The organism is Bradyrhizobium sp. C9 (genome assembly GCF_002532045.1).
Classification (GTDB): Bacteria; Pseudomonadota; Alphaproteobacteria; order Rhizobiales; family Xanthobacteraceae; genus Bradyrhizobium.
In genome coordinates this window covers 1-112,990 of sequence record NZ_NWTG01000006.1, presented here as the reverse complement: position 1 = coordinate 112,990, position 112,990 = coordinate 1, and the positions used below count along the sequence as shown (strand labels likewise).

At 65.7% G+C, this 112,990-nt stretch carries 99 protein-coding genes, 2 pseudogenes and 1 riboswitch; of the genes and pseudogenes, 51 read left to right on the top strand and 50 right to left on the bottom strand.

The features are described 5' to 3' along the window. Window positions 1–135: 135 nt before the first annotated feature. From CO675_RS15425 to CO675_RS15395, 7 genes are all read left to right on the top strand, one after another. Window positions 136–1,449, top strand: a complete 1,314-nt coding sequence (locus CO675_RS15425) for an ABC transporter substrate-binding protein (protein WP_097672767.1) — start codon at window positions 136–138, stop codon at window positions 1,447–1,449. A 137-nt stretch (window positions 1,450–1,586) separates the two neighbouring features. Continuing rightward, on the top strand, window positions 1,587–2,459 hold the full coding sequence (locus CO675_RS15420) for a carbohydrate ABC transporter permease (RefSeq protein ID WP_024583852.1): 873 nt from the start codon (window positions 1,587–1,589) through the stop codon (window positions 2,457–2,459). A 4-nt stretch (window positions 2,460–2,463) separates the two neighbouring features. Further along, a complete protein-coding gene (locus tag CO675_RS15415) occupies window positions 2,464–3,294 on the top strand; it encodes a carbohydrate ABC transporter permease (protein ID WP_097672765.1) in 831 nt (276 codons plus the stop codon). Between the two features lie 17 nt (window positions 3,295–3,311). Beyond that, window positions 3,312–4,319, top strand: a complete 1,008-nt coding sequence (locus CO675_RS15410) for an ABC transporter ATP-binding protein (RefSeq protein WP_097672764.1) — start codon at window positions 3,312–3,314, stop codon at window positions 4,317–4,319. Window positions 4,320–4,330: 11 nt separating this feature from the next. Then, the gene (locus CO675_RS15405; RefSeq protein WP_097672763.1) at window positions 4,331–5,104 is read left to right on the top strand and encodes an SDR family NAD(P)-dependent oxidoreductase; all 774 of its coding nucleotides are present in this window, start codon (window positions 4,331–4,333) and stop codon (window positions 5,102–5,104) included. A gap of 27 nt (window positions 5,105–5,131) precedes the next feature. Beyond that, window positions 5,132–6,784, top strand: coding sequence for an FGGY-family carbohydrate kinase (locus tag CO675_RS15400; protein WP_097672762.1), 1,653 nt, complete (start codon window positions 5,132–5,134; stop codon window positions 6,782–6,784). A 13-nt stretch (window positions 6,785–6,797) separates the two neighbouring features. Then, on the top strand, window positions 6,798–7,736 hold the full coding sequence (locus tag CO675_RS15395) for a carbohydrate kinase family protein (protein WP_097672761.1): 939 nt from the start codon (window positions 6,798–6,800) through the stop codon (window positions 7,734–7,736). Between the two features lie 27 nt (window positions 7,737–7,763). Here the strand turns inward: CO675_RS15395 and CO675_RS15390 are convergent, their stop codons facing one another. Continuing rightward, window positions 7,764–8,651, bottom strand: a complete 888-nt coding sequence (locus CO675_RS15390; protein WP_097672760.1) for a LysR family transcriptional regulator — start codon at window positions 8,649–8,651, stop codon at window positions 7,764–7,766. 124 nt (window positions 8,652–8,775) lie between these two features. Between CO675_RS15390 and CO675_RS15385 the strand changes: the two genes are divergently transcribed. The 8 genes from CO675_RS15385 (at window position 8,776) to CO675_RS15350 (ending at window position 18,513) form a co-directional block, all read left to right on the top strand. Next, on the top strand, window positions 8,776–10,206 hold the full coding sequence (locus tag CO675_RS15385) for an amidase (RefSeq protein ID WP_097672759.1): 1,431 nt from the start codon (window positions 8,776–8,778) through the stop codon (window positions 10,204–10,206). A 76-nt stretch (window positions 10,207–10,282) separates the two neighbouring features. Next, window positions 10,283–11,233, top strand: a complete 951-nt coding sequence (locus CO675_RS15380; protein WP_097672758.1) for an ABC transporter permease — start codon at window positions 10,283–10,285, stop codon at window positions 11,231–11,233. Next, the gene (locus tag CO675_RS15375; protein ID WP_097672757.1) at window positions 11,230–12,126 is read left to right on the top strand and encodes an ABC transporter permease; all 897 of its coding nucleotides are present in this window, start codon (window positions 11,230–11,232) and stop codon (window positions 12,124–12,126) included. Before CO675_RS15380 ends, CO675_RS15375 begins: the two co-directional genes overlap by 4 nt. Window positions 12,127–12,128: 2 nt before the next feature. Further along, window positions 12,129–13,127 (top strand): ABC transporter ATP-binding protein, encoded by a 999-nt coding sequence (locus CO675_RS15370; protein ID WP_097672756.1) that lies wholly within the window; start codon window positions 12,129–12,131, stop codon window positions 13,125–13,127. Beyond that, window positions 13,124–14,152: an ABC transporter ATP-binding protein gene (locus tag CO675_RS15365; protein ID WP_097672755.1), complete on the top strand. Its 1,029-nt coding sequence runs from the start codon at window positions 13,124–13,126 to the stop codon at window positions 14,150–14,152. Before CO675_RS15370 ends, CO675_RS15365 begins: the two co-directional genes overlap by 4 nt. 56 nt (window positions 14,153–14,208) lie before the next feature. Continuing rightward, entirely contained in the window at window positions 14,209–15,699 is a 1,491-nt protein-coding gene (locus CO675_RS15360; protein ID WP_097672754.1) for an ABC transporter substrate-binding protein, read from the top strand. A 448-nt stretch (window positions 15,700–16,147) separates the two neighbouring features. After that, window positions 16,148–17,857, top strand: a complete 1,710-nt coding sequence (locus CO675_RS15355; RefSeq protein WP_097672753.1) for a pyrroloquinoline quinone-dependent dehydrogenase — start codon at window positions 16,148–16,150, stop codon at window positions 17,855–17,857. Between the two features lie 89 nt (window positions 17,858–17,946). After that, entirely contained in the window at window positions 17,947–18,513 is a 567-nt protein-coding gene (locus tag CO675_RS15350) for a c-type cytochrome (protein WP_245452770.1), read from the top strand. Window positions 18,514–18,538: 25 nt separating this feature from the next. Here CO675_RS15350 and glyA read toward each other — a convergent pair whose 3' ends face one another. From glyA to bla, 3 genes are all read right to left on the bottom strand, one after another. Next, window positions 18,539–19,816 carry a serine hydroxymethyltransferase gene (gene glyA, locus CO675_RS15345; protein ID WP_198964613.1) on the bottom strand — a complete coding sequence of 426 codons (1,278 nt, stop codon included), beginning with the start codon at window positions 19,814–19,816 and terminating at the stop codon, window positions 18,539–18,541. Window positions 19,817–19,850: 34 nt separating this feature from the next. Further along, a riboswitch (ZMP/ZTP riboswitch) is annotated at window positions 19,851–19,936 on the bottom strand. Window positions 19,937–20,019: 83 nt separating this feature from the next. Beyond that, window positions 20,020–20,934, bottom strand: a complete 915-nt coding sequence (locus CO675_RS15340; RefSeq protein WP_097672751.1) for an ankyrin repeat domain-containing protein — start codon at window positions 20,932–20,934, stop codon at window positions 20,020–20,022. A gap of 99 nt (window positions 20,935–21,033) precedes the next feature. Beyond that, window positions 21,034–21,951 carry a class A beta-lactamase gene (gene bla / locus CO675_RS15335; protein ID WP_097672750.1) on the bottom strand — a complete coding sequence of 306 codons (918 nt, stop codon included), beginning with the start codon at window positions 21,949–21,951 and terminating at the stop codon, window positions 21,034–21,036. A gap of 99 nt (window positions 21,952–22,050) precedes the next feature. On the opposite strand from bla, the gene CO675_RS15330 reads away from it, so the two are divergent. Further along, on the top strand, window positions 22,051–23,013 hold the full coding sequence (locus tag CO675_RS15330) for a LysR family transcriptional regulator (protein WP_097672749.1): 963 nt from the start codon (window positions 22,051–22,053) through the stop codon (window positions 23,011–23,013). 187 nt (window positions 23,014–23,200) lie between these two features. Here the strand turns inward: CO675_RS15330 and CO675_RS15325 are convergent, their stop codons facing one another. The 6 genes from CO675_RS15325 to CO675_RS15300 all read right to left on the bottom strand — a co-directional run bounded on the left by CO675_RS15325 (window position 23,201) and on the right by CO675_RS15300 (window position 30,842). Next, window positions 23,201–24,169: an ABC transporter ATP-binding protein gene (locus tag CO675_RS15325; RefSeq protein ID WP_097672748.1), complete on the bottom strand. Its 969-nt coding sequence runs from the start codon at window positions 24,167–24,169 to the stop codon at window positions 23,201–23,203. After that, the gene (locus tag CO675_RS15320; protein ID WP_097672987.1) at window positions 24,166–25,146 is read right to left on the bottom strand and encodes an ABC transporter ATP-binding protein; all 981 of its coding nucleotides are present in this window, start codon (window positions 25,144–25,146) and stop codon (window positions 24,166–24,168) included. The genes CO675_RS15325 and CO675_RS15320 overlap by 4 nt, the downstream gene beginning before the upstream one ends. After that, a complete protein-coding gene (locus CO675_RS15315) occupies window positions 25,143–26,060 on the bottom strand; it encodes an ABC transporter permease (protein ID WP_097672747.1) in 918 nt (305 codons plus the stop codon). Before CO675_RS15315 ends, CO675_RS15320 begins: the two co-directional genes overlap by 4 nt. Further along, window positions 26,026–26,982 carry an ABC transporter permease gene (locus tag CO675_RS15310; RefSeq protein WP_097672746.1) on the bottom strand — a complete coding sequence of 319 codons (957 nt, stop codon included), beginning with the start codon at window positions 26,980–26,982 and terminating at the stop codon, window positions 26,026–26,028. The genes CO675_RS15315 and CO675_RS15310 overlap by 35 nt, the downstream gene beginning before the upstream one ends. 243 nt (window positions 26,983–27,225) lie before the next feature. Beyond that, window positions 27,226–29,016, bottom strand: a complete 1,791-nt coding sequence (locus CO675_RS15305) for a peptide ABC transporter substrate-binding protein (protein ID WP_097672745.1) — start codon at window positions 29,014–29,016, stop codon at window positions 27,226–27,228. Window positions 29,017–29,423: 407 nt separating this feature from the next. After that, on the bottom strand, window positions 29,424–30,842 hold the full coding sequence (locus CO675_RS15300; RefSeq protein WP_097672744.1) for a M20 family metallopeptidase: 1,419 nt from the start codon (window positions 30,840–30,842) through the stop codon (window positions 29,424–29,426). 209 nt (window positions 30,843–31,051) lie between these two features. Between CO675_RS15300 and CO675_RS15295 the strand changes: the two genes are divergently transcribed. Next, on the top strand, window positions 31,052–32,413 hold the full coding sequence (locus CO675_RS15295) for a metallophosphoesterase family protein (RefSeq protein WP_097672743.1): 1,362 nt from the start codon (window positions 31,052–31,054) through the stop codon (window positions 32,411–32,413). Window positions 32,414–32,473: 60 nt separating this feature from the next. On the opposite strand, the gene CO675_RS15290 is transcribed toward CO675_RS15295, so the two are convergent. The 4 genes from CO675_RS15290 to CO675_RS15275 all read right to left on the bottom strand — a co-directional run bounded on the left by CO675_RS15290 (window position 32,474) and on the right by CO675_RS15275 (window position 35,370). Continuing rightward, on the bottom strand, window positions 32,474–32,686 hold the full coding sequence (locus CO675_RS15290; protein ID WP_097672742.1) for a hypothetical protein: 213 nt from the start codon (window positions 32,684–32,686) through the stop codon (window positions 32,474–32,476). Between the two features lie 326 nt (window positions 32,687–33,012). Beyond that, a complete protein-coding gene (locus CO675_RS15285) occupies window positions 33,013–33,387 on the bottom strand; it encodes a response regulator transcription factor (RefSeq protein WP_097672741.1) in 375 nt (124 codons plus the stop codon). Then, window positions 33,384–34,250: a S1C family serine protease gene (locus CO675_RS15280; protein ID WP_097672740.1), complete on the bottom strand. Its 867-nt coding sequence runs from the start codon at window positions 34,248–34,250 to the stop codon at window positions 33,384–33,386. The genes CO675_RS15285 and CO675_RS15280 overlap by 4 nt, the downstream gene beginning before the upstream one ends. A 97-nt stretch (window positions 34,251–34,347) precedes the next feature. After that, window positions 34,348–35,370 carry an AraC family transcriptional regulator gene (locus tag CO675_RS15275; RefSeq protein WP_198964612.1) on the bottom strand — a complete coding sequence of 341 codons (1,023 nt, stop codon included), beginning with the start codon at window positions 35,368–35,370 and terminating at the stop codon, window positions 34,348–34,350. A 265-nt stretch (window positions 35,371–35,635) separates the two neighbouring features. Here CO675_RS15275 and CO675_RS15270 point away from each other — a divergent pair, with 265 nt between their 5' ends. Together CO675_RS15270 and CO675_RS15265 are read left to right on the top strand one after the other, a co-directional pair. Then, on the top strand, window positions 35,636–36,085 hold the full coding sequence (locus CO675_RS15270; protein WP_097672738.1) for a cupin domain-containing protein: 450 nt from the start codon (window positions 35,636–35,638) through the stop codon (window positions 36,083–36,085). 214 nt (window positions 36,086–36,299) lie between these two features. Next, window positions 36,300–37,790: a flavin-containing monooxygenase gene (locus CO675_RS15265; RefSeq protein WP_097672737.1), complete on the top strand. Its 1,491-nt coding sequence runs from the start codon at window positions 36,300–36,302 to the stop codon at window positions 37,788–37,790. Here the strand turns inward: CO675_RS15265 and CO675_RS15260 are convergent. Next, a complete protein-coding gene (locus tag CO675_RS15260) occupies window positions 37,787–38,512 on the bottom strand; it encodes an alpha/beta hydrolase (protein ID WP_097672736.1) in 726 nt (241 codons plus the stop codon). The genes CO675_RS15265 and CO675_RS15260 overlap by 4 nt on opposite strands. Before the next feature lie 152 nt (window positions 38,513–38,664). On the opposite strand from CO675_RS15260, the gene CO675_RS15255 reads away from it, so the two are divergent. Continuing rightward, window positions 38,665–39,645 (top strand): helix-turn-helix domain-containing protein, encoded by a 981-nt coding sequence (locus tag CO675_RS15255; RefSeq protein WP_097672735.1) that lies wholly within the window; start codon window positions 38,665–38,667, stop codon window positions 39,643–39,645. 21 nt (window positions 39,646–39,666) lie between these two features. After that, window positions 39,667–40,734 (top strand): maleylacetate reductase, encoded by a 1,068-nt coding sequence (locus CO675_RS15250; RefSeq protein ID WP_097672734.1) that lies wholly within the window; start codon window positions 39,667–39,669, stop codon window positions 40,732–40,734. Here CO675_RS15250 and CO675_RS15245 read toward each other — a convergent pair whose 3' ends face one another. Next, entirely contained in the window at window positions 40,735–42,189 is a 1,455-nt protein-coding gene (locus CO675_RS15245) for a GH1 family beta-glucosidase (RefSeq protein WP_097672733.1), read from the bottom strand. It abuts the gene before it with no gap. A gap of 249 nt (window positions 42,190–42,438) precedes the next feature. Between CO675_RS15245 and CO675_RS15240 the strand changes: the two genes are divergently transcribed. The 6 genes from CO675_RS15240 to CO675_RS15215 all read left to right on the top strand — a co-directional run bounded on the left by CO675_RS15240 (window position 42,439) and on the right by CO675_RS15215 (window position 52,899). Further along, window positions 42,439–45,102, top strand: a complete 2,664-nt coding sequence (locus CO675_RS15240) for a M1 family metallopeptidase (RefSeq protein ID WP_097672732.1) — start codon at window positions 42,439–42,441, stop codon at window positions 45,100–45,102. Between the two features lie 78 nt (window positions 45,103–45,180). After that, window positions 45,181–46,833 (top strand): acetolactate synthase large subunit, encoded by a 1,653-nt coding sequence (locus tag CO675_RS15235; RefSeq protein ID WP_097672731.1) that lies wholly within the window; start codon window positions 45,181–45,183, stop codon window positions 46,831–46,833. Window positions 46,834–46,971: 138 nt separating this feature from the next. Continuing rightward, window positions 46,972–48,612 (top strand): phosphoglucomutase (alpha-D-glucose-1,6-bisphosphate-dependent), encoded by a 1,641-nt coding sequence (gene pgm / locus CO675_RS15230; protein WP_097672730.1) that lies wholly within the window; start codon window positions 46,972–46,974, stop codon window positions 48,610–48,612. A gap of 23 nt (window positions 48,613–48,635) precedes the next feature. After that, window positions 48,636–49,592 (top strand): NAD-dependent epimerase/dehydratase family protein, encoded by a 957-nt coding sequence (locus CO675_RS15225; RefSeq protein ID WP_097672729.1) that lies wholly within the window; start codon window positions 48,636–48,638, stop codon window positions 49,590–49,592. Next, window positions 49,585–50,460, top strand: a complete 876-nt coding sequence (locus tag CO675_RS15220; RefSeq protein WP_097672728.1) for a dihydrodipicolinate synthase family protein — start codon at window positions 49,585–49,587, stop codon at window positions 50,458–50,460. Before CO675_RS15225 ends, CO675_RS15220 begins: the two co-directional genes overlap by 8 nt. Before the next feature lie 111 nt (window positions 50,461–50,571). Continuing rightward, window positions 50,572–52,899, top strand: a complete 2,328-nt coding sequence (locus CO675_RS15215) for a xanthine dehydrogenase family protein molybdopterin-binding subunit (RefSeq protein WP_097672727.1) — start codon at window positions 50,572–50,574, stop codon at window positions 52,897–52,899. A gap of 86 nt (window positions 52,900–52,985) precedes the next feature. On the opposite strand, the gene CO675_RS15210 is transcribed toward CO675_RS15215, so the two are convergent. From CO675_RS15210 to CO675_RS15200, 3 genes are read right to left on the bottom strand one after another with little or no spacing between them, the layout of a single operon-like run. Further along, complete coding sequence (locus CO675_RS15210; protein ID WP_097672726.1) at window positions 52,986–54,182, bottom strand: acyl-CoA dehydrogenase family protein; 1,197 nt, start codon at window positions 54,180–54,182, stop codon at window positions 52,986–52,988. 14 nt (window positions 54,183–54,196) lie between these two features. Continuing rightward, the gene (locus tag CO675_RS15205; protein ID WP_097672725.1) at window positions 54,197–55,342 is read right to left on the bottom strand and encodes an acyl-CoA dehydrogenase family protein; all 1,146 of its coding nucleotides are present in this window, start codon (window positions 55,340–55,342) and stop codon (window positions 54,197–54,199) included. Between the two features lie 5 nt (window positions 55,343–55,347). Continuing rightward, entirely contained in the window at window positions 55,348–56,205 is an 858-nt protein-coding gene (locus CO675_RS15200) for an enoyl-CoA hydratase (protein WP_283808107.1), read from the bottom strand. A 158-nt stretch (window positions 56,206–56,363) separates the two neighbouring features. Here CO675_RS15200 and CO675_RS15195 point away from each other — a divergent pair, with 158 nt between their 5' ends. From CO675_RS15195 to CO675_RS15185, 3 genes are read left to right on the top strand one after another with little or no spacing between them, the layout of a single operon-like run. Further along, window positions 56,364–56,984, top strand: coding sequence for a LemA family protein (locus CO675_RS15195; RefSeq protein ID WP_097672724.1), 621 nt, complete (start codon window positions 56,364–56,366; stop codon window positions 56,982–56,984). 22 nt (window positions 56,985–57,006) lie between these two features. Then, window positions 57,007–57,906 carry a TPM domain-containing protein gene (locus CO675_RS15190; protein WP_097672985.1) on the top strand — a complete coding sequence of 300 codons (900 nt, stop codon included), beginning with the start codon at window positions 57,007–57,009 and terminating at the stop codon, window positions 57,904–57,906. A 4-nt stretch (window positions 57,907–57,910) separates the two neighbouring features. Further along, on the top strand, window positions 57,911–58,408 hold the full coding sequence (locus CO675_RS15185; protein WP_097672723.1) for a TPM domain-containing protein: 498 nt from the start codon (window positions 57,911–57,913) through the stop codon (window positions 58,406–58,408). A 200-nt stretch (window positions 58,409–58,608) separates the two neighbouring features. Here CO675_RS15185 and CO675_RS15180 read toward each other — a convergent pair whose 3' ends face one another. The 4 genes from CO675_RS15180 to CO675_RS15165 form a co-directional block, all read right to left on the bottom strand. Continuing rightward, a complete protein-coding gene (locus CO675_RS15180) occupies window positions 58,609–59,223 on the bottom strand; it encodes a glutathione S-transferase family protein (protein ID WP_097672984.1) in 615 nt (204 codons plus the stop codon). Between the two features lie 103 nt (window positions 59,224–59,326). Next, window positions 59,327–60,640: an MFS transporter gene (locus tag CO675_RS15175; protein ID WP_245452769.1), complete on the bottom strand. Its 1,314-nt coding sequence runs from the start codon at window positions 60,638–60,640 to the stop codon at window positions 59,327–59,329. 126 nt (window positions 60,641–60,766) lie between these two features. Beyond that, complete coding sequence (locus CO675_RS15170) at window positions 60,767–61,576, bottom strand: MBL fold metallo-hydrolase (RefSeq protein ID WP_097672722.1); 810 nt, start codon at window positions 61,574–61,576, stop codon at window positions 60,767–60,769. Further along, the gene (locus CO675_RS15165; RefSeq protein ID WP_097672721.1) at window positions 61,573–61,947 is read right to left on the bottom strand and encodes a Crp/Fnr family transcriptional regulator; all 375 of its coding nucleotides are present in this window, start codon (window positions 61,945–61,947) and stop codon (window positions 61,573–61,575) included. Before CO675_RS15165 ends, CO675_RS15170 begins: the two co-directional genes overlap by 4 nt. A 204-nt stretch (window positions 61,948–62,151) precedes the next feature. Here CO675_RS15165 and CO675_RS15160 point away from each other — a divergent pair, with 204 nt between their 5' ends. From CO675_RS15160 to CO675_RS40965, 5 genes are all read left to right on the top strand, one after another. Then, the gene (locus CO675_RS15160) at window positions 62,152–63,216 is read left to right on the top strand and encodes a hypothetical protein (RefSeq protein WP_097672720.1); all 1,065 of its coding nucleotides are present in this window, start codon (window positions 62,152–62,154) and stop codon (window positions 63,214–63,216) included. A gap of 90 nt (window positions 63,217–63,306) precedes the next feature. Beyond that, complete coding sequence (locus CO675_RS15155) at window positions 63,307–64,854, top strand: hypothetical protein (protein ID WP_097672719.1); 1,548 nt, start codon at window positions 63,307–63,309, stop codon at window positions 64,852–64,854. Between the two features lie 126 nt (window positions 64,855–64,980). After that, window positions 64,981–66,216: a flavin-dependent oxidoreductase gene (locus CO675_RS15150; protein WP_097672718.1), complete on the top strand. Its 1,236-nt coding sequence runs from the start codon at window positions 64,981–64,983 to the stop codon at window positions 66,214–66,216. An 89-nt stretch (window positions 66,217–66,305) separates the two neighbouring features. Further along, window positions 66,306–67,691, top strand: coding sequence for an MFS transporter (locus tag CO675_RS15145; RefSeq protein WP_097672717.1), 1,386 nt, complete (start codon window positions 66,306–66,308; stop codon window positions 67,689–67,691). Between the two features lie 26 nt (window positions 67,692–67,717). After that, on the top strand, window positions 67,718–67,882 hold the full coding sequence (locus tag CO675_RS40965) for a hypothetical protein (protein WP_198964611.1): 165 nt from the start codon (window positions 67,718–67,720) through the stop codon (window positions 67,880–67,882). A 55-nt stretch (window positions 67,883–67,937) separates the two neighbouring features. On the opposite strand, the gene CO675_RS15140 is transcribed toward CO675_RS40965, so the two are convergent. Further along, window positions 67,938–69,143 (bottom strand): CaiB/BaiF CoA transferase family protein, encoded by a 1,206-nt coding sequence (locus CO675_RS15140; protein ID WP_097672716.1) that lies wholly within the window; start codon window positions 69,141–69,143, stop codon window positions 67,938–67,940. A 307-nt stretch (window positions 69,144–69,450) separates the two neighbouring features. After that, on the bottom strand, window positions 69,451–72,462 hold the full coding sequence (gene putA, locus CO675_RS15135; protein WP_097672982.1) for a bifunctional proline dehydrogenase/L-glutamate gamma-semialdehyde dehydrogenase PutA: 3,012 nt from the start codon (window positions 72,460–72,462) through the stop codon (window positions 69,451–69,453). 135 nt (window positions 72,463–72,597) lie between these two features. On the opposite strand from putA, the gene CO675_RS15130 reads away from it, so the two are divergent. From CO675_RS15130 to CO675_RS41430, 5 genes and pseudogenes are all read left to right on the top strand, one after another. Then, window positions 72,598–73,062: an Lrp/AsnC ligand binding domain-containing protein gene (locus CO675_RS15130; protein WP_021079746.1), complete on the top strand. Its 465-nt coding sequence runs from the start codon at window positions 72,598–72,600 to the stop codon at window positions 73,060–73,062. A 91-nt stretch (window positions 73,063–73,153) separates the two neighbouring features. Beyond that, the gene (locus CO675_RS15125; protein WP_198964610.1) at window positions 73,154–73,804 is read left to right on the top strand and encodes a hypothetical protein; all 651 of its coding nucleotides are present in this window, start codon (window positions 73,154–73,156) and stop codon (window positions 73,802–73,804) included. Between the two features lie 158 nt (window positions 73,805–73,962). After that, window positions 73,963–74,640: pseudogene (locus CO675_RS41440) on the top strand (tetratricopeptide repeat protein); the annotation flags it as partial. A 271-nt stretch (window positions 74,641–74,911) separates the two neighbouring features. Beyond that, window positions 74,912–74,992: pseudogene (locus CO675_RS41435) on the top strand (hypothetical protein); the annotation flags it as partial. Between the two features lie 105 nt (window positions 74,993–75,097). Beyond that, window positions 75,098–75,949, top strand: a complete 852-nt coding sequence (locus tag CO675_RS41430) for a tetratricopeptide repeat protein (protein ID WP_245452784.1) — start codon at window positions 75,098–75,100, stop codon at window positions 75,947–75,949. A 195-nt stretch (window positions 75,950–76,144) separates the two neighbouring features. On the opposite strand, the gene CO675_RS15115 is transcribed toward CO675_RS41430, so the two are convergent. The 5 genes from CO675_RS15115 to CO675_RS15095 all read right to left on the bottom strand — a co-directional run bounded on the left by CO675_RS15115 (window position 76,145) and on the right by CO675_RS15095 (window position 80,509). After that, the gene (locus CO675_RS15115) at window positions 76,145–76,345 is read right to left on the bottom strand and encodes a cold-shock protein (protein WP_021079749.1); all 201 of its coding nucleotides are present in this window, start codon (window positions 76,343–76,345) and stop codon (window positions 76,145–76,147) included. A gap of 286 nt (window positions 76,346–76,631) precedes the next feature. Beyond that, window positions 76,632–76,943: a SorB family sulfite dehydrogenase c-type cytochrome subunit gene (sorB, locus tag CO675_RS15110; RefSeq protein WP_097672715.1), complete on the bottom strand. Its 312-nt coding sequence runs from the start codon at window positions 76,941–76,943 to the stop codon at window positions 76,632–76,634. Between the two features lie 11 nt (window positions 76,944–76,954). After that, the gene (sorA, locus tag CO675_RS15105) at window positions 76,955–78,154 is read right to left on the bottom strand and encodes a SorA family sulfite dehydrogenase catalytic subunit (protein ID WP_097672714.1); all 1,200 of its coding nucleotides are present in this window, start codon (window positions 78,152–78,154) and stop codon (window positions 76,955–76,957) included. 218 nt (window positions 78,155–78,372) lie between these two features. After that, window positions 78,373–78,600 carry a hypothetical protein gene (locus CO675_RS15100; protein WP_097672980.1) on the bottom strand — a complete coding sequence of 76 codons (228 nt, stop codon included), beginning with the start codon at window positions 78,598–78,600 and terminating at the stop codon, window positions 78,373–78,375. Window positions 78,601–78,763: 163 nt separating this feature from the next. Continuing rightward, the gene (locus tag CO675_RS15095) at window positions 78,764–80,509 is read right to left on the bottom strand and encodes an adenylate/guanylate cyclase domain-containing protein (RefSeq protein WP_502693384.1); all 1,746 of its coding nucleotides are present in this window, start codon (window positions 80,507–80,509) and stop codon (window positions 78,764–78,766) included. 217 nt (window positions 80,510–80,726) lie between these two features. On the opposite strand from CO675_RS15095, the gene CO675_RS15090 reads away from it, so the two are divergent. Then, entirely contained in the window at window positions 80,727–82,244 is a 1,518-nt protein-coding gene (locus CO675_RS15090; RefSeq protein WP_198964625.1) for a glycosyltransferase family 39 protein, read from the top strand. Between the two features lie 115 nt (window positions 82,245–82,359). On the opposite strand, the gene CO675_RS15085 is transcribed toward CO675_RS15090, so the two are convergent. Continuing rightward, on the bottom strand, window positions 82,360–83,391 hold the full coding sequence (locus tag CO675_RS15085; RefSeq protein ID WP_097672712.1) for a YcjF family protein: 1,032 nt from the start codon (window positions 83,389–83,391) through the stop codon (window positions 82,360–82,362). Further along, the gene (locus tag CO675_RS15080) at window positions 83,388–84,851 is read right to left on the bottom strand and encodes a YcjX family GTP-binding protein (protein ID WP_097672711.1); all 1,464 of its coding nucleotides are present in this window, start codon (window positions 84,849–84,851) and stop codon (window positions 83,388–83,390) included. The genes CO675_RS15085 and CO675_RS15080 overlap by 4 nt, the downstream gene beginning before the upstream one ends. A 191-nt stretch (window positions 84,852–85,042) precedes the next feature. On the opposite strand from CO675_RS15080, the gene trhA reads away from it, so the two are divergent. Further along, window positions 85,043–85,738: a PAQR family membrane homeostasis protein TrhA gene (gene trhA, locus CO675_RS15070; RefSeq protein ID WP_097672709.1), complete on the top strand. Its 696-nt coding sequence runs from the start codon at window positions 85,043–85,045 to the stop codon at window positions 85,736–85,738. A 144-nt stretch (window positions 85,739–85,882) separates the two neighbouring features. Continuing rightward, the gene (locus CO675_RS15065; RefSeq protein WP_097672978.1) at window positions 85,883–86,677 is read left to right on the top strand and encodes an SDR family oxidoreductase; all 795 of its coding nucleotides are present in this window, start codon (window positions 85,883–85,885) and stop codon (window positions 86,675–86,677) included. Between the two features lie 261 nt (window positions 86,678–86,938). On the opposite strand, the gene CO675_RS15060 is transcribed toward CO675_RS15065, so the two are convergent. Next, window positions 86,939–87,559, bottom strand: a complete 621-nt coding sequence (locus tag CO675_RS15060; protein WP_097672708.1) for a TetR family transcriptional regulator — start codon at window positions 87,557–87,559, stop codon at window positions 86,939–86,941. Between the two features lie 81 nt (window positions 87,560–87,640). On the opposite strand from CO675_RS15060, the gene CO675_RS15055 reads away from it, so the two are divergent. Continuing rightward, window positions 87,641–89,188 (top strand): 4-hydroxyphenylacetate 3-hydroxylase family protein, encoded by a 1,548-nt coding sequence (locus CO675_RS15055; protein WP_097672707.1) that lies wholly within the window; start codon window positions 87,641–87,643, stop codon window positions 89,186–89,188. A 107-nt stretch (window positions 89,189–89,295) separates the two neighbouring features. On the opposite strand, the gene mdlC is transcribed toward CO675_RS15055, so the two are convergent. The 6 genes from mdlC to CO675_RS15025 all read right to left on the bottom strand — a co-directional run bounded on the left by mdlC (window position 89,296) and on the right by CO675_RS15025 (window position 96,428). Beyond that, window positions 89,296–90,924 carry a benzoylformate decarboxylase gene (mdlC, locus tag CO675_RS15050; RefSeq protein WP_097672706.1) on the bottom strand — a complete coding sequence of 543 codons (1,629 nt, stop codon included), beginning with the start codon at window positions 90,922–90,924 and terminating at the stop codon, window positions 89,296–89,298. Window positions 90,925–91,072: 148 nt separating this feature from the next. After that, entirely contained in the window at window positions 91,073–91,960 is an 888-nt protein-coding gene (gene blaBJP, locus CO675_RS15045) for a BJP family subclass B3 metallo-beta-lactamase (protein ID WP_097672705.1), read from the bottom strand. A gap of 151 nt (window positions 91,961–92,111) precedes the next feature. Then, window positions 92,112–93,164: a histidinol-phosphate transaminase gene (gene hisC / locus CO675_RS15040; RefSeq protein ID WP_097672704.1), complete on the bottom strand. Its 1,053-nt coding sequence runs from the start codon at window positions 93,162–93,164 to the stop codon at window positions 92,112–92,114. Between the two features lie 104 nt (window positions 93,165–93,268). Next, window positions 93,269–94,120, bottom strand: coding sequence for an HTD2 family dehydratase (locus tag CO675_RS15035; RefSeq protein ID WP_097672703.1), 852 nt, complete (start codon window positions 94,118–94,120; stop codon window positions 93,269–93,271). 26 nt (window positions 94,121–94,146) lie between these two features. Next, window positions 94,147–95,247: a CaiB/BaiF CoA transferase family protein gene (locus CO675_RS15030; protein ID WP_097672702.1), complete on the bottom strand. Its 1,101-nt coding sequence runs from the start codon at window positions 95,245–95,247 to the stop codon at window positions 94,147–94,149. A gap of 11 nt (window positions 95,248–95,258) precedes the next feature. Continuing rightward, complete coding sequence (locus tag CO675_RS15025; RefSeq protein WP_097672701.1) at window positions 95,259–96,428, bottom strand: acyl-CoA dehydrogenase family protein; 1,170 nt, start codon at window positions 96,426–96,428, stop codon at window positions 95,259–95,261. A 167-nt stretch (window positions 96,429–96,595) separates the two neighbouring features. Between CO675_RS15025 and CO675_RS15020 the strand changes: the two genes are divergently transcribed. Beyond that, window positions 96,596–97,519 (top strand): LysR family transcriptional regulator, encoded by a 924-nt coding sequence (locus CO675_RS15020; protein WP_092116489.1) that lies wholly within the window; start codon window positions 96,596–96,598, stop codon window positions 97,517–97,519. A 13-nt stretch (window positions 97,520–97,532) separates the two neighbouring features. Here the strand turns inward: CO675_RS15020 and CO675_RS15015 are convergent, their stop codons facing one another. The 4 genes from CO675_RS15015 to CO675_RS15000 all read right to left on the bottom strand — a co-directional run bounded on the left by CO675_RS15015 (window position 97,533) and on the right by CO675_RS15000 (window position 100,590). Next, window positions 97,533–98,126, bottom strand: a complete 594-nt coding sequence (locus tag CO675_RS15015; RefSeq protein ID WP_097672700.1) for a thiamine pyrophosphate-dependent enzyme — start codon at window positions 98,124–98,126, stop codon at window positions 97,533–97,535. Then, window positions 98,126–98,683, bottom strand: a complete 558-nt coding sequence (locus CO675_RS15010; RefSeq protein ID WP_097672699.1) for a thiamine pyrophosphate-binding protein — start codon at window positions 98,681–98,683, stop codon at window positions 98,126–98,128. Before CO675_RS15010 ends, CO675_RS15015 begins: the two co-directional genes overlap by 1 nt. Window positions 98,684–98,827: 144 nt before the next feature. Next, window positions 98,828–99,631: an isocitrate lyase/PEP mutase family protein gene (locus tag CO675_RS15005; RefSeq protein WP_097672698.1), complete on the bottom strand. Its 804-nt coding sequence runs from the start codon at window positions 99,629–99,631 to the stop codon at window positions 98,828–98,830. Window positions 99,632–99,690: 59 nt separating this feature from the next. Further along, entirely contained in the window at window positions 99,691–100,590 is a 900-nt protein-coding gene (locus CO675_RS15000; RefSeq protein ID WP_097672697.1) for an alpha/beta fold hydrolase, read from the bottom strand. Window positions 100,591–100,697: 107 nt separating this feature from the next. On the opposite strand from CO675_RS15000, the gene CO675_RS14995 reads away from it, so the two are divergent. Continuing rightward, complete coding sequence (locus CO675_RS14995; RefSeq protein WP_097672696.1) at window positions 100,698–101,207, top strand: MarR family winged helix-turn-helix transcriptional regulator; 510 nt, start codon at window positions 100,698–100,700, stop codon at window positions 101,205–101,207. 28 nt (window positions 101,208–101,235) lie between these two features. On the opposite strand, the gene CO675_RS14990 is transcribed toward CO675_RS14995, so the two are convergent. The 3 genes from CO675_RS14990 to CO675_RS14980 form a co-directional block, all read right to left on the bottom strand. Further along, entirely contained in the window at window positions 101,236–102,510 is a 1,275-nt protein-coding gene (locus CO675_RS14990; protein WP_097672695.1) for a cytochrome P450, read from the bottom strand. A 182-nt stretch (window positions 102,511–102,692) separates the two neighbouring features. Continuing rightward, window positions 102,693–103,964, bottom strand: a complete 1,272-nt coding sequence (locus tag CO675_RS14985; protein WP_097672977.1) for a cytochrome P450 — start codon at window positions 103,962–103,964, stop codon at window positions 102,693–102,695. Window positions 103,965–104,167: 203 nt separating this feature from the next. Beyond that, window positions 104,168–104,551 (bottom strand): hypothetical protein, encoded by a 384-nt coding sequence (locus CO675_RS14980; RefSeq protein ID WP_097672694.1) that lies wholly within the window; start codon window positions 104,549–104,551, stop codon window positions 104,168–104,170. A gap of 287 nt (window positions 104,552–104,838) precedes the next feature. Between CO675_RS14980 and CO675_RS14975 the strand changes: the two genes are divergently transcribed. The 4 genes from CO675_RS14975 to CO675_RS14960 all read left to right on the top strand — a co-directional run bounded on the left by CO675_RS14975 (window position 104,839) and on the right by CO675_RS14960 (window position 108,245). Further along, window positions 104,839–105,990 (top strand): DUF898 family protein, encoded by a 1,152-nt coding sequence (locus CO675_RS14975; protein ID WP_097672976.1) that lies wholly within the window; start codon window positions 104,839–104,841, stop codon window positions 105,988–105,990. A gap of 4 nt (window positions 105,991–105,994) precedes the next feature. Then, window positions 105,995–107,119: a M48 family metallopeptidase gene (locus tag CO675_RS14970; RefSeq protein WP_097672693.1), complete on the top strand. Its 1,125-nt coding sequence runs from the start codon at window positions 105,995–105,997 to the stop codon at window positions 107,117–107,119. A 31-nt stretch (window positions 107,120–107,150) separates the two neighbouring features. Further along, window positions 107,151–107,396: a hypothetical protein gene (locus CO675_RS14965; protein ID WP_097672692.1), complete on the top strand. Its 246-nt coding sequence runs from the start codon at window positions 107,151–107,153 to the stop codon at window positions 107,394–107,396. A gap of 213 nt (window positions 107,397–107,609) precedes the next feature. After that, entirely contained in the window at window positions 107,610–108,245 is a 636-nt protein-coding gene (locus tag CO675_RS14960) for a class I SAM-dependent methyltransferase (RefSeq protein WP_097672691.1), read from the top strand. A 24-nt stretch (window positions 108,246–108,269) separates the two neighbouring features. Here CO675_RS14960 and CO675_RS14955 read toward each other — a convergent pair whose 3' ends face one another. Beyond that, window positions 108,270–109,418 carry an ABC transporter substrate-binding protein gene (locus CO675_RS14955; protein WP_097672690.1) on the bottom strand — a complete coding sequence of 383 codons (1,149 nt, stop codon included), beginning with the start codon at window positions 109,416–109,418 and terminating at the stop codon, window positions 108,270–108,272. A gap of 361 nt (window positions 109,419–109,779) precedes the next feature. Between CO675_RS14955 and CO675_RS14950 the strand changes: the two genes are divergently transcribed. Further along, window positions 109,780–109,992, top strand: a complete 213-nt coding sequence (locus CO675_RS14950) for a hypothetical protein (RefSeq protein ID WP_097672689.1) — start codon at window positions 109,780–109,782, stop codon at window positions 109,990–109,992. A 9-nt stretch (window positions 109,993–110,001) separates the two neighbouring features. Here the strand turns inward: CO675_RS14950 and lspA are convergent, their stop codons facing one another. The 3 genes from lspA to CO675_RS14935 form a co-directional block, all read right to left on the bottom strand. Then, a complete protein-coding gene (lspA, locus tag CO675_RS14945; protein WP_283808106.1) occupies window positions 110,002–110,505 on the bottom strand; it encodes a signal peptidase II in 504 nt (167 codons plus the stop codon). Between the two features lie 103 nt (window positions 110,506–110,608). Further along, window positions 110,609–111,604: a LysR family transcriptional regulator gene (locus CO675_RS14940; protein WP_097672687.1), complete on the bottom strand. Its 996-nt coding sequence runs from the start codon at window positions 111,602–111,604 to the stop codon at window positions 110,609–110,611. Window positions 111,605–111,681: 77 nt separating this feature from the next. Next, entirely contained in the window at window positions 111,682–112,713 is a 1,032-nt protein-coding gene (locus tag CO675_RS14935) for a MerR family transcriptional regulator (RefSeq protein WP_097672686.1), read from the bottom strand. Window positions 112,714–112,990 lie beyond the last annotated feature (277 nt).

Sequence of the window (112,990 nt, the reverse complement as noted above, 5' to 3'; positions counted from 1 at the left end):
ACCTCCCTCCCAGGCTGTGATGGAACCCGCAATCGCGCGGGACGGCGCACCCGCGTGCTTGACAAATTTTACCGACGGGATGAACATACGCTCAACACGTGGGCATATGCTCAACGTGACATAAGGGAGGTCACCTTGAAAAACGTCTTTTGCGCCGTTGCGGGCGCGGCCAGTCTTTTGATCTCTGCCCCCTCGATCGCCCAGACCACGTTGACGGTGGCGACCGTCAACAACAGCGACATGATCCGCATGCAGGGGCTCACCAGCGAATTCACCGCGAAGAACCCCGACATATCAGTCAAATGGGTGACGCTCGAGGAGAACGTGCTGCGCCAGCGCGTGACCACCGACATCGCCACCAAGGGTGGCCAGTTCGACGTGCTCACCATCGGCACCTACGAGGTGCCGATCTGGGCCAAGAAGAGCTGGCTGGTGCCGCTCGACAAGCTCGGCGCCGACTACGACGTTGGCGACCTGCTGCCGAAGATCAAGGATGCGGTCTCGGTCGACGGCAAGCTCTACGCCGCACCGTTCTACGGCGAGAGCTCGATGGTGATGTATCGCACCGATTTGTTCGACAAGGCCGGCCTGAAGATGCCGGAAAGCCCGACCTGGGACTTCGTGGTCGATGCCGCCAAGAAGCTGAACGACAAGGCCGGCGGCGTCTACGGCATCTGCCTGCGCGGCAAGGCCGGCTGGGGCGAGAACATGGCGTTCCTGACCGCGATGTCCAACTCGTTCGGCGCGCGTTGGTTCGACGAGAAGTGGGAGCCGCAGTTCAATTCGCCGGAATGGAAGAAGACGCTGACGACCTATGTCGACCTGATGAAGCAGGCCGGACCTCCCGGCGCCTCGTCCAACGGCTTCAACGAGAACCTCGCGCTGTTCAGCGCCGGCAAATGCGCGATGTGGATCGATGCCACGGTGGCGGCGTCCATGGTGACCAACCCGAAGGATTCCAAGGTTGCCGACAAGGTCGGCTTCGCACTAGCCCCGAACACCGGGCTCGGCAAGAACGCCAATTGGCTGTGGGCATGGAGCCTCGCGATCCCCGCCGGCTCGAAGAAGGTCGATGCGGCCGAGAAGTTCATCGCCTGGGCGACCAGCAAGGATTACACCAAGCTCGTCGCGGACAAGCAGGGCTGGGCCGCCGCACCTCCCGGTACACGCACCTCGCTCTACAAGAATCCCGACTATCTGAAGGCGGCACCGTTCGCCAAGATGACCTTGGCCTCGATCGATGCGGCTGACCCCAGCCATCCGACCGTCAAGCCGGTGCCTTACGTCGGCGTGCAGTATGCGGCGATCCCCGAATTCCAGGGCATCGGCACCCAGGTCGGCCAGCAGTTCTCGGCCGCGTTGTCCGGCTCGACCACCGTCGATGCGGCGCTCTCGGCTGCGCAGTCCGCGACCGAGCGCGAGATGAAGCGCGCGGGCTATCTGAAGTAAGCCACCCGCGACCTGATAGCCAAGGCGTGTCAAACGCCTTGGCCGCCCGACCAGCTTAGACCTCCCGAGCTGGGCTACTTGCGACCATCCTGTCCCGCAGCGGGATGGTCGCTCCTTTCATCGAGAAGGAGGCCGGGATGGCGACCCAGCAGACCCAACTGCTCGCACGCACGCTGCTCACGCCCGCCGTGGCGCTGCTGTTCATCTGGATGATCGTGCCGCTGGCGCTCACGATCTACTTCGCGACCCTGCACTACAATCTGCTCGATCCCGGCTCCGAATCCTTCGTCGGGCTGGAGAACTTCCGCTACTTCCTGACCGATCCGGCCTTCCTCGCCTCGTTGCAGAACACCCTGGTGCTGGTCGGCTCGGTGCTCGCGATCACCATCATCCTCGGCGTGCCGCTGGCGCTGCTGCTCGACCAACAGGTGGTCGGGCTCTCGATCGTCCGCCTGATGGTGATCGCGCCGTTCTTCGTGATGCCGACGGTGAGCGCGCTGGTCTGGAAGAACCTGTTGATGCATCCGGTGTCGGGCCTGTTCGCCTGGATCGCGCATCTGTTCGGGCTGCCGGCGATCGACTGGTTCAACGACGCGCCGCTGTTCTCGGTGATCCTGATCATCTCCTGGCAGTGGCTGCCGTTCGCGACGCTGATCCTGCTCACTGCGCTGCAATCGCTCGACGAGGAGCAGAAGGAGGCCGCCGAGATGGATGGCGCGAGCGCGATCTCGACCTTCATCTACATCACGCTGCCGCATCTGGCGCGCCCGATCACGGTGGTGATCCTGATCGAGACCATCTTCCTGCTCACGGTGTTCGCGGAGATCTTCGTCACCACCGGCGGCGGCCCCGGCCTGCAGACCACCAACATCGCCTTCCTGATCTACTCGCAGGCGTTGATCCAGTACGACGTCGGCAGCGCGTCGGCCGGCGGCCTGGTCGCGGTGGTGCTCGCCAACATCGTCGCGTTCTTCCTCGTTCGTATCGTCGGCCGGAATCTGGAGGCGTAACGTCATGGCGCGGATGGTCACGACCCGGAACAAGGTGATCTCGACGGCGGCGGCCTGGCTGGTCGGCTTCCTGATCTTCTTCCCGATCCTCTGGATGGTGCTGGCGAGCTTCAAGACCGAGCTGGAAGCCTTCGCAATCCCGCCATCGTTCCTGTTCTTCCACTGGACGACGGAGAACTACGTCACGGTGCAGGAGCGCAGCGACTACCTTCACCACGCGCTCAATTCGATCGTCATCGCCGGCGGGTCGACGCTGATCGCAATGCTGATCGCGATCCCGGCCGCATGGTCGATGGCGTTCTCGCCGACCAAGCGGACCAAGGACATCCTGCTCTGGATGCTCTCCACCAAGATGATGCCGCCGGTCGGCGTGCTGGTGCCGATCTACCTGATCTACCGGAATTTCGGCCTGCTCGACACAAGAAGTGGCCTGATCTTCATCCTGTGTCTCGGCAATCTGCCGATCGTGATCTGGATGCTGTTCACCTATTTCAAGGAGATCCCGAAGGACATTCTCGAGGCGGCGCGGATGGACGGCGCCACGATCGGGCGCGAGCTGATCTATGTGCTGACGCCGATGGCGGTGCCGGGGCTCGCCTCGACGTTGCTGCTCAATCTGATCCTGGCGTGGAACGAGGCGTTCTGGACCCTCAATCTGTCGACGCTCGAGGCCGCGCCGCTCACCGTGTTCATCGCATCCTATTCCAGCCCGGAAGGATTGTTCTGGGCGAAGTTGTCGGCGGCGTCGACGCTCGCGATCGCGCCCATTCTCGTGCTCGGCTGGTTCAGTCAGCGGCAACTCGTCCGCGGCCTGACCTTCGGCGCGGTCAAGTAGCAGAAAGGCTTTTCGCCATGGGTCAGATTACGCTGCAGGGTGTGCAAAAATCGTTCGGGCCGGTCCATATCATCAAGGGCGCCGACCTCGAGATCGCCGACGGCTCCTTCGTCGTCTTCGTCGGTCCGTCGGGCTGCGGCAAGACCACGCTGCTCCGGTTGATCGCGGGGCTCGAGGACGTCACCGGAGGTGCCATCCTGATCGATGGCCGCAACGTGGTCGACGTGCCGCCGGCCAAGCGCGGGCTGTCAATGGTGTTCCAGTCCTATGCGCTCTATCCGCATATGAGCGTGCGCGGCAACATCGCGTTCGGCCTGAAGATGGCCGGGGTCGCCAAGGACGAGATCAACCGCAAGGTCGAGGCCGCCGCGGCCACCCTCAACTTGACGCCTTATCTCGAGCGCAAGCCGCGCGAGCTCTCCGGCGGCCAGCGTCAGCGGGTCGCGATCGGGCGCGCCATCGTGCGCGAGCCGAAGGCATTCCTGTTCGACGAGCCGCTGTCGAACCTCGATGCCGCGCTGCGGGTGCAGATGCGGCTCGAGGTGACGCGCTTGCAGAAGCAGCTCGGCACCACGGCGATCTACGTCACCCACGACCAGGTCGAGGCCATGACCATGGCCGACAAGATCGTGGTGCTGAACGGCGGCAAGATCGAGCAATATGGTTCGCCGCTCGAGCTCTATGAGAAGCCTAACAACCTGTTCGTCGCCGGCTTCATCGGCTCGCCGAAGATGAATTTCGTCACCGGCGAGCTCGCCAAACAGCGGGGCGCCACCACCATCGGCGTGCGGCCCGAGCATTTGAAGGTCGAGCGCGACGGGCAGGGCGGCTGGCACGGCACCGTTTCGGTTGCCGAGCATCTCGGCAGCGACACCTTTCTCTATGTCGATGCCGGACCGCTCGGGATGCTGACCGCGCGCTATGTCGGCGAGCTTGATCTGCATCCCGGCGACAAGGTGTCGCTGATCCCGGATCCGGCGCGCATCCATCGTTTCGACGACAGCGGAAAGTCGATCCACGCGTAAGGAAGAAGAAAATGTATCTCGAGAAATTCAAGCTCGGCGGCAAGACCGCCATCATCACCGGCGCCGGTCAGGGCATCGGGCTCGCCTGCGCCGAGGCGCTGGCGGAAGCCGGCGCCAAGGTCGTCATCGGCGACCGCGACGCCAAGGCGGCCCATGACGCGCAGGCGGAGCTGAAGGCCAAGGGCTTCGATGCCGATATCGCGCTGATGGACGTGACGGATTCCGGGCGCGTCTCGGCGGTCGCCGACGAGCTGGTGCGCAAGTACGGCAAGGTCGACATTCTCGTCAACAATGCCGGCATCGCGCGCAGCGAAACGCCGGCCGAGACCGTGACCGACGAGCACTGGCTCAACGTCATCGACGTCAATCTGAACGGCACCTTCTGGTGCTGCCGTGCCTTCGGCAATCACATGCTGAAGGCCAAGTCCGGCACCATCGTCAATGTCGGTTCGATGTCCGGCTTCATCGTCAACAAGCCGCAGGAGCAGTGCTTCTACAACGCCTCCAAGGCCGCGGTGCATCATTTGACCAAATCGCTCGCGGCCGAATGGGGCGCGCGCGGGGTCCGCGTCAACGCGGTGGCGCCGACTTACATCGAGACGCCGCTGAACGCCTTCGTGAAGAACAGCCCTCGCATGTACGACGCCTGGATCGGCGGAACCCCGATGGCGCGGATGGGCCAGGTCGACGAGATCGCCTCCGTCGTGCTGTTCCTGGCCTCCGAAGCGGCGAGCCTGATGACCGGAAGCATCGTTCTGGTCGATGGCGGCTACACTTGCTGGTAGGATCGCGCCGGACATAACGGAGCGGCCATGCGGCAAGCCTATATCGGGGTGGACGTCGGGAGCACCAGCGCCCGGGCGGGGGTATTCGACGAGGCCGGCAAGCTATTGGGTTCGGCCCGGCATCCGATCCGTGTCTGGCACGAGCCCGGCGATATCGTCGAGCAATCGTCCGATGACATCTGGGTAGCCTGCGTGACCTCCGTGCGCAACGCGATGCGCGAGGCAGCGGTCGCGGCCGAGCACGTCAAGGGCATCGGGTTTGACGCGACCTGCTCGCTGGTCGTGCTCGACGGGGCCGGTCGGCCGCTCACCGTCAGCCCGTCCGGCGATCCCGCGCGCAATGGCGTGGTCTGGATGGACCACCGCGCGATGGAGGAGACCGAATTCGTCAACGCGACCGGCGACCGCGTGCTGCGCTATGTCGGCGGCGCGATCTCGCCGGAGATGGAGATCCCGAAGATCCTCTGGCTGAAGCGGCATCTGCCGACGACCTTCGAGGCCGCCGGGCACTTCTTCGATCTCGCGGACTATCTCTCGTTCCGCGCCTCCGGCTCGCTGGCGCGCTCGACCTGCACGGTCACCTGCAAGTGGACCTATGTGGCCGGCGAGGGCGGCTGGAGCGAATCGTTCCTGAAGCGGGTCGGGTTAGAGGCGCTCGCAGCGGATCGCTTTGCCCGCATCGGCAACGAGATCGTGCCGCCCGGTTCGCCGCTCGGCCGCGGCTTGTCGGACAATGCCGCGCGCGATCTCGGCTTGCTGCCGGGAACCGCGGTCGGCGCCTCGCTGATCGATGCCCACGCCGGCGGCGTCGGCGCGATCGGCGGCCGTGACGGTTCCGGCGCCGACGTCGATGTCTGCCAGCGACTGGCCTACATCATGGGAACGTCGGCCTGCATCATGGCGACCACCGTCGATCCCTGCTTCGTGCCGGGGGTCTGGGGGCCATATTTCGAAGGCATGGTGCCGGGCTTCTGGCTGAACGAGGGCGGTCAATCCGCGGCGGGTGCCGCGATCGATCATCTGCTCAAGTCGCACCCGGCGCATGCCGAGGTCTTGCTGGCTGCGAAGAGCGACGGCGTCGATGTCATCGAGTATCTCGAAAAACGCATCCTGGCGCGCAGCGGCAATGCCGGCGCAGCCGCGCTGCTCGCGCGCAACGTTCATGTCCTGCCGGAATTCCTCGGCAACCGTTCGCCCTATGCCGATCCCGGCTCGCGCGCCGTGATCGCAGGGCTCGATCTCGACACCGATGTGTCGGCGCTGGAGCGGCTGTTCATCGCCGGCCTGTGCGGGCTGGCCTATGGCCTTGCCGATGTCATCGAGGCGCTGCAGGCCCACGGCGTCAGCGGCAAGACCATCGTGATTGGCGGTGGCGCGAGCCGCAGCCCGCTGGTGCGCCAGATCATGGCCGACACCACCGGCTACACGGTGGCGTTGCCGCAGACCCAAGAGCCGGTGTTGCTCGGCGCTGCCATGCTGGGTGCGGTCGCCAGCGGCGCGCACAATTCGATCAATGCGGCGATGGCCGGCATGTCGGCGCTCGGGCGGCTGAGCGAGCCGACCAGGCCCGAACTTGCCGATTTCCATCGCAGGAAGCGGGGCGTGCACAAGATGCTGCGCCAGCTCGACCGCGACAGCCGCGAGGCGATGAAGCGGGCGCCCGGCGCCGCGCCGACGTAGGGATTGTTTGTCCATGCTGCTGAGTTGCGGAGATGCGCTGATCGATTTCCTGCCGTCGCGGACGGCGGATGGACGCGAGGCCCTGACGCCCGCGGTCGGCGGCTCCTGTCTCAACATCGCGATCGGCAGCGCCCGGCTCGACCTTCCCACCGGCTTTGTCGGCGGCATCTCAACCGACACCTTCGGCCGGATGATTGCCGAACATGCCGCGGCGTCCGGTGTCGCTCTCAGCCGCGCGACGCGCAGCGACCATCAGGCCACGCTGGCCTTTGCGCGCGTGACCGGCACCGAGACGCAATACGCCTTCTATGATGCCGACACTTCATCGCGGAACTGGACCTATCGGCGTGATGCGATCGCGCTTGACGGCGTCACATGCCTGCACACGGGCTCGACCACGCTTGTCCATGACCAGGGCGCGGCCGAGACGCTGGCCTTCATCGAGGATGCGCGGACGACCGTGACGATCTCGCTCGATCCGAATTGCCGGCCGAACCTCGTCAAGGATAAAGATGCCTATCGCGCCCGCATACTGGCGTTCTGCGGCAAGGCGGATGTCGTCAAGATGTCTGACGTCGACTTCGCCTATCTGTTCGGCAACGAGGCCTATGCGGTGAGGGCCGAAGCGCTGCTGTCGAACGGCGTATCGCTCGTCGTCATCACGCGCGGCAATGATGGCGCCGCTGCCTGGCATCGCAAGGCCGGCTCGATCGAGGTCGCCTCGCCGGTGGTGAATGTGGTGGATACGATCGGTGCCGGCGACAGTTTTCAGGCCGCGCTGCTCGCCGCATTGCATCGGCTGGATCGGATCGCGCGGCAGCAACTGCGCGAGATCGGCGCGGCCGAGCTCACACGCGCGCTGTCCTTTGCCTGCAAATGCGCGGCCTTCACCTGCACCCGCGCGGGCGCCGATCCGCCGCGGAGCCGGGAATTGCCTGCGGATTATTGGTAGTTGCTCGGCGACGCAACGCAGCCGGCGTCACAGCCGCGCGACGACCTTCTCGGCGCTTCTGAGGAAATTTCGGATCAACGGGCTCGAGGAATCGCGCCGCCAGCAGGCCGCGATCTCGATCGCGTCGGTGATGTCGACAAAGCGCCGGAACGCGACGCCGGGCGGCGCGCCGAGTTTCGCGCAAGCCGGCAGGATCGCGAGCCCTTCGCCGGCGAGCACCAGGCTGAGCGCCGAGTGCACGGTCTCCACCCGGCTGACGATCGGCATCACCACCTGATGCCGCCGCAGCATCGCCGACACCGCCGATGAGGTGGGCTGTTCTTCTGGCCGCGGCAGGGCGATCAGCGGGCGTCCCTGCAATCGGCTGACCGGCACCGCAGAGAGGCGGGCGAGCGGCGAGCGCGCCGGCATCGCCAACATCAGCGGCTGGGTGCCGATCTGGGCCACCTGGATTTCCGGATGATGGATCGCCGGCATGCACAAGGCGACGCTGACGGCGCGGTCGAGCAGCAAGGTCTCGCGGGTCGATGCGGAAAGCTCCACGAAATCGAGATCGACGCCGGGAAGCGACCGCCGCAGTTCCGGGACCAGGCGCGGCAGCATTGCGCTCGCCAGCACGAACATGTAGCCGACCGAGAGCCGTCCGCGCTGCCCGGCGGCGATCGCGCGCGCGGCCTCGAATCCTTCCTCGGCCAGCGCCAGCGCCTCGCTCGCCCGCGACAGCAGGGCGAGACCGGCCTCCGTCAAATCCATGCCGCGCGTGCCGCGGCGGAACAGCGGCGTGCCGAGTTCGGCCTCGAGCTTGCGGATCTGCACCGACAGCGGCGGCTGCGCCATCCGCAGCCGCTCGGCAGCCTTGCCGACGCTGCGCTCCTCTGCCACCGCGACGAAGTAACGAAGCCGACGCAAATCCATAGGCATACCGAAAACGTATGGGTTGGCCTTCAAATTCGTATTGGACGCCGAGTTAACATGGGAGGCATTCTGGCTGTCAACGCGGTCGAACGTGCTGACCGGCTTTTGGAGAGTGTGCGTCATCATGAGTGCAGATCTCTGTCTTCTGCCGGCGACCGAATTGCGCGAGCGCATAGGCGCCAGGGACATATCTCCCGTCGAGGTGACGGCCGCGGTACTGGCCCGCGCCGAGCGGCTGCAACCCGAATTGAACTGCTTCATCACGCTGTGTGGCGAGGCGGCGATGGCGCAGGCGAAGGTCGCGGAGCGGCAGGTCATGGCCGGCGAGCCGCTCGGGCTGCTGCACGGCATCCCGTTCACGGTGAAGGACATCGTCAGCACCAAGGGCGTGCGCACGACCTTCGGCGCGGTGCCGTACCGGAACAACGTGCCTGATCATGACGCCGTGGCGGTGGCCCGGCTCCGTGCGCAGGGCGGAATATTGCTCGGCAAGACCACGACGCCGGAGTTCGGCAGCAAGTGCCTGACCGACTCGCCGCTGTTTGGCCGCACCCGCAATGCCTGGAGTGCGGAACGGACGAGTGGCGGCTCGAGCGGCGGTGCGGCGGTGGCGGTCGCGACCGGCATCGCGCCGCTGGCGGTTGCGACCGACGGTGGCGGCTCGACCCGGATTCCCGCCGCCTGCAACGGCGTGGTCGGGATCAAGCAGAGCAACGGCGTGATCCCGCACAGCCAGGTGCAGGACGCCTTCGGCAACCAGACCTATGTCACGCCGACCACGCGCACCGTCGCCGACACCGCGCTGATGATGCAGGCGATGGCCGGCGAGGATCCGTCCGATCCTTGGTCGATCGGCGTGCCGGTGCCCGATTATCTCGATCGCGCGGCGCCACGCGGCGATCTCCGGGGCAGGCGGGTGCTGTTCTGCCTGTCGCCGCCGGGCCGGCCGGTGACCGCGGATGTTGCTGCTAACTTCGAGGCGAGCCTCGACCGGCTGGCCAGCCTCGGCGCCGAACTCGAGGAGTTCTCCGGTGATGGCTTCGACATCGAGCCGATCTGGCGCGCCATCAATCACACGGTCTGGCGTACCCGCTTCGAGAAGCTTGCAGCCGATCATCCCGATGACCTCAGCCCGACCTTCCTGAAGCAGCTCGCGCTGGCCGCGAAGGTGAGCGGCGTCGACTATCAGCAGGCGATGTTCGATCGCACCGCGCTGTTCCGCCGGGTGCAGGCGCTGTTCGCGCGCGGCGATCTCTTGGCGACGCCGACCCTGACCCGCACAGCGCTGCCGATCGATCAGGATCTGTTCGGCACCATCGACATCGACGGCCAGCGCTTCGACAGCGTGCGGCCGCACTGGTTTCCCTGGACCATGCTGTTCAACATGACCGGGCATCCCGCGGTCAGCGTCCCCTCGGGCTTCGGCCGCGACGGCCTGCCGGTTGGCCTGCATCTGGTCGGCCGCTTCCGGGCCGATGCGGAACTCTTGCGCGTCGCGGCGCTGTTCGAACAGGCGAGCGATCTGCTCGGCCGCTGGCCGGCGCTGAAATCATGAATGGTGCGGCGAAGGGCTTGCATTCGTTCGCGAACATGTTGAAACCTGCGGCCTGTTCCCAATCCTTCGGGCGGGCATGAGCGTATTCTTCCTGCGGCGGATCTTGACCCTGGTGGCGACGCTGGTCGCGGCCTCGCTGATCATTTTCCTGGTGCTCGATGCGCTGCCCGGTAATGCCGCCCAGATGCTGATGGGCGCCGACGCCTCGCCCGATGCGGTACGCGCGCTCACCGTCAAGCTCGGGCTCGACCAGCCGCTCGCGGTTCGCTACCTGCTCTGGCTCAAGGGCATGGCGGTCGGCGATCTCGGCAACAGCTATGTCTATGGCACGCCGGTGGCCGGCCTGATCGCGGAGCGGCTGGTGCTGACGATCCCGCTCGCGATCATGTCGATGCTGATCACGGTGGTGCTGGCGCTCGCGGCCGGCATCTACACCGCGGCCAACCACAACAAACTCGGCGACGTCGGCGTGATGTCGCTCACTCAGATCGGCATCGCGCTGCCGAATTTCTGGTTCGCGATCCTCCTGATCCTGCTGTTCTCGGTGAAGCTGCAATTGCTGTCTGCCGGCGGATTTGCCGGCTGGGATGACGGCGTCTGGGCCGGGATTCGCTCGCTGCTGCTGCCCGCGATCTCGCTCGCCGTGGTACAGGCCGCGATCCTCGCCCGCGTCACCCGCTCGGCGGTGCTGGAGGTGCTGCGCGAGGACTTTGTGCGTACCGCGCGTGCAAAAGGGCTCGGCAAGCGCGAGGTGCTGTGGCGCCATGTGCTGCGCAACGCCATGATCCCGGTCATGACCGTGATGGGGCTGCAATTCGCCAATCTGCTCGCCGGCACCATCGTGATCGAGAACGTGTTCTATCTGCCGGGCCTCGGCCGGCTGATCTTCCAGTCGATCGCCAACCGCGACCTGATCGTGGTGCGCAACTGCGTGATGCTGCTGGCGGCGATGGTCGTGACAGTCAATTTCGTGGTCGATGTGCTCTATGCCTTCATCGATCCGCGCATCAAGGTCGCCAACCTGTGAGCGCGCCGCTGACCGCATCCGCCGGCGCGCCGGCACTCGCACCCGGCGCAAGGCCTGCAACCGGCTTCTGGCGGCGTGCGCTGCGTCATCGCAGCTTCGTCCTCGGCGCGGTGCTCAGCCTCGTCGTGCTCGGCGCGGCGCTGCTGTCGCTGGTCTGGACGCCATGGTCCGCCTATGACATCGACGTCGCCTCGAAACTGCACCCGCCGTCGGCGGCGCATTGGCTCGGCACCGACGTGCTCGGCCGCGACATCGTCTCGCTGCTGCTGGTCGGCGCGCGCTCCACCATCATGGTCGGCGTCATCGCCGTCGGCATCGGCCTCACCTTCGGCGTTGGCCTCGGCCTGATCGCAGCGGCCCGCAAGGGCTGGACCGAGGAGCTGATCATGCGGATGAGCGACTTCACCTTCGCTTTCCCGGCGGTGCTGTCGGCCATCATGCTGGCCGCGGTCGCGGGCCCCGGCATGGTGACCTCGATCACCGCGATCGGCATTTTCCAGATCCCGACCTTCGTCCGCGTCACCCGCGGCTCGGCCAATGCGATCTGGGCCCGCGAATTCGTGCTGGCCGCGCGCGCAGCGGGCAAGGGCTCGTTCCGCATCACGATCGAGCACGTGCTGCCGAACATCCTGTCGATCCTGATCGTGCAGGCGACGATCCAGTTCGCGCTGGCGATCCTCGCCGAGGCCGCGTTGTCCTATCTCGGGCTCGGCACGCAGCCGCCGCAGCCGTCCTGGGGCCGCATGCTCAACGACGCGCAGACGCTGCTGTTCCAGTCGCCGATGCTCGCGGTCTATCCCGGCGTTGCGATCGCGATCGCGGTGCTCGGGCTCAACTTGCTCGGTGACGGCCTGCGCGATCTGCTCGATCCCCGTCTGGCGCGGGAGCGTTGAGCATGGGCGAGGCGCCGCTGATCGAGGTGAAGGACCTGGGCGTCCGGCTCAACACCAGCCGCGGCCCGGCGCAGGCCGTCCGCGGCGTCAGCTTTGCGCTTCGGCGCGGCGAGACGCTCGGGCTGGTCGGCGAATCCGGTTGCGGCAAGTCGGTCACGGCACTGGCCCTGATGGGGCTGCTGCCCGACAGCGCCGTGATCGGCGGCAGCATCCGGCTCGATGGCGCGGAGCTCGTTGGCCTGCCGGATGCGGCCTACTGCAAGCTGCGCGGCAACCGCATCAGCATGATCTTCCAGGAGCCGATGACCGCGCTCAATCCGATGCACACGATCGGTCACCAGGTCGCTGAGCCGCTGCGGCGTCACACCGGCATCTCGGCGGCGGAGGCGCGCGGCGAAGCCATCGCCTTGCTCGATCGCGTCGGCTTGCCGGATGCTGCGAAGCGGGTCGATGCCAATCCGCACCAGTTTTCCGGCGGCCAGCGCCAGCGCATCACGATCGCGATGGCGCTGGCCTGCCAGCCCGACGTGCTGATCGCCGACGAGCCGACCACGGCGCTCGACGTTACGATCCAGGGCCAGATCCTCGATCTGATCGCGGGTCTCGTCGAAGAGCGCGGCATGTCGATGATCCTGATCTCGCATGATCTCGGCGTGATCGCCGAGAATGTGGAGCGCATGATGGTGATGTATGGCGGCACCGTCGTCGAAAGCGGCGAAACCAATGCCGTGTTCACGCGGATGGGCCATCCTTATACGCAGGGCCTGTTCCGGGCCCGGCCGCGGCTCGGTGCGCGCAAGGGCACGCGGCTCACCACCATTGCCGGCACCGTGCCGGAGTTGGCCGACCTGCCCGCGGGTTGCACCTTCGCCGATCGTTGCGCGATCGCCGAGGCGCGTTGCCGCGCGGCGCTGCCGGCTGTCGTCGATGTCGGCGCGGCGCATGGCGTGCGCTGCATCAGGACCGACGTCTCGATGGCGGCTGGAGGCGTCGGCACATGACGGTGCTGGACCAACCCGCGACCGGAACGCCGTTGCTCGAGGTGACGGACCTCGCGCAACGTTACACGCTGCCGCGTGAAAGCCTGTTCAAGCCCGCAGGGCAGGTCCACGCGCTCAACGGCATCACGGTGCGAGTGATGCCGGGCAGGAGCCTCGGCGTCGTCGGCGAATCCGGGTCGGGCAAGTCGACCCTTGCGCGGCTGGTGATGGCGCTGGAGCGGCCGACATCGGGCACGGTGTCGTTGCTGGGCCGCGACCTCAACCGGATGCCGCCGGACGAGCTGCGCCACGCCCGCCGCGATTTCCAGATGGTGTTCCAGGATCCCTACGGCTCGCTCGATCCGCGCCAGACCATCGCGCGCATCGTGGCCGAACCGCTGACCGCGCTCGGGCGGATCGATCGCGGCAGCCTGCGCGAGCGGGTCGCCACGGTGCTGCGGCAGGTCGGATTGCGCGATGCCGACATGGACAAGTTCCCGCACGAATTCTCCGGCGGCCAGCGGCAGCGCATCGCGATTGCGCGCGCGCTGATCACCCAGCCGAAGCTGATCGTCGCCGACGAGCCGGTTTCGGCGCTCGACGTCTCGGTGCAGGCGCAGGTGCTCAATCTGATGCAGGACCTGCAGGACGAATTCGGCCTCAGCTACATCCTGATCAGCCATGACCTCGCGGTGGTCGACCTGCTGTGCGACGAGATCGCGGTGATGTATCTCGGGCGGATCGTCGAGCAGGGGCGGCCCGCCGATCTGTTCGCCCACAGCGCCCATCCCTACACGCGCGCGCTGCTGGATGCGGTTCCGCGGGCCCGGGCAGGTGGCGTCCGGCGCCGCCGCGGCGCGCAGGCGACCGGCTCGCAGTCCTCCGTCACCGCCGGCTGTCCTTACGCGCCGCGCTGCCCACTGGCCGACCAGCATTGTCGCGAGGCCGCGCCTGCGCTACGCAACGTGGGAGACGCCCATTTGGCGGCCTGCCATCACGCTGAAGCCGTGATGGCGCTGCCGCCGGTGGTCGCGGAGGCCGGTTAGTCTATTGTGCGGGACCGGCCCAGGCTGATGAAAGAGCACGTCCGGGGAGCAGACCAATGTTGAGGAAATTGTGCGTCATCGCGGCCGCTGCCGCGCTCGCCGCAGCGCCGCTGCCGAGCCTCGCGCAGGGCAAGAAGGACAGCGTCGTGATGGGCATGACGCTGGAGCCGCCGGGACTCGATCCCACCAACGCGGCGGCTGCGGCGATCGCCGAAGTCACGCTCTACAACGTCTATGAGACGTTGACCAAGATCAACGAGGACGGCTCGGTGTCGCCACTGCTCGCCGAGAGCTGGCAGGCCTCGCCGGACCTCAAGACCTACACTTTCAAGCTCCGCAAGGGCGTCAAATTCCACAATGGCGAGCCGTTCGATTCCGCCGCGGTGAAGTTCACGTTCGACCGCGCCGCGGTGCCGACCTCGACCAACAAGGACAGGAGCCTGTACCAGGCGTTCGCGTCGGTGACGGCGCCGGACCCGGAGACGATTGTCGTCGCGTTGAAATATTCCGAGCCGAACCTGCCGTTCCTGCTCGGCCAGGCATCGGGTTCGATCGTCGAGCCGAAGAGCGCGCCGACCGATGTGACGCAGCCGGTCGGCACCGGGCCCTACACGCTCGGCAGCTGGGCCAAGGGCTCGTCGATCACGCTGGTGAAATGGCCGGAGTACCGCAACGCCGCCGCGATCAAGCTTTCCAAGGTGACGATCCGCTTCATCGGCGATCCCGCTGCGCAGGTCGCGGCGCTGCTGTCAGGCGACGTCGACGCGTTTCCGCGGGTTGCGGCGGCGCGCAGCCTGGCGCAGTTCAAGGCCGACCCGCGCTTCAATGTGCTGATCGGCGGCTCGCGCACAAAAACCATCGTCGGCATCAACGAGCGCAAGAAGCCGCTCGACGACGTCCGGGTTCGCCGGGCCATCCTGGCCGCGATCGACCGCAAGGCGATGATCGACGGCGCGGTCGACGGCTTCGGCACGCCGATCGGCAGCTTCTACACGCCGGGATCGCTCGGCTATGTCGATACCACCGGCATCAATCCCTACGATCCCGAGTTGGCCAAGAAGCTGCTGGCCGAGGCCGGCGTCAAGACGCCGCTCGAGCTCAGCCTGAAGCTGCCGCCGCCCTCCTACGCGCGGCAGGGCGGCGAGGTGCTCGCGGCGCAGCTCGCCAAGGTCGGCATCGTTGCCAAGATCGAGAACGTCGAATGGGCGCAGTGGCTGTCGCAGGTCTTCACCGGCCCGCACAACTACGACCTCACCATCGTCGCGCATGTCGAGCCGTTCGATCTCGTGAAGATGACCGAGCCGGATTATTATCTCGGCTACAAGTCCGAGGCGTTCAACGCGCTCTATCAGCAGATCATGGCGACGCCTGACGAGGCCGGCCGGGCAAGGCTGCTCGGCGACGCGCAGCGGATGCTGGCAACCGATGCGGTCGCCGGCTTCCTGTTCCAGCCGCAACTGATCACGATCGCCAGCAAGAAGCTGAAGGGCGTGTGGAAGGACGTGCCGCAGTTCGAGAACGATTTCTCGACCTGGTCCTGGGAGTAATTTTTGGGAGTAACTTTGGAGTAACCCGAGAGCAGGCGATCGCGCCGGCGGAGACCAATCGCCTCCGCCGGCGCCGCATCCCATGCGACGTCGTCGCTTGACGCTTAGTCTCATTTTGCGTGCTGCGCCTGCGAAGGCGAATGCGTCCGGCGACGCGCGAAGGCGCCGGAAGCCACCGATATTGCTTACATTGATGCAAGGGCGCGGTCGCAGCACTTCGGGCGCGCGAACGGATGCGGTTCCGGCTTCGCATTGAGCGCATCGGTTGTCTTTGTGAACGACAGCGCTAACATGGAACCCGTCCATCGATACCTGTCGTTGTCATTTTTTGATCATCTATTGCAGCGCAACCAAGGCCACCACGGTGCGCGCTCGCTACGCCAGGCCTCGAGGGGGAAGTAGCAAACACCATCCCTGATACTGCAACCAAGAAATAACGGGGGAGACTATGTACGTGAAAGGGCTTGCGGCATTCGCCGCAGCGGTCGGCGTTGGCCTGTTGTCCGGTGCCGCCATCGCACAGGAAGTCAAGCAGGAGAAGCAGTCGGTTCTGGGTAACGCCAATGTGCCTCCGGTGACCCAGGAGCAGCTCAACGCCGCCGACAAGAACGCCAAGGACTTCCTGCTCACCAACGGCAATTACGCGCAGACGCGGTTTTATCCGGGCAAGCAGATCAACCGGGACAATGTGAAGAACCTGCACGTCGCCTGGATTTTCCAGACCGACGTCAAGGAGTCGCTCGAGACGTCGCCGATCGTCGTCGACGGCGTGATGTACGTGACGACGTCGTTCAGCCATGTCTACGCGCTCGACGCCAAGACCGGCCAGCAGCTCTGGCACTACGCCCACAAGATGGGCCCGATCACCGTCTATTGCTGCGGTCCCAACAATCGCGGCGTCCAGGTGCTCGGCGACCGGGTCTATCTGGCGACACTGGATTCCAAGCTGATGGCGCTGAACGCCAAGACCGGCGAGGTGGTCTGGACCACCAACATCGCCGATCCCGAGCTCGGCTACAGCGAGACGATGGCGCCGACCGTGGTCAAGGACAAGGTGCTGATCGGCACCAATGGCGGCGAATACGGCATCCGCGGTTTCGTGCGCGCCTATGACGCCAAGACCGGCAAGCAGCTGTGGAATTTCAACACCATTCCGGAGAACTCGGTCGGAGTCTGGGCGACCAAGGACGCCACCGGCCGCGACATGCATCGCAATATCCAGGCCGAGAAGGACATGCTCGCCAAGATCGGCGATCCCTATGCCAAGCTCGGCGGCGGCGTGTGGCAGAACCCGTCGGTCGATCTTGCGACCAACCGGATCTACTTCGTCGTCGGCAATCCCTCGCCCGACCTCGACGGCTCGAACCGGCCCGGCGACAACCTCTACACCAACTCGCTGGTCTCGCTCGATCTCGACACCGGCAAGTATGTCTGCCACTTCCAGTACATCGCCCATGACGTCTGGGACCTCGACGCAGTCAGTCCGACGGTGCTGGTCAACGTCAAGGACAAGGACGGCAAGACGATTCCCGGTGTCATCCATGCCGGCAAGACCGGGCACATCTATGTGCACGATCGCAAGGACTGCAGCCTGATCCGCTTCTCCGAGGCGATGGTGCCGCAGGAGAACATGTGGGTGCTGCCGACCAAGGAAGGCGCGCGCATGCTGCCGGGCGCCAATGGCGGCGTCGAATGGTCGCCGATCGCGACCGATCCGGGACAGGAGCTGGCCTATGCCATCAACCTGCACCAGCCGATGACCTACCACGTCGAAAGCTCGGCCTATCCGAACGGCAAGCTGTGGCTGGGCGGCGCCTTCAAGGTGATCCCGAGCGAGAAGCAGTCGGGCAACATCACCGCGGTGAACTACAACACCGGCAAGATCAAGTGGCAGGTCAAGACGCCCGAGCCGATGATCGGCGGCATCCTCGCCACGGCCGGGGGCCTCGTGTTCACCGGCGAAGGCAACGGCAAGTTCGCGGCCTACAACTCGTCGAGCGGCAAGGAACTGTGGAGCTTCCGCGCCGGCGCCGGCGTCAACGCGCCGCCGTCGAGCTACATGATCGGCGGCAAGCAATATGTCGTGGTCGGTGCTGGTGGTAACACCCAGCTCGACTACAAGCGTGGCAACAACATCATCGCCTTCACGCTCGACTGAGCCGGGGCGGGATGCATCATTGCGCGTGCAAATAGTGACGGCGAGGCGGGACCGGTCCGGTCCCGCCTCGGTTTTCTTTGGATGGGCCAATGTTCGGTAAATTGATGATGTGCGGCGCCGCGCTGCTGCTGATGGTGGCCGAAGCGCGCGCGGAGACGATCGAGGAGAAGGTGCAGGTCTGCACCGGTTGCCACGGCGAGAACGGCAAGCCCGTCGACAAGACCATTCCGACGATCTGGGGCCAGCAGGCCGGCTATCTCTATATCCAGCTCCGCGATTTCAAGCGCGGCGATCGCAAGAGCGAGATCATGCAGCCGATCGCGGCCCAGTTCGAGCGCGACGACATGCTGGCGATCGCGGAATATTTCTCGCAGAAGCCCTGGCCGGACCTCGGCCAGCCGCGCGCGCCCAAGGACGTCGCAGCGAAGGCGCTCAGCGCCAGCGCTTCGGTCGGTTGCCCGGCCTGCCACCTCGATCGCTTCCAGGGCGATGGCACGGTGCCGCGGCTCGCCGGGATGGGGCGGGACTACCTCGCCAAGACCATCGCCGATTTCCGCACCCGCGCGCGCGGCAACAATCCCGGCATGTCGGACCTCATGATCGCGACGTCGCCGGACGACCTCGCCGCGCTGGTGGACTATCTGGCGGGCTTGTAGCGGCGGGCAGGTTGACCACAGCTGGTCAGTTCGGTCGAGACCCGGACACAACGCCTGGAACAGGAAAAGCTCGGCACATCTCGATGCACTCCGACCTGAGACGCGCGACGACAGCATCGTCTCCATTCGCCTGCAGAGCCCTCGCAATCAACTCGCCGATACGGCGCATTTCGGAATCTCCCATGCCACGCGTGGTCGCTGCCGGTGTCCCAAGGCGAATACCGCTTGGCCTGAGTGGCGGCCGCGGATCGTCTGGAATAACTTGCTTGTTCGTGGTGATGGCGATGGCATCGAGTACGTCCTCGGCTGTTCGCCCGTCCAGTCCGACGGACGCTATCGTATCGACGACCATCATGTGATTGTCCGTCCCGTCCGTGACCAGCTTCATCCCGCGTTCCATCAGCGCGCCGGCAAGAACCTTCGCGTTGCGAAGAACCTGCCGCGCATAAACCTGGAAATCCGGGGTCGCCGCCTTCTTGAGTGTCACGGCAGTCCCGGCCACGACGTTCATGTGAGGTCCGCCCTGCAACCCGGGAAAGACGGAAGCATCGATCCGGCCGGCATGTTCCTTCCGGCACAGGATGATCCCGCCGCGGGGGCCGCGCAGTGTCTTGTGGGATGTCGTCGTCATGACGTCGAAGCCGGCATCAAGCGGATTGCGCATGACGTTCGCGGCAACCAATCCGCCATAGTGGCTCACGTCAGCCATCGTGAGTGCGCCAACTTCGTCGGCGATGTTCTTGAACGCCGCATAGTCCAGGTCGCGCGGATAGGAACTGTAGCCGCACAACACCATCTTCGGACGCGCTTCACGCGCAATCGTGCGCAATTCATCGAAATCGATCGCGCCCGTTGACGGTGCCGTCTTGTAGCGAACGAAGTTGAACAAACGCCCCATGTGGGACACCGGCGCGCCGTGGGTGAGATGACCGCCGTGCGACAGATCCATGGCGAGAATAGTGTCGCCAGGTTGCAATAGGCCGAGATAGACGGCCTGATTCATCGGTGATCCGGAAAGCGGCTGAACGTTGGCGTGCTCGGCACGAAAAAGCGAACAGGCCCGCTGACGTGCGAGGTTCTCGACGTCGTCCGTATACTGCTGGCCGCCGTAATATCTGCGTCCCGGATATCCCTCGGAGTATTTATTGGTGAAGACCGATCCGAGCAGTTCAAGCACCTCCGGGTAGGTGTAATTTTCGGACGGAATCAGTTCGACGCCGTCCTGTTGACGGCGCTCTTCTCCCGCAAGGGCAGCGGCGATCTCTTGATCGTTGATGGACAGTTCGTTGCGAAACGACGGCATGATCGGGCTCCTCAACACGCTGTTTTTCCAGCAGATTGGTTGCCCAGGCGATCGGCGTCGAAATCCTTCGCGCTTCCCCGTGGTCGATTCCACGTTAGCTCGCCAGTCGCGCGATAGGACGAATGAGCACGGAGACTCTTCGTAGAGGAGAATTTAGCCGACCTGCGGACCTTCCGCAACTCATGAGTCCATCGCGTCAAGCTTCAGCGCGGCGTCAGCTCTTCGCGCAGCGCCGACAGGATCGTGAGATCGGCGGCGTGCTTGCCGGCTTTGTCGGCCAGCGCCGCGTCGGCGCCGTGGGCGAGCAGTGCTTTGGCGATTGCAGGATGATTGCCCTCGGCGGCGATCATCAGCGCCGTGCGTCCGCGCGCATCGCGCTCGTCGACCCTGGCGCCCGTGTCCAGGAGATACGCGACGACCTCGAGCGCCTGCGCTTCCGGCACGGTCTCATCCGGTCCGGCCGCCCACATCAGGAGCGTGAGGTCGTTGGCATAGCGCGCGTTGATGTCGATATCGAGCGCGAGCAGCTGCTTGACGATGCCGAGCTGGCCGCCGGCGGCCGCGTACACGACCGGCGGCTTGCCGGTGTCGTCGGCCTTGCGGCCGTCGGCGCCGTGCGCCAGCAGCATGCGCACCACCATGTCCCGGCCGGCATAGGCGGCGGCCGCGACCGCCGATGCACCACTGCGTCCGGTGAGATTGACGTCGGCGCCGCGATCGATCAGCCGCTGCACGATCGCGACATGGCCGCGCTCGGCGGCAAGATACAGCGCGGTCGATCCCGCGAGGTTGCGGGCATCGACCGGCGCGCCGCGGGCCAGCAGCAGGTCGACCATGTCGAGATGGCCGGAGCGGGCGGCGTGGCTCAGCGGCCTTGCGCCGAGCCGGTCCCGCGCATCGACCGAGGCGCCACCATCGAGCAGCGCGGTAGCGAGGTTGATGCAATCGGCGTTGGCGGCCGAGAATAGCGTCAGCGAGATCTCGATTGCGCTGAGCTGGGCCTTGTCGGTTTCGTATTTGCGGATCAGCTCGCGGCACCGCGCCGGGTCGGGCGCAGCAACGCTGCTGTGAACGTGGCCTGCAACAAACAGCGCGGCGAGGGCGATGCGGCGATACAAGACGTGTCCTCCCTATGGCCTGCTATCAGCATCGCCATTGGGATTCAGCGTCGCATGATCCTTCGTTGCTGCCAAGCCGCGCAGCGTCGTCCGGCCGCTCTAGCCGGACTGCCCGGTGCTCGCATTCGCAACGGCGCGCGCGACGTTGGCGATCACCTCGTCGCACTTGTCCGTCGGAGCACTTGCCCCGGTCAGGTAGACCGTCACCACGATCGGCTTGCGGCCGGGCGGCCAGAACACGCCGATGTCGTTATAGGTGCCGCGCTCGCCGGTGCCGGTCTTGTCGCCAACCCGCCAGTCGCGGGGCACGCCGGCGCGCAGCCTCGTGTCGCCGGTCTTGTTGGCGACCATCCAGCCCATGAGCTTCTGGCGCGAGGCGGCCTGCAGGACATCGCCGATCACGACGCGCTGCAGGCTCTTCAGCATCGCGACCGGGCTCGTGGTGTCGCGCAGATCGCCCGGCACGGCTTCATTCAGCGCCACCTCCCAGCGATCGAGCCGGCTGACATTGTCGCCGATGGTGCGGAAGAAGCTGGTAAAGCCGGCAGGCCCGCCGATCTCGCGCAGCAGCAGGTTGGCGGCGGTATTGTCGCTGAGGGTGATGGCGGCCTCGCAGAGTTCGGACAGCGTCATGCTCGATCCGACGTGCTGCTTGGCCACCGGCGCGTAGGCCAAGATATCCTTGGCCTCAACCTGCACGCGCTGGTCGAGACTGGATTCGCCGCGGTCGACCCGGTGCAGCACCGCGGCCGAGGCCAGCGCCTTGAAGGTGCTGCACATCGGGAACCGCTCGTCACCGCGCTGGCTCGCGCGCAATCCGGTCTCCATGTCGAGCGCGGCGACGCCGAGGCGGCCGCTGGTCGCGAGCTCAATGCGTGCAAACTCCTCCTGCAGCCGCTTTGCCGGCCCGTTTGGTCCCGCCGCGGCGCTCTGTTCTGCCGCGGCGCCTGGCCGCGGCAAGGTGCAGGAAACCGCAAGGCCCAGCGCGCGCAATCCGAATGTCCGTCTCGTCAGCATCTCTCGTCTCCATTGGCGGCGCGAACCTGCCGGGCGGCGTGACGGAGCACAAACAATCATTTATACAACGAGGCATGAGGAAAACTTGGTCATGACGCCGTGCGCCGGCACCTCCCGCTGAACGCGTTGCGCGCGTTCGAGGCCTCCGCGCGGCTATTGAGCTTCACCCGCGCGGGGCTGGAGCTGCGCGTGACGCAGACCGCGATCAGCCACCAGGTCAAGCAGCTCGAGGATCTCCTGGGCGCGAGCCTGTTCCGCCGCCTGCCGCGCGGGCTGGTGCTCACCGACGAAGGGCTGGCGCTGCTGCCGGTGTTGACCGACGCGCTCGACCGGATCGGCGCTGCGATCGACCGCATCGAGGCCAAGGGCACGCGCGAGGTCGTCACCGTCGGCTGCGTCACGACGTTCGCGACCGGATGGCTGCTGCAGCGGGTCGACCGCTTCAAGCGCGCGCATCCCTATATCGACCTGCGCCTGCTCACCAACAACAACCGTGTCGACATCGCGGGCGACGGGCTCGATCTTGCGCTGCGCTTCGGCGACGGCTCGTGGCACGGCACCGAGGCGATCCATCTGCTGTCCGCGCCGCTCTCGCCAGTGTGCTGCGCCGACGTGGCCGGCCGGTTGCGCAAACCGTCCGATCTCGTGCAGGAATTCCTGCTGCGCTCCTACCGCGCCGAGGAATGGCCGCTGTGGTTTGCGGTGGCCGGCGCGCCATGTCCGAAGATTCAGGGACCGATCTTCGACAGTTCGGTGGCGATGGCCGAGGCCGCGGCGCGCGGCGTCGGCGTCGGGCTGGTGCCGATCGTGATGTTCAACAACGAGTTGGTGTCCGGCCGGCTGGTGCGGCCGTTCGCAGCCGAGGTGCCGGCGGGGTCCTACTGGCTGACCTGGCTGAAGTCGCGGGAAGTGACGCCCGGCATGCGCGCGTTTCGGGATTGGCTGCTCGACACGCTGCGGGCGGAGACGAGTGAGGCGGAGGACGCGGTAGCGCCTGCACCGCCGCGGAAGATCAAGGCAACGGCCAGACCGAAGCCACGGACCAAGACCAAGCGGCGTTAACTTGTGACGACGTGATTCCAATTATCGTCGCCACCATTTCTGAATTATCGAATAATGCCGCTGATTTGCCCGACATGTCAAGTGCCGTGCCGGAGCCCGCAGCCGCCGGCTACTTTGCATGGGGTTGTTTTCGATATTTTTTGGCGGTGCACCCCGCGACGGCTGGCTATCGCATCCGGCGCGCCACCTACGCCAGATGGCACGCCACGGAATGCCCGTTGCTGCCCTCCCGCAGCTCCGGCGCGGTCTGGCGGCAGCGGTCTTCGGCGATCGGGCAGCGGGTGTGGAAGTGGCAGCCCTTCGGCGGATTCATCGGGCTCGGCACGTCGCCCTTGAGTCGGATGCGCAGCTTTTTCGCCTTGGGATCGGCCACCGGCACCGCCGACAACAATGCCTTGGTGTAGGGATGCTGCGGGTTGCGGTAGAGATCGCTGGCCTTGGCGAGCTCGACGATGCGGCCGAGATACATCACGGCGACGCGGTCGGAGATGTGCTCGACGACAGAGAGATCGTGGGCCACGAACAGATAGGTGAGGTTCAGCTCGGCCTGCAGATCCTCGAGCAGGTTGATGACCTGGGCCTGGATCGAGACGTCGAGCGCCGAGACCGGCTCGTCGCACACGATCAGCTTCGGCTCCAGGGTCAGCGCGCGGGCGATTGCGATGCGCTGGCGCTGGCCGCCGGAGAATTCATGCGGATAGCGCCGCATGTGCTCGGCCTTCAGCCCGACCTTGACCAGAAGGCGCGCGACGCGGTCCTCGCGCTCGCTGGCTGAGGTCACGAGATTATGGATGATGAACGGCTCGGCGAGGATCGCGCCGACCGTCATGCGCGGATTGAGCGAGGCGAACGGGTCCTGGAAGACGAGCTGCATGTTGCGCCGCATGGCGCGCAGGTCGCCGCCGCCGAGCCCGATCACGTTCTGGCCGTCGAACACGACTTCGCCCGAGGTCGGCTCGATCAGCCGCAGGACGCAACGCCCGGTGGTCGATTTGCCGCAACCGGATTCGCCGACCAGCCCCAGTGTCTCGCCGCGGTTGACCGCAAACGACACGCCATCGACCGCATAGACCTGACCGACCTCGCGCGACAACAGGCCGCCGAGCACTGGAAAGTGCTTCTTCAGATTGCTGACGCGCAGCAGCGGCTCGCTCATGACGCGTCTCCGAGGTGGCAGGCCATGCGATGGCCGGGCGCGATCTGGCGCAGCCGCGGCTCCTGCTCGGTGCAGATGCTCATGGCGTGTTTGCAGCGGGAAGCAAACCGGCAGCCGGGCGGCGGGTTGATCAGGATCGGCACCGAGCCGCCGATCGCTTCCAGCCGGGTCTTGTGCTCGGCGTCGAGGTCGATGCGCGGGATCGAGCGGATCAGGCCCTGGGTGTAGGGATGGCTCGGATTGCCGAACAGTTCGTCGACCGCCGCCTCTTCCACCACCTTGCCGGCATACATCACGACAACGCGCTGCGCGGTCTCGGCGACCACGCCCATCGCGTGGGTGATCAGCATCACCGCCATGCCAAGGCGTTCCTTCATGTCCTGCAGCAAATCGAGGATCTGCGCCTGGATGGTGACGTCGAGCGCGGTGGTCGGCTCGTCGGCGATGACGAGCTTGGGCCGGCAGGCCAGCGCCATCGCAATCATCACGCGCTGGCGCATGCCGCCGGAGAATTGGTGCGGATAGTGATGCACGCGGCCCGCGGCATTGGGGATCTGCACCAGCTTCAGCATCTCGACGGTGCGCTCGAGCGCCTGCTTCCTGGTCACTGCCTCGTGGCGGCGCAGGCTCTCGGCGATCTGCTCGCCGATCGTCAGCACCGGGTTGAGCGAGGTCATTGGCTCCTGGAAGATGAAGCCGATCTCCTTGGCCCTGATGTCGTCGAGCTCGTGGCTGGTCAGCGGCGCCAGATCGCGGCCCTCGAACATGATCTCGCCTGCGACGATCTTGCCCGGCGGCATCGCGATCAATTTCAGGATCGACATCGCGGTGACGGTCTTGCCGCAGCCGGATTCGCCGACCACGCAGAGCGTCTCGCCGCGGTCGATGCTGATGTCGACGCCGTCGACCGCCTGAACGATGCCGTCGTCGGTGGTGAAATGGGTTTTCAGGCCCTTGATGTCGAGCAGCGCCATCAGATCACCTTGCGCGCGTCGAGCGCGTCGCGCAGCCCGTCGCCGATGAAGTTGATGGCGACGACCGCGATGAAGATCGCGCCGCCCGGAAACAACGCCCAATGCGGGCCGATGTCGAGAAAGTCCTTGGCGTCATAGAGGATGCGGCCCCAGGTCGGCGTGTCAGGCGGGAAGCCGAGGCCGAGGAACGAGAGTGTCGATTCGGCGATGATCGCGGCGGCGACGTCGATCGTGCCGGCGATGATCACGGGTCCCAGCGCATTGGGCAGGATGTGGCGCACCACCTGCCGCACCGGGCTCGCGCCGAGCGCGCGCGCCGCCTCGACGAATTCCTTCTCGCGCAGCGACAGGAACTGGGCGCGCACCAGGCGGGCGACCGGCATCCAGCGCAAGCCGCCGATGACCAGCACGATCAGGATGAAGATGCCGCCCTCCGGGCCGAACATGGCCTTGAGCCCGTCGCGGAACAGATAGATCAGCATCAAGAGCAGCGGCAGCTGCGGCAGCGACAGGAACAGGTCGGTCAGCCACATCAGCGCGTAGCCGAGCGGGCCGCGCGACATGCCGGCGAGTGCGCCGATCAGCGTGCCGACGAACACCGAGACCAGCATCGCGGCGAGGCCGACCGCGAGCGAGATGCGGCCGCCATAGATCATGCGGGCGAGCAGGTCCTGGCCGAGATCGTCGGTGCCGAACGGATGCGCCAGCGAGGGGCCCTGCAGGCCGGCCACCACGTCGATGTCGCTGATCGAGACCCGCCAGATGAACGGACCGATCACGACGGCCGCGATCAGCAGCAGCAGCAACACGGCGCTGACCACGGCGGGCCGGTGCCGGCGGTAGCGCCGCCAGGTTTCGCGCCAGGGCGAGTGGCCGCGCCGCTCAGCGGAAGGAGATGCGAGGGTCAAGCCAGCCATAGAGGACATCTGCAATCAGGTTGAACAGCACCACAAGACACGCGAACACGAAGGCCACGGCCATCACGACCGGCGTATCATTGGCGAGGATGGAGGAAATCAGCAGCGAGCCGATACCGGGAATCCGGAAGATCTGCTCGGTGACGATGGCGCCGCCGAACACCGCGGGCATCTGGAGCGCGATCAGCGTGACGACCGGGATCATCGCATTGCGCATCACATGCTTGACGATCACCTTGGCCTGCCCGAGCCCCTTGGCGCGCGCGGTGGTGACATAGTCGAGCCGGATCACGTCGAGCATCGCCGAGCGCACGAAGCGGGTCATCGACGCTGCCTGGAACAGGCCGAGCACCATCACCGGCATGATGGCCTGCCGGATCATCTCCAATAGCCAGGGGATGCCGCTGCCGGGCACATCGGTGTAGACGAAGGGCAGCCAGTCCAGCTTCACCGAGAACACCAGGATGAACAGGATGCCGGTGAAGAAGGTCGGCAGCGAGAAGCCGATGAAGGCGAAGGTGTTGGCGAGCTGGTCGAACAGCGAATAGGGCCGGGTGGCGGCATAGACGCCGACCGGGATCGCGATCAGCAGTGCCAAGAGCTGCGCCGAGCCGATCACGTAGAGCGTGGTCGGCAGCCGCGGCAGGACCAGCGTGTCGACGTTGATCCGGCTGACAAAGGAGAAGCCCCAGTCGCCCTGCGCCATCGCCGCAAGCCAGTGCAGGTAGCGCAGGTAGATCGGATCATCGAGCCCGAACTTGGTGCGCAGCGCCGCCTGCACCTCGGGCGGCACGTTCGGATTGGTCGCGAGCTCGCTGAACGGATCGCCCGGCGCGAGCGCCAGCACGACGAACAGCACGACCGAAATTCCGAGCAGGCTCGGGATCGCGATCATCAGACGGCGCAGGATATACTGACTCATCGAGAGATCATCTGACTAACGCTCGCACCTTGAGCACGTTGATCTTGCTTCCAGTCGAAAGGCGAGCTTCACCTTGCCCCGCGTACGGGGAGAGGTCGGAATTCAAGCACAGCTTGAATTCCGGGTGAGGGGGACTCTCCGAGAACTCATCTCTCACGGTATTTTCGGTTGGAGCCCCTCTCCCCGTACGAACGGGCAGAGGGAGAACATGCACCCAATCAACTCCGAACCTGTCCCTGTGTCTCAGGTTTCACGATACCAGTCTTGCAGATTGTCGGTTTGGTTGGCCCAGCCGGAGAGCGCGGGCCGCACCGAGTTGGAGCAGGCTTCCACCGCGAGGCGATGCATCACGGGGATCATCACCGTGTCCTGCCACATCAGGTCGTTGCACTTGATGTAGAGATCCGCGCGCTTGATCGGATCGGTCTCGGTATCGGCGGCATCGACCGCGGCGTCGTAGTCCTTGTTGACCCAGCGCGGGAAGTTCGGTCCCTGCCACTTGTTCTCTTTGGTGGCGACGTTGCGCGAATGATAGCGGCGCATGTGCAGGGCCGGATCGGGCTGCGTCATCGGGATCTGGAACATCTCGATGTCGGCGTAGAAATGCGCATAGGTGTCGGGGTTGGCGACGTCGGAGGAGAAGAACACCGAGGCCACCACCGATTTCAGCTCGACGTCGATGCCGGCCTTCTGGCAGGCCTGTTTGACGATCGCCTGGGTCTTCTGCCGCGGTCCGTTGATCGAGGTCTGGTACAAGAGCTTCAGCTTCTTGCCGTCCTTCTCGCGGATGCCGTCGGAGCCGGCCTTCCAGCCGGCCTCTTCGAGCAGCGCGCTCGCTTTCTCGACCGAGAACTCCCATTTGGTGTTCTTGGAGACGAACTCCTCGGGGCCGTTGAGATAGTTGGCGGTGGCGCGGCCGGCGCGGCCGTAGATCACCTTCTTGATGGATTCGCGGTCGACCAGCAGCGCGAGCGCCTGGCGCACGCGCGGGTCCGACAGGATCGGATGCTTGGTCTTCATCGACGAGCGTTCGCCGTCGACCTCGGTGTTGGGGTCAGTGAAGTTGATGGCGATGAATTCGATGTCGCCGCCGACGGCATAGAGCGTCTTGCCCTTGCCGCCCTTCTCCAGCCGCAGCAGCACCTCGTCCTCGACCTGGATGTTCCAGGCGAAATCATATTCGCCGGTCTGGATCACCGCGCGGGCCGCCGACACCGCGTCACCGCCGCCCTTCATTTCGATCGTGTCGAAATAGGGCCGGTTCGCCATGTGGTAGTCTTGATTGATCTCGCCGCGGATCAGGTCGCCCGGCTTGAATTCGATGAACTTGTAGGGGCCGGTGCCGACCGGCTTCAGATTGGTCGGCGCCTCGCGCGACTTGCCACCCTTGAATTCCGCGAACAGGTGTTTCGGAATGACGCAGCCATAGGCGCCGACGAACGCGTTGGCCCAGAACGGCGTCGGATCCTTGAACTTGATGCGGACCGTAAGGTCGTCGACTTTCTCCACGGTCATGCCGGCGTAAGTCGCGCTCGAGACCGCTGCGGTCGCGGGGTCGCTGGCATATTCGTATGTGAAGACGACGTCGTCGGCGCTGAACGGCTTCCCGTCGTGCCATTTGACACCGGGCTTGAGTTTCCAGACCACCGATTTGGCGTCGGCGGCGAGCCCGCCATTCTGGATCGAGGGAATCTCGGCGGCGAGGATCGGGTTGAGATGGCCGTCGACGTCCCAGCTGGCCAGCGGCTCATAGAAGATGCGCGAACCGTCCTGATCCTTGGTGCCGGTGGCGAAATGCGGATTGAGCAGGGTCGGGCCCTGCCACCACAACAGCTTCAGCGGACCGCCGCCGCCGCGCTTGGTCGGCTTGTAGGGGTTGGGGCTCTGCGCCATCGCGACGCCGCCGATCGCCAGTATCTGGTTCGCCAACGGCGCGGTGAGGCCGACGGCAATCATTCGCTTGACGAAGGCGCGGCGGTCCATCCGTCCGTCCTTAACGTCGTCGATCATCCCGCGCAGATTGTTGTCGAACATTGTCCCCTCGGTCCGGCTCACGTGTGATTGCGGCGGGCCTGGAACCGGCCGCCGTGCTGGCGGCAGATGGCACACCGAATGACCGCGCAGGTCAACGTCTCCAAAGCCACAGGGCCTAGGTCTTTTGGCTATCGCTTGTGCAGAACCGCTCCGCGCCGCACATCGGTTCGGCATTTCGGTGCCAAAGCGCGCCCGCGCGCGCCTCGCAGTGCGGAAAATTTGTTCGTTATCCTTTGTTCCGAGATGCTTTCTTGCCACACGGACGCGCTTTCGCGCCAAGTGAATGGCGGTTCGCGCGAAGAAAACGCGTCAAAGCAAAAAATCCAGAGTCCCGTTCCGATCCAATCGGAACGGGGATAGACGCTGGCCGGACCTCGCATCGAGGTGCGGGTCCGGCCTGTTGGCGCTCAAGCGACCGACATGTCCAACGGCGGTGCAACATTCGCCGGCAGTGGACTGACATAGGGCGTCCGGGTGGTCCGCTTCTCGAGGTCGGCCTTGGCGGCGGCGATCAGCTCCGGCTCCATCAGCGCCTTCACGCCGAGCCCGGCCATCGCCTTGGCGGCCTGCACCATCGCCTTGTGCGCGGCCGGCGTCTTGCCTTGCGCCACAACCTGCCAGGTGTGGAACGGCGTGCCGATTGCAACCGTCGGTGCATGGACCTGCACCGTCGGCACCACCCAACTGACGTCGCCGACATCGGTCGAGCCAACCAGCGGATTGCGCTTGGCGTCGATCGGCACCAGGAAATCGGCCAGCGGCCGGTCGGTCGGATCCATGCCGATCGCGTAATAGACCGAGGCGATGTCCTTGTCGGTCAGGGTCGCGCGGATCTTGCCGGCGAAATCCTTGTCGGCATCGTCGAAATGCGGCGGGCCGAGATCTTCCATGATGCGGTGCAGGGTCTGCTCCAGCGGCGTATTGGGCAGGATGTTGGAGACCGCGGAGATGATCTTCATCTCGACCTTGGTCTCGGTCATCAGCGCCGCGCCCTGCGCGATCTTGTGCACGCGCTCGACCAGTTCGTTCATGCCGGGCAGGTCGCGGGCGCGGATCGAATAGCGCACGCGGGCATGGGCCTGCACCACATTGGGCGCAATCCCGCCGGTGTCGAGCAGCGCGTAGTGCACGCGGGCATCGCTCGGCATGTGCTCGCGCATGTAGTTGACGCCGACATTCATCAATTCCACCGCATCGAGCGCGCTCCGGCCGAGATGCGGCGAGGCGGCCGCATGCGAGGTCCGGCCGGTGAAGATGAAATCGGCACGGGTGTTGGCGAGCGACGGCGTCACCGCCACCTCCCAGAAACTGTGCGGATGCCAGGTGATGGCGATGTCGGCGTCCTCGAACGCGCCACAGCGCACCATGAAGGCCTTTGCCGCGCCGCCTTCCTCGGCGGGACAGCCGTAATAACGCACCCGGCCCGGTACCTTGTTGGCGGCGAGCCAGTCCTTCACCGCGGTCGCGGCGAGCAGCGCGGAGGAGCCGAGCAGATTATGGCCGCAGCCATGGCCGTGGCCGCCGGTCTCGACCGGGCGAGGTTCGGCAATTCCGGCCTCCTGGCTGAGGCCGGGCAGGGCGTCATATTCGCCGAGGAAAGCAATGACCGGGCCGCCTTCGCCCCATTCGCCCATGACAGCGGTCGGAATGTCGGCGAGGTTCTCGGTGATGCGGAAACCCTGGTGGCGCAGTTCGGCCAGATGTTCGGCGGACGAGCGCGCCTCGGTGTAGCAGACCTCGGGCATCGCCCAGACCCGGTCGCTCAATTCGATGAAACGCGGCTTGATCGTGTCGACGCCGCGCCAAACATCATTACGGTTGTCCATTTGCTTCGGTTCCTTAGCTCGCAAGGCAATCTGAAGCGCAAAAGGCTAGCAGCTTGGCACGCCGCCGCCTAGCTTGTCGCGGCAGAGCAGCTTTTCCGCAGCGTCACGTCTTGGTGTGCAGAGAAACAGTCGCAAAGGGCACCAGCGCCTGCCTTGAGCGATCAGTCCGCCTTCCTCTATGATATGGCTCGCGAGGACGTGGTCCGACCATGCATGATGCAATTCCGTCTCTGTCGCCGAGAAATCCGGGCCACCAGTTCGTGATCTATGCCGACGCGTGTTCCGGGGTAGCCGGCGCGCTGCATGAGCGCACCTTCGCGTCGGTCAACAATGTGGTCCGCCGGCTCAATCCTGCACCCGAATTCATTCTCTTCCCCGGCGACGAGATCATCGGCCTCACCGCCGATGCCGACGCATTGCGCGCGCAATGGCGGCATTGGTTCGACACCGAAATGGGCTGGCTCGACCGGCGCGCGGTGCCGCTGTGGCACACGACCGGCAACCACACCACTTACGACGAGATGAGCGAGGCGGTGTTTCGCGAGGTGCTGAAGCTGCCGCGCAATGGTCCACCGGGGCAGGAGGGCCTGTCCTATTGGGTCCGCCGCGACGATCTGTTGATGGTGTTCGCGCACACGCTCTGGAGCGGGCTGGGCGGCGAGGGGCACGTCGAGACCGATTGGCTGCAAGCGGTGCTCGAACAGCACAAGGATGCCAGGCACAAGCTGGTGCTGGGGCATCATCCGGTGTACCCGATCAATGGCTTCAGCGGCAGCTATCAGCGCGAGATCGGTCATGAATACAGCGCGCGCTTCTGGGATATCCTGGTCCGCGCCGGCGTGACCGCCTACCTGTGCAGCCACATCCTCGCATTCGATGTTCAGGTCCATCGCGGCGTGCTGCAGATCTGCACGGCGGGCGCGGGCACCGCGCACCGGATGCCCGAAGGCGTCGAGTATCTGCATTGCGTGCAGGCGGCGCTCGATCAGGACGGGCTTCGCTATCAGGTGCTCGACACCGAAGGCGCCGTGCGCGAGCAACTCGTATGGCCGCTGCCATCGCTCGACCACGCCGCGTGGTCACCGGTGCCGCACGGGACCAGCCCTGCGCCACTGTCCGGAATGCCGCCGCCCGCGACGGTGGTCGCCTTGAAGCTGTCGGGTCGCACCGCCGCGGCAAGCGCCGCGCCGCAAACGCTGCTCTGTACGCCGGTGCCGGACATGATCGCACCGCTCTGGCTCGGCCTGCGCGGGTCGAACCAGACGCTCACCTTGATCCTCGGGCGCGAGCCCGGGCGTAGTCCTCATTATTGGGTCGGTCCCGACCTCGGCGGTGAGCGGGATTTCGACCTCGACATCGCCTTCTATCCGGACATGGGACCGGGTGGCGTGCTGTGGCGACGCAGCGGTGACGTCAGCTGGACGTCGTTCGCGGCGATATCGGCGACCGGGCTCGAGCGGTTGTCGTGGCCCGCGCTCTGGAACGTCGGGTACGGCGAGCGTGGGCCGGGCGACAGGCGATATGCCGGACCACGGCTCGACGTCGCGGCGACCGTGCTCGCTTTGTCTTGAGAAAGTCTTGGCCAGGTCAGCGACGGCCCGGCTGAGACGCGGAGCAAGGAAGCGGGTGGCCTAGTCAGGCTTGTTCGGCCTGCCGCGTTCCGCGCCTTTCAATTCGCGATCGATCAGCGTGCAGACCCGCCGCCGCGCCAGCAGGCCGAGCCGCGCGCGTGTGGTGCCGTGCTTGATCTTGCCGTTGATTTCGAATGACCAGCTCCAGAGGTCGGGTTCGATGTTGGTGAGCGTGTATTGAATGTCCCGATGACGATCGATCAGCTTCTTCATGCCGTTTCTTTTTGTTGGCTGAAGATTGCATAGCGAGATCGCGAAGGCGCCTGTATCCGGACGACTACTTACACAATTGGTCTAAGTGTCCGCGCGACGGAATTTTTCGCAATCACCCGAGGCGTTGTTTGGCATCTTGAATCGAGAAACCATCCCCGTCGTCCTGGCGAAAGCCAGGACCCATTACCCCAAATATCAATTGATGCGCGACGATGGGGCCGCGATCCCGTTCATCACTAAGTGCGGTGATTATGGGTCCTGGCTTTCGCCTAGGACGACAAAGGGAAAGGTCTCAGTCCGCTGGAACGAACCTGTACGTCCCATCCTCACAAATTGATCACCCCGCGGCGCGCCGCATGCGCCACCGCGTCGGTGCGGCCGGTGGCGTCGAGCTTGTCGAGCAGGGAGCCGACGTGAAATTTGGCGGTGTGGACTGAAATCCCGAGCCGCTGCGCGATCATCTTGTTGGATGCGCCTTCGGCCAGCAGCGCCAGCACGTCGAGCTCGCGCGGCGTCAGCTCGAAGTCGCCGCCGCCTGCGGTCTCGCGGTTGCGTGCGACGATCGCAGCCGTCGCCTGTTCGCCCGGCGCGGCAAGCCGTAGGCCGGCGACGCTGCCGAGCAACGTCGCCAGCCGGTCGGCGAGGGCGGGGTCGTCGATCTCGAGTGCGATGACGATGTCGGAGGCAGGCTCGCTGCTCACGTCTCGGGCCTTTCGCCGACCGTCACCTTGAAGTTCAGCGGCTCGCCGCCACGATGCACGGTGAGCTCGACCACACTGCCGACACTCTGCGGCCCGAGGCCGCGCGACAACGCCCGCACGCCCGACAGCTTCTCGCCGTTGACGGCAATGATGACGTCGCCCTGGCGGATGCCGGCGGCAGCCGAGGGGCCGGCCTTGTCGACATTCATCACCATCGCGCCGAGGCCGTCGTCGAGACGGACGGGCTGCAGCCCGACGCCGAGATATCCGCGCGCGATGCGGCCGCTCTTCTCGAGCTGGGCTGCGACCCGCTCGATGGTCGCGGCCGGAATCGTCAGCACGCGGCGCGGGCCGAGCACGGCCATGCCGAACGGCACACCCGCAGCATTCAGCGCCAGCCCGCCCTGCTGACTGTGCCGCAGCCGGACGTCGAGCTCAATCCGCGCGTCGATCTCGCCGCCGCGCAGGCTGCGCCACGCGGCGCCTGACCGCGACACCATGCCGAGCCGCGCGACCGCCGCGCCGCGGTCGGCCGCGACGAGCACCGCGAGCGATCCGAGCGCGGGGACATCGGTCGACAGCTTGATCGGCGCGACGTCGCCATCGACGCGCAGCAGGGCTATGTCGGTGGTGTGGTCGCGTCCGGCGACGGCGGCTTGCCTGCGGCTGCCGTCGGCAAACTGGATCTCGATCTCGCCCTCGTCGGCGAGCGCTTCGTCGGCGGTGACGATCAGGCCGGTCTTCCAGACGAAGCCGGATGCGCGCGCGCGATGCGAATGCACGGAGACGATCGCAGGCGCAGCGCGCGCAATGGTCTCGGAAAGGGCTGATGACAGCGAGGCGAGGCTGGTCGGTTCGGTCATGGGAAACTCCGTTGGCTTCCCCCAATCTGGGATGTTGCGGCCGGCGGTGAAACTGGCCGGATGGGCAGGGCGTGGCCCCACTGGTCGGAACTGCGGCTCAGCTCAGCCGCTGCAGCGTCGCCTTCGGGCTTTCGCCGAACTTGGCGCGGTAGGCGCTTGCCATTCGGCTCAGATGGGTAAAGCCGAGGTCGAATGCAATATCGACGATGCGTTCGCCCGGCCGCGCCGTCTTGAGACGGGCGTTGAGATGGGCGAGGCGGATGTCGAGCAGCATCTCGGACACGGTGGTGCCGAAGTGACGGCGGAAGCCGAGTTGCAGCGCGCGGATGCCGGTGCCCGCGATCTCCGCAAGCTCGGCGAGATCCAGCGGTTCGGTCGCACGGGTCTCCAGAAAGGCCCGCACGCGCTTCAGCGCCGCCGGCTGGGCCTCAGCGCGGCCGTTGAAGACGTCGATCGCCGAACTCTGGCTGTGCCGCTGCTCGTTGAGCAGGACATTGAGAAATGACTCGCGCCAATCGGCCGCCGCGACCGCGGGCAACGATTTGTGCGGCCCGAGCTGCTCGGCTGTCGACACCAGGTGCTCGATCCTGGCCGAGAGCGTTTGCCCGAGTGGCCCATGCAAGGCGACGGCCGGATCGAACTCGACCGGCCGGACCGCCACGCCGCCAAGCGCGGCGGCGCGATGTTCGACCAGCTTGCGGTCGAGCAGCAGGATGATCTGGGCGCAGTCGTCGCGCCAGGTCATCTCGGTCGGAATCGTCGGCGACAGCAGCGAGGCACAGTGCTGCGGCCCGGTGGTGAGTTCGCGTGCGGCGGTCCGCACTGCGGCTGAGCCGGACAGTGGCATCTGCAACAGGAAGAAGCGGTCGAGGCAGCCGGGATTGATCGCGACCGATCCGCCATAGGCGACATAGTTGACGGAGAATCCGTCGAACCCGGCGCAATTGTGATGCGCGGAAAAATCGCGCCCCGAACGATCGACCGGTGTCAGATCGTGCGGACAGAAGATGCGGCCGATCGCTTCAGCCGCGTCGTCGACACGCGCCGTCGCGACGCGCACGAAATCCTTGAGCCTCGCAGATTCTGCTCTCGCCGAAACCTCGTTGCTAACAGCAGTCACGCCGGCCGTCCGGAGTTGTTTGAGGTCTAAAACATCGGGCAGCCTAGTGCATCCGCCGGCAAAGGGAAACGCCGTTTCGTCGCGCAATCTGCCCGATCGGCGCGCAGGCTGATGCGGCGTCACTGGGCAGACGCCGCCGGGTGCGATGCTCCCGCATTGCAGCATGGCCGCGCCCGGCCGCGGATTCGTTTATCGGCTAGACAGCCTCACCGGCTGGCGACAGGCTCCGTGTCCGCAATACGCATCCAAAACTGGAGAGGCTGACATGGGCACGCTCGAGAAAGGCATTACCCGAACCGGCACCGGCTACGGCGGCAAGACCTGGAATATCCTCGGCCAGGTCTACTATCCGAAGGCGATCACCGACTCGACCTTCGCGTTCGAGACCAACAGCGATCCCGGCCAGTTCGTGCCGGTGCACATCCACCCGACCCAGGACGAGTTCATCCTGGTGCAGGAAGGCGTGCTCGACCTCAAGCTCGACGGCGTCTGGGTGCAAGCCAGGGCCGGCGACCTCGTGCGCATGCCGCGCGGCATCCCGCACGGCTATTTCAACAAGTCGGACAAGCCGGCCCGGGCGCTGTTCTGGGTGTCGCCGATGCAGAAGCTCGAGGCGCTGTTCGAGAAGCTGCACAATCTGCAGGACCCCGTCGAAGTGGTGCGCATTTCCGCCGAGCACGAGGTGGACTTCCTGCCGCCGGAAGCCAACGAGTAGAGCGTTTTCGAGCGAAGTGGATACCGGTTCGCGTAAAGAAAACGCGCCAAAACAAGAATCTGGAGTCCCGTTCCGATTTTATCGGAACGGGACTCCAGCCGAGCGACAAAGACACGCGCGTATGTGAGGCGGCGATCGCCGGAGTTGGCTCCGGCGATCACGGGGACACGCGCGCTCGAAAATTGCACCTGTTCATTCATCGCGGAGGCGTTTCATGGTCAAGCAGAAGCATGTGTGCGTCATTGGCGCCGGGATTTCCGGGCTCGCCGCCGGCAAGGCCTTTGCCGGTCGCGGTCACAAGGTGACCATCATCGAGCGCAGCGGCGATCTCGGCGGGGTCTGGGAGCCGGCGCGCTCTTATCCCGACGTACAGACCCAGAGCCCGAAGGAGCTCTATCGCTACACCGACAAGGCGATGCCGGAGTCTTATCCGGAGTGGCCGAAGGGCCCACAGGTCCATGCCTATCTGCGGGACTATGCGCGCAGCCATGGGCTCGACGGTGCAATGCGGTTCGACACCAGGGTCGAGGGCATGCAGCGCCGCGCCGACGGCAGACCGGGCTGGACGCTCGAACTGCGCTCGACCGACGGCGCGACCGGCCGCGAGGATTTCGACTTCGTGGCGGTCTGCACCGGGCAATTCAACGAACCGCTGACGCTGCCGCTGCGCGGCGAGGACGGCTTCAAGGCGCAGGGCGGCCAGATCCTGCACTCGTCGCAGTACAGCGATCCCGCCCTCGCCAAGGGCCGCAAGGTGGTCGTGCTCGGCGGCTCCAAGTCGGCGACCGACATCGCGGTGAATGCGGTCAATTCCGGCGCCAGCGAGGTCACCATCGTGTTTCGCGAGCCGGTGTGGCGGATCCCCTATTTCGTCGGCGGCCTCGTCAACTTCAAGCGCATCCTCTACATCCGTGCCCAGGAGCAGATGTTCGCGAGCTGGGGCATCGGCCCGATGGCACGCCTCGCGCATGTCGTGGCAAAACCGTTCGTCTGGGCGAACTGGCGCGGGCTCGAGAGCATGCTGAAGATGCAGCTCAAGCTCAAGCAATGCGGCATGGTGCCGAAAGAGCGGATCGAGGACGGCGTCAACTGCTCGGTGCCGATCGCGACTCCCGGCTTCTATCCGATGGTCGCCGATGGCCGGATCAAGGCCGTGCAGGGCACCTTCGATCATTATGACGGCAAGACCATCGTGATGAGCGGCGGCCAGCGTGTCGCAGCCGACGTCGCGGTGCTCGCGATCGGCTACAAGCTCGGCGTGCCGTTCCTGCCTCAGGAGTATCAGAACAAGCTGGTCGAGCCCGACGGGCAGTATCGGCTCTATCGGCTGATCGCCAATCCCGATCTGCCCGACATGGGCTTTGTCGGCTTCAATTCGAGCTTCTGCACCGTGCTGTGCGCGGATCTCGCCGCGAACTGGCTGGTGCGCTATGCCGACGGCCAGCTCGCGCGGCAGCCGAGCGCGGTCGAGATGCACGACAACATCGCGATGATGCTGAACTTCAAGCGCGTCGAGCGTCCGGCGGCGGGCGTCTATGGCGGGCTGTGCGTCGCGCCGTACCACTTCAAGCATTTCGACGAGCTGTTGGCGGACATCGGTACCAAGGCGTCGCGCCGCAACCCGCTCGTCGAAAAGTTCACGCCGCCGGACGCGGACGCCTATGCGCGCTTCCTTGCGACCGCGCCTGAATACAAGGCTGCCTAATCGCGGCCGGCGTCAAGGAAGGCCCGCGCCAGGCGCTCGGGATTGGAGAAGCAAAGCTCGTGGCTGCCCGGCAGTTGGACCAGGCGGAACAGCCCGAGCTTCTCCGACAGCCGCGGGTGCCAAGGCAGGCCGTGCGGCATCGCAGTGTCCTCGGTGCAGTTGACGTAGGATTTTGCGATTTGCATCTCGGCCGGATTGGTCCGCAGCGCGATCTTGTCCTGGAGGGTCTTTAGCGGGTGCGGGTTGAGCTTGTCATAGGCCCGCTGCGCCGTCTCGAGGTCGGCGTCGTTGATGAAGGCCTCGCGCCAGACCGGGAATGGCAGCACCACCGAGCCGTCGCCGCGCTCGGCATGGATGGCGTCGAACAGGCCGACATAGTGCGGCGGCACCATGTCGTTGAGGCTTTCGCCATTGTTGGGAACGAAGGCATTCCAGTACACCAGCCGGCGGATGCGATTGGCGGCGGCGTCGGCAACGCCCGTGATGACCATGCCGCCGTAGCTGTGGCCGACCAGCACGATGTCATTCAGATTGTGCTCGGCGAGGTAATCCACGATCGACTGGATGGCCTCGGCAAGGCCGGAGTCTTTGCGGTCGCCGGGGCGGTTGCCCCTGATGGTCGGGGTGTGGACGACATGGCCGGCCTTGCGGATCGCAGCCGCAACCGGTTCGAACTCGGCGCCGGTATGCCAGGCGCCATGGACGAGAACATAGGTCGACATGTTGTACCTCCTTGTGTTGTTTGTGAGATCGGCCGCCGCGTCTTGGAAGGCCCGGGATACGCGTCGAGCTCAAGCATTCCTGTTGGATATTGACCCGGGGCCACGGAACGCGCTTGGCTGCAACCGAACCGGATTGGCCTCGGAGTGAACTGATGCAGCAAATCGCCGCCGCGGATCGCTCCCGCGGGCTGAGCTGGAATACCGCGGACACGCGGCCGGGCGAGCAGTTCGCCTATTATCGCGAGGCGATCTGCCAGGCCTTCATGAACCTGACGCCGGAGCCGCCGGCGACGGCGGGTTTCCTGGCCCGGGTCGAGACCGTTGGGCTCGGCGACGGCGCGGTCAACCGGGTCAATTTCCCGGAGCATGTCGTGCGGCGCTCGGCCGCAGACATCGCGGCGTCCAGCCGACGCTGCTATTACCTCAATCTCAAACTGGCCGGCCGCTGCCGCATCCAGCAGGCGGGGCGCGAGATCAGCCTGTCGCCCGGCCAGGTCGGAATCTTCGATAGCGGGCAGCGCTTCTCGCTGCTGCATGACCGCGGCCCGGCGCTGCAGGTCGCCTCGTTCTGGGTGCCGGCCGAGGCACTCGACGAGCGGCTGCCGTCGGCGCCGGATGTCGCGCCGGCGCGGGTCTCCGACGATCCGTTCGTCGGCCATCTCATCGCCGAGACCGCGCAAGTGCTGAACAGTTCGGCGCTGCGGGCGTCCGATACGGAGAACGCCCGGCTGTTCGGCGTGCTGCTCGATCTGGTCGCGCTCAGCCTGTCGCGGACCGGTCGCGCGGGTGTTGCCGAGAGCGCGGGCCTTGCCGATGCAACGTGGCTCGCGCTGCGCCGCGCGGTCGACCGCAGGCTGCGCGAGCCCGGCCTCGGCGTAGCGGCCATCGCGGCCGGGATCGGCATCAGCGAGCGCTATGTCCACAAGCTGTTCGAGCGCGCCGGGACGACGTTCGCCAGCCATGTGATGGACCGTCGCCTCGACGGCGCGGCGCGCGACCTGAAGGATCCAGCGATCGCCGGGCGCGCGATCGGCGATATCGCGTTCGACTGGGGCTTCTCCGATCTGTCGCATTTCACCCGGCGCTTCCGGCATCGCTTCGGCTGCACGCCGCGTGATTGGCGCCGCGGCTGACCAACCGTTCTGGAAATCGCCATGGCGCAATCGTTCACGTATCAAGTTAGCCCGATGCGGGTCGTGTTCGGCACCGGCACGATCGCGCAACTGGCGGACGAACTCGGCCGGCTCGGCATCAGCCGCGCGCTGGTGCTAGCGAGCCGGCGGCAGCAGGCCGAGCTCGGCGATCTCGCAAGGCTCGCCGGCGGCCGAATGGCCGGCGCGTTCGATGGCGCCGTCGTGCACACGCCGGTCGCGGTCACCGAACGTGCGATGCAGATGGTCCGCGAGCTGAAGCCCGACGGCGTGGTTGCGATCGGCGCGGGTGCCGCGACGGGCCTCAGCAAGGCGATCGCGCTGCGTACCGACCTGCCGCAACTGATCGTGCCCACCAGCTATGCCGGCTCCGAGATGACGCCGGTGCTCGGCGAGACCGTGGACGGCGTCAAGACCACCCAGTCTTCGCCCAAGATATTGCCCGAGGCCGTGATCTACGACGTCAACTTGACCCTCTCGATGCCGGCACAGTTCTCCGCGATCTCAGGCCTCAACGCGATCGCCCATGCGGCCGAGGCGCTGTATGCACGGGATGGCAATCCAATCACTTCGCTGATGGCGGAGGAGGCGATTGCGAAACTCGCATCCTCGCTGCCGGAGGTGATCGCGCGGCCGCGCGATCTCGACGCGCGGTCCGATGCGCTCTATGGCGCGTGGCTGTGCGCGGTCTGTCTCGGCACCGTCGGCATGGCGCTGCATCACAAACTCTGTCACACGGTCGGCGCGCTGTTCGACCTGCCGCATGCCGAAACCCACGCGGTGCTGCTGCCGCATACCATCGCCTACAACACGTCGGCCGCGCGCGATGCGATCGGCCGCGCCGCGCGGGCGCTTGGGACCGCTGACGCTGCCGATGGTCTGTTCGATCTGTCGGCAAGGCTCGGCGCGCCGCGCTCGCTTGCCGAGATCGGCATGCCGGAGGAGGGTATCGCAAAGGCGGCCGCACTCGCGATCAGGAATCCTTACTGGAATCCGCGGCCGATCGAAGAGCGCGCGATCGGCGACCTGCTCCGGCGCGCGTGGTCCGGCGCGCGGCCGCAGGCCGGATGATTACACGCCGATGGCGTTGCGCGCGATCACGTCGCGATAGAACGCTGCGCTCAGCTTCGGCACCCGCGCCTGGGTCTCGAAATCCACACGATAGAGGCCGAAGCGCTTCGCGTAGCCGAAGATCCATTCGAAATTGTCCATCAGGCTCCACAGGAAATAGCCGTGGACCGGAACGCCGTCGGCGGTCGCGCGCTGCAATTGGGCGAGGTAGTTGCGCAGGAACATGATGCGGTCGAGGTCGTAGATCTGCCCGTCCGGCTGCAACTTGTCCTCGCCGGAGGTGCCGTTCTCGCTGATATAGATGCTCTTGATGTTCCAGAGCTTGGCGGCAATCCGCGGCGCCCAGTAGATCGTCTCCGGCGCGATCCGCAGCCAATCCGAACTCATATGCGGGAACGAGGCCGGCATCGGCAACGGCTTCCAGCCGGGGGCTGTGTCGGTGGCGAGCACATAGCAGTGCGGCGCGTAGATGTTGAGCCCGACGAAATCGTTGGGCTGCGCGATGATCTTCAGCTCTTCGGCGGTGAATTTGGGCGCGTCAGCGCCGGCGTATTGCAGGAAGGCCTCGGTGTACTTGCCCTCGAGGAGGACGCCGAGGAAGCCCGCATTGAGCTCGCGCGTCGCGATCTCGGTGGCGCGGATGTTCTCCGGCGTGTTGACTACGGGCACGCAGGCGGTGATGTTCTCGGCGGGGCCGACCCGCGTGCCGGGGCGTCCCTTGGCGCGGATCGCCTGCACCGCGAGCCCGTGCGCCAGCGCGACATGGTGGCGCGCCTGGTTCACTTCGGCCGGCGGCAGCGTCAACCCCGGCGCGTCGACGCCGAGCGCATAGCCGAAGGGAAGGAAACGCCCGACCTCGTTGAGGGTGAAGATGTTCTTCACCCTGTCGGTCAACCGCTGTGCCACATAGCCGGCGTAGTCGCCGAACGCCTTCGACGTGTCGCGCGAGCGCCAGCCGCCGACGCGGTCCTGCAACGCCTGCGGCAGGTCCCAGTGATAGAGCGTGGCGTAAGGCTCGATGCCATTCCTGAGCAGCTCGTCGACCAGGCGGTTGTAGAAGTCGAGGCCCTTCGGATTCGGCGCGCCGGTGCCGTCGGGAAATACCCGCGACCAGGCGATCGAGAAACGGTAGGCCCTGGCGCCGAGATCCTTGATGAGCCGGACATCTTCCTTGTAGCGGTGATAGTGGTCGTTGGCGCGATCGCCGGTCGAGCCGTCCTCGATCTTGCCCGATGTGTGGGTGAATGTGTCCCAGATCGACGGGCCGCGGCCGTCCTCATTGACCGCACCCTCGACCTGGTAGGACGAGGTCGCGGTGCCCCAGACGAAGCCCGGGGGAAAGCTGGTGCCATTCGGCCGCGGCGCGTGGTTCGCTGCCTCGGTAGGGCCGGTCAGGCCGAGCGCCGAGAGGCCTGCAAGGCCCGCAATCTGCCGGCGCGAGAACTTTCCGAACATTATTGTCTCCCGTGGCCGGACGCTGCGGCCGGAATGCCAGCCGCAGGTTAGCCTTCCAGCCCGTGGTTGAGCAACACGAGCCGGGAGGGTCGCGGCGCCGCAGCGAGCAGCGGATCAATCGATGCAAACCGTTGCGATGTCCATGTCGCATAGTTGTCAGTTTTGTGGCGACATTTTCTCTACTAGATTGCCTGCTAGGCCCTTCCGGAATGCCCTCCGAAAATCTCAGCGATCCCTGCGAGCCGCGCGATGAACAAGCCTGCAACCCATGTCAGAACCGCGCTGCGTCGTCTTGCCACGGCGATCGGCTTGCTGCTGGCGACGGCCGCGGGCGCGCAGGCCGAGCAGACATTTTCGTTCGACGGCACACCCGGCAAGTTGCCGAAGACGGTTGTGCCGTTGAGCTACGCGATCGAGCTGACGCCCGATTTCACCAGCCTGGCGCTGCCGGGTGTGGAGACCGTCGACATCGACGTGCGCGAGTCGACGGCGCAACTCACGCTGAACGCAATCAACACGACGTTTGCCGACGCCACGATCGATGACGGCGCGCAGCGCGCGGAGGTCGTGACCGACGCCGCCGCGCAGACCGCGACGATGACCTTCGCCAAGCCGCTTGTGGTGGGCCGGCACAAGCTCCGCATCGCATTCACCGCGCAGATCAACAAATTCGGTACCGGCCTGTTCTCGGTCGATTACCCGACTCCAACCGGGATCAAGCGGTTGATCTCCAGCAAGCTTGAGCCAGCCGACGCAAGGCGGATCTTTCCGTGCTGGGACGAACCGTCGTTCAAGGCGAGCTTCGCGCTGACCGTGGTGATCCCGCGCAACCTGCTCGCGGTCGGCAACATGCCCGTCGCGAGCGAGGCGCCGGTCGCCGGCGATCTCAAGAAGGTCTCGTTCGCGCCGACGCCGAAGATGTCGAGCTATCTGTTCGTGCTCACGGTCGGCGACCTCGAACGCGTCACGGCGGATGCCGGCGGCGTCACCGTCGGTGTGGTGACGACGGAGGGCAAGAGCGGGCAGGGCCGGTTTGCGCTCGACAGCGCGGTGAAATTGCTCGCCTATTACAACGACTATTTCGGTGTCAAATATCCGCTGCCGAAGCTCGATTTGATCGCGGTCCCCGGTGGGTTCGGCGGCGCGATGGAGAACTGGGGCGGCATCACCTTCTTCGAGAGCCGGCTGCTGTTCGATCCCGCGACCAATGCGGAGACCGCGCGGCGCCGCATCTTCGGCATCATCGCGCACGAGATGGCGCATATGTGGTTCGGCGATCTCGTCACCATGGCGTGGTGGGATAATCTCTGGCTCAACGAGGGCTTTGCCAGCTGGATGGCGACCAAGGCCTCGGAGCAGTTCTATCCGCAATGGCAGAGCTGGCTGAACGGCACCAGCGCGAAGCAGTTCGCCATGGCGCTCGATGCGCGCCGTACCTCGCACCCGGTGCAGCAGCCGATCGCCGACCACAGCGAAGCAGTCACGGCATTCGACGCCATCACCTACAACAAGGGCCAGGCGCTGATCCGCATGCTCGAGACCTATCTCGGCGAGCAGGCGTTCCGCGACGGCATCCGCAAATACATGGCAGCGCATGCCTACAGCAATTCCACCACCGCCGATCTCTGGCAAGCGCTCGAGGCGTCCGGCGGCAAGGCGATTACCGGCATCGCCGCCTCCTTCACCGAGCAGGACGGCGTGCCGTTGGTGGTGGCCGAGACGGCCTGCGATGGCGCGGCGCAGCGCCTGATGTTGCGGCAGGACCGCTTCGTGATCGCGCCGGCCAGCGATCCGCCGCTGCCGGCCCACGATTGGCAGATCCCGGTCGCGGCTGGACCTGCGCACGGCAAGCCGTTTGACGAGATCCTGCTGAAGGGCAGTACAGATATTCCGGCCGGCGCATGCGGCGATGCCATCAAGGTCGATCTCGGCGACGTCGGTTACTACAGGGTCGAGTATGGTCCGAAGAACCGTGCTGCGCTGCTGAACGCCTTCCCGCAAATGCAGGTCGTTGACCGGCTCAATGTCGTCACCGACAGCTGGGCGCTGGTGCAGGCCGGCCGCGCCGAGGCGCCGTCCTATCTCGCGCTGCTCGACGCGCTCGATGCCAATGACCATCGCGCGGTGTGGGATCAGGTGATCTCGACATTTGCCACGCTCAACCGCCTGTCGCGCGACCGCAGCGAGCGGGGTGTGATCCAGGCCTATGCCCGCGCCAAGCTACGCCCGGTGTTCGACCGGATCGGATGGGATGGCGGCGGCCCGGGCGACGACGACACCGCGCTGCTGCGCGCGAGCCTGATCTCGACGCTGGGCGACCTCGGTGACGCCGACATCATCCTCGAGGCCAAGCGGCGCTTTGCGGCGTTCCTCGATGATCCCAAATCGCTGCCCACCACGCTGCGCGATGCCGTCACCCATGTCGTCGGCATCACGGCCGATCGGGCGACCTATGACAGACTGCTGGCGCTTGCGCGCAACAGCACGGCGACCAATGAGCGGCTGCGGTATTATTTCGCCGCGGCCAGCGCCCGCGATCCGGAGCTGGCGCGCGCGACGCTGGCGTTGACGTTGACAAACGAATTGCCCGACACGATCGTCACCGGGATGATCAATGCGGTTGCGTCCGCAGGCGAGCAGCCGCAGCTTGCCTGGGACTTCGTCCAGGCCAATTTCGATACGTTGCTGGCGAGGCAAGGGCCGAACTTTCGCGACCAGTTCGTGCCGAACTTCATGACCAATTTTACCGATCGGGCCCACGCGACAGAGCTGGCGGCGTTTGCTCCGTCACAATCCACCAGCGGCGGGCGGGTGATGGTGGCGCGCTGCTTGCAAGCGATCGCAATCTCGGCCGATCTTGCGGCGCGTGTGCTCCCCGTGGCCGATGCCTGGATCAGGGCGCACAAGCCGTGAGATCGCAAGAGAGTTTCCGGCGGCGCGCGATGCGGCTATGCTCCGTGCGCGGCATGCAATCAACGATGCGAGGCTGAGATGGTCAAAGGTTCCGATTTGCTGGTCGCCGCCCTCGAGAATGAGGGCGTGGAGCGGGTGTTCGGCGTTCCCGGCGAGGAGAACCTCGACGTCGTCGAGAGCTTGCGCAAATCGTCGATCAAGCTGATCGTGACCCGCCACGAGCAGGCGGCGGCGTTCATGGCGGCGACCTATGGCCGGCTGACCGGAAAGCCCGGCGTCTGCATGACGACGCTCGGTCCCGGCGCGCTCAACCTGACCACGGGTGCAGCCTATGCGCTGCTCGGCGCGATGCCGATGGTGATGCTCACGGGCCAGAAGGGCATCTTGAGCAGCCGGCAGGCCAAGTTCCAGATCGTCGACATCGTCAACACGTTCCGCCCGCTGACCAAGCTGTCGCTGCAGATCGTCAGCGGCGCCACCATTCCGACGCTGGTGCGTGACGCCTTCCGGATCGCAACGCAGGAACGGCCGGGGCCGGTGCTGCTCGAACTGCCGGAGGATATCGCGCGCGAGGAGATTGCGCCGGTCGAGATCGTGCCGCCACACCCGATCGAAATTCCGATCGCGCACGCGGCTGCGCTCGACCGCGCCGCCGACATGATCCTGAAGGCGCAGCGCCCGCTGATCATGCTCGGCGCGGCGGCATCGCGTCCGCGCTCGACCGCCGGGATCGGCGACTTCGTACGGCGCACCAAGATCCCGTTCTTCACCACACAGATGGGCAAGGGCACGGTCTCGGGCGGCACCAATCAGTACATGGGAACCGCCGCGCTGAGCGAGCGCGACTATGTGCATGAGGCGATCGACCGCGCCGACCTCATCATCGCGATCGGGCACGACACGATCGAGAAGCCGCCGTTCATCATGGGCCCGAAGGGGCCGCAGGTGATCCATGTCAGCTACACGGCCGCGAACGTCGAGCAGGTCTACTTCCCGCAATGCGAGGTGATCGGTGATGTCGGGCCGAGCCTCGAACTGCTGGCTGATCGTGTCGCGGGAAAGTTGCCGCATGCCAGCGCGCTGCTCAGCCTGCGTGAAGGCATTTTGGCGAAGATCACCGATCGGGCCACCGAGGGCCGCTGGCCGCCGACGCCGCAGCGCATCGTGCACGACGTGCGGCAGGTCATTCCCGAGGACGGCATCGTCGCGCTCGACAACGGCATGTACAAGATCTGGTTCGCGCGCAACTACCGCACGCTGCTCGCGAACTCGCTGCTGCTCGACAACGCGCTCGCCACCATGGGCGCCGGCCTGCCGTCGGCGATGATGGCGGCGATGCTGTATCCGAAGAACCGCGTGCTCGCGGTATGCGGCGACGGCGGCTTCATGATGAACTCGCAGGAGCTCGAGACTGCGGTCCGCCTCAAACTCAACCTGGTGATCCTGATTCTGGAGGATTCCGCCTACGGCATGATCCGCTGGAAGCAAGCGGTCGACAATTTCCCCGATTTCGGCCTCACCTTCGGCAATCCGGATTTCGTCAAATATGCCGAAAGCTACGGCGCCAAGGGCTCGCGGATCGAGAGCACGGAGGCGATCGTCCCGACGCTGGAGCGCGCCTTCTCCGGCGGAGGCGTGCACCTCGTGGTGGTGCCGGTCGACTATACCGAGAACAAGCGGGTGCTGGTCGACGAGCTGCGCGAGAAAGTAAAGCAGATCGACGTCGAATAGCGGATTGCCGCTGACGGCACGGAACGAAAAGCCCTCGGCTTGATTGAACGTAAGCCGCCATGGTAGCACGCCCAGATGTTACGCAATGAGCATCACTCGTTGTGCTGATGGGCGGCGATACCAGATCTGAGAGGTCACGTGACTGCACCAAATCCTGCCGCCGGCAAACCCATCGATCCCGCCCAGCTTGCCAATGTGCCGCGGCTGGTCACGGCCTATTTTTCCGGCAAACCCGACGCCGGCGATCCCACCCAGCGGGTTGCGTTCGGCACCTCGGGCCATCGCGGTTCGTCGCTGAAGAATTCCTTCAACGAGGACCACATCCTCGCCACCACGCAGGCGATCTGCGATTACCGCCGCGAGAAGGGGCTCACTGGGCCGCTGTTCATCGGCATCGATACACATGCGCTGGCCGAGCCGGCGCTAGCCAGTGCGGTCGAGGTGTTTGCGGCGAATGGCGTCGAGATCATGATCGACGCGCAGGGCGGCTATACTCCGACGCCGGTGATCTCGCACGCGATCCTGAGCTACAACAAGGGCCGCAGCACGGGCCTCGCCGACGGCGTCGTCATTACGCCGTCACACAATCCGCCGGAGGACGGTGGCTACAAGTACAATCCGCCGCATGGCGGTCCGGCCGATACCGATGTCACCGCCGTGGTCGAGAAGAACGCCAACCGGTACATCGAGGCGGGTCTCAAGGGCGTCGCGCGGTTGCCGTATGATCGCGCGCGCAAGGCAGCGACCACGCATCTGCACGACTTCATCACGCCCTACGTTGCAGATCTCGGCAACACCGTCGATCTCGCGCTGATCAAGTCCGCCGGGGTCAAGATCGGCATCGATCCGCTCGGCGGGGCGGCGGTGCATTACTGGCACCCCATCATCGCGCGCTACGGCATCAACGCCTCAGTGGTCAACGAGGCGGTCGATCCGACCTTCCGCTTCATGACCGCGGATTGGGACGGCAAGATCCGGATGGATTGCTCGTCACCTTATGCGATGGCGAGCCTGATCGGGATGCGCGATCGGTTCGACGTTGCGTTTGCCAACGATACCGATGCCGACCGCCATGGCATCGTGACCCGCTCGAACGGGCTGATGAACCCGAACCACTTCCTCGCCACCGCGATCGCCTATCTGTTCGCGCACCGGCCGCACTGGAGCAAGGACGCTGCGATCGGCAAGACCATCGTGTCGAGCTCGATCATCGATCGCGTGGCGAAGAAGCTGGGCCGCAAGCTGGTGGAGACGCCGGTCGGCTTCAAATGGTTCGTCGACGGACTCGGTAGCGGCGGCTTCGGCTTTGCCGGCGAGGAAAGCGCCGGCGCGTCGTTCCTGAAGCGCGACGGCTCGGCGTGGACCACGGACAAGGACGGCATCATCCTCGGCCTGCTGGCGGCGGAGATCATCGCCAAGACCGGTCGCGATCCCAGCGAATTGTTCAAGGAGCTGACCGCCGAACTCGGCGTTCCCTATTACGAGCGCATCGATGTCGCGGCGACGCCGAAGCAGAAGAACGCGCTGAAGGCGCTTGGGCCCGAACAGCTCAACATGACCGTGCTCGCCGGCGATGCCGTGCGCGCGGTCAGGACCAAGGCGCCGGGCAACGATCAGCCATTCGGCGGCATCAAGGTCGAGAGCGAGGCCGGCTGGTTTGCCGCGCGCCCCTCCGGCACCGAGGATGTCTACAAGATCTACGCCGAGAGCTTCCGCGGGCCGGATCATCTGAAACAGATCCAGGGCGACGCGCGGGCCGCGATCGCCAAGGTGTTCTGAAGGCGCGGGGCCGGGCGGAATTCATGCGCGTATTGTTGACCGGCTCCTCCGGCTGGCTCGGCCGTTTCCTCGCGCCGCGGCTTCGACAGGCCGGCCATCACGTGACCGGCTTCGACGTCGTCCCGGGCGAGGCGACCGATGTGGTCGGCTCGGTGGCCGACCGGTCGGTGGTCGACCGGGTGTTCGGCGATCACGGCATCGAGGCCGTGATCCATGGCGGCGCCCTGCACAAGCCCGACATCGCGCGGTTCGCGCCGCAGGCCTTTGTCGACGTCAACGTGTCAGGCACGCTCAACCTGCTGCAAGCGGCCGCCGCTGCGGGCCACGACCGCTTCGTCTTCACCTCGACGACCTCGCTGATGATCTCGCAAGCGATCCGCGACGAGGAAGGCCACGCAGCGGTGTGGCTCGACGAAACCTCGGGACCGCTCGAGCCGCGCAACATCTACGGCGTGACAAAGCTCGCCGCCGAAGGGCTGTGCCGGCTCTACAGCCGCGAGCACGGGCTGAATTGCGCGGTGCTGCGCACCAGCCGCTTCTTCCCCGAGGACGACGACACGATCCGCGATATCCATGGCGAGAACCTGAAGGCGACCGAGCTGTTGTATCGCCGCCTCACGGTCGAGGATGCTGCCGACGCCCATGTCGTGGCGTTGGAGAAAATCCGCGGCTTCGAGGTGTTCGTGATCAGCGCGCCGACGCCGTTTGCGCGCAGCGACGTCGCTGACCTGAAGACGGACGCGGCCGGCGTGATCGCGCGCCATTTCCCCGCCGCGCCGGCGCTGTTCGCGCGCCGCGGCTGGCATTTGCCGGGATCGATCGGCCGGATCTATGACGCGAGCAAGGCCGAACGGCTGCTCGGTTTCCGCGCGGTAACCGACTTTGCAGCGGTGCTCGACGCCCTGCGTAGCGGCGAGCCGCTTCCCTTTGCGCACGATCCCGATTATGTCTCGCCGTCAACGAGGCTCGCAAATGGCTGATTTCCACGGCGTCTTTCCCTATCTGGTGTCCCCGGTCGATCCCGCCGGCCATATCCGCACCGAGGTGCTGGGCCGGCTTTGCGACGATTTGATCGAGACCGGTGTCCATGGACTGACGCCGCTCGGCTCGACCGGCGAATTCGCCTATCTCAACAATGCGCAGCGCATGCAGGTGGTGGCGACCACGATCGAGGCCGCGCAGGGCCGCGTGCCCGTGGTGGCCGGCGTCGCCTCGACCTCGACGGCCGATGCGGTGGCGCAAGCCAAGGCCTGCCAGAAGCGCGGTGCCGCCGGCATTCTCGCAATCCTGGAGGCGTATTTTCCGCTCAGTGACGCCCAGGTGGAATCCTATTTCCGCGCCATCGCCGACGCCGTCGACATCCCGGTCGTGATCTACACCAATCCGAATTTCCAGCGCTCCGACCTCACGCTCGATGTCATCGCGCGCCTCGCCGAGCATCCGCGGATCGGCTACATCAAGGACGCCTCGACCAACACCGGCCGGCTGCTGTCGATCATGAATCGCTGCGGCGACAGCCTGAAAGTGTTCTCGGCCTCCGCCCATATTCCGGCCGCGGTGATGCTGATCGGCGGCCATGGCTGGATGGCTGGCCCGGCCTGCATCATCCCGCGGCAGAGCGTCGAGCTCTATAATCTGTGCCGCCGCGCCCGCTGGGACGAGGCGATGGCCCTGCAGCGCAAGCTCTGGCACATCAACGAGGCGTTCGCCCGCTTCAACCTCGCCGCCTGCATCAAGGCCGGGCTCGCGATCCAGGGCTACGACGTCGGCGACCCCGTGCCGCCGCAGGCGCCGCTGACGGCCGAGCAGCGCAAGGTGGTCGAGGCCGCGTTGCGCGATCTCGACTAAAGCTGGCTTGCGCGTTGCATCAGGCGCATTGCCTCGTCGTTTCCGGGCGTGTTGTCTCGCGCCGAAAATCCGTTAAAACCCGCCGAAATTTCCGAAATCAAGGACCCTCCGATGAACATTCTTCCCGGCAATATGCGTTTTGGTGCGGGCCAGCCGGTCAAGCGTCTGGAAGACCAGCGGCTGCTCACCGGGAAGGGGCATTTCATCGACGACAAGCCGCAGGACGGCGCGCTCTGGCTGCACGTGCTGCGCTCGCCGCATGCCCACGCCAATATCAAGTCGATCGACGCCAAGGCGGCGCTCGAGATGCTCGGCGTCAAGGCGGTCTATACCGGCGCCGACCTCGTCAAGGATGATATCGGCACGCTGCCGACGCTCGCGATCTTCAAGCGCCCCGACGGCTCGCCGATGACCGTGCCGCCGCGGCGGCTGCTGGCGCACGAAGTCGTGCGCTACGCCGGCGAGGGTGTTGCGGCTGTGGTCGCGACCTCGCGTGTGCTTGCGCAGACGGCGGCCGAGGCGATCGAGGTCGATTACGAGGTGCTGCCTTCGGTGGTCGATCCGGTCGAGGCGATCAAGCCGGGCGCGCCGGCGGTCTGGCCGGATGCGCCCGACAACATCGTGGCCGCGATGAGCTATGGTGACGCCGCCAAGGTCGAGGAGGCCTTTGCCAACGCCGCGCACAAGGTGTCGCTCGACCTGGTCAGTCAGCGCCTGGTGCCGTCGGCGATGGAGCCGCGCTCGACCATCGCCGAGATCGAGAAGAAGACCGGCCGGCTCATTCTCCATGTGCAGTCGCAGACCCCGGGCTCGACCCGTGATCTGCTGGCGGAATCGATCCTGAAGCGGCCGAAGGACAGCGTGCGCGTGCTGGTCGGCGACATCGGCGGTGGCTTCGGCCAGAAGACCAGCCTCTATCCCGAAGACGGCATCGTCGCCTATGCCGCGACCAAGCTGAACGAGAAGATCCGCTGGCGCGGCGACCGCACCGACGAGTTCGTCGGCGGCACCCATGGCCGCGACCTCACCTCGACCGGCGAGTTCGCGCTCGACGCCAAGGGCCGCGTGCTGGCCTACCGCGTGCGCTCGATCGGCGGCACCGGCGCTTACTCGTCGGGCACCGCCAACATCATCCCGCTGGTGCTCGGCCCGTTCGTGCAGACCGGCGTCTACGATCTGCCGCTGGTGCATTTCGAAGTGAAGTCTGTGATGACCAACACCGCGCCGGTCGGCGCCTATCGCGGCGCCGGCAGGCCCGAGGCGGTGTTCATCGTGGAGCGACTGTTCGATGCCGCCGCGCGACAGATCGGCATGGACCCGCGCACCATCCGCAAGGTCAACTACATCAAGCCGGCGCAGTTGCCCTACACCAACGCGGTCGGACAGGTGTACGACTCCGGCGCCTTCGCGCACATGCTGGAGCGCGCGTCCGATTTGGCCGACTGGAACGGCTTTGCTGCGCGCAAGAAGGCGGCGAAGAAGAAGGGCCTGCTCTACGGTCGCGGCCTGACCAGCTACATCGAATGGACCGGCGGCCGCGCCCACACCGAAAACGTCTCGCTGCATGCGACCGCCGAAGGCCGCGTCGTCCTGCATTCCGGCACCATGGCGATGGGGCAGGGCCTCGCCACTACGTATACCCAGATGATCGCCGATACGCTTGGAATTGCCATGGACAAGATCGACGTCATCCAGGGCGACACCGATCTTGCCACCGGCTTCGGCAGCGTCGGCTCGCGCTCGCTGTTCGTCGGCGGCACCGCGGTTGCGGTCTCCACCAATGACATGATCAAGAAGGCGCGCGACAAAGCCTCCCACCTGCTCGAAGCCTCCGTCGGCGACATCGAGTATCGCGACGGCTTCCTCACGGTGGTCGGCACCGACAGGCGCATCAGCCTGTTCGAGATCGCGAAGAAGGAAAGCGGCGCCAAGCTCTCGGTCGAGAGCGAGGGCAATGTCGACGGCCCGAGCTGGCCGAACGGCACGCACATCTGCGAGGTCGAGATCGATCCCGAGACCGGCGTCACGCGGGTGGTCCGCTACACCACGGTCGACGACGTCGGCGTTGCGGTCAATCCGATGCTGGTGACGGGGCAGGTGCACGGCGGCGTTGTCCAGGGCATCGGCCAGGCCCTGTACGAAGGCGTCGCCTACAGCGAGGAAGGCCAGCTTCTGACCGCAAGCTACCAGGACTATTGCATCCCGCGCGCCTCGGACGTTCCGCCGATCACGGTGACGCTCGATCCCTCCGCGCCGTGCAAGACCAATCCGCTCGGCGCCAAGGGCTGCGGCGAGTCGGGCGCGATCGGTGGGCCGCCCTGCATCACCAACGGCGTGATGGATGCGCTGAGCGAGATCGGGATCACCCAGCTCAACACGCCGCTGACGCCGGTGAAGATCTGGCAGGCGATCCAGGACGCGAAGGTGACGGCTGCTTAGCCGTCATTCCGGGGCGATGCGCCGCATCGAACGCGGAACCTCGAAGTTGTTGCGCGAGATTCGGGGCTGGCGCCGCGCGCGCCCGCCTACAGCCCCAGCACCATCTTCGCGATGATGTCGCGCTGGATCTCGGACGATCCGCCGAAGATCGTATACGCCCGCCCGTTGAGATATTCCGGCACCACCGGCAGCAGTTCCTCCGGGATCGCCGGCTCGTGGTTCAGCCGGTAGAACGGCCGCGCCGGCTCGACGGCAAGGCCGTCCTGGCCGATCACATCGACGCCGAGCCGCGTCACCGCCTGGCGGATCTCGCTGACCCGCAGCTTGATCAGCGATGACACCGCGCCGGGGTTCTGTCCGGTCTGCAGCGCCGATAGCACCCTGAGTTCGGTCATCTCGAGCGCATCGATGTCGACTTCGACCTCCGACATCCGCATCGCGATGTCGGGGTCCGCGATGGCGCGGCCGGTGACATCAGACTCGGCGAGATCGGAGATCGTCTTCAGCGCCTCGCGCAGCTTGGCGGACGCGATGCCGGAGCCGCGCTCGAACTCGAGCAGATATTTGCCGTAGGTCCAGCCCTTGCCTTCCTCGCCGACGCGGTTGGCGACGGGGACGCGGACGTCGTCGAAAAACACCTGGTTGACCTCGTGATCGCCGCCGATGGTCAGGATCGGGCGCGTGGTGATTCCAGGCGTCTTCATGTCGATCAGGATGAAGCTGATGCCGTCCTGCTGCCGCTCGCCGTCGCTGGTTCGCACCAGTGCGAACATGCGGTTGGCGTGATGCGCATGTGTGGTCCAGATCTTGGTGCCGTTGATGATGTAGTCGTCGCCATCACGCACCGCGCGGGTCTTCAGCGACGACAGGTCGGAGCCCGAGCCCGGCTCGGAATAGCCCTGGCACCAGTAGTCTTCACCCGAGAGGATTCGCGGCAGGTAAAAGTTCTTCTGCTCGGGGGAGCCGAAGCCGATGATGACGGGGCCGACCATCTTGACGCCCATCACGTTGACATTGGGCACGCCGGCGCGGGCGCATTCGGCCTCGAAGATCCAGCGTTGCGCCGGCGTCCAGTCCGGGCCGCCATGGTCGACCGGCCAGCCCGGCGCGCCCCAGCCCTTTCTGTGCAGCGCGCGCTGCCAGGCCATGCCGATATCGGGATCGGAGAACACCGACGGCGTCAGCGCGGTGGCGCGCTTCATCTCCGGCGTCAGGCTCTCGGCGATGTAGTCGCGGACTTCCTTTTCGAAGGCGCGTTCCTCGGCACTGAAGGTGAGATCCATGGTACGCTCTCCGTCTACGCCTGGACACGGCCGCTCAAAGCGGCGTGGCGGCGATAGTGATGGGCACTGCCGCCGAACAGCGTGTCGAAGGCGAGCAGCCGCTTGAAATAGGCGCCGATATCGAGTTCTTCGGTGACGCCCATGGCGCCGTGCAGCTGCACCGCCTGCTCGGCGACGAAGCGCGCGCATTTGCCGATCTTCGCCTTGGCGCCGGACGCCGCACGGCTGCGGGCCGCAGGCTCGGCATTGGCCATAAGCGCAGCTCGCAGTGCCATCGAGCGCGCCTCGTCGACCTGCATCGCCACGTCGGCGAGGCGGTGGCGGATCACCTGGTTGGCCGACAGCGGTCGGCCGAACTGCTTGCGGATTTTGGTGTATTCGAGCGTGGTGTCGAGCAGTGTCTGCATGATGCCGACCGCTTCGGCACCGAGCGCGGCCATCGCGCGGTCGACCACGGTCTCGATCGCGGCCAGCGCATCCTTGCCGTCGCCGAGCAGCGCGTCGGCGGGCAATTGCACATCCCTGAGACCGAGATTGCAGCCGCGCCCGCCACCGAGCCGCGCGTAGTCGCGCGGAGCGACGCCGGGTGCACCAGCTGGCACCAGGAACAGGCCGAGCTTGCCGGATGCGCCATTGGCGTTGGCAACGCGGGCGGAGACGATGATTTGGTTCGCGGCCGCGCCATCGAGCACCGCGATCTTGTTGCCGCTCAGCCGCCAGCCGTCGGCAGTTTTCGTCGCAGTGGTGTCGACATGGCTGAGGTCGAAGCGCGCGGCGCGCTCCGAATGCGCAAAGGCCAGCGTGAGCGCGCCCTCGGCGACCTTGGGCAGGATCGCCTGCTTTTGCGCCTCGTTGCCGCATTCGGCGACCAGCGCCGCGCCGATCACGACGGTGGAGAGGAACGGCTCGGACACCAGTCCGCGCCCGAACGCCTCCATCAACAGCCCGATCTCGATCGCGCCGCCGCCAAGCCCGCCATGGGCCTCGCTGATCGGCAGCGCCAGCCAGCCGAGCTCGGCAAATTGTTTCCAGATTGCCGGCGAATAACCCAGCGGATCGTTCGCCGCCTTCTTGCGATGGTCTGATGTAAAGGTCTCCGCCACGAAGCGGTCGGCACTTTCGCGCAGCAGGCGCTGCTCGTCGCTGAGAGTGAGGTCCATCTGGTCTACTTCACGTTGGCGGTTTTCTTGACGGAGGGATGCAGGCCCGCGGGGTCCACCACCATTCCGAATTCCTGCAGATTATGCGCGTGGCAAAGCTGATGCAGCGCGAAGGCCTGATCGATTGCAGCGGGCTGGCCCATGATGTCGATCGAGCGGTTCACCGCTTCCTTGGAGAGCTTCAGCGCGAAGGCGGGCTTGGCCGCGATCCGTCGCGCCAGCGCCAGCGTGAAGGAGGAGAGATCGCCGCGCGGCACGACGTGATTGACCATGCCAAGGCGATGCGCCTCGTCGGCGCTCCAGACGTCGGCGGTGAACAGCATCTCCTTGGCCTTGCGCGCACCGAGCTCCCAGGGATGCACGAACCACTCGACGCCGCAGACGCCCATCGTCACCACGGGATCGCAGAACTCGGCATCATGGCTCGCGACGATCAGGTCGCAGGCCCAGGCCAGCATCAGCCCGCCCGCGATGCACTTGCCATGCACCTCCGCGATCGTCGGCTTGGCCAAATTGCGCCAACGCCGTGTGATCTGAAGATAGATCTCCTGCTCGCGCGCGAAGCGGCCATGGGCGTTGGGTTCGGCGAAGCCGCCCCAATTTCCAACTGGCGGGAAATCAACGCCCGCCTGGTTCTTGGCTCCAGGCCTGAGATCATGACCGGCAGAGAAATGCGGGCCGTTGCCGGCGAGGACGATGACCTTGATTGCGTCGTCCTGCACCGCCTGGTCGAAGGCGGCGTTGAGGTCGTAAGTCATCTGCAGGTTCTGGGCGTTGCGCGCCTCGGGGCGGTTCATCACGATCCGCGCAATCGCAGGATCAGGCCGCTCGACGACGATCGTCTCGAATTGTTCAGACGCCAATGGATCCTCCCAGGATCGATTTTTCGCCATGATGAACGGCGCAAGGAGGGATAGGCAAGGGCCATCATCGGCAAAACCGGCCATGTATCCCGCCACGCGGGATTGTCGGGCGAAAATCTGTTACCGTGATGCGAGAATCCACCGGGAGGGCCATCTTCATGCGCAAGCTTTGGACCGTGCTGGCAGCGCTGGCGACATTGAGCCTGACCAACTGCGGCTACAACGCGATCCAGACCAATGACGAGACGGTCAAGTCGAGCTGGTCGGAAGTGGTGAACCAGTACCAGCGGCGTGCCGATCTGGTGCCGAACCTGGTCAACTCGGTGAAGGGCTTTGCGCAGCAGGAGAAGGACGTGCTGCTCGGCGTCACCAACGCGCGCGCCAAGGTCGGCAGCATCCAGGCAACGCCCGAGGTGCTGAACGATCCGGCCGCGTTCCAGAAGTTCACGCAGGCGCAGGGCGAACTGACCAGCGCGCTGTCGCGGCTCCTGGTCGTCACCGAAAATTACCCGCAGCTGAAATCGGATGCGCTGTTCCGCGATCTGATGGCGCAGCTCGAAGGCACCGAGAACCGCATCACCGTGGCGCGCAACCGCTACATCAAGGCCGTGCAGGACTATAATGTCGGCATCCGTACCTTCCCGAACAACCTGACCGCGATGGTGTTCGACTACAAGGAGAAGCCCAACTTCTCGGTCGAGAACGAGAAGGAGATCTCGACCGCGCCGAAGGTCGATTTCAATCCGGCGCCAGCGCCAGCGCCCGCGCCGTCGAAATAGCGTGGGCGTGCCCACCAACGCGATGACCGCCGCACGCATCATCCTGCTCGCCTTCCTGCTGGGCTTCGTGTGCCCGGCGTGGGCCGAGGTCGCGGTGCCTCAGCTCACCGGCCGCGTCGTCGATCAGACCGGGACGCTGTCGGCGAGTGACGTTTCGTCGCTGAACGACAGGCTGAAGGATCTGGAGACCCGCAAGGGCAGCCAGATCGCGGTCCTGATCGTGCCGACCACCGGCGAGGAGACGATCGAGCAGTTCTCGATCCGCGTTGCCGAGACCTGGAAGATCGGGCGCAAGAAGGTCGACGACGGCGCGTTGCTCGTCGTCGCCAAGAACGACCGGCATCTGCGCATCGAGGTCGGCTACGGCCTCGAAGGCGTGCTGAGCGACGTCGTCACCCACCGCGTCATCGACGAGGACATCACGCCGAAATTCAAGGCAGGCGATTTCGCCGGCGGCATCTCGGCCGGCGTCGACCGCATGATCCGCCTGATCAATGGCGAGCATTTGCCGGCACCGGAGCCCGAGCATTGGAAGGGGCCGAACCTGGTCGACTTTGCCAATCCGGTCGTGATCTTCGTCGTCATCATCGTGGCCAGCGTGTTGCGCGCCATGCTGGGGCGGCTATTGGGCTCGGCCGCGACTGGCGGCATCGTCGGTGTCTTCACCTGGATGGTCGTCGGCTCGCTCGCCACCGCCCTGGTGATCGGGCTATTCGCGGCCGTCGCAGCATTGATCTTCGGCGGATTGAATTTCGGCGGTCCGGCGGCCGGCTCGGGACCGTACCGGCGTGGCGGCGGTTATTCCGGCGGCTGGTCGGGCGGCGGTGGTGGCTGGAGCAGCGGCTCGAGCTCGAGCGACAGCGGCGGTTTCAGCGGCGGAGGCGGCAGCTTCGGCGGCGGCGGCGCCTCGGGGAGCTGGTAGGCATATGGGCATCAAGCGCATCGGGAAGCATCTGCTCGAACATCGCTGGCGTGTGCGGCGCGAGTTTCCGCCGCGCGTGCTCGACGCAATCGAGCAGGCGATCAAGGCCGGCGAGGCCACCCATTCCGGCCAGATCCGCTTCGTCGTCGAGGGCGCGCTCGACGGGGTGCCGCTGTTCCGCGATCAGCCGGCGCGGGAGCGGGCGCTCGACGTATTCGCGCATCTGCGGATCTGGGACACCCATCACAACAACGGTGTTCTGATTTATCTTCTGCTCGCCGACCGCGACGTCGAGATCGTCGCTGATCGTGGCATCGACGCGAAGGTCGGCCACGCCGGCTGGGAAGCGATTTGCCGCGCGATGGAAACGGACTTTCGGGCCGGCCGGTTCGAGCAAGGTGTGATCAAGGGGATCGAGGCGGTATCGCGGGAGCTGGCACGATATTTCCCGCCCATGGCCGGCGGCCCTAACGAGCTGCCCGACAAGCCGGTGGTGATTTGAGGCGACCAACGATTTGGTCCGGTGTCCTTCATCCTCCCCTGGAGGGGGAGGATCGACGCGAATGCAATGAGCGGCGAGGTGGGGTGAAGGTCTCTCCGCGTGAACGCTGCCCGAGTGGAGAGATCACCCCACCTCGGTTCGCATTGCGCTACGCTTCATGCGAACCGATCCTCCCCCTCCAGGGGAGGATAAGAAGAGGCCTACGCCTTCACCGACGGCCGCGCGCCGACGCGGTTGAACCAGGCCACGATGTTGGCGTTCGACTGGTCCAGCGGCTGGCCGACCTGGTTGCCGAAATCGAGCCAGCAATACAGCAGCATGTCGGCGAGGGTGAAGCGCTTGCCGCAGATGTAGTCGCGGCCGTCGGCCATCTGGTCGTTCAACCATTTGATCCGGTTGGCGGCGATCATCTTCAGCCCGGGCGAGGCCTCGGGCGCCACCGGAATGCGCTTCTCGAAGAATTTCAGCGCCTCGCCGAAGCGGTAGCCGTTGGCGAGCGGCTCGGCGATGTTGAGATCGACGCGGCGCGTCCACATCCGGCACTCCGCGCGCTCTTCCGGCGTGGTGCCGATCATCGCGGGCGAGGGGTGCTTCTCCTCGAGATATTCGCAGATCGCCGTGATCTCCGAGAGGTAGTTGCCGCAGTCGAGCTCGAGCGCCGGCATCTGGCCGTGTGGATTGCGCTTCAGATGCGCTTCCTCGCGGTTCTCGCCCTTGCGCAGATCGACGGTCTCTTTGGGGATCTCGATGCCCTTCTCCGCCATGAACATGCGCACGATGCGCGGATTGGGTCCGATCGAGTCGTAAAGCTTCATGGTCCTCGCTCCCTGTTCTTCAGCGTTGTTATTGCCGCTGTTGAACAGGCCACGCGCGGATTTGTCAAATGCAGCGCCGCATGCGTGGTCGCGCACGCGGAGGTCATTGCGCCGGTTGAGTTGCAATGCCGGGTACGGACGGTCGCCCGCGATAGACCGCCAAGCCCACGAGACCCACTGCCGCGGCGAACAGGATGTAGTAGACGGGAGCCGCCTTGTCGCCGGTGATCTGCACCAGCCAGGTGTTGATGAACGGCGCCAGCCCGCCGAACAGCATCACGGCGAGATTGTACATCAGCGATGCTCCGGTGGAGCGCACGCCGACCGGAAAGATCTCGGTCATGAAGGCCGGCATCGGCCCGGCCAGGGCGCCGAGCAGCACCGCGACGATCTGCAACTGCCAGAGGTTGGCGGTGGTCGGGGCGGCGACGAGCCGCTGCAAGATCACATAGAACAGCAGGCTGTAGACGATCAGTGCCGGAACGAGCACCGCGCGGCGACCGATCCGGTCGGAGAGGGCGCCGCTGGCGACCGCCACCGCCGCATTGATGAGGCTGACGACGAGCAGGCCGAGCTGTGCATTCAGGATCGGCAGCTTCAGCTCGGCGACCGCATAGGTCGGTAGAAAGATCGCATTGACATAGTTGATCGCCGTGCCGGCCGCGATCAGGCAGAACGAGGCGATCAACTCGCGTGGATGTTCGGAGAACAATTGGCCGAGTGTGGTCTGCCTGGCCGGCTGCGCGGTCGCGGCCCGCTCGGCGAGATACGCCTTGAATTCAGGCGACTCGTCGCACCGTTGGCGCAGGTACCATCCGGTCGGCCCGATCAGAATGCCGAGGATGAACGGCACGCGCCAACCCCAGCTCGCGAAGGCGTCCGGCGACAGGCTGACATTGAGGCCGATCGCCATCGCGGCACCGAGGCCAAACGCGAGCGATTGCGACACCATCTGGAACGAGCCGTAGAGGCCGCGCCGGCCGGGCGGCGCGAATTCGATCAGCATGGCGCTGGCGCTGCCGAACTCGCCGCCGGCGGAAAAGCCCTGGATCAGCCGCGCCAGCAGCAATAGCAGCGGCGCCGCGATTCCGATCGCGCCATAGGTCGGCAGCAGGCCGAGCAGGCCGGTGCCAACAGCCATCAGCGATATCATCACGACCAGCGCCTTCTTGCGGCCGTGCTTGTCGGAATAGAGCCCGAACACCAGGCCGCCCAACGGCCGGGCCGCAAAGGCGATCCCGAATGTCGCGAAGGTCAGCAGCAGCGAGGAATGCGGATTGTCCGCCGGAAAGAACAGTTTGCTCAGGATGCCGGCGAACAGGCCAAAGACGGTGAAGTCGAACCATTCCAGCGCGTTGCCGATCGTGGAGGAGATCACCACCCGGCGGCGCATCTGCGCCATCGTGTCAGCCTGCATCGGTTTCGTCTCCCCGCTATCGGCAACGGCTTGCATCGCCGTGTCCATGATTCTTGGTCGTTACGAACCGATCCTAGTGCAAAGGCGTGGCCAGCCACAACGGGCGGCTTTGGCCGGGGCCGAGGCTCAATCGTCGAGCTTGTTGAGGTCGCGCACCGACTGCATGATCGGCTCGAAATTCGAGCGCGCATCGAGCGCATCGAACAATTGCGCGGTGTCCTCGAGCAGGGCATGCGAGCGTTGCAGTGCGATTCGCACGTCGTCCTGTGGCGTGTCGGACAGCCGGCCGTGACCCGACAGCAGGATCTTCGAATTGAGGCCTTTCAGCCGCTCCAGCGACTGGATGTAGTCGGCGATCGAGCCGGAGCCGAACACGCCGCCCATCACGCCGCCGGGCATCAGCGTATCGGCGGCGAACAGCAGCCCCTTGTCCTGATCGAACAGCGAGATGCAGGCCGAGGTATGGCCCGGCGTGTACATCACGTTGAGGCGGAAATTGCCGAGGTCGATCAAATTACCTTCCTCGAGCCAGATGTCGATGTCGATCGGCACGTTCGGCTCGTTGAACATCTTGCGCAGCATCGAGAAGTCGTCGCGCAGCATGATCTTGTTGGCGGCGAGCCGGTGCGCAGCGATGTAGGCTGAGCCATGGAAATGATACGCCGCGCCGATGTGATCGAGATGCTCGTGGCTCAGCACCACCATGTCGATCATCTCGGGCGTTATGCCGAGATGGTTGAGACAGGCGACCAGCGACGGATAATTGGTCGACAGCCCGACGTCGATCATGATGGTTCGCTTGCTGCCGCGCACGAGATAGGCATTCGCTGCGCGGTTCTTGAAGCGGATCTGGTAAACGTCGTCGGCGGCTTGAATCAGCGTTGCGACATCCGCCTCGAACAGCGTCTTGAAGGGGCTCGGTTTGCGCTCGCTCATGGGGAAGCCGCCGCTCGGTAAGTGACGGCGTTGGACGCGCGCAGGCGTTTCGAGAGCGCATCCATCACCATCAGCGCGAAGGCCGGCTGCTGGCTGACCAGATAGACGAAGCGGGCGTGGTTGATCCGCATCACCCGCGTCGCGGGCGCGGAGGCAATCGCGGTTGCCGAGCGCGCCGAGCCGTCGATCACGGCCATCTCGCCGAAGAACTCGCCCTTGCCAAGGCTGACGATCACCGTCTTGTGTCCACCATCGATCTTGGCGATGTCGACGGTGCCGTCGAGCACGACAAACAGCTCGCGGCCGGTCGAGCCTTCCTCAAAAATGACGTCATCGACATCAAATTCATTGATGCACTTCTCGATCGTCATGGTGCTCTCCTGCCTTCTGGCTGGAAGACGGCGGTATGTTAATCGGGAAAGCGCCGCGCGCAAACGGAGCTGACGCAGATTGCCGCATGGCAACATCGCCCAAATCCGGCCCGGAAAACTCCCTAAAATTTAGGTAATGGCGGCGCGGGGTAACCATTTCGCAAGCAATAAAAGTTACCGAATTGTCAACCCAGTCTGGAGACTTTGAACGTGAGTGAGCAGCAGAGCGAGCCGGTCAGCGGTCAAGCCGGCGCCGAGATGGCGGCGAAGAGCGAGCCCGTGATGGCCGCAGCCGGTGTCGAGGCTCCCAGGCTCGCGCCCGAGCAGGAAGAGACCTCGCCAAAGGCCGACGCGCCCAGGATGGACGCTCCCAAGGTTGAATCCCCCAAGATTGAGCCGTCCCGGCTCGATCCCATGATTGAGGCCAGGATCGACGCGAAGATCGAGCCGACCAACATGGACGTGCCCAAGGTCGAGACCGGCAAGCGTGAGGAGCCGCGCTTCCCGGGCAAGCTGATGATCATGGCGCCCGGTGACCGGACCTGGGACCACGAGGCATCCGCCTCAAAGCCGGGTGCCGAGCAGGGCGCCAAGACAGCAGGTAAACCCGTCGGCACGCGCCGGTTCGGGGCCATGGCCGCCGTCATTGCGCTGGCGACCGTGGCAGGGGCCATCGGTGGTGCGCTCGCGACCGCCGGGCTTGGCCATCTCGCCGCCCCCGCCGCTGCCTCCGTCAGGGATGTGGCTGCCAAGGACGCTGCCAACGCCGCCGCCAAGGAAACGGCCGATGCCTCGCTCGCCCGGATTGAATCGGAAATCGCCGCGCTGAAGGCCAGCGTGGAGCAGACCGCCAAGGCCGGCCAGGCTCAGTTCAGCAAGGCCAGTGACCGGATCGAGAAGGTCGAGAAGGCCCAGGCCGAGCCGATCGCCAGGCTCAACAAGCTCAGCGAGACCGTCGACAAGCTCCGTGCCCCGCAGACGACCGTCGCCGCTGCGACGCCCGCCCGCGAGGTGACCGGCTCGGTCACCCCGGCGACTGCCGCGGCAGCACCGGCCGCCCCAAGGCCCGAGGTCGGCCGTATGCCGGTGGTCGACGGCTGGGCGCTGCGCGACGTCGGCAATGGCGGCGCACTGATCGAGGGCCGCGGCGGCATCTACGAGGTTTACGCCGGCGATCCCGTCCCCGGCCTCGGCCGTGTCGACGCCATCCGCAAGCAGGACGGCCGTTGGGTGGTCGTCACCACCAAGGGCCTGATCGTCTCTCGCTGATCTGCGAAACGCGACGATACCAAGGCGCTTCACCGCGATGTGAAGCGCCTTTTTTCTTGAATAGGGTTTGCCGTGCGGTGTTAGTGGGGCATGAGCCGCGCGCTGAAATGCCTCCTGGTGATGTCCGTTCTGCTCGGTGGCGTCGTGCCTTCGCGTGCCGCGGAGGATCGCGCGCTCGAGCGCGGCGCGGCGGTGATCGACCCTGCGATCCTGCGTGAGCTCGATGATGGCCGCTTTGGCCTCGGCCGGATGCTTGCGCCGGAGCGTTCCGCCGATACGCCGCTGTCCAATCGCGATCTGTTCGGATTGCCTGCGATGGTGCCGGTGCGCGAGGCGCTCGATCGCGAGTTCGATCGTTATGTCGGAGAGCACAAGGCAAGCCTGCCGAACGAGAGCATCGGGGTCGGCGACGGCTTTGCGTTCCAGCTGTTCGACCGCGCGCTGTTTGAATCCTCTGACGTTCGCTTCGTGCTGGCCGGCATCGTCAACCGCATGGACCGCGCCTATGTGGCGCCGAAAGATTGCGGCGAGATCCGGCTGATCTACCGGCTGACCCGCACCGACGTGCCGCTGATCGGCGAGAACGCGGTGTCGCAGCGGTTGCCGATGACCCTGAACCTGGTGCTGAAGGCGAAGGGTGACGACAACGATGCATCGCTGACCTGTCGCGAACTCGCGCGGCGCTGGCTCGCGACTGCCAGCAGGCCTCCGACGATGGACAGGTTGTTCGGCAAGGATGGCCCGCTCGACCTGATCGACGCCCGCAATATCGATCGCATCGAGACCAATCTGCAGATCGCGCACGCGCCGAAATCCGCGGTGCGCGACTTCCGCACCGACTATCTCCTGAAGGTCTTCGACTATGCCGGCGCGGCAAGGCGCTTTGTCGAGGTGCCGCTGGAGAACCAGATCGATCGCGATCGCATTCTGGCCGACGAGGCCCTGAAGCGCGACTTCAAGGCATGGCTGCTCGATCCCAGGCATTTTGCCGAGCTCGATCGCGGCACCCTGCTGATCCCCGACAGATTCCTCGCAACCGGCGCGGTTGCACCGACCCCGACCGGTTTCGACGTCAGCAACCTGGAGCCGGAGTTCGGAATGGTGCAAGGCGAGGGGACGGCCGGCACGGCGGTGTTCTCGGAAGGTGACGTGGTCGGCGCGTTGCAGAAGGCCGCAGCCGACGGAACGAAGTTGCAAAACATCCAGTCGCTGGCCGGCTTCGAGAGGCGCCTCAACGACGTCACCTGCGCCGGCTGTCATCAGACCCGCGGCATCGGCGGCTTCCATTTTCCCGGCGTCGACTGGATGGCGGCAAAGCCGTCGAACTCCACCGTGGTGCCGGCCTCGCCGCATTTCTTCGGCGACCAGCCTCGCCGCCGCGACATCCTCGCAAGCTTCCGCGACGGCAAGGCGCCGGACTTCTCGCGCGGCTTCTCCAACCGGCCGCAACTGCGCGCCGGCGCCGAGCTTGCCGGCACCGAATACAGCGACGGCTGGGGCGCGCATTGCTATCTGCCGGGCGAAAGGCCGGCCGAGACCGACCGCAGCTTTCGCGGCTGGACCTGCGCCGAGGGGCTCGCGTGTCAGGTTGCCGGCAAGACCTCCCGCATGGGCATGTGCTTCGTGAAGGGGCGGTAGTCCCCGCGCCGGAACCTCTTCTCTTCGCCGCCGCGCTCATGCGGGGAGAGGTGACGCGGGCAGATTGACAGTGGGCTTACCATTCGTGTTTCATCCCACCAACAATAAAGATCAGGGAATGGAAGCATGGACGAGGTCATCATCGTCGGTGCCGGTATCGGCGGTCTGACGCTCGGCCTCGCGCTGCATCAGGCAAACATTCCCTGCCGCATCTTCGAGTCCGCCGCCGAGATCAGGCAGGTCGGCGTCGGCATCAACCTGTTGCCGCACGCGACCAAGGAACTTGCAGCGCTCGGGCTCGAGGATGCGCTCGCGAAGGTCGCGATCACGACCACCGACGCGACCTTCTTCAACCGTTTCGGCCAGTTGATCTACCAGGAGCCGCTCGGCCGCAGCGCCGGCTACGATCATCCGCAGTTCTCGATCCATCGCGGCGACCTGCAGATGGTGCTGCTGGATGCGTTCCGCGCCCGGGCGGGAGCAGATCGCATCGTCACCAATCGTCACTGCGTGGCTGCGGCACAGGACGACGACGGCGTCACCGTGTCGTTCTCCGATGGGCCCGGCGGTGCCGACCGCTTCACCGCGCGTGGCCGCGTTGCCATCGCCTGCGACGGCATCAACTCGGCGGTGCGCAAGCAATTGTTCCCCGGCGAGGGCGAGCCACGCTATTCCGGCGTCAACATGTGGCGCGGTGTCACCCGCTGGAAGCCGATGCTGTCGGGCGCCAGCATGGTGCGCGCCGGCTGGCTGTCGCATGGCAAGATGGTGATCTATCCGATCCGCCCGGCCGGCGCCGACGGCCTGCAACTCGTCAACTGGGTCGCCGAGATCGAAACGCCGAACTATCGCAAGCGCGACTGGAATCGCACCGGCTCGCTCGACGATTTCATCCGGGCCTTTGCCGACTGGCATTTCGACTGGCTCGACGTGCCCGCCTTCATCCGGGCCGCCGACAGCGTGCTCGAGTTCCCGATGGTCGATCAGGATCCTCTGCCGCGCTGGAGCTTTGGCCGCATCACCCTGCTCGGCGATGCCGCGCACCCGATGGTGCCGCGCGGCTCGAACGGCGCGGGGCAGGCGATCCTCGACGCCCGGGCGCTGACCACGGCGTTGCGCGCGCATGACGATCCCGTCGCGGCGCTTTCCGCCTATGAGGCGCAGCGGCTGGAAGCCACCACGCGCATCGTGCTGACCAATCGCACCAACCCGCCGGATGTGATCCTGCGCGAGGTGTTCCTGCGCACCGGGGACAAGCCGTTTCGCGCCATCGAGGACGTGATCAGCCGCGAGGAATTGGCCGGCATGTCCGACGGCTACAAGCGGATCGCAGGCTATTCCAGGGAAGCGCTGCGCGGCTAGCTGGAAGCCTGCCGCGTCGGGGCAATCTGCGGTAGGTTCGCAAAAATGACGGCTGACAACAGCCGCAGAGCGAGCGGGAGGGAACGGTCATGGCGGAGACTGAGGCAACCGACGTTGCCGACTACATCGACCGGCAGCCCGTCGGCGGCTTCCAGATCAGGCTGCTGCTGACCTGCGCCGCGGTGCTGTTCCTCGACGGCTTTGACACGCAGGCGATCGGCTATGTCGCGCCGGCGCTCGCCAAGGAATGGAACCTGTCGCGCGCGGCGCTCGGGCCTGTCTTCAGCGCCGGCCTGTTCGGGCTGATGATCGGCGCGCTGATCTTCGGGCCTCTCGCCGATCGCGTCGGGCGCAGGAAGATCATCATCTTCTCGACGCTCGCCTTCGGCATCGGCACGCTGGCGACGGCTTTCGTCAGCGACGTCACCACGCTGATGGTGATCCGCCTGCTCACCGGTTTCGGGCTTGGCGGCGCGATGCCGAATGCGGTGGCCATGACGTCCGAATTCAGCCCGCACCGCCGTCGCGCCACCATGGTGATGATCATGTTCTGCGGCTTCTCGGTCGGTGCGGCGCTTGGCGGCCTGCTCGCCGCGGCTCTGATCCCGCATTATGGCTGGCGTTCGGTATTCGTGGTCGGCGGCGTCGCACCACTGCTGCTGGCGCCGTTCCTCGCCTGGCGACTGCCCGAATCCGTGCGCTTTCTCGCGCTCGGCGGCCGCGCTCCGGCGCGCGTCGTCGAACTGCTGGGCCGCATCAACCCGGACGTTGCGCAAGCCGTATCGGGTAGGCAGTTCGTCGTGCATGAGCCACGGCTCGAAGGCCTGCGGGTGCTGCATCTCTTCACCGACGGCAGGATGCTGCCGACGCTGTTGTTGTGGGTCGTGTTCTTCATGAGTCTGCTTGATCTTTATTTCCTGGCGAACTGGCTGCCGACCGTGCTCAACGATCTCGGCGCTTCCGTATCGGCCGCAGCCTTGATCGGGGCGATGCTCCAGGTCGGCGGCGTGGTCGGCACGTTCGCGCTCGGAAGCGTGGTCGACCGCTTTTCGTTCCGCGCACTGGCGCTGGTCTATTTCGTCGCCGTGTTCGCGGTCGGCGCGATCGGCCAGCTCAGCCACTCGGCGGTGTTGGTCACGCTTGCGGTGTTCGCGGCCGGATTCTGCATTGTCGGTGGCCAGATCGCCGCCAATGCGCTGGCCGCCAACTTCTACCCGACCGCGATGCGCGCCACCGGCGTCGGCTGGGCGCTCGGCATCGGCCGGGTCGGCTCCATCATCGGTCCGTTGATCGGCGGCGCGCTGATGAGTGCGAAATGGAGCACCGCGGAACTGTTCATGACGGCAGCATCGGCCGCGCTGTGCGCCGCGCTGGCGGCGCTCACGCTGAGCCGCGCCGTCCGCCTTGGCGGCGATTCAGGCGCGAGCCGGGCGTCATCATTTGATGCTACACTGCCTGCTGCGACCAGGACCTGAACAGCCCTTTGAGCGGAGACCGGCCGATGAGTGCTCCCGAGCAGGACAAGCAGCGCAACCGCGAGATCGCGGCCAATGAGGCCGAGCGTCAGGCGGTGAGCGCCGTCCGCGTCAGCAGCTGGGCGATCGGGCTCGCGGTCATCATAGGTATCGTCGTTGTGGCGGTTGTCTGGTCCTGGCTGAAGCGCTGAACTTCCTTTGTAGCCCGGATTGCGCTTCGCTCCATCCGGGCTACGTGTAGCGTGACTACGCCACCGCGCCGGACGCGCGCAGCTTCTGGATCGTGGCTTCGTCGTAGCCGGCCTGGCGCAGGATCTCGTCGGAGTGCTCGCCGACCTCGGGCGGCTTGCGCGGCTGCACCTTCTTGGCGCCGTCGATGAAGATCGGGCTGTTGACGGTCAGCATGGTGTCGTTCTCGAAGCGGACCAGCACCTCGTTCTCGATCATCTGCTTGTCGTTCGGGATGTCGTCGAGGATGCCGACGACGCCGAACACCAGCCCGTTGCCGTCGAGGATCTTGCGCCATTCGGCGAGGTCCTTGCCGGCGAACACTTCGTCGAAGATCTTGATCAGCTCGACCGAGCGGGCATGGCGGTCCGCCTTGGTGGCGAAGCGGGCGTCGGCGACGAGGTCCTCGCGGCCCATGCAGCGCGCCAGGGTCGGCCACTGCCGGTCCTCGTTGAGCAGCGACAGGATCAGCCAGCGGCCGTCCTTGCATTTGTAGTGGTTGGTGACGGCGTTGAGCGCCTCTTCGCGCGGCTTGCGCTTCTTGAACTTGGCGCCGACCAGCTTGGCCTGCGCCAGCACGCCGTTGGCCCAGATGCCGTTGGCCATCAGATTGGTCGAGACGTGCGAGCCCTTGCCGGTCTTCTCGCGCTGGAACAGCGCGGTGACGATCGCGCCGTAGAACGCCATCGCGCAGGGGTGATCGCCCATGCCGGCGACCGAACGCGCCGGTGTGGTGTCCTCGTCGGCGCGCACCAGGTCCATCAGGCCGGAGCGGGCCCAATAGGCGTTGGAGTCGAAGCCGGGCTTGTTGGCCTCTTCGCCCTTTTCCCCATAGCCGGTGAAGGAAGCGTAGATCAGACGATCGTTGAGATGGGCAAGATGATCGTAGGTGATGCCGAGCTTCGCCCGCACCTGCGGCGGCATGTTGGTGATGAACACGTCGGCTTCGGCGACCAGCTTGTAGAGCACCTGCTGCGCGTCCGATTTGGTGAGGTCGAGTGCGAGGCTCTTCTTGTTGCGGGCCTCGAGCATCCACGCGAAATTGTGCTCGCTTGCGGGATAGCCGGGCAAATTGGGCAGATTGCGGTAGGGATCGCCGGCGCCGGGCGGCTCGATCTTGATGACGTCGGCGCCGAAGTCGGACAGCACGGTGGCGGCCGCGGGCGCCGCGATGAAGCTCGCGCAATCCAGGACCTTGAGCCCGTCAAAAATGCCTTTTTCCATCGTGCCGTCGCTCCCGTGGCGCTTGTTGGTGTTTTTCCGGTAGCTGGAATTATCGTGTGCGATGATCCCGATCGGACCGCCATTTGACCCATCTCGGGGGCACGATGCAACGGCACTTTCTTACCCTATCACTTACCCTCCCCTGGAGGGGGAGGGTCGTATCGCATCGCGCGAAGCGAGATGCGATACGGGGTGGGGTGAAAGTCTCTCCACCGGTGCAGTGCCCGAGTTGAGAGATCACCCCACCCCGTCTCACATTCGCTTCGCTCATTGTGAGCCGACCCTCCCCCTCCAGGGGAGGGTGTGCTTACTCCACACCCGCCATCAGCGCGGCATTGCCGCCCGCAGCCGCTGTGTTGATCGTCACCGTCTGCTCGGTCGCGAAGCGCGTGAGGTAGTGCGGGCCGCCGGCCTTGGGGCCGGTGCCGGAGAGGCCGCTGCCGCCAAACGGTTGCACGCCGACGACCGCGCCGATCATGTTGCGGTTGACATAGATGTTGCCGACCTGGAGGCGGTCGATCACGTGCTCGATCGTGTCGTCGATGCGTGAGTGGATGCCGAGCGTCAGCCCAAATCCAGTCGCCTCGATCGCGGAAAGCACCTCGCCGAGCCGTTCGGCGCGGTAACGCACGACATGCAGGATCGGGCCGAACACCTCCTCACGCAGCTGGCTCGCCGCCGACAGTTCGAAGATATGCGGCGCAACGAAATTGCCGGCAGGGGCCTCGCCGGCGAGGTGCACCCGCGCCTCCTGCTTCATCCGCGCGATATGCGCGTCGAGCCGCTGCTTGGCTTCGGCATCGATCACGGGTCCGATATGCGTCGACGGTTGTGAGGGATCGCCGATCTTCAGTTCGTGCGCGGCGCCGGCGATCATCTCGATCATGCGGTCGGCGACGTCGTCCTGCACGAACAGCAGCCGCAGCGCCGAGCAGCGCTGGCCGGCGGAACGGAACGCCGAGGTCACGACATCGTCGGCGACCTGCTCGGGCAGCGCGGTGGCATCGACGATCATCGCATTGATGCCGCCGGTCTCAGCGATCAACGGCACGATCGGGCCGTCCTTGGCCGCAAGCGTCCGGTTGATCGCGCGCGCCACCTCCGTCGAGCCGGTGAAGACCACGCCGGCGATAGCGGGGTGGCTGACCAGCGCGGCACCGGCCGTGCCGTCGCCCTGGACCAGATGCAGCGCCGATCGCGGCACGCCGGCCTGATGCAGCAGCGCGACGGCTTCGGCTGCGATCCGCGGGGTCTGCTCGGCCGGCTTTGCGATCACCGCATTGCCGGACATCAGCGCCGCCGTCACCTGGCCGAGGAAGATCGCAAGCGGGAAATTCCATGGTGAGATCGCGACGAAGGCGCCGCGGCCGCGCAGCGCCAGCATGTTGCTTTCGCCGGTCGGCCCGGGCATCGCCTCTCCCTGGCCGAACAGTTTTTGACCGAGCGCTGCATAGTAGCGGCAGAAGTCGATCGCCTCGCGCACCTCCGAGAGTGCGTCGTCGAGCGTCTTGCCGCCTTCGCTCTGCAGCAGAGCGAGGAAGTGCGCGCGACGCTGCTCGAGCAGGTTCGCGGCCTTGTCGAGGATCGCGGCACGCTGGATGGCCGGCGTGCCGTTCCATGCCTTGAAGCCGGCGCGGGCGGCGGCGACCGCGGCATTGGCCTGTTCGACCGTCGATGTCGCAACCATGCCAGGCGCGGCCTTGGGTTCGACGGCAATCGAGGACGTCAACGCGTCGAGCGCCTTTCGTTCGCCGAATTCGATGCCGCGCGAATTCTCGCGCTGCGGCCGATAGAGATCGGCCGGCAACGGAATTCCGGAGTGGGCAGCGTTATCGTCGGCGCCGATGATCTCGGCCGGGCGGCGCAGCAGGTCCACGATGGAGACGCGATTGTCCGCCGCCAGCGCCACGAACGACGAGTTGGCGCCGTTCTCGAGCAGCCGCCGCACCAGATAGGCGAGCAGGTCGCGGTGGCTGCCGACCGGGGCATAGGTGCGGTGGGCGATCTCCGGCCTGTCGTCACCGAGCTGGGCGTAGAGCGCTTCGCCCATGCCGTGCAGCCGCTGGAATTCGAAGCTTGTGGGATCGTCTGACAGTTCGAGGATGGTCGCGACCGTCAGCGCGTTGTGGGTGGCGAATTGCGGAAACAGCCGCGGCCGTAAGCCGAGCAGCTTTCGCGCGCAGGCGATGTAATTCAGGTCGGTCATCGCCTTGCGGGTAAACACCGGATAGCCATCGAGCCCGCGCTCCTGCGCGCGCTTGATCTCGGTGTCCCAATAGGCGCCCTTGACCAGGCGCACCATCATCCTGCGGTCGAGCGCGCGCGTCAGTGCATCGATGTAATCGATCACGTCCACGGCACGCTTCTGATAGGCCTGGATCGCAAGCCCGAAGCCGCTCCAGCCGGCAAACGACGGGTCGGCGAACGCGGCGGCGATGACGTCGAGCGACAGCTCCAGCCGGTCGGCTTCCTCGGCATCGACGGTGAAGTTGAGGTCGAACGCCTTGGCGCGGCGCGCGAGATCGATCAGCTGCGGCACCAGCTCGGTCATCACCCGGGCGTGGCTGACCGCCTCGAAGCGCGGATGCAGCGCGGAGAGTTTGACCGAGATGCCGGGCCGGTCGGGCAGGGGTTGATCGCCGGCCGCCTTGCCGATCGCGTCGATCGCGCGGGCGTAGGACTCGAAATAGCGGCGGGCATCGTCGGCGGTGCGGGCGCCTTCGCCGAGCATGTCGAAGGAATAGCGCGAGCCGCGCGCCGTGTGCGATTGCGCCCGCGACAGAGCCGCCTCGATGGTTTCGCCGAGCACGAAATGGCTGCCCATCAGCCGCATCGCCTGCCGCGTCGCGGCGCGCACCGCCGGCGCGCCGAGCCGCTTTGTCAGCCGACCTATCGTTCCTTGCGGTGTTTCACCGGGCTGGATCACGCGGGCCGACATGCCGAGCGCCCACGCCGAGGCGTTGACCATGAACGCGCTCGATCTGGTCTCGTGGTTGACGAAGTCGCCCTGGCCGAGCTTGTCCTCGATGAACTGGTCGGCGGTGCGCGCGTCGGGCACCCGGAGCAGCGCCTCCGCCAGCACCATCAGCGCCAGGCCCTCCTTGGTCGACAGCGCGAACTCGCGCAGCATGTCCTCGACCCCGCCGAGCGGATCGTCGTTGGCCCTGATCGCCTCGATCAGGCGCCGCGCCGTGCGGTCGATCCTCACCTCCTGGTCATCGCCAAGCCTGGCGTCCCGGCGCAGCCGGCTTGCGATCGCGGTGTCATCGGGGGCGTAGGCCGTGCTGAACGGGGGCGGGAGCGGGGACGGGTCTGGCATGATGGTTCCTTGGCGGTCCTTGGCGGTTCCTTGCGATTGCACTGGAACACCTACGCGCGGTCGCACCGTAGTTCGATAGACAAATTAGCCGATTTGCCTTAGAAAATCCGGATCGTTTCGGATATTGCCGTGGATATGACAGAAATAGACAAGACAGACCGCAAAATCCTCTCGATCCTGCAAGGGGATGGAAGGATTGCCAATGTGGAACTGGCCGAGCGGATCGGCCTGTCGCCGACCTCGGTCGGCGAACGGCTGAAGCGGCTGCAGCGCGACGGCTTCGTCGAGGGTTATGGCGCCCGGCTCAACCCGCATCGGCTCGGGCTCGGCCTTTTGGTGTTCGTCGAGGTGCTGCTCGACAAGACCACGCCCGATGTGTTCGAGCGCTTCGCCAGGGCAGTCCAGACCGCTCCGGAAGTGCTGGAGTGTCACATGGTGGCCGGCGGCTTCGACTATCTGGTCAAGGCCCGCGTCGCCAACATGACCGCCTATCGCAGGTTTCTCGGCGAGACCCTGCTGGCGCTGCCGGGCGTGCGCGAGACGCGAACCTACGCGGTGATGGAGGAAGTCAAGCGCGACGCGCCGCTTCCGGTCGGATGATATGCGCCGGATCTGATCCACAGCCATGCGCAGGATGTCTTGGCATCGCGGCGCACCCGCGATAATTCTCCCCTCAGTTGGGGGCCGCGACATGGACGATGCCAATCAGCCGATACGTGTGAAGCGAACCGGGGCTGCCGGCGCGCTATGCGCGGCCATCCTGTCGCTGTCCGCGATGACGCCGTCCCGCGCGGCCGAGTTCAGCTCCGGCATCATGCAGCTCTATACATCGGTCTCGATCTATCCGCCGTCGGCCTCGGCGATGACGGTGTGTTACGGCTTTGTGTGCCGGCGCCGCGAGATGCTCGACTTCAGCGCGGCCGACAGGGCGGCCCTGGCCAGGATCATGGCAACGGGCCGCGCCAATGCCGCCGCCGAACGGGCGGCCGTGCAGAAGGCCGTGATCTGGTTCGACCGCCGGATGGGGCCGATCCTCGGCACCGACAAGCGCGTCGCGAAAGCGGACTTCCGCGCCAACGACGACAAACACAATTACGATTGCTGGGACACCACGCGAAACACGACCAGCCTGATGCTGGTGATGCAGTCGTGGAATCTGTTCAAGTTCCACGACGTTGGGGACCCCCACTATCGCGGCTTTCAGTTGATGCAGACGCCGCACAATACCGCCGTGCTGGTGGAGCGCGCGACCAAGGTGGAATGGGCCGTCGATCTCTGGCCCCGCGGCTATCTGCAGCCGCCCGATGTCATGACCGTCGCCAAATGGGTGACGGAAGATTGAACGGCTGAGTATTGCGGCGTGCCGTTCCCTTCCCGTTGACTGTAGGGAAAGCCGAGAACATCAACGCCGGGGCCATGAGATGCGCTTACGCCCGACCTGCACCGATGCTGCGATTGGCATTCGTTTCCGTTTATTGCTGACGCTCGTCCTGCTGTTGTTTGCCGCGCACCCAAGCGGGGTCCGGGCGGGGGATCTCGAGGATTTGCGGCGGGCCGCTGTCGGACAAAGTTGAGACGGCCTGTTCGGCCATTATCAATGACGCAGCGCGATCCGTTGAGGATCGAACCAAGGCGTTTTCGTCGCGCGCGCGGTTCTACGTCGCGCGCGCGAAAAACGATCAGGCCCTGAGCGACGCCGAGGCCGCGCTGCAGCTCAATCCGCAATTCGTACCCGCGCTGATCTCGCGCGGGTATGCGCGGGCGCGCAAGGGCAGCGTGGATCAGGCGCGCGCCGATTTCGACCGGGCGATCGAGCTCGAGCCAAAGAACCCGTTCGGCTTCCTGGCGCGAGGCAATCTTCATAACGAGCAGCGGGCCTGGGCGGAGGCGCTGGCGGATTTCGATCAGGCGATCGCGCTGCGCCAGGATCTTGCGCCCGCCCATGACGGGCGGGCCCGGGCGCATATCGAAACCGGGCAGCTCGATGCCGCGCTGGCTGATGCGAACACCGCGCTCGCGATCAGTCCGAACGACTACGCGTTCTACTGGCGAGGTCAGGTCTATCGCCGCAAGGGCGACATCGACCATGCGATCGAGGATTTCTCGCGAGCGATCGCGCAGGCGCCGCAGACCCAGCGCACCGCCTATTTCGCCCGCGCCCAACTCTACAGCGCCAAGGGCGACTATGTCAGGGCTATCGCCGACTTCGACAAAATGCTGACGTTCCTTCCCGGCAACAAGGACATCCAACAGCAGCGCCAGCAGGCGGTCGCGATGCAGGCCGAGCTGGCCAAGGCGGGTACGGCAACGTCACCGCCGTCCGCACCGGTGCCTGCCACGCCGGCGACGCGGCCGTCCGCTCCCGGCCTCGACCAATCAGCAGATCGAGCAGGCCAAGCAGTTCATCGCCCAAGGCAATTACGCAGGCGCGATCGCCAGTCTCAGCCAGGTGCTGGGTGGCGATCCGCACAACGAGGCGGCGCTGCGGCTGCGCACGCTGGCCTATTCGCGGCTCAACCGGTCCGCGGAGGCGCGCAACGATCTCAACGAGCTACTCAAGCTCAAGCCCAACGATCCGCAACTGCTCGCCTACCGCGCGCTCAATGCGGCGGGTGCGCGTCAGTTCGACGATGCGATGGCTGATGCTAGCCGTGCCATCACGCTCGATCAGAACAATTCGCTGGCCTACCTTGCGCGCGGTCTCGTCAAGGCCGGCACCGGCAAGATGCAGGACGCGCTCGCCGACTACGATCACTCGATTGCGCTCAACGCCAAGGAGACGCTGGCCTACACCGAGCGCGGGGTCACCTATGTCAGCACCAATCAGCTCGACAAAGCATTGTTGGATTTCGACCAGGCGCTGGCGCTCGTGCCGACCAACCAGATCGCCAAGTCCTGGCGCGGGCTGGCGCTGATGCTCAGAGGCCGGGCCGACGAAGGCCTGGTCGACATCAACAGCGTGCTGGAGCGTAATCCGAGCGATCCGACGGCGCAGCTCGGCCGCGGCCTGGCAATGCTGACCTCGGCGCAGTACGACCGCGCCATCGCCGCGTTTGACCAGATCGTCACGCGGGCGCCCAACGATGCCTTCCCGCATGTGCTGCGCGCGCGGGCCTATCTCGGGCTGAAGAAGCCGGATGATGCGATGAAGGATCTCAACTTCGTGCTCGCCGCGCGGCCCGATTATCAGCCGGCGCTGACGCTGCGCGGCATCACCTGGTCGGTGCAGCACAACTACGACAAGGCGGTCGACGATCTCGACCGCGCGATTGCGCAGAAGGAGACGGTGGAGGGCCTGTTCGCCCGCGCCAAGGCGCATGAGGCGCTCAACCATGCCGACAAGGCGACCGAGGACTTCCGCAAGGCGACGCAGCTCACGCCGTCGAGCGTGTTCGACGTGCTGGCGCAGGCCGAGTCGAAGCGCAAGGTCCAGGAATTGTCGAAGAGGGTGCCGTGCGGCGCCGGCCGGGAGGGCACTTGTCTGTGACACGGCAACCCAGCGGCCACGCGTGTTGTGGCAAGGGATAGGCGTCGGCGCGCGATCGATGGTGGCCGAAAAAGTTCAACGCCGTGGCGCGCGGGCGCCGTGCCCGCTCCGCCGAACGTCACGTCGTGTGATGTTGGATCGGCCCTCACTCCCGGATCGTGTCCGAGAGTGCGCCGCTGGATCTCGCGCGGAGCGCTAGACCTTGAGGTTCTCGGCTGACGTCTTGCCGCGATTGGCGATCTCTTCGTATTCAACAGACTGGCCTTCGTTGAGGCTCTGAAGACCGGCCTTCTGAACTGCTGAAATATGAACGAAAATGTCCTTGCCGCCTGTAGCGGGCTGGATGAATCCATAACCCTTGGTCGGGTTGAACCACTTCACTGTACCTTTGGGCATTCCAGTCGTCTCCGCGGAATCAATCGAAAACAGACCAGTCGGTCCCCGCACAAACCGGCTTGTCCGTATCGCACAGGATAGCAGTTTGAAAAAAGCTGGGTAGATCAAACCACGGTGTGTTTTTGCCCGGAAACAACCCGCTTTGCAGGGTTTTGCTGCCGGATTGCCTGTTTCGTGGTCAATTGATGCACTGCAAAAAAGATCGGTTCCAGTGAACCGAATTGGATCAATGGCCCCCCGCGCGCGGGCATTCTGCCGGTGCGCGGGGAGATCGATCGGCGGCGTCTCAATAGGTCGCGGAGAGATATTCGACGATCTTGCCGACGTCGGCCTGATCGATCGGCGCGCCGTAGACCTTGATCATCTTGGTCACCTCGGCCTGCCAGAAGTCCTTCTTGAACTTCTCGCCCTGCGGCTGGGTCTTGATGTAGTCGGCCGAGTGGCAGGCGGTGCAATTGTTCTGCACCACATCGAGGTTGGGACCCGGCTTGAAGGCCGCGGTCTCCTCGGGGAGCGTGTAGTTGACGGGCGCGGCGACGGCACCGCCGATCGACAGCACGGCGATCGCGGCGAGGGAGGCAAGCAGCTTGCTGGTCATGATGCTTCTCCTCAGGCCGCGGTGACGCGCACGGTTTCGACGACGTTGCGCAGATAGCCGGCGGGATTCCACAACGGATCCATCGGTTGGGTGTCGCCGGCATTGTTGGTGGCGCGCACCTTCAGCTCCGAGGCGCCGGCCGGCAGCGCGACCTTCAGCTTCCATTCGCGGAAGGCGTATTTGCCGAGATCCCTGCCGAGCTTGGCTGGCGTCCAGCTCTTGCCGCCGTTGGTCGAGACCACGACCTCCTTGATGCCCTTGCCGCCGTCGAAGGCGATGCCGCGCAGCGTGGTGCGGCCGGCCTTCAGCTTGGCGCCGTCGGCAACGCTGGTGATGAACGAGCGCACCGTGAAGCGGTTGATCGGGATCGTCGCCTTTGGTGCGGTGCCGGGCTCGACTGCGTTGTTCGGCGTATCCGGAATCCGGTAGGCGGACTTCATCCAGAAGCCCTCGAAGACGCTGTCGATCACGGTGATCTCGTTGAGGTGCTTCACCCAATAGGTGCCGTAATAGCCGGGCACCACGAGGCGGAGCGGGAAGCCGTTGAGGAACGGCAGGTCCTCGCCGTTCATGCCCCAGGCCAGCATCACCTCGCCATCGCGCGCATGGTCGATGTCGAGCGCCTTCACGAAGTCGGGCGTCGTCTCCATCACAGGGCCATCCAAGCCATTGAAGGTGACCTGCTTGGCGCCGGCCTGCACGCCGGCCATGTCGAGCACGGTCTTCAGCGGCACGCCGTGCCAGCGTGCACAGCCCATCGCGCCGTTGCCGAGCTGGCCGCCGGCGACGCGCGGGTTGAAGAAGCCGCGGCTGTTACCGGAGCACTGGTTGACGGCGACGAGCTCGGTGGCTTTGAGCTTCCGGATCTCCTTCAGCGACAGCTTCAGCGGCTTGTCGACCTTGCCCTTGATCTCCAGCGTGAACTTGTCCGGATCGAGATCGTAGGGGACACCGGCGAGGTGATAGCGGACGAAGAACGCGTTGTTCGGCGTGAGGGGGCCGTCGTTGAAGACCGCAAATGGAGTTTCCAGCTGCGGCGGCCGGGCGGTCAGGCCGATCATCGGGCGCTTCTGCGGGTAGCGCACCAGCGGCCGTTCGCCGTTGCCGAAGGGCATCGTCACGGTGTCGAGGGCCAATGCGCCCCGTGATCCCAGCCCCGTCACCAAAGCGGCCAACCCGGCGCGCTTCATCAAGTCTCGTCGATCGAGCATTCCGCTTCCTCCGAAGCTGTTCTGTCGTGAACTGGTCATCACCAGGCTCACTCTGCATTGCGCGCGTTCGCATCATGGAATGCGCGCGGCGACAAATGTCGCATCGGGCAACTGCAAGTCAATTGAGCTTTCGCATCGTCCACCGCCGCTGCGTCGCAACAACGAAAGCCCCGGTCGCATGCGGCGACCGGGGCATTTCCATCAAGACGAAGGTTCGATCAGTAGCAGACGTTCACGGTGCGATAGCGATAGCCGTAGGGCGTCATCACCAGGCGGGTGACGTAGCAGCCGGAGTCGACGAAGCCGACGGAGATGCCGGGGCCGCCCCAGAAGTGATGGTGGTACGGATGCCAGAAGAACGGCTTGGCCGAAGCCGAGGTCGGCGCCAGCGCGGCGGCAGCAAGCGTTGCGGCAGTCGCGAGAGCGAACGTGACTTTGCGAAGCATGGTCGTCTCCTTCAGATGCGCGTTGAACTGTGTCGCGGCGCGGTTGCTGGTGTTACCCATCGCCAGTCAGTCGCATCCGGCACCGGACACGTTCGAGCATCTCTGCTGAACGGAGCTTCGGATGTGCGGCAGGTCACATTCGGTGAAGGAGGAGATGAACCGGTCAGGCGGCGACGGCACGCCGGTCGTCGACCAGCGCGGACAGCACGCGCGTCGCCTCGACGGTGCGCACGGTCATCGGCTCGTTGCGGCCGCGGATCGCGACCTCCTGCGCGGGCAGGGCATCGTCGGCGAGCCCCGCGGTGGCACGCACCTCGTCGGAGATGACAGCTTCGCAGGCCAGCGCTTTCGTCATGTCCTGCAGCCGCGCGGCGACGTTGACGGCGTCGCCGAGCGCGGTGAACACCATGTGGTCGCGATAGCCGATGTCGCCGACGATCACCTCGCCGCCATGGATGCCGATGCCGAAGCGGATCGGCTCGCGCAGATCGTGGCTGAGAAACTGGTTCAGCTCGTCGATATTGGCTGCGATCAGCGCTGCGGCGCGCAGCGCCTGGCGGCAGGCCACCTGCCGGTCGGTGCTGAGCCCGAACAGCGCCAGCATACCGTCGCCGATGAACTGGTTGGGCCGGCCGCCGGCTTCCAGCACCGCCTGCGACACCGCACCGAGAAAGCGGTTGACGATGAACACGGTGTCGAACGGCAGTCGCTTCTCGGCAAGCTGTGTCGAGCCACGCATGTCGACGAACATGCTGACGAGGTAGCGCTCCTGGCCAACCCGCGTCGGATTGCCGGCGTGCGCATTGGCCGACATCGTGTGCGGCAGGAACAGCTGGAAGAACGTCAGGTCGCCGGTCGGCCGCAGCTGGCAGGCCAGCCGGATCGACGGATCGTCGGTGCCGACCCGGTGCAGCACGAACGCCTCGCGCGGCGAGGGCTCGGGCAGTTGGGCGTGATCGCCGATGATCCGGATGCGGCAGGTCGAGCAGCGCGCACGGCCGCCGCAGACGCTGGCATGCGGAACGTTGTAGCGCAGGCTCGCTTCCAGCACGGTCAATCCCTTCGGCACCCGCAGCGTGCGGCCGTTGCCGTAAGACAGCGCGATCATGCCGCCGCGGCGTTCCAGCAGGGCACGCGCGCCGCGCGCGAGCAGCACGAGGCCGAGCAGGCCGAGATAGCCGATCGTCAGGTCATCGGTGATCCTCTCGAGCGTGGTGCCTTGGGCCGCCGTCCCGAGCTTCTGCACCGAGAGCTCCTCGCGCCGCCAGTCGGGATCCTGATAGTCGGCGATGGTGGCGCGGCCGGCCTGGTAGATGCCGAGTATCGCCAGCGTCGGGATCAGCACGGCCGTCGCGAGCAGGAACGGTGCGGCGCGCGTAAAGAATGCCCGCAGCCGCAGCCAGAAATACAGGCCGATGCAGCCATGAACCCAGGCGATCACCAGCACCGCCAGCATTGTCCAGAGCCGGTTCGGCGATGCGATGAAGAAGGTGTACAGCTCCTGCGGGTAGAGCTTTTCGTGCCCGTACAGGGTCTGGCCGAGCCGCACGCCGACGACGTGCGCGACGATCAGCATCGGAATGCTGAGGCCGAGCGTCAGCTGCAGCGGCTCGATCGCCTTCCAGTGGAACTCGCGGCGCTGATACAGCGCCCAGATGCCGAGGCCGGTATGCACCAGGCACGCAGAATAGAACACGATCGCGACCGGCAGGAACTGCCAGAACTCGGTGTGGTAATGCACTCCGATCGCCATCGCCTCGGTCGAGATATTGCCAAGCGCGTGGTTGAGGAAATGGCTGATCAGGTAGGCGAACATGATCGCCCCCGTGACCAGGCGAACCTGCCGCTGGCCGATGCCGCGGGCCATGTCCTGCAAATGTTCGCGCGAGGGGGAGGCCATGTGATTCATATCGGCAATTCTAGTGCTTAATTCCCGCGCTGAACACCACCGCAGGTCCGGACAAGCCGCGGTAGCGGGCACTGCAGCACGTTGACACTCCGTTAAGAGTCGAACAAAAAGCGCCGTGACGACAGCCCCAGCCCAATCCGGAGCCGATAACATCAGCGTCAAGCCGGCCCGTTCGCGCGCGCCGGATTGGCGTGGCGTCATCGCAGTGATCGTCGCCATGACCGCGATGCGGCTGGTCTATGCCCATGCGCTCGAACTGCGCACCGACGAGGCTTATTACTGGACCTGGTCGAAGGAAAACGTGCTGTCGTTCCTCGACCATCCGCCGATGGTCGCCTGGTTCATCCGTTTTGGCACAGCTGTTCTCGGCGACACCAATCTCGGCGTCCGCCTCGGCGGCATCGTGGCGATGCTGGCGACCCAGCTGCTGCTCGCGGACATCGTCCGCCGCGTGACATCGAACAACCTCCGCGCCGTGATGCTCGCGCTGCTGCTGCCGGAGGCAGCGCTGTATTACGGATTGTTAATGGCCAAGGTCGCGCCTGACACCGCGCTGATCCCGTTTTCGGTGGCGATGCTGTGGTCGCTGGTGCGGCTCGCGCAGAGCAATGACGGGCGCTGGTGGCTCGCCGCGGGGCTGTTTGCCGGGCTGTCGTTGCTGTCGAAATTCACCGCGATCATGTTCGCGCCGGCGGTGCTCGCCTTCGCGCTGGTGCCGGACTGGCGCTGGCGCTGGCTGCGCAGCCCGTATCCCTACCTTGCCGCGCTGATCGCGATTGCCGTGTTCTCGCCGGTGCTGATCTGGAACGCCGAGCATGACTGGGCCTCGTTCCGCTTCCAGGCGGTGCGCGCCACCGTCGAACGCGATCTCACGTTCCGCACGCTCGGCGAGTTCATCGGCATGCAGTTCGGCCTGGTCGGCTTCGTGCTGCTGCCGGTGACGCTGTTCGGCACAGTGCTGACGGCATGGCGCGGCTATGTCAGGCGCGAGCCGGTCGCGATCCTGCTCGCAACATCGGTGCTGGTGCCGTTTGTCTATTTCCTCTGGAAGTCGCTGACCTTGCGGGTCGGCGACACCTGGCCGATGTTCCTGTGGCCGGCCGGCTTTGCGGCGGTTGCCATCAATGTCACGAAGATGCCGTTCGAGGGCTGGTCGCTCGGGCTTATCAAATCGACCGTGTCCTGGGCGCGGACTGCGATCACGTCGGGCATCGTCTTTGTCGTCTGCGTCTTCCTCTATTACATGTTCGTGCCGTGGAATCTGATCGGCCGCACCGATCCGATCGGCACTGAATCGGGCTACGACGTGGTGGCTGCGCATACCCTGGTGCAAGTGCAGGCGACCGGCGCGACCTGGGTCGCGACCACGGATTACCGCACCTATGCGATGCTGCGCTGGATGCTGCGCGGGCGGGTGCCGGTCATCGAGATCAACGAGCGCGGCCGCTTCCAGGGCTTTGCCGATCCCGGCATGAGCAAGATCCGCGATCACGTCGGCATCTATGTCGGGCGCGAGCCCGAGAACAATCTGCCGCTATGGAGCGAGACATCAGCGGTGCGCCAGCCGCTGGAGCGCGTGACGCGAAGCTGGCGCGGCATGGTGATGGATACCTACTCGCTGGAGAAGATCAGCGGCTGGACCCCTGATCTGTCGCCGCCGCCGGACACCACATTCTTCCGCTGGCGTGTGCTGGCCTGCTCCTTCTCCCCGCTCGCGGGGAGAAGGTCGGGATGAGGGGGAGTCTCCGCTGGGACGGTGAGAGACGGACGCGCGGAGGCTCCCCCTCACCCTGATCGCATCTGGCGATGCGATCAGGCCTCTCCCCGCAAGCGGGGCGAGGCGAAGACCGTCATTCCTCCTCCTCGCGCTTGCGGATCAGGTCTTTCGCCAGATCGGTCAGCGCCGGGCGCGGCAAAGCGTTGAAGGGGAGCGGGCGGGTGACGTCGATTGCGGCGAGGCCGAGGCGGGCCGTCAGCAGGCCGTTGAGCATGCCTTCGCCGAGCCGTTGCGAGAGTTTTGCCGCGATGCCGTGGCCGAGCATCTGCTGGATCAGGCTGTCGCTCGCCGCCATGCCGCCGGTGATCGCCAGATGCGCGATCACATGGCGCAGCAGGCGGATCATGCCGAGCGCGCCGGGCCGCCCGCCATAGAGCCGCGCCAGCTGACGGATCATCCGCAAGCTCGCCACGAACACGAACAGCACGTCGATCATGGCGCGCGGGCTGACCGCGGTGACGACCGAGACGCGCTGCGCGGCCGTCGACACCAGCCGCCGCGCCTCCTCGTCGAGCGGCGTCATCAGTTCGCGCTCGGCGAGGCGGATCATGTCGGCGCCGTCGATGATGTCGTCGGTGTGGCTCTGCAGCGCGCTGCGGGCGCGGGCAAGCTGCGGGGTCTGGTGCGCGAGCTTGAGCAGGTCGACGACGATCGCCCGGCTCGCGGCGCGGTCGTCGCTGATCAGCACTTCGGCGGCGCGCAGATGCAGCTTCTCGATGGTCGCCAGCCGCGCCAGGCCGACCAGCTCGCGCGTGGTCACAACGGCCAGCGCCACCGTGGCGATGACGGCGAGCCCCAGTCCGAGGACACCGAGACCTTCATTGCGCGCGAACAGATCCTCGACCAGGTTGAGGACGCCAAGCCCGGTGCCGAGCACCACGAGGCCCGCGACCGCGCTCCAGAACAGCGTGCCCCAGCGGAAGCCGCGGCGTATCGGCAGCAGCGGCGTATCTGTTGGCACCGGCAGCTGCGCGGGCTCGGCCTCGGGCACGATCTGGATCGTGCCGCGGCTGAGGCGGCCGCTGTCGTCCGGATCCATCACGACCACGCCGGGATCATCGAGCTTGAACGTCGCCGGCCGCCGCGGGGGCGTCTTCTCGTTCATTGCAGTTTGTCTCCGATCAGGAACTGGAGGGCGCGGTCAAGGCGGATGTGAGGCAGCGCCGGCTCCGCATCGCCGTTTCGTTCCAGTTTCGGCGGCCGGAAGCGCAGGAAGCGATAATCGGCGGCCTCGGCGCCGGCGCTCGAGAGGCCGCGGAATCCGCCGTTGAACAGCTCCTCCGGATTGTCGGGCAGGTCGCCCGGAAAGGTCGCGACCTCGGTCTCGCCGTCCAATGTCCCGCCGTTGGCGACCTCGCCCGCCGCCGGCGTGCCGAGGATCGAGGGCAGCCGGTCGCGGCCGCGTGCGACCTGCGCCTCGCGCGTGGCGCGCACCGCGGCAAGTGCCACGACGTCGATGGCGGCGCCGGCATATTCGGCGCGCTCGGCGGCTTTGGCCACGATCCGCCGCAGCACGGCTTCCAGCCGGTCGTGGCTCTGATGATGCAGATGGTCGGCCTTGGTCGCCGCGAACAGGATGCGGTCGATGCGCGGCCGGAACAGCGAACTCAGGATCGTGCCGCGGCCGATCCGGAAGCAATCGAGGATGCCTGCCAGCGCCGCTTCGAGATCGTGCAGCGCCTCGGGGCCGGCGTTGAATGCGGCGAGCGCGTCGGCCAGCACGATCTGGCGATCGAGCCGCGCGAAGTGATCGCGGAAGAACGGCCGCACCACGACGTCCTTGTAGGCCTCGTAACGCCGCCGCATCATCGCCCACAGCGAGCCGTCGGGCGCGCTGCCGTCCACCGGCACGTCGAGCGGTGCAAAGGTCAGCGCTGGCGTATCGGCGAGATTGCCCGGCATCAGGAAGCGGCCGGGCGGCAACAGGCTCATCGCGAAGCGCTCGTCGCGGCAGGCGCGCAGATAATCGGTGAACAGTCTTGCTTCGGCGCGCGCGGCCTGCTCGTCCTCTTTGGCCTCGGGCTTCAGCGTTGCGAGATGGGTGTGCCAGGGCGCCGCGAGCTTTGCGCGCAGCGGCTCGCGCGACAGCGCAAGGCTCTCCGCCGACCATTGCTCGTAGCTCTTGTTCAGTAGCGGCAGGTCGAGCAGCCACTCGCCGGGATAATCGACGATGTCGAGCGTCAGCTTGCGGTCCGCGCCATTTTGCCGCTGATACTCGATCACGAGCCGGAGCTCGGAGATGTCGGTGGTCGAGCTCGGCCAGGTCCGCTCCTCGATCAGGGTTCGGACATGATTCTCGTAGGCAAAGCGCGGCACCGCATCGTCGGGCTGCGGGGCGAGATAGGCGCGCGCGATCCGCCCCGAGCTATAGGCCTCGAACACCGGGAAGCGGCCGCCACGGGTCAGGCCGTGCACCAGCGCGGTGATGAACACGGTCTTGCCGGCGCGCGACAGGCCGGTGACGCCGAGCCGCACCGTCGGCTTGAAAAGGCCCTCGCTATAGTCGCGCAGCGCCCGCGCCGAGAGACGCGCTTCCTCGACGATATCAGAGAAGCGAGGGGGCATGGAGGGTTAACGAAAAGATCCGGCAGGAGGAGCCAAAGAGGCGGGCGATCACCCGCAAGGTGGCGATTATCGGGCCAAAATCAAGTTTCACATTTCCGGCGTCTTTGCAGGCGAGGGGAATACCCAAGGGGATTGAACGCGCCACGCCACCCGCGTTACCCATAGTCCATCGGCCCACAGGAAAGCCCTGCATGACGGTCTTTCGCCTGAAGCAACTTGCCTCGAACTCGATCCACGCGGCCGGCGCCGCGCTGTGGAACTACGACCGCGCCGAACTGATCGCGGATGGCGTCGTTCATCTCGTCGGCGTCGCTTTCGGGCTGGTTGCCGCCACCGCGCTGATCGTGCTGACTGCGGTCTATGCCGGCCCGTTCGATATTGCCGTGGTCTCGGTCTATGTCGCGGGCCTGCTCGCGATGCTGACGCTGTCGGCGACCTACAATCTTTGGCCGGTGTCGCGCGCCAAATGGGTGCTGCGGCGCTTCGATCACTCCGCGATCTATCTGTTGATCGCCGCGACCTACACGCCGTTCATCGTGGAACTGAGGGACAGTTATTTTGCGATCGCGCTGCTGATCGGCGTGTGGTGCGTTGCGATCGTCGGAATCTGGCTGAAGCTGCGCTATCCCGGCCGCTTCGACCGCCTCGCGGTCGGGCTTTATCTTGCGATGGGCTGGAGCGGCATCATGCTCTACGATGCCGTGGTCAAGGCGCTGCCGGCCAAGGCGCTCGGCTTCGTGCTGGCGGGCGGTATCCTCTACAGCTTCGGGGTGATCTTCCACTCCTGGCGGCGGCTGCGCTTCCAGAACGCGATCTGGCACTGCTTCGTGCTGCTCGGGGCCGCCTGTCACTATACGGCGGTGTTCGACGTCGTGCTGGCGAGTTGAGCGGCCCCGCCGGCGTCACGCGCCGGGCCGGCTCTCGAAAACATCATGCATCGGCAAAAGATGCGCTATCATGGTCGCTCTTCGCTCGAGCATGAGACCGGCTTTCGGATCATGCGCTGAAATCAAGATATCGGGAGGATGGCCATGCAGGTGGCAGGTAAAGTCGTGGTGGTCACCGGCGGTGGCAATGGCATCGGCAAGGCGCTGTGCGAGGCGTTCCACGCCGCGGGCGCGTCCAAGGTCGTGGTGGTCGACCTCGACCATGCGGCGGCCGAGAAGGTCGCGGCCTCGGTCGGCGGCGCCGCGTTCAAATGCGATGTCGGGCAGGAGAAGAACATCCTGCACGTGATCGACGAGACCGAACGCATGTTCGGCCCGATCGCGCTGTTCTGCTCCAACGCCGGCATCGGCAGCGGCTTCGACCCGCTGTCGAAAAATGCCGGCGGCACCTCGGACGAGCCGTGGTCGCGGAGCTGGGCGATCCATGTGATGGCGCATGTCTATGCCGCCCGGCATCTTGTGCCGCGCATGAAGGGGCGCGGCGGCGGCTATTTCCTCAACACGATCTCGGCCGCGGGCCTGCTGTCGCAGGTCGGCAGCCCGGCCTATTCGACCACCAAGCACGCCGCGGTCGGCTTTGCCGAAAACCTCGCGATCTCGCACCGCGCCGACAACATCAAGGTCTCGATCCTCTGCCCGCAGGGCGTCGACACCAACATGCTGCGCTCGATCCCGAAGGGCCCGCAATCCGGCGACGGCGATCTCACCGCGGAGCAGGTCGCACAGGATGCGCTCAAGGGCATCGAGCAGGAGACCTTCCTGATCCTGCCGCACCCGCAGGTGCTCGGTTACATGCGCAAGAAGACCGAGAACTATGACCGCTGGATCGGCGGCATGGCCAAGATCCAGGCCAAGATGCGGGAAGCGCAGGGGAAGTGACTTGTGGGAAAGACTGACCGCGCAAGTCGTTGCGATGTGAGGTGAGCACACTAGTCAGGCTCCCTCTCCCCTTGTGGGAGAGGGTGGGGTGAGGGGTGGCCCCGGGCGAGATCGTTGATCGCAGTCTCGCTATCGCAATTTCGGCCGCGCGTCGTTCGAGTAGATTGAGAGAGCACGCCGCGTGGCCACCCCTCTCCCTAACCCTCCCCCACAAGGGGGGAGGGAACCCTTTCGCCGGTGCCATCCTCACGTGAGGTAGCCTTACTCCCTCGCGAGCTGCGCGATCCTGTCGCGCAGATAGGCGTCCATCAGATCGGGCGCAGAGGCGCCGAACATCCTGATGCGGCCGGTGTGCAGCAATAGCAGCAGGCCGGTCGCGTGCGCGAAGCAGTCGACCATCACGGTGTTCGCCTTTGGCCTGGATGCGCCGAGCGCCTCGGCAGCTTCAGCGATCGGATGCAGCGCGGCTTCCAGCGCGGCGTTCAGCTCGTGGTCGCGGTCGTGGCCGAGCCCGGCCGGCTTCATGCCGCCGCGGAACAGATAGAAGCCGAGATCGAGGTCGCGCGGGTGATCCGCGTAATAGCGGAAGAAGCCCATGCCGGCGGCGTGCAGCCTCTGCTTGGCGCCGCGCGTCGTCGCGACCGCCGCGCTGACCGCTTCGCCGAGCGAAGCCAGCGATTGCCGCAGCACCTCGGCATAGATCGCTTCCTTTGAATCGAAGTGGAAATACAGCGCCGCCGGGGTGTAGCCGGCCCGCGTCGCGATCGCTCGCAGGCTCGCGCCCTCGAGCCCTTCTTCGGCGAACACGCTGCGCGCGGCATCGAGGATCAGCTCCCGCTTGTGGCGGCTGACCGCTTCCTTCCTGCTCTCGCGCATCTGCATCGGCGAATCCGTTCTTGACTCAATTCTAACAGCGTTAGATAATTTAACGATGTTGGAATAAATGATCAAGGGAGAAGCGCCATGCTGATGACGGCCGCGGACTACCGGGAATCCCTGCGCCGCTACAAGCCGCGGGTGTTCGTCAACGGCGAGGCGGTGGCGTGTGTCGCGGACGAGCCGTTGCTGGCGCCGGGCGTCGCCGGTGTCGGCGTCACCTATGATTTCGCGCATCGCACCGAGCACGCGCCGATCATGACGGCGCGGCAGGGCACTTCGGGCAAGACCGTCAACCGCATGCTCCACATCAATGAGAGCGCGCAGGACCTGCTCTACAAGCTCGAGGCGGTGCGGCTGGTGTGCCGAACGTCCGGCTGCGCGCAGCGCTATCTCACCCATGATGCGCTCAACGGCCTCTATCAGGCGACCAGGCTGACCGACGATCGCCACGGCACCGACTACAGCCAGCGCTTCCTCAACTATCTGCACGAGGTGCAGGACCAGGATCTGACGCTCGGCGTCGCCATGACTGACGCGAAGGGCGATCGCTCCAAGCGACCGGGCCTGCAGGCCAATCCGGACGTCTATGTTCATATCAAGGAGCGCCGCCCCGACGGCATCGTGATCCGCGGCACCAAGGCGATCGTCACCGGCGCGCCCTATATGCACGAATTCCTCGTCATGCCGTGCCGCACCCATGTGCCCGATGACAGGGATTTTGCGGTCTGTTGCGCCGTGCCGGTCGATGCGCCTGGCGTCACCATCATCGCGCGCCCCGCGGGCCGGCCCGGCGATGCCAGCGCGAAATTCTCGGCGAAGTATGGCCAATCGGTCGGCGTCGTGATGTTCGACGACGTGTTCGTGCCGCATGACCGCGTCTTCCTCGCCGGCGAGACCGAGGAGGGCGGTTTCCTCACCACGTCCTACGCCACGCATCACCGTCATTCCTGCATCGGCGCGCGTGCCGGCTTCGGTGATCTCCTGATCGGCGCCGGCGCGCTGATGATCGAGGCCAACGGGCTCGACGCCGAGAAGCACGCGCATATCCGCGAGGCGATGGTCGAGCTGATCACCATCACCGAGAGCTTCTATGCCTGCGGCGTCGCCTCCTCGGTCTATTGCACGAAGGACCCGGCCGGCTCGGTGATGCCGGACGCGGTGTTCTCCAATATCGGCAAGCTGCTGCTGGCGACCAAGATCTACGACATGCATCGCGTCGCGCATTACGTCTCCGGCGGCCTGATCGTCGCGCTGCCGGGTCCCGACGAGGACCACAATCCGGAGACGCGCGCCTCGCTCGCCGCCGTGATGGGCGGACGGCCCGATATTCCGGCCGAGCAGCGCGCCGAGGTGGCGCGGCTGATCGAGGACCTCACGGTCTCGCACGAAGCCGGCTGGTACTCGGTGATTTCGCTGCACGGCGGCGGCTCGCCGGAGGCGATGAAGCGCGAGATCTGGCGCAACTATCCTGTCATGGAGAAGGCCGAGCTGGTCGAGAATCTGCTCGGCCGCGGCCTTGTCGATGAGGGACAGCGGGTGTCGAAGCAACCCGGCCGCTGCTGCGCAACCGGCTGCGAGGTGCCGGAGCCTGCGGTGCGGGTGCTGGAGCAGCAGCCCGTGCTCACGTCGTAGCCTCGTAGGATGGGTAGAGCGCAGCGAAACCCATCAATTTGCATCCGCGGCGCAGATGATGGGTTTCGCTGCGCTCTACCCATCCTGCGGATCGGCCTTCTCGCCGCTCAGCTTTTCTGCGCGTAGAGCAGCGGCACCGCGGAATCGACCATCACCTCGATCAGGCTGGCGCCGTGATGCGACAGCGCGCGCTTGTAGGCGCCCGCAAGCTCGGCCGATTTCGTTACCCGCACCGCGTCGCAGCCCATGCCTTCCGCGAGCTTGACGAAATCGATGCCGGGCAAATCGAGGCCCGGCACGTTGCGCACCTGCATCACCTGGCTGAACGAACGCATCGCGCCGTAGCCGGAATTGTTCATCACGACGACCGTCAGCGGCAGCTTGCGCTGCGCGGCGGTCCACAGCGCCTGGATCGAGTACATCGCTGAGCCGTCGCCGATCAGGCAGACCGTGCGTCCCGTGCTGCGGCCGAGCGCCATGCCGACCGCGGCCGGCAGGCTGTAGCCGAGGCCGCCGCTGGCCATGGTGTAGAAGCTGTCCTGGCCGCGCATCGGCATCGCCTTCTGCATCAGCGGGCGATGTGACGGCACCTCCTCGACCAGCGCATCGTGCGGTCCCATCGCGGCCGCGAGTGCATGTAGCGCATATTCGGCGGGGATCGGATCGCCGGCCGCGGGTGCCGGCGGCAGGACGCGGCCCGGCGATGCGCTTCGTTTGGTCTCGGGCAGCATCGCGAGCAGCGCCGATAGCGCCGGCTTCATGGTCGCGACGATGCTGTGGCCGGTCGGCGTCATCGCGGCGGCGTCGGGATCGTCGGTGATCTGGAAGATCGTGGTGGCGCCGTCGAAGATCGCGGCATGGCCCTCAACATGGAAGGTGAAGACCGGCGCGCCGACCACGACAACAAGATCGTGATCGCGCAGCGCATCGGAGAGCTGGCCCGGTGCGGCCTGCAGGAAGCCGGCAAATTGCGGATGGCGCTCGGGGAACGAGCAGCGCGCCGAGAACGGGCTGGCCCAGACAGCGGCCTTGGTTTTCTCGGCAACCTTGACCATGAGGTCGACAGTCTCGGCGCGATCGACGGCGGGGCCGACGACCAGGGCAGGGCGCTTGGCCTCTCCGAGCGCTGCCGCCAGCGCCTGCATCGCGGTCGCGTCAGGGCCGATTTCACGGCTGACCTGACGCGCATCGAGCGGCTGCGTCGCATGCGCCCAGTCGTCGATCGGCACCGAGACGAAGGTCGGCCCGCAAGGCGGCTGCATCGCGATATAATAGGCGCGCGCGATCGCGGCCGGCACGTCCTCGGCGCGCGCCGGCTCGACCGCGAATTTCACATAAGGCCGCGGGAATTCGGAGGCGCGCTCGGCATAGAGGAAGGCCTGCAGCGGCATGATCGAGCGCGCCTGCTGGCCGGCGGTGATCACCATCGGGGTCTGGTTGCGATAGGCGTTGTAGATGTTGCCGAGCGCGTTGCCGACGCCGGCCGCCGAATGCAGATTGACGAAACCGGCATTGCGTGTCGCCAGCGCATAGCCGTCGGCCATGCCGACGACGGAGGCCTCCTGCAGGCCGAGCACGTAGTCGATGTCGTCGGGCCAGTCGCTCAGGAACGGCAGCTCGGTCGAGCCGGGATTGCCGAACACCTTCTTGATGCCCCACGCGCGCAGGAGGCCGAAAGTGGCGTCCTTGACGGTGACGGTCTTGCTCTTGCCGGCGGCGGGTTTGCGCGAGGACATCGGGCGGCTCCCATTTCTGTCTTGTTACGTTCCGTCATTGCGGGCGGCAAAAGCGGAAAGGCAATCCACCTCTCGATGGATTGCCTTGCGATGTCAAGCCGCGCCGCACCCATAGTTGCCGCGGCAACGGCTGAAGATTTGCGGCCTGCTAATTGGCCTTTTGCAGTGCGGCGGTTTGCTTGGCGAGCCGCTTGTCGAAATCCTGCTCCAGCCCGGCCACATAGGTGGCGTTTTCGCCCGGCTTGACGAACGGATTCGGCGCGCCGTCCTTCATCTGTGCGCGCTTGGCCTGCATGTCGTAGACCTCCGGGTGCGGGCCGAGCAGCACGTCGACCTTCATCGCCTTGACCTTGGCGAAGGTCGAGCGGTAGTCGTCGACGATGCCGGGATAGGTCGGGCGGCCGACCAGCCGGTTCAGCGCCACCGTTCCGCTGCAGAAGAACAGCACGTTGCGCTGCTGGTTGCCGTCTTTCACCGTCATCTCCCAGCTGGTGCAGCCGGGCGAATGGCCAGGTGTGGTGTGCGCGGTCAGCGTCACGTCGCCGAGCGTCACCTTGTCACCTTCCTTGACGGTGCGGTCGACCTTGACCGGCGTAAAGGCAAGATCGGCGTTGCTCTCGTCGCCCGGATAATAGCCGCCTTCGAGCAGCGGCTTGTCGCGCTCGCCGGCGATCAGCTGCGCGCCGGTCTCTTTCTTGATCTCGGCAAAGCCGCCGGTGTGGTCGAGATGGGCGTGGGTGTTGAGGATGATCTTGATGTCGCCTTCCTTGAAGCCGAGCTTGGCGATGTTGTCCTTGATCATGCCGGTCGACTGCTGCATCGCCGTATCCATCAGGATCAGCCCTTGCGACGTCTTGATGACGTAGACCGCGATCCCGTCAGTGCCGACGTAATAGACATTGTCGATCAGCTCGTATGGTTCGAACGGCGCAGTCCATTTCTTCATGACGACAGCCATGAAATCCTTGAGCGTCTGTGCTTGCGCCCCGGTTGCGATCAGCGCGAGCGCGCACAGCGCGGCTGCGATCGTCCTCATGGTTGTCTCCCCAATTGTTGTTGTTTGCGGGAGCGCACTATGCGTGCCGGCAACGCCGATCGCAAGCCGCGGACGGCATGCCGCCGGACATGCCACCGCGTGTCCGGCGCATGCCTGTTCCGCGTTCAGCTCGCGTATTGTGCGATGCCGATCACACCATCTGACGCAGCAAGCCGATCAGACGGCTGCATTCGCCGTCGGTGCCGACCGTGATGCGCAGGAAGTCCTCGATCCGCGGCTTCTGGAAATGCCGCACCAGGACGCCGCGCTCCCGCAGTTTTGCGGCGAGATCGGCGCCGCGATGGCCGCGGTGGCGGGCGAACACGAAATTCGCAAGCGACGGCAGCACCTCGAAGCCAAGCTCAGTGAGGCCAGAGACCAGCGCCTCGCGACTCCCGATGATGCGTTGCCGGGTCTCCTCAAACCATGCGTCGTCCTCGATCGCGGCGACGGCACCTGCGATCGCGAAGCAATCCAGCGGATAGGAGTTGAAGCTGTCCTTGACGCGCTCCAGCGCCTCGATCAGCGGGCGCTGGCCGATGGCGAAGCCGACACGCAGGCCCGCCAGCGCGCGCGACTTGGACAGCGTCTGGATCACCAGCAGATTGTCGTGGCGCGCGACCAGCGGCACGGCGCTCTCGGCGCCGAAATCGACATAGGCCTCGTCGACCACCACCAGACGGTCGGGATGTTCGGTGACCAGCGCCTCGATCGCGGCGCGCGGCAGCGCGATGCCGGTCGGCGCGTTGGGATTGCACAGCAGGATGGCGCTGCCGGGTCGCCGGTAGTCGGCAAGGTTGATCCGCATCGCGGCATCGAGCGGGATCGTCGTGTAGCCGACACCATAGAGGCGGCAATAGACGGGATAGAAACTGTAGGTGATTTCGGGGAACAGCAGCGGCGTGTCGTGCTTGAGCAGCGCCGGAAAGGCGTGGGCCAGCACCTCGTCCGAGCCGTTGCCGACGAACACCTCGTCCGCCGTGACGCGATAGCGCGCCGCGATCGCCTCGCGCAGGGCGGTTGCGCGCGGGTCCGGATAGAGCCGCAGCCGATCCGTGGCAGCTGTGATCGCCGCTACCGCGCGCGGCGATGGCGGGTAGGGATTCTCGTTGGTGTTGAGCTTGATCAGGCCGTCGATCTTCGGCTGCTCGCCGGGCACGTACGGCGACAGATTGTGGACGACCGAACTCCAGAAGCGACTCATGATCTCGTGATCCTGGGATGAATGCGGTCACAATACGGAATACGAGGCGCTGATGAAAGCGCCTCGTTGTCCCGCCGCATTCCGATGTGGGTCGCGCGCGCGACCTACCAGGTCGCCGTGCCCTTCATGGTGGGCTGGCCCTCGGCGTTCGCGGTCCACAGCTCCATGCCGCCGTCCTTGTCGTTGGCGTTGATCGAGAACTCGCCGCCCTCGAACAGCGGCTGCACGCCGCGATAGGTCAGCTTCTTCGGCGGCTTGCCGCCGCGGAGTTTCGCGGCGAGCTCGACGATGAAGGAGGCCTGCAACGGGCCGTGGAAGATCAGGCCCGGATAGCCCTCGACCTTGGTGACGTAGTCGCGATCGTAATGGATACGGTGGCCGTTGAAGGTCAGCGCCGAATAGCGAAACAGCAGCACCGGATCGGAGACGTGGCTCTCGCGATGCTGCGCGGTCGGTGGAGGCGACGCCTTGGCCGGCGCGGCGGCTTGTGTGCTCGTCATCTCGCGATAGACGATGTCCTGCCGCTCGCGCACCGCAAGCCCGCGCGAGGTCGTCACCTCGTGATTGACCGAGACGAAGCACAGCGTGCCGGTCGAGCCCGATTTCACGGTGACGTCGGCGATCTTCGAGCTGCGCTTGGCTTCATCGCCGATGCGCAACGCGTCGAAGAATTCGAGCTCGCCGCCGGCCCACATCCGGCGCGGCAGCGGCACCGGCGGCAGGAAGCCGCCGCGGGTCGGGTGGCCGTCGGGGCCGAGCTGCGACATCGGAAACACCGGCTGCGCCAGGCACCAATGCGTGGTCCACGGCGCGGCGTCGCCGGCCTTCGGCTCGCCGATCTCCTGGAACAGCGTGGCGCGCAGCCCCATCACGAGATATTTGGTGACGGCGTCGGAGGCCTCCGTGGTCTTGCCGATCCATTGGCGGAGATGATCGAGGTCGAGTTTATCGGTCATGACTGTGTGCCCGGGCAGGAGGGATCTCAGGAACGTTTGATGCGCTCGCCGATCGCGGGCACCTTGCCGTAGTGCCGGTCCTCGCCGACGACGATCGCGGCCGGCGCCGGATAGCTGATACGGCCGTTCGGCGTGTCGACCTCGATGCGGCGCAGATGCGGGTGCTTGGCGAGGTCGTCCATGCTGTTGACCTCGGCGAAGGCGATGTCGGCCTCGGCGAGCTTGCCGAGCAAGTCCTCGCGCGTCAGTCTGCCAAAACTGTCGCTGACGATTCCGTCGGTCAACGCGCGGTTGCGCACGCGCTCGACCATGTTGGCAAAGCGCGGATCGTCGGGCAGGCCGGGCTGGCCCAGCACCTTGGCGCACAGCGTCTTCCACTCGCGCTCGCTCTGGATCGAGATCAGGATCTCCTTGCCGTCCTTCGAGCGGAACACGCCGTAAGGCGCAATCGAGGGATGGGCGAGGCCGATACGTTTGGGCGACTTGCCGTCCTCGGCGTTGAGCAGCGGCACGGTGAGCCAGTCGGCCATCACGTCGAACATCGAAATGCGGATGTCGGCTCCCTCTCCGGTGCGGCCGCGGCCGATCAGCGCTTCGAGGATGGACGCATGCGCGGTGGCGCCGGTCGCGACATCGACGATCGACATGCCGACGCGCGAGGCGCCCTCGGGACCGCCGGTGATCGAGGCAAGGCCGCTCTCGGCCTGGATCAAGAGGTCATAGGCCTTGCGGTCGGCGTACGGGCCGGTGTCGCCATAGCCCGTGATCGTGCACATGATCAGGTCAGGATATTCCTTGCGCAGCCGCTCGCGCGAGAAGCCGAGCTTGTCCATCGAGCCCGGCTTCAAATTCTGCAACAGCACGTCGGCACCCGCGATCAGCTCCTCGAGCTGCGCGCGGCCCTCCTTGGTGGCGAGGTCGACCACCGCGGAATCCTTGCCGCGGTTGAGCCAGACGAAATAGCTGCTCTGGCCCTTCGCCGCGGCGTCGTAGCCGCGGGCGAAATCGCCCTCGGGCCGCTCGATCTTGATGACATGAGCGCCGGCGTCGGCGAGGCGTGACGAGCAGAACGGCGCGGCGACCGCCTGTTCGACGGCAATGACGGTCAATCCCTCAAGCGGCAGCATGATCTGAGAACTCAATAGGAGCGGGGCATGCCGAGCACGTGCTCGGCGACGAAGGAGAGGATCAAATTGGTCGAGATCGGCGCCACCTGGTAGAGCCGGGTCTCGCGGAACTTGCGCTCGACGTCGTACTCCTCGGCGAAGCCGAAGCCGCCATGGGTCTGCACGCAGGCATTGGCCGCTTCCCAGGAGGCATCGGCCGCCAGCATCTTGGCCATGTTGGCCTCGGCGCCGCAGTCGAGCCCGGCCTCGTATTTGCGGGTGGCTTCCTTCACCATCAATTCGGCCGCACGCATCGAGGCGTAGGCCTTCGCGATCGGGAACTGGATGCCTTGGTTCTGGCCGATCGGCCGGCCGAACACGCTGCGCTCCTTGGCGTAGTTGGTCGCCTTCTGGATGAACCACTTGGCATCGCCGACGCATTCGGCCGCGATCAGGATGCGCTCGGCATTCATGCCGGAGAGGATGTAGCGGAAACCCTTGCCTTCCTCGCCGATCAGGTTCTCCGCCGGCACCTTCATGTCGGTGAAGAACACTTCGGTGGTGGCGTGGTTCATCATGGTGCGGATCGGGCGGATCTCCAGCCCCTTGCCCTTCACCTCGCGCATGTCGACGATGAACACCGACAGCCCGTCGGTGCGCTTCTTGGACTGCTCCTTCGGCGTGGTGCGCGCCAGCAGCACCATCAGGTCGGAATATTCGGCGCGGCTGGTCCAGATCTTCTGGCCGTTGACGACGTAGTGGTCGCCCTCGCGGCGTGCGAAGGTCTTCAGCGACGAGGTATCGGTGCCGCTGGTCGGCTCGGTGACGCCGAACGCCTGCAGCCGCAATTCGCCGGTCGCGACCTTCGGCAGATACTTCGCCTTCTGCGCGTCGTTGCCGTGCCGCAGCACCGTGCCCATCGTGTACATCTGGGCGTGGCAGCCGCCGCCGTTGCAGCCGGCGCGCTGGATCTCTTCCAGGATCGCCGCCGCGGCCGACAGCTTCAGGCCCGCGCCGCCATATTCCTCGGGGATCAGCACCGAGAGATAACCGGCCTCCGTCAGCGCGTCGACGAACTCCTTCGGATAGGCCATCTGGCGGTCGAGCTTGCGCCAGTATTCGCCGGGAAACTGCGCGCAAAGTTTTGCCACCGCGTCGCGGATGTCGGAATGGTCGTCGGTATGCTGATCGTGTGTGGTCATGATTTCGTCTTGTTGGGTTTCGTCTTGCCGAGAGGTTGCGCCAGAGCGTCGTCGGGCGAAGCGGAAGCCGGTTCGCGTGAGGAAAACGCCCGCTGTTGTGGGGTCCCGGTAAACTCCCTATGCTGTTTTGTTATAGCGTATGAACCTGCCTTCCAGGATTGGCAAGTATGGATTTCCGCCAGCTTAGGACCTTTGCGTGCGTCGCGGAACTCGGGAGTCTGAGCAAGGCATCCGATACCTTGCGGGTCGCGCAACCGGCGCTGAGCCGGCAGATCAAGCTCTTGGAGCACGAGCTGCGTACCGAATTGTTCACGCGCAACGGCCGCGGCATGGTGCTGACCGATGCCGGCCGGCTGCTGCTGGCGCGCACCGGCGGTATCGTGCGGCAGATCGATCAGATCCGCGACGACATCCAGTCCGCGGGCGGCGCGCCGTCCGGGCGTGTCGTGCTCGGACTGGTGCCGACGGTGAGCTGCGTGATCTCGGCGCGGCTGGCGCGGCGCACGGTGGAGCGCTATCCCGGCATCTCGCTCTGCATCGTCGAAAGCTACAGCGGCCACCTGATCGAGTGGCTGCATCGCGGCGAGATGGACCTTGCGGTGATCTATGGCCCGTCGGTCGATCTGCATCTGGCGGTGCAGAGCCTCGGCCGCGACAGCATCGTTGCGGTCGGTCCGCGCGGCAGCGGGCTGAAGCAGAAGAAGCAGGTCGATATCGGATGGCTGCTGCGCCAGCGTCTGGTGCTGCCCAGTCATTCGCACGGGCTCCGCGCCATGATCGAGCATGCGGCCGCGAAGAAGAAGGTCACGCTCGACGTCAAGCTCGAGGCGGATTCGTTTCGCGTGCTGACGAGCCTGGTCGAGGAGGGACTCGGATACACCATGCTGCCGCCGTCCTCGGTGCGCGGCGAGGTCGCCGACGGCCGGCTGGAGACCGCGCCGATCGCGCGGCCGGCGCCGCGACGCGAGCTGACCCTGGCCTCGCCGGTCGAGCATCCCGGCTCCAACGCCATCACGCTGATCGCAAAGTTGCTGCGTGACGAGGTCGCCGCGTGCCGCGCCGAGGGGCTCTGGGATATCCAGCTCGCCTGAGCGCGGCTTCGCATCATCTCACCTGGAAGCCGAGATGGCCGCGGAAGCGGTTCTTGAGGTAGGCGCCGTCGCGCGGCGGCAGCGCGCGCTCGACTTCGCCGGCGGCGATGCGGATGCGCGCCAGTCGTGGGCCGCCGCCGAGATCGCGCAAGCTATTTCGGAAGCGCTCGATGCCGGCCATGTCGGCGATATCGGAGACATTGCCGATGCCCGCGCCGCTTGCGATCACCTCGAGCTTCGCCCCGAGGCCGGAATGGCTGGGCTGCATCCCGGTCTCGCCGAAATGGCCATTGTCGAGCACCGCGATCGAGAGATTGCCGGGCTGCTTGGTGGCGATCGTGAGAAGGCTGCCGATGCCCATCAGCTGCTCGCCGTCGCCGGTGATCACCAGCACCGGGCGCTTCGGCTGCGCCAGCGCGAGGCCGAGACCGACCATCGCGGCGCCACCCATCGCGCCCCAGAGGTAGAAATTGCCCCGATGCTCGCCGGCATCGAACACGTCGTAAGACGAGGAGCCAAGCCCGGAGATCACGAGCAGGTCGCCGCGGTCGGCGAGCAGCGCCTTCACGGCGGCGCGGCGATCGAGAGTGCCTGTTGGTGCTGACATCAATGCGTCTCCTTCGTCCACTTCTTGCGGCCGATCATGCGCTGCGAGATCAGCACCGCGACCTGCTGGTCGCCGTCATAGGCGAGCGAGGCGGCGGCCGAGATCACCTCCTCGGCGTCATCGGGGTTCTCGAGCCGCAGCACGGTGGCGCCCATGATCTCGAAGGCCTGCGGCGTCGCGCGGCCCATCGGAATCTGCCAGGGATTGAACTCGGCCCATTCGCCGCGCATCGTCACCAGCGTCAGCAGCGGGAATCGGCAGCTCGCCATCAGCGACAGCATGTTGACGCAATTGCCGACGCCGCTCGATTGCATCAGCAGCACCGCGCGGTCGCCGCCGAGCCAGGCGCCGGCGGACAACGCCACGCCCTCTTCCTCGGTCGTCAGCACCGTGGTCTTGATGTCGGCGTCGGCATGCGACAGCTTGATCAGCTTGGAATGTCCGGCGTCGGGAACGTAGGACACCTGCGCGACGCCGAAGTTCTTGAGTGTGCGGTAGATCGCGACCGGCCAGTCGGTGCTGGTCGCGCTGTCCTGGTGAACGGCAATCTGGTCCATCGTGGGCCTCGGCTCGGGGCGCGCAATGGCGCGTCCTCACCGAAGCCTTTACCGCGCGAGCAGACTTAACTCCCTTCGCATCTGGCTCGCGCAGCTATACCGGATTTGTATATCGCACGTCAGCACGGCCGGCGACCTTCGAACTCAGCCATCCGGCTGCAGAAACGTGCCGTACTGCCTGCTCGCGACCACCGCGGCGGCGGCCTCTCCGATGACGCGCATCGTCGCCAACATCGGCCACGGCCCAAGGCTGATCCGGCGCACGCCGGCACGGGCGAGTTCGCCGATTTCGGGAACGCCCCGCGTCACCATGATGTTGACCGGCAGCGGCGTCAGCTGGACGAGCCGCTCGATCAGCGGAAGGTCGGTCAAGCCCGGCACAAAAATGCCATCGGCGCCGGCATCGGCATAGAGCTTCGCGCGCCGCGCCGCTTCATCCAGGCACTGCTCCGGCGAGCCGAACTTCAGCAGAAAGGGATCGGTCCGGGCATTGATGAAGAGACGAACTCCGGATTGCTGCGCGGCGTTGCGCACGGCCCTGATCTTCGCGGCATGCTGCTCGGGATCGACGAGCTGCCGCTTGCCGCCGGCAAGCCCGTCCTCGATATTGATGCCGATCGCGCCGGCTTTCAGGATCCTTGCCGCCGAATGCGCGGCGGCGTCAGCGGTGTCGCCATATCCCGCCTCCAGATCGATCGATACCGGAACGGAGACCGAAGCGGTCATCCGCGAGACCAGCCCTTCGATCATGTCGAGCGGGGCATTTTCGCCGTCGGCAAAGCCGAGCGCGGATGCCACCGCGCCGCTGCTGGTTGCCACCGCCGGCGAACCCTTCGCGATCGCCTTGGCGGTCGCGACATCCCAGGCGTTGAACAGGACCAGTGGATCGCCCGTCCTGTGAAGACCGTGAAACGCTTCGGCGTATTGCTGCTGTGTCGTGGCGTCCATTGCGCGCGCTCCTGTTCAGAGAGAATTCGAAAGACTTCGTGACGTGGTCGCTGGGCTGTTCAGCCGGCGGCGTGCGTCTTGAACCAGTCCATGATCAGACTGGTGACCTCTGCCTCACGCTCGAGGTGCGGGAAGTGCCCGACATCGGGCAGGACAACGCGCTGATGGGGCCCCTTGAAGAGCGGCTCTTCCTTGATCGAATACCGCGCAGTCGGATCGTTGCCGCCATAAATCGTCAGCGTCGGCGTATGCATGTCGTTGATCGGCAACCGGCCCGCAACTCCCGCATCGACCAGGCCATTGTAGTATTTCAGCGCCGCCTTCATGGTGCCTGGAGAGCTGAGCGTCGCCTTGACCGAACGGAGATGCGCGTCGTTCTTCAGGGTTGGCGACCACAACTTCCAAAGGTAGTCGACAAAGGGAAGTCCCTCGATGTTGACCGCCGAGTGGGCGCCGGGCACCGTAAAGAAATAGACATGGAAGACCGATCGAACGGCATCGGGATCGCTCCTGAGGCTCGGGATCGTGATCGGGTGCGCGGTGTTCATGACAACCGCGGCCTTGATCGCTGACGGTGCCGTGGCCAGCGCCTGGAATGTCGACGTGCCGCCCCAATCCATGCCGACGACACACGCTTGTCCGTCGTCGCTCAGCGCCGCGATCAGCGCTTCGAGATCCTGGCCCAGCGCGATCGGATCGAAGATGCCGTCGGCCGGAATCTCGGTCGGCGCATAGCCGCGCAGGAACGGCGCGACCGCGCGATAGCCGGCATCCGCGAACGCCTGCAACTGCTTGCGATACGACCAGGCGTTGTCGGGAAAGCCGTGCATGAACATGACGAGCGGCCCGCTGCCCTGTTCGAGATAGGCAAATCGCACGCCGTTGGCCTGCACGTATTTCAGCGCGGGTTCGCTGCCGGCGGCGTCAGGCGTTGCCAATGCGGTGCTTCGGATCGTCATCGCTACTCTCCATTTTTCGTCGTCGTGGCTCTCCCGGATAAATATGTGCGTAGCGCATATATCTGGTCAAGTTGTTTTTTGTGCGTAGCGCACATATTGTTGCCCCTATGGAAAACGGAATCGCCAATCTGCTGGGCGCGCTGTCGCTCGCCGTCATGGATCGTATCGAGCAAGGTGCGCGCGAGGTGGTCGGCCGCGGCGGCGAGACACCCGCGGCGCTCATCGTCATCGGCTACGGCCAGGGCATGACCAACGACAAGCTGAGGCGGATCCTCGGCCTGTCGCATTCCGGAACGGTCCGGCTGGTAGATCGTCTGGTTTCGGATCGGCTCGTCGAACGTCGCCCGGGAAAGGACGGCCGCGAGGTCGCTTTGCACCTGACGGCGTCCGGCACTGTATCGCGCAATGAACTGCTGGCGTCGCGCATCTCTGCCGTGACGTCATTGCTGGATGTGCTGTCGTCGGCCGAACGCAAGCAGCTAGCGACACTGATCCGCGAGCTGCTGGCAAGGCAGGACACGTCCGAGATGGATCGCTTCACGATCTGCCGGATGTGCGACGACCGGGTCTGCACCAATTGCCCGTTGCCGACCAACAAGGGCCAGCACGGGCACTAGTGCAGGACGAGCGCGAGTAGGGTGAGGCTCAGCCCGGGATCCGCACCGGCAGGTTCTCGATGCCGCGCACGAAGCTGGAATAGACCCGCTTCGGCTCGCCGACCACCTCGATGCGGTCGAAGCGCTTCAGCATCTCCTGCCAGACGATCTTGAGCTGCAGCTCGGCGAGCCGCATGCCGACGCAGCGGTGGATGCCGAAGCCGAACGACAGATGGATGCGCGGCCGGGCACGATCGATGATGAACTCGTCCGGGCGGTCGATCACCTCGTCGTCGCGGTTGCCGGAGACGTACCACATCACGACGCGGTCGCCCTTTTTGATGGTCTTGCCGCCAACCTCGGTGTCCTGCAGCGCGGTGCGCCGCATGTGCGCCAGCGGGGTCTGCCAGCGGATCACCTCCGGCACCATGGTGTCGATCAGCGCGGGGTTCTCCTTCAGCTTCCTGAACTGGTCGGGATGCTCGTGCAGCGCCAGCACCGAGCCGCTCATGGTGTTGCGGGTGGTGTCGTTGCCGCCGACGATCAGCAGGATGATGTTGCCCATCAGATTGTCGGGGTCCATGTGCCGGGTGGCGTCGCTATGCGCCATCATCGACAGCAGGTCGTTCCTCGGGGCTGAGTTGACGCGTTCGTTCCACAGCTTTGAGAAATAGGCGTAGCACTCGTCCATTTCCTGTCGCCGCTGTTCCGGCGAATCGACGATGCCGCTCTTCGGCAGCGCGGTCGAGACGTCGGACCAGCGCGTCAGCTTGCGCCGCTCTTCCCATGGGAAGTCGAACAGCGTCGCCAGCATCTGGGTGGTCAATTCGATCGAGACGCGCTCGACGAAATTGAAGGTCTCGTTGCGCGGCAGATTGTCGAGCACGCTCGCGGAGCGCTGGCGGATCAGCTTCGCCAGCTCGTCGAGATGATTGGGCGTGAACATCGGCGACACGGTCTTGCGCTGATGGGCGTGCTTCGGCTGGTCCATCGCGATGAAGCTCGGATAGTCGTAGCCGGGCGGCACGTCGCGGATCGAGATGCCGCCGAGCGTGGAGTCCGAGGAGAAGATGCCGTGGCTGGTGTCGACATGCATGATGTCGTTGTATTTCACGACCGACCAATAGGGCTCGATCGGCGAATTGGTGCAGTAGTGCACCGGCTCTTCCTTGCGCAGCCGCTCGAACCACGGCCACAGCGTGTCGTTCTGGAAGAGCCGCGGCGCGCCGGGGTGAAAATCCCTGAGGGGCGTCGCATAGGCTTCCTCGCGCGCCTGCCGCAGCAGCTCGGCCCGGTCGGCACGGATGGCAGTCTGGACGTTCATCTAATGTTACTCCGGCGAATGTTCTGGCCTCCACCTCTCCCGCTTGCGGGTGGGGGCTTTCTCCACGCAAAGAGTGTCACTTGCGGCGACACCCCCACCCCAACCCTCCCCCGCAAGCGGGAGAGAGAGCACAGTCTCGTCGTGGTCACAGTTCAAACTCAACTTGCTGATTTCGTCACGCGTCAGGCGGCGATGCGCACCGGCAGTGTCTCGTAGCCCTTGATGAAGCTGGAATACACCCGCTGCGGCTCCTCCACCACCTCGATGGTGTCGAAGCGCTTGAGGATCTCCTCCCAGATGATCTTGAGCTGCAGCTCGGCGAGACGCAGCCCGACGCAGCGGTGGATACCGAAGCCGAACGAGATGTGGGTGCGCGGCCGGGCGCGGTCGATCAGGAACTCGTAGGGCTTCTCGATCGCCTCTTCATCGCGATTGCCCGAGACGTACCACATCACGACCTTGTCGCCCTTCTTGATCTGGCGGCCGCGGAACTCGAAGTCGGCAAGCGCGGTGCGTCGCATATGGGCGAGCGGCGTCTGCCAGCGGATCACCTCGGGTACGAAACTGTCGATCAGCGCCGGGTTCTCACGCAGCTTGCGGTATTGCTCCGGATGCTTGCTCAGCGCGTAGATGCTGCCGGACAGCGTGTTGCGCGTGGTGTCGTTGCCCCCGACGATCAACAGGATCAAATTGCCGAGGAAGTTCTTCGGATCCATGTTCCGCGTGGCATCGCTGTGCGCCATCATCGAGAGCAGGTCGCTCTTCGGCGGCTGGTCAGCCCGTTCCTTCCACAGCCGTGCGAAATAGCTCGCGCATTCCATCAATTCGGCCTGCCGCTCGTCCTCGGTGGCGACGAGGCCGCCGGCGCCGGGCAGGGTGGTCGCGACATCGGACCAGCGGGTCAGCTTGCGGCGGTCTTCCCACGGGAAGTCGAACAGCACCGCGAGCATCTGCGTGGTCAGCTCGATCGAGACCTTGTCGACCCAGTCGAACGCCTCGCCGCGCGGCAGGTTGTCGAGGCACTCGGTCGAGCGCTTGCGGATATTGATCGCGAGTTCGTCGAGGTGCGTCGGCGTGAACATCGGCGCTACGGTCTTGCGCTGCGCCGAATGGCGCGGCTGGTCCATCGCGATGAAGCTTTCGCGGCGCAGGTCCGGCGGCACGTCGCGGATGGTGATGCCGCCGAGCGAGGCGGCCGAGGAGAACACCGAATGGTTGGTCTCGATGTCCATGATGTCGTTGTAGCGGGTGATCGACCAGTACGGACCGAACATCGAATCCTTGCAGTAGTGTACCGGATCTTCGCGGCGCAGCCGGTCGAAATACGGCCAGAAGGTATCGGTCTTGAACAGCTCGGGATGGCCGGGATCGTAATTTGCGAGCGGAAGCGCGTTGGCGCGTTCGCGTGCGGCATCCAGATTGCGGTCGTCGACCAGATCGATGGTCCCGTGCATGAGCGGCTCCTCAACCGTTTCGCTGCCGGGGCGTGACCGGCGCGGCATGTTTTACCGAATTACATTCTCATTCCGCGGTTTGCGCAAGGGCTCTCAACGCGCATTTGGCCGCATTGATGTCAGGCCAAAGCGGCCGAATCCGGGCTTTTCCGGCGATGGACGGGTCCGCGCGGCGGCCAACGCTGTTTGAAACGGCGTTTGATTTAATCGGGCGGCGCGGGCGCCGTCGGTTGGCTCGCGGGCTTTTCGCAGGGGTAAGTGTCCTGCAGGCCCCAAAGCAGCAGGAGCGCGACCACCATCTCGCCTTTGGCGGACCGCTTGTCCGCCGATTTGAGCATGATCTCTTCGGTCTGCTCGCTGGTCAGCGCGAGGTCGCCCGGCAAGCAAAACAGCAATTTGCCGCCATGCCGTGTCAGCCAGGCATTGGAAGCCATCAGGCCGCCCCGCACGCCGTCCAGGTACATATGATTGAAGATGCGAAAGTTCTCATTCTTCGGATTGCGATAGGAATCCAGCCGCACATCGACGGCAGCAGCGGGCGCCGCCGTAACGGCCAGGACGCACGCCGACAAGATCCATTTGTTCATCGTGTTTCCTCGCGCTCGTGGAAACGTCGTTGCCGTTCGGCATGTCCGTTAAGTCGGTAAGTTCCCGCTTTGGGTTCGAAGCGCGTGACACCGGGGGCGGCAATGGGGTGGCCTTTCGGCTCGCCGCCGATCTCCAGCAGTCCCGTTAAGGCAAAGCCAACCGCAACCCGCCAAATCCGGCCGCCCCGCTCTCGACCTCGTATGAAACCTGGATCACACTCGGAGCGACAAACCTGTGCTTTTGATGCGCAGAGATTGTCCCGTCCCGGAGCTACCCCGTGAACGACATGAGCTGGACCCCGCTGGGGCCGCCGCAGCCGCCGCCGCAACCGGTCCCGCCGCCGATGCCGGTGGCGTTTTCAGGGAACCGGAAGGAGTTCTTCCGCCTGGTCGCGCGCGGCGCCGGGCTCGAGCTCGTGACGCTCGGCTTCTACCGGTTCTGGCTCACCACCGACATCCGCCGTCACCTCTGGTCGAACACCGTGATCGACGGCGACGCGCCGGAATATACCGGCCGTGGCAAGGAGCTGCTGATCGGCTTTCTGGTCGCGCTCGCCATCCTCGTGCCGGTCTATGTCGGGTATTTCCTGATCGGCATCGAGGCCGAGCATCTCAAGGCGTTCGCCTCGCTGCCGCTGGTCGCGTTCTTCTATCTGTTCGGCCAGTTCGCGATCTATCGCGCGCGGCGCTATCGGCTGACCCGCACGGTGTGGCGCGGAGTCCGCTTCTGGATGAGCGGCTCGGGCTGGATCTATGCGCTGAAGGCCTCGCTGTGGGGCCTCTTGGTCGTGGTCACGCTCGGTCTCGCGCTGCCCTGGCGCGAGGCGGCGCTCGAGCGTTACAAGATGCGGCATTCCTATTACGGCGATCTGCAAGGCTCGTTCGAGGGCCGCGGCTGGGATTTCTTCAAGCGCGGCTGGTGGCTCTGGCTCCTGATGCCGTTCGCGCTCTACAGCACGATCTTCGCACCGTTCGCCTATGCCGCGTTCAAGGCGATCGAGTGGCGCTGGTGGCTGTCGGGCATCCGCTTCGGCGAGGTCCGGCTGGAATCCACCATGCGCCGCAGCGCGCTGATCGGCCTGTACTGGAAGGTGATCGGCTGGGTCGTGCTGCTCGCCATGGTGTTCGCGGCCTATCTCGTGCTCTGCACCTTCCTGGTCGCGAGCATGGACGGCTCCTCGATCGTCGACTTCTTCAGGACCGAGGCGTTCGCCAAGAGCATTCCCCTGATCGTGCTGCTCGGCATCGGCTATCTCGCCTTTGCGCTGGCGATGAATGTGGTGATGCGGGTCTATCTGATGCGCGATCTCTGGGTCAGGGTGCTGTCCTCGACCATCGTGCACAACATCGAGGCGGCGGCCAACGTCACCGCGCGCGGCGAACTCGCCAATGCGCTCGGCGAAGGTTTCGCCGACGGCCTCGACGTCGCGGGATTCTAGCGCCATGGAAGCCGATTTCAACGAGGCCAGTTCCGCGGCGCCGCCGGTCCCGGGCGCGGTGTTCTTCGACGGTGCATCGAGCCGCCGGCGCATCGTCGCGCTCGGACTGTCCGATGCGCTGGAGATCAGCGAGGGCGGCGAACTGCTGGCGCGCTGGGCGTTTGCCGACATCCGCCGCGCCGACAGCCCGTCCGGCCTGCTGCGGCTGAGCTGCCTGACTGCGCCTGCCCTGGCGCGGCTCGAAATCCGCGACGCACAGCTGACGGCTGCAGTCGTCGCGCGCTGCGACAGGCTCGAAGCCGACCTGCCGAACCGCAAGACCGTCGCCGGCATCGTCGGCTGGTCGCTCGCGGCTGCGGTGTCGATCGTGGTGGTGGTGCTGTTCGGCGTGCCGCTCGCCGCCGAGCGGCTGACGCCGCTGGTGCCTGACGCCTTCGAGCGGCGGCTCGGCGACGTCGCGGAGGCGCAGGTCAAGGTGGTGTTCGACGGCAAGCCGTGCAGCAACGCGGCAGGACAGGCGGCATTCGAGAAGCTGGTGGGCAAGCTGCGGGAGAGCGCGGGCCTCGACACTTCAGTGCAGTCGGGCGTGCTGGCGACCTCGGTGCCGAACGCCTTCGCGCTGCCGGGCGGCAAGGTCTATCTGTTCGAGGGGCTGTTGGAGAAGGCCGAGAATCCCGACGAGATCGCCGGCGTTCTGGCGCATGAGCTCGGCCATCTCCGTCATCGCGACAGCATGCGCGAGCTGATCCACAATGGCGGCACCTCGTTCCTGATCGGGCTGTTGTTCGGCGACATCACCGGGTCCGGCGCGCTGATCTTCGCCTCGCGCTCGCTGGTGACGTCGTCCTATTCGCGCGACGCCGAGACCAATGCCGATACCTTTGCGATCGAGACCATGCGCAAGCTCGGCCGTCCGGCGAAGCCGATGGGCGAATTGATGTTCCGCGTCACCGGCAAGGAAGGCGGCAAGGGGCTCTCGCTGGTCGCCAGCCATCCGCTGACCGAGGACCGCCTCGCGCGCATGGACAAGGCCGATGCCGCCGGCCCGGCCAAGGGCCAGCCGCTGCTGTTGCCAACCGAATGGCAGGCGCTGAAGGGCATCTGCGGATCGGGCAAGGGCAAGGTGTGAAGCAGGGGGATTTCGAGACTGGAGCAATCCCATGCCACGTGACGACAGATACTGGTTTCCCGCCAAGCGTTACGGCTGGGGCTGGGGACCTCCGAACAACTGGCAAGGCTGGGCGGTTGTCGCCGGGTTTGCGGCCCTGATCGCCGCAGGCGCCGCGACGATCCTGCCGCACTCGCACCCCCGCTTCATTGGCTATGTCGCCGTGCTGTGCGTCCTGCTCATCGGCGTGTGCTGGTGGAAGGGCGAGCCGCCGCGCTGGCGCTGGGGCGGCGACTAAAGCATGATCCGGAAAAGTGCGAAGCGGTTTTCCGAAAAGATCATGCTCAAACAAGGAGCCAAAGCGCGATGAGATCAGGCGGCCGGGAATTTGCGTAGGACTGAGCGGCCCGCTGCTTCGCTCGGTCGCGCGACATTTTGACGGAGTTGACCTCGGTGGCAGCGGACTGCTCATGGTCTCCGCTCCCGCACGCGCCCGGAGGATTTGCCCGTCTTGACCATCGAAAGCGACGCCCGCTTCTGGGACCGGGCTGCACGCAAATATGCCGCGCGGCCGATCGCAGCGCCGGCCGAATATGAGCGCACGCTGGACCGTACCCGCGCATTGTTGAAATCCGGCGATCGCGTGCTGGAGCTCGGTTGCGGGACCGGCACCACGGCGCTCCGGCTCGCGGGCGGCGTCGAGAGCTATCTCGCCACCGACATTTCGGCGGAGATGATTGCGATCGCCAACCAGAAGCACGCGATGACGCCGATCCCGGGTCTGACTTTCCGGGTCGCGACCGCAGATACCACGGCGGTCGATGCTGGACCGTTCGACGCCATCCTGGGGCTCAACTACCTCCATCTGGTTCGGGACTTGCACTGCACCCTCCGCCGGATTCACGCGCTGCTGGTGGCCGATGGCGTTTTCATTTCCAAGACGCCCTGTGTCGGTGAGATGAACCCGCTGGTCCGGCTCGTGCTGCCGGCGATGCGCGCGATCGGAATGGCGCCCCATGCCGGCGTGTTCACGTCCGACAGGCTGCGCGAGTTGCTGGGTGCCGGCGGGTTCGAGATCGTTGCCGCAGAGAACCATGCGGCGAGGGGCGACGATCATCGCCCCTACATCGTGGCGCGCAAGATGTGATGCGCCCGGTGCGGTCGCGAGCCGCTACTTCACCAGCCTGAACTTGCCAGCCTCGACCTTGATCAGGAACGCCGACCGCTCGTCATAGCCGTTGTGGTCGGTCGGGCTCATGGTCGAGAGGCCGTTGTTGAGGTAGACGTCCTTGCCGCGCTCGAGCTCGTCGCGCAGTGCGGCGCGGAATTCCGGCGTGCCGGGCTTGGCCGTCTTCAGCGCGCTGGCCGCCGCCCGCTTGAACAGCGTGACGGCGTCCCACAGGTGGGCGCCGAAGATGTTCGGCTTTTGCCCGTTGACCTTCTCGTAGGACGACACGAACTCGTCGCGCGCCTGGCGGAACGGATCGCTCGCCGGCAGATCGTCGGCGATGGTGAACGCTTCGCCGGTGAAGATCGCGCCCTCGACATTGGCGCCGCCGAGCTTGATGAATTCCTCCGACGCAACGCCGTGGGTCTGGAAGATCTTGCCGGCATAGCCGCGGCTGCGCAGCGCCTCCTGCGGCAGCACCGCCGGCGTGCCCGCGGACGCGATGAACACCGCCTCCGGGTTCGTTGCGATCACCTTCAGCGCCTGGCCCATCGCGCTGGTGTCGGCGCGCGCATAGACCTCATGGGTCGTGACGGTGAGGCCGAGCGTGGGAGCCAGCCGCGAGACCTCATTGTAGTAGCCTTCGCCATAGCCGTCGGAGACGCCGATATAGCCGAGGGTCTTGATGCCGGATTTCGCGATGTATTTCAGGATTGCCGCCGCCATCAGGTCGTCATTGGGGACCACCTTGAATGCCCAGCGGCGGCGCTCGTCCATCGGCCGCACGATCGCGGTCGCCGCGGCGAGCGAGATGATCGGCGTCTTGGATTCGAAGGCGACGTCGAGCATCGGCATGGTCACCGGGGTCAGCGAGGAGCCGATCAGGATGTCGACGCCGTCCTGGATCACGAGGCGGCGGGCATTCTGCGTGCCCTTGGTCGGATCGGATTCGTCGTCGAGCGCGATATAGACCACCTTCTCGCCGCCGATCTCCTTCGGCAGCGCGGCGATGGTGCGCATCTGCGGCTGGCCGAGCGCCGAGCCCGGCCCGGATCCGGACACCACGACGCCGACCTTGATGTCGGCCCGCGCGTCCGGCGCCGCCAGCAGCGCGCCCGCGAGTACCCAGAGTCCGGCCATGGCCAGCTTCATTGCAAATCCTCCCAGCAGGTTCTTTTTGTGTCGGTGCGGCCGATGATAGCCGACCGGCGTCCGGTTTCGCATCTTATTGATTCCGCCCGATACGTCTGTCCCCCTGATTGGGGACATCCGGGCGGCGCCCCGGCTGCGGCACGGTCCTGAACCCGGCGTTTACCAATCCCCTAAAGGCCGCAGGAACCAGTTTCCCTAATCGGGCGGCAACGTCCTGCTGTTATTGAAGGACGGGAAAAGGGAGTACGAACCATGTTCAGCATTGTTCGGATCCTCGTCTTGATCGCATCTGCGTATGCGGGATCCGTGGTTGCAGGCGTGCAGTTGGACGGCGCGCAGCCGTCGCAAGCGGTCCACGTCCATGATTGAGCATCATCCGATCGCGCCGGAGCACGCGCGCGCCATCTGCGAAGAGATCGGCGAGCGGCTGCGCTACGCGCTGCGCGATGACTACGCCGATTTGCCGCCGCGGCTGCGCGAGCTCGTCAACGAGCTCGCCCTGCAGGATTGCGAGGCGCCGTCGCTGGTGCCGGCCATGGCGGAGATGACGCGGCCGCTGGTCGTCGCGGCTTAGGATCTCAGCCTAGCTGTCGCCGTGGCCTGCCTTGGTGATCTCCAAGGACGGCAGGAGCGCGGTCAGCAAGACAAGCACGATGCCCAAATCGATCGAAACATCGGCGACGTTGAAGATCCAGACAAAGCGAAGTTTCGAGGCATCGAACAGGTCGACGACGGCACCCAATCGAAGCCGGTCGATCGCATTTCCAGCGGCTCCGGCGCCGACCAAGGCGAATCCAAAGGCGTTGAGGGTCGATGTCGATCGCCGCAGGACCGATCCGAGCAGGGCCGCCGCTGCGGCAAGTCCAACGGACGCGAGCGTCCACCGCGACAACGCTCCGTAGTCGGGAACGAGACCGAATGCGTTGCTGCGATTGAACACGAGGGTAAGGTCAATCGGGCCCGGGAGCTTGACGGTGGCGCCGGCTTCCAGCGCGCGAAGCGCCCAAAGCTTGGTCAGCTGATCCAGCGCCAGCATCACAAGCGCGGCGCAGAAGGCGGTGATGCGCGCGCTTCGATAGCCTCTCACGAAACCGTTTCTCGCTCCGTTGCCATTCACGCCGTGGGCACAACCCCGGTGTCACACCATAGTGTGGCGCGCCGCAACGGCCAATATTTCCGACCGGTTCGCGTCAGACGTTCTTCGCGACCTTGCGCGTTCGTGTCGGCCCGGCGCCGGCGATCGCCGGCTTGATATTCCACACCGCGCGCACCGCCGCGAAGGCGTGGGCGATCACCGGCTCCTGGCGGCGGGCGGCAAGACAGGCGAAGGAGAGATCGCAGGTCAGCTTCACCTTGTCGGCGACCACGAATTGATGCGGACGCGCCATCCGCGGCGCCAGCACGCTGTCGCGCGCGAGCGCGAGGCAGAGGCCGGATTCGACGAAGTCGATCATCGCCTCTTCCTGATCGGTGTAGCCGACCCGCTTCGGCAAGGCGCCGAGCGGACGGAAGATGTCGTCGAGCAGCCGGCGATGGCCGGAATGCGGCGGTGTCGCGAGCCACGGCAACTCGGCGAGCTCGGCCCAGCCCTTGCCGATCACCCGGTCCCGCCAGCCGATCGGGGCGATCACGCGGTAGTCGTAACTGAGCAGCGGCGCCAGCTGGTAGCGGCCGTCGGCGATGGTCCGCTCGCCAAAGCTGTGATGGACCAGTTGTTCCTGCGGCGTGGCGTCGACATAGTAGCCGACGTCGAGCTCGCCCCGGCCGACCTGCGCCAGCACGTCGTCGCTGACGCCATGGCGCAAGAACACCTCGGTGCGTTGCGAGGACATCGCAAGGCTGCGCACGAACGGCCCGAGCCGGGTGAATTCGGGGTCGAGGATGGTGCCGACGCGCAGCGTACCGCGTTGCGCCTCGTTCAACGAGTCCGCCATCGCCTTGAAGTCGGAAGCCGCGGCCACCGCCCGGTGCGCCAGCGGCAGCAGCGCGGCGCCGGCCTCGGTCAGCGTGAAGCCGTTTGGGGTGCGGTTGAACAGCTGCATCCCGGTGCTTTCCTCCAGCGCCTTGAGTTGCAGGCTGACCGCCGGCTGGGTCAGTTTCAGCATCGCTGCAGCGCGCGATACAGTGCCCTCACGGGCAACCGTGATGAAGCAACGCAAGGCCTGGGTACGGGGAAGCTCGGTCATTGTGTGAGCTTATAGCACACTTTTTTCGCCGTGCATCCAACCTTGTCGCGTGATTATAATACAACCAATGCGAGAAATCAGGAAGACCGCCACGCAACCATGCCTTCGGTGCGCGCCCGCACTGCCGGCGAGGCGAGGCAGGTCGCGACCGCTTCATAGCCGGTGGCGCCGGGAGTGGCTGTGACGCAGATCGGCACGCTGTGATTGGCGGGGCAGAGGATGATCGCTTCATCGTCGCCGACCGCGTCGAGGTCCAGGATCGCGGTGGAGCGTGTGAGGAAGAACAGCGGCCGCGCCTCGGGCCCGCGGCGGCGCAGATGCGCGATCACGGCCTCCTGGCTGGCCGCATCGAGCCCATGCTCGAGCATGTCGATCACCAGGATGGTGTCGCTATCGGCTTCGAGCGCGGCGAGCAGGGTGGTCAGCGCGGCCGACTCCACCGCGCCATCGGCGAGCAGGACGGCAAGGCTCGCCTCGACCCTTGCCTTGTGCGCCGGGTCGGCATCGAGCCGCGCACGAACGGAAGCGCCGCCGTCGGCGGTGCGATCCAGCCCCACGAAGATTGCGTTGGGCAGCACCTCGGCGAGCCGCTGCGCGAGGCGCGTCTTGCCGCTGCCGAGCGGACCGACGACGTGGTTCAGCAGCTTGATGTCGCGCAGCTCGAAGCGCTCGCCGCCCCACGGCCACGGCAGATCGAACGCGACGCCGATCGCGGGTCTTGTCCTGACCGCACCGATGAGGTCGCACGTCGCGGGCATTTTGCCGCGGCCGAGGTCGGCGCGCAGCCGGCGTACCCTGGCGATGCTGTCGCTGGATTGGCGCATCCCCGCTTCGAGCGTCGCCTCATGCGCGGCCAGCACGCGATCGAGGACGGCGGCGTCGCCGCTCAGGATCCGCGCCACTTCATTGATGCTGAGGCCGAGCGCGCGCAGCGCGACGATCTCGGCGCCGCGCGCCATTGCGGCCGCACCATAGGCGCGCCATCCAGCCGGCGTGCGGCCGGGCGCGATCAGGCCGCGCTCTTCGTAAAGGCGCAGCGCTTTCGCCGAGATCCCGAGCTGCCTTGCAGCTTCGGACGGGCTGAGGAAACGGGCAGCAGGAGCATTCATCGAATCACCTCGCGTCGTCTGACCGCGCTTCTATGGAGGCGGCCGCAGGGGCAAGGTCAAGCGGGGAGGTGTTTCTTTCTACGCGGGAGTTGATGACATGGCGCTCTTTGACGTCCTGAATCGCGACCCACCCTCACTGTCGTCCCGGCGAAGGCCGGGACCCATTACCCCAAATGCTCGTTGTGGCGCGATGCTGGGGCTACAGCCCTCTTCAACAACACTCCCCTGTGGTTGATGGGGTGGACGGCCCCCTACGGCATCAGTGTGCCAGAATGAG

What these genes read in the sequence shown, in the direction of transcription:
- CO675_RS15420 (WP_024583852.1), top strand. Translation starts at nt 1,587, where the DNA reads ATGGCGACCCAGCAGACCCAACTGCTCGCACGCACGCTGCTCACGCCC.
- CO675_RS15415 (WP_097672765.1), top strand. Translation starts at nt 2,464, where the DNA reads ATGGCGCGGATGGTCACGACCCGGAACAAGGTGATCTCGACGGCGGCG.
- CO675_RS15410 (WP_097672764.1), top strand. Translation starts at nt 3,312, where the DNA reads ATGGGTCAGATTACGCTGCAGGGTGTGCAAAAATCGTTCGGGCCGGTC.
- CO675_RS15405 (WP_097672763.1), top strand. Translation starts at nt 4,331, where the DNA reads ATGTATCTCGAGAAATTCAAGCTCGGCGGCAAGACCGCCATCATCACC.
- CO675_RS15400 (WP_097672762.1), top strand. Translation starts at nt 5,132, where the DNA reads ATGCGGCAAGCCTATATCGGGGTGGACGTCGGGAGCACCAGCGCCCGG.
- CO675_RS15395 (WP_097672761.1), top strand. Translation starts at nt 6,798, where the DNA reads ATGCTGCTGAGTTGCGGAGATGCGCTGATCGATTTCCTGCCGTCGCGG.
- CO675_RS15390 (WP_097672760.1), bottom strand. Translation starts at nt 8,651, where the DNA reads ATGGATTTGCGTCGGCTTCGTTACTTCGTCGCGGTGGCAGAGGAGCGC.
- CO675_RS15385 (WP_097672759.1), top strand. Translation starts at nt 8,776, where the DNA reads ATGAGTGCAGATCTCTGTCTTCTGCCGGCGACCGAATTGCGCGAGCGC.
- CO675_RS15380 (WP_097672758.1), top strand. Translation starts at nt 10,283, where the DNA reads ATGAGCGTATTCTTCCTGCGGCGGATCTTGACCCTGGTGGCGACGCTG.
- CO675_RS15370 (WP_097672756.1), top strand. Translation starts at nt 12,129, where the DNA reads ATGGGCGAGGCGCCGCTGATCGAGGTGAAGGACCTGGGCGTCCGGCTC.
- CO675_RS15365 (WP_097672755.1), top strand. Translation starts at nt 13,124, where the DNA reads ATGACGGTGCTGGACCAACCCGCGACCGGAACGCCGTTGCTCGAGGTG.
- CO675_RS15360 (WP_097672754.1), top strand. Translation starts at nt 14,209, where the DNA reads ATGTTGAGGAAATTGTGCGTCATCGCGGCCGCTGCCGCGCTCGCCGCA.
- CO675_RS15355 (WP_097672753.1), top strand. Translation starts at nt 16,148, where the DNA reads ATGTACGTGAAAGGGCTTGCGGCATTCGCCGCAGCGGTCGGCGTTGGC.
- CO675_RS15350 (WP_245452770.1), top strand. Translation starts at nt 17,947, where the DNA reads ATGTTCGGTAAATTGATGATGTGCGGCGCCGCGCTGCTGCTGATGGTG.
- glyA (WP_198964613.1), bottom strand. Translation starts at nt 19,816, where the DNA reads ATGCCGTCGTTTCGCAACGAACTGTCCATCAACGATCAAGAGATCGCC.
- bla (WP_097672750.1), bottom strand. Translation starts at nt 21,951, where the DNA reads ATGCTGACGAGACGGACATTCGGATTGCGCGCGCTGGGCCTTGCGGTT.
- CO675_RS15325 (WP_097672748.1), bottom strand. Translation starts at nt 24,169, where the DNA reads ATGAGCGAGCCGCTGCTGCGCGTCAGCAATCTGAAGAAGCACTTTCCA.
- CO675_RS15315 (WP_097672747.1), bottom strand. Translation starts at nt 26,060, where the DNA reads ATGGCTGGCTTGACCCTCGCATCTCCTTCCGCTGAGCGGCGCGGCCAC.
- CO675_RS15310 (WP_097672746.1), bottom strand. Translation starts at nt 26,982, where the DNA reads ATGAGTCAGTATATCCTGCGCCGTCTGATGATCGCGATCCCGAGCCTG.
- CO675_RS15305 (WP_097672745.1), bottom strand. Translation starts at nt 29,016, where the DNA reads ATGTTCGACAACAATCTGCGCGGGATGATCGACGACGTTAAGGACGGA.
- CO675_RS15300 (WP_097672744.1), bottom strand. Translation starts at nt 30,842, where the DNA reads ATGGACAACCGTAATGATGTTTGGCGCGGCGTCGACACGATCAAGCCG.
- CO675_RS15295 (WP_097672743.1), top strand. Translation starts at nt 31,052, where the DNA reads ATGCATGATGCAATTCCGTCTCTGTCGCCGAGAAATCCGGGCCACCAG.
- CO675_RS15290 (WP_097672742.1), bottom strand. Translation starts at nt 32,686, where the DNA reads ATGAAGAAGCTGATCGATCGTCATCGGGACATTCAATACACGCTCACC.
- CO675_RS15280 (WP_097672740.1), bottom strand. Translation starts at nt 34,250, where the DNA reads ATGACCGAACCGACCAGCCTCGCCTCGCTGTCATCAGCCCTTTCCGAG.
- CO675_RS15270 (WP_097672738.1), top strand. Translation starts at nt 35,636, where the DNA reads ATGGGCACGCTCGAGAAAGGCATTACCCGAACCGGCACCGGCTACGGC.
- CO675_RS15265 (WP_097672737.1), top strand. Translation starts at nt 36,300, where the DNA reads ATGGTCAAGCAGAAGCATGTGTGCGTCATTGGCGCCGGGATTTCCGGG.
- CO675_RS15260 (WP_097672736.1), bottom strand. Translation starts at nt 38,512, where the DNA reads ATGTCGACCTATGTTCTCGTCCATGGCGCCTGGCATACCGGCGCCGAG.
- CO675_RS15255 (WP_097672735.1), top strand. Translation starts at nt 38,665, where the DNA reads ATGCAGCAAATCGCCGCCGCGGATCGCTCCCGCGGGCTGAGCTGGAAT.
- CO675_RS15250 (WP_097672734.1), top strand. Translation starts at nt 39,667, where the DNA reads ATGGCGCAATCGTTCACGTATCAAGTTAGCCCGATGCGGGTCGTGTTC.
- CO675_RS15245 (WP_097672733.1), bottom strand. Translation starts at nt 42,189, where the DNA reads ATGTTCGGAAAGTTCTCGCGCCGGCAGATTGCGGGCCTTGCAGGCCTC.
- CO675_RS15240 (WP_097672732.1), top strand. Translation starts at nt 42,439, where the DNA reads ATGAACAAGCCTGCAACCCATGTCAGAACCGCGCTGCGTCGTCTTGCC.
- CO675_RS15235 (WP_097672731.1), top strand. Translation starts at nt 45,181, where the DNA reads ATGGTCAAAGGTTCCGATTTGCTGGTCGCCGCCCTCGAGAATGAGGGC.
- CO675_RS15225 (WP_097672729.1), top strand. Translation starts at nt 48,636, where the DNA reads ATGCGCGTATTGTTGACCGGCTCCTCCGGCTGGCTCGGCCGTTTCCTC.
- CO675_RS15220 (WP_097672728.1), top strand. Translation starts at nt 49,585, where the DNA reads ATGGCTGATTTCCACGGCGTCTTTCCCTATCTGGTGTCCCCGGTCGAT.
- CO675_RS15215 (WP_097672727.1), top strand. Translation starts at nt 50,572, where the DNA reads ATGAACATTCTTCCCGGCAATATGCGTTTTGGTGCGGGCCAGCCGGTC.
- CO675_RS15210 (WP_097672726.1), bottom strand. Translation starts at nt 54,182, where the DNA reads ATGGATCTCACCTTCAGTGCCGAGGAACGCGCCTTCGAAAAGGAAGTC.
- CO675_RS15205 (WP_097672725.1), bottom strand. Translation starts at nt 55,342, where the DNA reads ATGGACCTCACTCTCAGCGACGAGCAGCGCCTGCTGCGCGAAAGTGCC.
- CO675_RS15195 (WP_097672724.1), top strand. Translation starts at nt 56,364, where the DNA reads ATGCGCAAGCTTTGGACCGTGCTGGCAGCGCTGGCGACATTGAGCCTG.
- CO675_RS15190 (WP_097672985.1), top strand. Translation starts at nt 57,007, where the DNA reads ATGACCGCCGCACGCATCATCCTGCTCGCCTTCCTGCTGGGCTTCGTG.
- CO675_RS15185 (WP_097672723.1), top strand. Translation starts at nt 57,911, where the DNA reads ATGGGCATCAAGCGCATCGGGAAGCATCTGCTCGAACATCGCTGGCGT.
- CO675_RS15180 (WP_097672984.1), bottom strand. Translation starts at nt 59,223, where the DNA reads ATGAAGCTTTACGACTCGATCGGACCCAATCCGCGCATCGTGCGCATG.
- CO675_RS15175 (WP_245452769.1), bottom strand. Translation starts at nt 60,640, where the DNA reads ATGCAGGCTGACACGATGGCGCAGATGCGCCGCCGGGTGGTGATCTCC.
- CO675_RS15170 (WP_097672722.1), bottom strand. Translation starts at nt 61,576, where the DNA reads ATGAGCGAGCGCAAACCGAGCCCCTTCAAGACGCTGTTCGAGGCGGAT.
- CO675_RS15165 (WP_097672721.1), bottom strand. Translation starts at nt 61,947, where the DNA reads ATGACGATCGAGAAGTGCATCAATGAATTTGATGTCGATGACGTCATT.
- CO675_RS15155 (WP_097672719.1), top strand. Translation starts at nt 63,307, where the DNA reads ATGAGCCGCGCGCTGAAATGCCTCCTGGTGATGTCCGTTCTGCTCGGT.
- CO675_RS15150 (WP_097672718.1), top strand. Translation starts at nt 64,981, where the DNA reads ATGGACGAGGTCATCATCGTCGGTGCCGGTATCGGCGGTCTGACGCTC.
- CO675_RS15145 (WP_097672717.1), top strand. Translation starts at nt 66,306, where the DNA reads ATGGCGGAGACTGAGGCAACCGACGTTGCCGACTACATCGACCGGCAG.
- CO675_RS40965 (WP_198964611.1), top strand. Translation starts at nt 67,718, where the DNA reads ATGAGTGCTCCCGAGCAGGACAAGCAGCGCAACCGCGAGATCGCGGCC.
- CO675_RS15140 (WP_097672716.1), bottom strand. Translation starts at nt 69,143, where the DNA reads ATGGAAAAAGGCATTTTTGACGGGCTCAAGGTCCTGGATTGCGCGAGC.
- putA (WP_097672982.1), bottom strand. Translation starts at nt 72,462, where the DNA reads ATGCCAGACCCGTCCCCGCTCCCGCCCCCGTTCAGCACGGCCTACGCC.
- CO675_RS15130 (WP_021079746.1), top strand. Translation starts at nt 72,598, where the DNA reads ATGACAGAAATAGACAAGACAGACCGCAAAATCCTCTCGATCCTGCAA.
- CO675_RS15125 (WP_198964610.1), top strand. Translation starts at nt 73,154, where the DNA reads ATGGACGATGCCAATCAGCCGATACGTGTGAAGCGAACCGGGGCTGCC.
- CO675_RS41430 (WP_245452784.1), top strand. Translation starts at nt 75,098, where the DNA reads ATGGCTGATGCTAGCCGTGCCATCACGCTCGATCAGAACAATTCGCTG.
- CO675_RS15115 (WP_021079749.1), bottom strand. Translation starts at nt 76,345, where the DNA reads ATGCCCAAAGGTACAGTGAAGTGGTTCAACCCGACCAAGGGTTATGGA.
- sorB (WP_097672715.1), bottom strand. Translation starts at nt 76,943, where the DNA reads ATGACCAGCAAGCTGCTTGCCTCCCTCGCCGCGATCGCCGTGCTGTCG.
- sorA (WP_097672714.1), bottom strand. Translation starts at nt 78,154, where the DNA reads ATGCTCGATCGACGAGACTTGATGAAGCGCGCCGGGTTGGCCGCTTTG.
- CO675_RS15100 (WP_097672980.1), bottom strand. Translation starts at nt 78,600, where the DNA reads ATGCTTCGCAAAGTCACGTTCGCTCTCGCGACTGCCGCAACGCTTGCT.
- CO675_RS15095 (WP_502693384.1), bottom strand. Translation starts at nt 80,509, where the DNA reads ATGAATCACATGGCCTCCCCCTCGCGCGAACATTTGCAGGACATGGCC.
- CO675_RS15090 (WP_198964625.1), top strand. Translation starts at nt 80,727, where the DNA reads ATGACCGCGATGCGGCTGGTCTATGCCCATGCGCTCGAACTGCGCACC.
- CO675_RS15085 (WP_097672712.1), bottom strand. Translation starts at nt 83,391, where the DNA reads ATGAACGAGAAGACGCCCCCGCGGCGGCCGGCGACGTTCAAGCTCGAT.
- CO675_RS15080 (WP_097672711.1), bottom strand. Translation starts at nt 84,851, where the DNA reads ATGCCCCCTCGCTTCTCTGATATCGTCGAGGAAGCGCGTCTCTCGGCG.
- trhA (WP_097672709.1), top strand. Translation starts at nt 85,043, where the DNA reads ATGACGGTCTTTCGCCTGAAGCAACTTGCCTCGAACTCGATCCACGCG.
- CO675_RS15065 (WP_097672978.1), top strand. Translation starts at nt 85,883, where the DNA reads ATGCAGGTGGCAGGTAAAGTCGTGGTGGTCACCGGCGGTGGCAATGGC.
- CO675_RS15060 (WP_097672708.1), bottom strand. Translation starts at nt 87,559, where the DNA reads ATGCAGATGCGCGAGAGCAGGAAGGAAGCGGTCAGCCGCCACAAGCGG.
- CO675_RS15055 (WP_097672707.1), top strand. Translation starts at nt 87,641, where the DNA reads ATGCTGATGACGGCCGCGGACTACCGGGAATCCCTGCGCCGCTACAAG.
- mdlC (WP_097672706.1), bottom strand. Translation starts at nt 90,924, where the DNA reads ATGTCCTCGCGCAAACCCGCCGCCGGCAAGAGCAAGACCGTCACCGTC.
- blaBJP (WP_097672705.1), bottom strand. Translation starts at nt 91,960, where the DNA reads ATGAGGACGATCGCAGCCGCGCTGTGCGCGCTCGCGCTGATCGCAACC.
- hisC (WP_097672704.1), bottom strand. Translation starts at nt 93,164, where the DNA reads ATGAGTCGCTTCTGGAGTTCGGTCGTCCACAATCTGTCGCCGTACGTG.
- CO675_RS15035 (WP_097672703.1), bottom strand. Translation starts at nt 94,120, where the DNA reads ATGACCGATAAACTCGACCTCGATCATCTCCGCCAATGGATCGGCAAG.
- CO675_RS15030 (WP_097672702.1), bottom strand. Translation starts at nt 95,247, where the DNA reads ATGCTGCCGCTTGAGGGATTGACCGTCATTGCCGTCGAACAGGCGGTC.
- CO675_RS15025 (WP_097672701.1), bottom strand. Translation starts at nt 96,428, where the DNA reads ATGACCACACACGATCAGCATACCGACGACCATTCCGACATCCGCGAC.
- CO675_RS15020 (WP_092116489.1), top strand. Translation starts at nt 96,596, where the DNA reads ATGGATTTCCGCCAGCTTAGGACCTTTGCGTGCGTCGCGGAACTCGGG.
- CO675_RS15015 (WP_097672700.1), bottom strand. Translation starts at nt 98,126, where the DNA reads ATGTCAGCACCAACAGGCACTCTCGATCGCCGCGCCGCCGTGAAGGCG.
- CO675_RS15010 (WP_097672699.1), bottom strand. Translation starts at nt 98,683, where the DNA reads ATGGACCAGATTGCCGTTCACCAGGACAGCGCGACCAGCACCGACTGG.
- CO675_RS15005 (WP_097672698.1), bottom strand. Translation starts at nt 99,631, where the DNA reads ATGGACGCCACGACACAGCAGCAATACGCCGAAGCGTTTCACGGTCTT.
- CO675_RS15000 (WP_097672697.1), bottom strand. Translation starts at nt 100,590, where the DNA reads ATGACGATCCGAAGCACCGCATTGGCAACGCCTGACGCCGCCGGCAGC.
- CO675_RS14995 (WP_097672696.1), top strand. Translation starts at nt 100,698, where the DNA reads ATGGAAAACGGAATCGCCAATCTGCTGGGCGCGCTGTCGCTCGCCGTC.
- CO675_RS14990 (WP_097672695.1), bottom strand. Translation starts at nt 102,510, where the DNA reads ATGAACGTCCAGACTGCCATCCGTGCCGACCGGGCCGAGCTGCTGCGG.
- CO675_RS14985 (WP_097672977.1), bottom strand. Translation starts at nt 103,964, where the DNA reads ATGCACGGGACCATCGATCTGGTCGACGACCGCAATCTGGATGCCGCA.
- CO675_RS14980 (WP_097672694.1), bottom strand. Translation starts at nt 104,551, where the DNA reads ATGAACAAATGGATCTTGTCGGCGTGCGTCCTGGCCGTTACGGCGGCG.
- CO675_RS14975 (WP_097672976.1), top strand. Translation starts at nt 104,839, where the DNA reads ATGAGCTGGACCCCGCTGGGGCCGCCGCAGCCGCCGCCGCAACCGGTC.
- CO675_RS14970 (WP_097672693.1), top strand. Translation starts at nt 105,995, where the DNA reads ATGGAAGCCGATTTCAACGAGGCCAGTTCCGCGGCGCCGCCGGTCCCG.
- CO675_RS14965 (WP_097672692.1), top strand. Translation starts at nt 107,151, where the DNA reads ATGCCACGTGACGACAGATACTGGTTTCCCGCCAAGCGTTACGGCTGG.
- CO675_RS14955 (WP_097672690.1), bottom strand. Translation starts at nt 109,418, where the DNA reads ATGAAGCTGGCCATGGCCGGACTCTGGGTACTCGCGGGCGCGCTGCTG.
- CO675_RS14950 (WP_097672689.1), top strand. Translation starts at nt 109,780, where the DNA reads ATGATTGAGCATCATCCGATCGCGCCGGAGCACGCGCGCGCCATCTGC.
- CO675_RS14940 (WP_097672687.1), bottom strand. Translation starts at nt 111,604, where the DNA reads ATGACCGAGCTTCCCCGTACCCAGGCCTTGCGTTGCTTCATCACGGTT.
- CO675_RS14935 (WP_097672686.1), bottom strand. Translation starts at nt 112,713, where the DNA reads ATGAATGCTCCTGCTGCCCGTTTCCTCAGCCCGTCCGAAGCTGCAAGG.